Origin of the sequence: Williamsoniiplasma somnilux, from assembly GCF_002804005.1 — a bacterium.
In the GTDB taxonomy this organism is placed as follows: domain Bacteria; phylum Bacillota_I; class Bacilli_A; order Mycoplasmatales; family Mycoplasmataceae; genus Williamsoniiplasma; species Williamsoniiplasma somnilux.
In genome coordinates this window covers 1-115,343 of sequence record NZ_CP024965.1, presented here as the reverse complement: position 1 = coordinate 115,343, position 115,343 = coordinate 1, and the positions used below count along the sequence as shown (strand labels likewise).

The 115,343-nt window shown below is 29.0% G+C and carries 98 protein-coding genes and 5 riboswitches (1 of these 103 running past the window's edge); of the genes, 20 read left to right on the top strand and 78 right to left on the bottom strand.

Annotated elements, in window-relative coordinates:
* From ESOMN_RS00480 to gltX, 11 genes are all read right to left on the bottom strand, one after another.
* Positions 1 to 860, bottom strand: the 5' portion of a protein-coding gene (locus tag ESOMN_RS00480) for a hypothetical protein (RefSeq protein WP_024863831.1). The gene continues 1,018 nt to the left of window position 1, outside the view; 860 of the gene's 1,878 nt are visible here — the first part of the coding sequence; its start codon is at positions 858 to 860; its stop codon lies off the left edge, out of view.
* A gap of 89 nt (positions 861 to 949) precedes the next feature.
* Positions 950 to 1,231, bottom strand: coding sequence for a 50S ribosomal protein L31 (gene rpmE, locus ESOMN_RS00475; protein ID WP_024863832.1), 282 nt, complete (start codon positions 1,229 to 1,231; stop codon positions 950 to 952).
* A 100-nt stretch (positions 1,232 to 1,331) separates the two neighbouring features.
* On the bottom strand, positions 1,332 to 2,477 hold the full coding sequence (guaB, locus tag ESOMN_RS00470; RefSeq protein ID WP_024863833.1) for an IMP dehydrogenase: 1,146 nt from the start codon (positions 2,475 to 2,477) through the stop codon (positions 1,332 to 1,334).
* 5 nt (positions 2,478 to 2,482) lie between these two features.
* Positions 2,483 to 4,030, bottom strand: a complete 1,548-nt coding sequence (gene guaA / locus ESOMN_RS00465) for a glutamine-hydrolyzing GMP synthase (protein ID WP_024863834.1) — start codon at positions 4,028 to 4,030, stop codon at positions 2,483 to 2,485.
* Positions 4,031 to 4,094: 64 nt separating this feature from the next.
* A riboswitch (nucleoside riboswitch) is annotated at positions 4,095 to 4,158 on the bottom strand.
* A 95-nt stretch (positions 4,159 to 4,253) separates the two neighbouring features.
* The gene (gene fba / locus ESOMN_RS00460; RefSeq protein WP_024863835.1) at positions 4,254 to 5,147 is read right to left on the bottom strand and encodes a class II fructose-1,6-bisphosphate aldolase; all 894 of its coding nucleotides are present in this window, start codon (positions 5,145 to 5,147) and stop codon (positions 4,254 to 4,256) included.
* A 68-nt stretch (positions 5,148 to 5,215) separates the two neighbouring features.
* A complete protein-coding gene (locus tag ESOMN_RS00455) occupies positions 5,216 to 6,016 on the bottom strand; it encodes an ABC transporter permease (protein WP_024863836.1) in 801 nt (266 codons plus the stop codon).
* Positions 6,016 to 6,720, bottom strand: coding sequence for an ATP-binding cassette domain-containing protein (locus ESOMN_RS00450; RefSeq protein WP_024863837.1), 705 nt, complete (start codon positions 6,718 to 6,720; stop codon positions 6,016 to 6,018). Before ESOMN_RS00450 ends, ESOMN_RS00455 begins: the two co-directional genes overlap by 1 nt.
* 60 nt (positions 6,721 to 6,780) lie before the next feature.
* Positions 6,781 to 8,382 (bottom strand): CTP synthase, encoded by a 1,602-nt coding sequence (locus ESOMN_RS00445; RefSeq protein ID WP_024863838.1) that lies wholly within the window; start codon positions 8,380 to 8,382, stop codon positions 6,781 to 6,783.
* A 57-nt stretch (positions 8,383 to 8,439) separates the two neighbouring features.
* Positions 8,440 to 8,862, bottom strand: a complete 423-nt coding sequence (gene rpoE, locus ESOMN_RS00440; RefSeq protein WP_024863839.1) for a DNA-directed RNA polymerase subunit delta — start codon at positions 8,860 to 8,862, stop codon at positions 8,440 to 8,442.
* Between the two features lie 33 nt (positions 8,863 to 8,895).
* Entirely contained in the window at positions 8,896 to 10,107 is a 1,212-nt protein-coding gene (locus tag ESOMN_RS00435) for an HD domain-containing protein (RefSeq protein ID WP_024863840.1), read from the bottom strand.
* A gap of 59 nt (positions 10,108 to 10,166) precedes the next feature.
* Positions 10,167 to 11,609, bottom strand: a complete 1,443-nt coding sequence (gene gltX, locus ESOMN_RS00430; protein ID WP_034942682.1) for a glutamate--tRNA ligase — start codon at positions 11,607 to 11,609, stop codon at positions 10,167 to 10,169.
* A gap of 193 nt (positions 11,610 to 11,802) precedes the next feature.
* Here gltX and ESOMN_RS00425 point away from each other — a divergent pair, with 193 nt between their 5' ends.
* Complete coding sequence (locus tag ESOMN_RS00425) at positions 11,803 to 13,803, top strand: type IA DNA topoisomerase (protein ID WP_024863841.1); 2,001 nt, start codon at positions 11,803 to 11,805, stop codon at positions 13,801 to 13,803.
* 24 nt (positions 13,804 to 13,827) lie between these two features.
* Here the strand turns inward: ESOMN_RS00425 and ESOMN_RS00420 are convergent, their stop codons facing one another.
* From ESOMN_RS00420 to ESOMN_RS00340, 17 genes are all read right to left on the bottom strand, one after another.
* Positions 13,828 to 14,574, bottom strand: coding sequence for an ABC transporter permease (locus tag ESOMN_RS00420; RefSeq protein ID WP_024863842.1), 747 nt, complete (start codon positions 14,572 to 14,574; stop codon positions 13,828 to 13,830).
* A complete protein-coding gene (locus ESOMN_RS00415; RefSeq protein ID WP_024863843.1) occupies positions 14,567 to 15,460 on the bottom strand; it encodes an ABC transporter ATP-binding protein in 894 nt (297 codons plus the stop codon). Before ESOMN_RS00415 ends, ESOMN_RS00420 begins: the two co-directional genes overlap by 8 nt.
* Positions 15,448 to 16,116 carry a hypothetical protein gene (locus tag ESOMN_RS00410; RefSeq protein WP_024863844.1) on the bottom strand — a complete coding sequence of 223 codons (669 nt, stop codon included), beginning with the start codon at positions 16,114 to 16,116 and terminating at the stop codon, positions 15,448 to 15,450. Before ESOMN_RS00410 ends, ESOMN_RS00415 begins: the two co-directional genes overlap by 13 nt.
* A 116-nt stretch (positions 16,117 to 16,232) precedes the next feature.
* Complete coding sequence (locus tag ESOMN_RS00405; RefSeq protein WP_024863845.1) at positions 16,233 to 16,826, bottom strand: hypothetical protein; 594 nt, start codon at positions 16,824 to 16,826, stop codon at positions 16,233 to 16,235.
* A 24-nt stretch (positions 16,827 to 16,850) separates the two neighbouring features.
* The gene (locus tag ESOMN_RS00400) at positions 16,851 to 17,432 is read right to left on the bottom strand and encodes a hypothetical protein (RefSeq protein WP_024863846.1); all 582 of its coding nucleotides are present in this window, start codon (positions 17,430 to 17,432) and stop codon (positions 16,851 to 16,853) included.
* A 67-nt stretch (positions 17,433 to 17,499) separates the two neighbouring features.
* Positions 17,500 to 19,971: a vitamin B12-dependent ribonucleotide reductase gene (locus ESOMN_RS00395; protein ID WP_034942687.1), complete on the bottom strand. Its 2,472-nt coding sequence runs from the start codon at positions 19,969 to 19,971 to the stop codon at positions 17,500 to 17,502.
* Positions 19,972 to 20,052: 81 nt separating this feature from the next.
* Positions 20,053 to 20,117, bottom strand: a riboswitch (nucleoside riboswitch).
* A gap of 97 nt (positions 20,118 to 20,214) precedes the next feature.
* Positions 20,215 to 20,901 carry a M48 family metallopeptidase gene (locus tag ESOMN_RS00390; protein ID WP_024863848.1) on the bottom strand — a complete coding sequence of 229 codons (687 nt, stop codon included), beginning with the start codon at positions 20,899 to 20,901 and terminating at the stop codon, positions 20,215 to 20,217.
* An 88-nt stretch (positions 20,902 to 20,989) separates the two neighbouring features.
* Positions 20,990 to 21,922: a carbamate kinase gene (gene arcC / locus ESOMN_RS00385; RefSeq protein WP_024863849.1), complete on the bottom strand. Its 933-nt coding sequence runs from the start codon at positions 21,920 to 21,922 to the stop codon at positions 20,990 to 20,992.
* 34 nt (positions 21,923 to 21,956) lie between these two features.
* A complete protein-coding gene (locus ESOMN_RS00380; protein ID WP_024863850.1) occupies positions 21,957 to 23,594 on the bottom strand; it encodes a YfcC family protein in 1,638 nt (545 codons plus the stop codon).
* Between the two features lie 44 nt (positions 23,595 to 23,638).
* Entirely contained in the window at positions 23,639 to 24,634 is a 996-nt protein-coding gene (gene argF / locus ESOMN_RS00375) for an ornithine carbamoyltransferase (protein ID WP_024863851.1), read from the bottom strand.
* A gap of 20 nt (positions 24,635 to 24,654) precedes the next feature.
* On the bottom strand, positions 24,655 to 25,848 hold the full coding sequence (locus tag ESOMN_RS00370; protein ID WP_024863852.1) for an arginine deiminase: 1,194 nt from the start codon (positions 25,846 to 25,848) through the stop codon (positions 24,655 to 24,657).
* Between the two features lie 186 nt (positions 25,849 to 26,034).
* The gene (gene ychF, locus ESOMN_RS00365; protein WP_024863853.1) at positions 26,035 to 27,129 is read right to left on the bottom strand and encodes a redox-regulated ATPase YchF; all 1,095 of its coding nucleotides are present in this window, start codon (positions 27,127 to 27,129) and stop codon (positions 26,035 to 26,037) included.
* Between the two features lies 1 nt (position 27,130).
* Positions 27,131 to 27,331, bottom strand: coding sequence for a DUF951 family protein (locus tag ESOMN_RS00360; protein ID WP_024863854.1), 201 nt, complete (start codon positions 27,329 to 27,331; stop codon positions 27,131 to 27,133).
* A complete protein-coding gene (gene rsmG, locus ESOMN_RS00355; RefSeq protein WP_024863855.1) occupies positions 27,331 to 28,032 on the bottom strand; it encodes a 16S rRNA (guanine(527)-N(7))-methyltransferase RsmG in 702 nt (233 codons plus the stop codon). The genes ESOMN_RS00360 and rsmG overlap by 1 nt, the downstream gene beginning before the upstream one ends.
* Before the next feature lie 41 nt (positions 28,033 to 28,073).
* A complete protein-coding gene (gene pgsA / locus ESOMN_RS00350; protein ID WP_051445530.1) occupies positions 28,074 to 28,709 on the bottom strand; it encodes a CDP-diacylglycerol--glycerol-3-phosphate 3-phosphatidyltransferase in 636 nt (211 codons plus the stop codon).
* Between the two features lie 96 nt (positions 28,710 to 28,805).
* Positions 28,806 to 30,380 (bottom strand): APC family permease, encoded by a 1,575-nt coding sequence (locus tag ESOMN_RS00345; RefSeq protein WP_024863856.1) that lies wholly within the window; start codon positions 30,378 to 30,380, stop codon positions 28,806 to 28,808.
* A gap of 48 nt (positions 30,381 to 30,428) precedes the next feature.
* The gene (locus ESOMN_RS00340) at positions 30,429 to 32,063 is read right to left on the bottom strand and encodes an APC family permease (protein ID WP_024863857.1); all 1,635 of its coding nucleotides are present in this window, start codon (positions 32,061 to 32,063) and stop codon (positions 30,429 to 30,431) included.
* A gap of 146 nt (positions 32,064 to 32,209) precedes the next feature.
* Positions 32,210 to 32,299: riboswitch (TPP riboswitch) on the top strand.
* Between the two features lie 44 nt (positions 32,300 to 32,343).
* On the opposite strand from ESOMN_RS00340, the gene ESOMN_RS00335 reads away from it, so the two are divergent.
* A complete protein-coding gene (locus ESOMN_RS00335) occupies positions 32,344 to 33,324 on the top strand; it encodes an energy-coupled thiamine transporter ThiT (protein WP_024863858.1) in 981 nt (326 codons plus the stop codon).
* A gap of 10 nt (positions 33,325 to 33,334) precedes the next feature.
* Here ESOMN_RS00335 and purB read toward each other — a convergent pair whose 3' ends face one another.
* The 3 genes from purB to mnmG all read right to left on the bottom strand — a co-directional run bounded on the left by purB (position 33,335) and on the right by mnmG (position 38,030).
* Entirely contained in the window at positions 33,335 to 34,645 is a 1,311-nt protein-coding gene (gene purB, locus ESOMN_RS00330) for an adenylosuccinate lyase (RefSeq protein WP_024863859.1), read from the bottom strand.
* Complete coding sequence (locus tag ESOMN_RS00325; protein ID WP_024863860.1) at positions 34,638 to 35,939, bottom strand: adenylosuccinate synthase; 1,302 nt, start codon at positions 35,937 to 35,939, stop codon at positions 34,638 to 34,640. Before ESOMN_RS00325 ends, purB begins: the two co-directional genes overlap by 8 nt.
* Positions 35,940 to 36,017: 78 nt before the next feature.
* A riboswitch (purine riboswitch) is annotated at positions 36,018 to 36,113 on the bottom strand.
* A gap of 33 nt (positions 36,114 to 36,146) precedes the next feature.
* The gene (gene mnmG / locus ESOMN_RS00320; protein ID WP_024863861.1) at positions 36,147 to 38,030 is read right to left on the bottom strand and encodes a tRNA uridine-5-carboxymethylaminomethyl(34) synthesis enzyme MnmG; all 1,884 of its coding nucleotides are present in this window, start codon (positions 38,028 to 38,030) and stop codon (positions 36,147 to 36,149) included.
* A 135-nt stretch (positions 38,031 to 38,165) separates the two neighbouring features.
* Here mnmG and ESOMN_RS00315 point away from each other — a divergent pair, with 135 nt between their 5' ends.
* Entirely contained in the window at positions 38,166 to 38,666 is a 501-nt protein-coding gene (locus ESOMN_RS00315) for an isochorismatase family protein (protein ID WP_034942692.1), read from the top strand.
* A 94-nt stretch (positions 38,667 to 38,760) separates the two neighbouring features.
* Here ESOMN_RS00315 and ESOMN_RS00310 read toward each other — a convergent pair whose 3' ends face one another.
* The 8 genes from ESOMN_RS00310 to ESOMN_RS00280 all read right to left on the bottom strand — a co-directional run bounded on the left by ESOMN_RS00310 (position 38,761) and on the right by ESOMN_RS00280 (position 46,509).
* The gene (locus ESOMN_RS00310) at positions 38,761 to 40,770 is read right to left on the bottom strand and encodes a lipoprotein (RefSeq protein WP_100608747.1); all 2,010 of its coding nucleotides are present in this window, start codon (positions 40,768 to 40,770) and stop codon (positions 38,761 to 38,763) included.
* Between the two features lie 254 nt (positions 40,771 to 41,024).
* On the bottom strand, positions 41,025 to 42,545 hold the full coding sequence (gene metG, locus ESOMN_RS00305; protein WP_024863684.1) for a methionine--tRNA ligase: 1,521 nt from the start codon (positions 42,543 to 42,545) through the stop codon (positions 41,025 to 41,027).
* A 149-nt stretch (positions 42,546 to 42,694) separates the two neighbouring features.
* Complete coding sequence (locus ESOMN_RS03805) at positions 42,695 to 42,862, bottom strand: transketolase-like TK C-terminal-containing protein (RefSeq protein ID WP_156920195.1); 168 nt, start codon at positions 42,860 to 42,862, stop codon at positions 42,695 to 42,697.
* Positions 42,863 to 42,892: 30 nt separating this feature from the next.
* Positions 42,893 to 43,144 (bottom strand): arginine deiminase family protein, encoded by a 252-nt coding sequence (locus tag ESOMN_RS00300; protein WP_024863683.1) that lies wholly within the window; start codon positions 43,142 to 43,144, stop codon positions 42,893 to 42,895.
* Between the two features lie 207 nt (positions 43,145 to 43,351).
* Positions 43,352 to 43,957, bottom strand: coding sequence for a ribulose-phosphate 3-epimerase (locus tag ESOMN_RS00295; RefSeq protein ID WP_232673599.1), 606 nt, complete (start codon positions 43,955 to 43,957; stop codon positions 43,352 to 43,354).
* Positions 43,958 to 43,994: 37 nt separating this feature from the next.
* Complete coding sequence (locus ESOMN_RS00290) at positions 43,995 to 44,270, bottom strand: hypothetical protein (RefSeq protein WP_024863681.1); 276 nt, start codon at positions 44,268 to 44,270, stop codon at positions 43,995 to 43,997.
* Between the two features lie 23 nt (positions 44,271 to 44,293).
* Positions 44,294 to 46,042, bottom strand: coding sequence for a PTS ascorbate transporter subunit IIC (locus ESOMN_RS00285; RefSeq protein WP_024863680.1), 1,749 nt, complete (start codon positions 46,040 to 46,042; stop codon positions 44,294 to 44,296).
* Between the two features lie 20 nt (positions 46,043 to 46,062).
* Positions 46,063 to 46,509, bottom strand: coding sequence for a PTS sugar transporter subunit IIA (locus ESOMN_RS00280; RefSeq protein ID WP_024863679.1), 447 nt, complete (start codon positions 46,507 to 46,509; stop codon positions 46,063 to 46,065).
* Positions 46,510 to 46,626: 117 nt separating this feature from the next.
* Between ESOMN_RS00280 and ESOMN_RS00275 the strand changes: the two genes are divergently transcribed.
* Together ESOMN_RS00275 and ESOMN_RS00270 are read left to right on the top strand one after the other, a co-directional pair.
* Positions 46,627 to 47,433, top strand: a complete 807-nt coding sequence (locus ESOMN_RS00275; protein WP_024863678.1) for a MurR/RpiR family transcriptional regulator — start codon at positions 46,627 to 46,629, stop codon at positions 47,431 to 47,433.
* 43 nt (positions 47,434 to 47,476) lie between these two features.
* Positions 47,477 to 47,989, top strand: coding sequence for a GNAT family N-acetyltransferase (locus ESOMN_RS00270; protein ID WP_024863677.1), 513 nt, complete (start codon positions 47,477 to 47,479; stop codon positions 47,987 to 47,989).
* A gap of 56 nt (positions 47,990 to 48,045) precedes the next feature.
* Here the strand turns inward: ESOMN_RS00270 and pth are convergent, their stop codons facing one another.
* Both pth and ESOMN_RS00260 read right to left on the bottom strand, forming a co-directional pair.
* Positions 48,046 to 48,618: an aminoacyl-tRNA hydrolase gene (gene pth, locus ESOMN_RS00265; RefSeq protein ID WP_024863676.1), complete on the bottom strand. Its 573-nt coding sequence runs from the start codon at positions 48,616 to 48,618 to the stop codon at positions 48,046 to 48,048.
* Positions 48,618 to 49,670, bottom strand: a complete 1,053-nt coding sequence (locus tag ESOMN_RS00260; RefSeq protein WP_034942594.1) for a ribose-phosphate diphosphokinase — start codon at positions 49,668 to 49,670, stop codon at positions 48,618 to 48,620. Before ESOMN_RS00260 ends, pth begins: the two co-directional genes overlap by 1 nt.
* A gap of 171 nt (positions 49,671 to 49,841) precedes the next feature.
* Here ESOMN_RS00260 and ESOMN_RS00255 point away from each other — a divergent pair, with 171 nt between their 5' ends.
* Positions 49,842 to 50,381, top strand: a complete 540-nt coding sequence (locus ESOMN_RS00255) for a cob(I)yrinic acid a,c-diamide adenosyltransferase (protein ID WP_024863674.1) — start codon at positions 49,842 to 49,844, stop codon at positions 50,379 to 50,381.
* 189 nt (positions 50,382 to 50,570) lie between these two features.
* Complete coding sequence (locus tag ESOMN_RS00250; protein ID WP_024863673.1) at positions 50,571 to 51,680, top strand: formate/nitrite transporter family protein; 1,110 nt, start codon at positions 50,571 to 50,573, stop codon at positions 51,678 to 51,680.
* Positions 51,681 to 51,739: 59 nt separating this feature from the next.
* Here ESOMN_RS00250 and ESOMN_RS03800 read toward each other — a convergent pair whose 3' ends face one another.
* The 7 genes from ESOMN_RS03800 to ESOMN_RS00215 form a co-directional block, all read right to left on the bottom strand.
* On the bottom strand, positions 51,740 to 53,521 hold the full coding sequence (locus ESOMN_RS03800; protein ID WP_024863672.1) for a BspA family leucine-rich repeat surface protein: 1,782 nt from the start codon (positions 53,519 to 53,521) through the stop codon (positions 51,740 to 51,742).
* 329 nt (positions 53,522 to 53,850) lie between these two features.
* Complete coding sequence (locus ESOMN_RS00240; protein WP_024863671.1) at positions 53,851 to 55,386, bottom strand: BspA family leucine-rich repeat surface protein; 1,536 nt, start codon at positions 55,384 to 55,386, stop codon at positions 53,851 to 53,853.
* A 274-nt stretch (positions 55,387 to 55,660) separates the two neighbouring features.
* A complete protein-coding gene (locus ESOMN_RS00235; RefSeq protein WP_024863670.1) occupies positions 55,661 to 56,302 on the bottom strand; it encodes a BspA family leucine-rich repeat surface protein in 642 nt (213 codons plus the stop codon).
* A gap of 219 nt (positions 56,303 to 56,521) precedes the next feature.
* Positions 56,522 to 57,520 (bottom strand): NAD(P)-dependent oxidoreductase, encoded by a 999-nt coding sequence (locus ESOMN_RS00230; protein ID WP_024863669.1) that lies wholly within the window; start codon positions 57,518 to 57,520, stop codon positions 56,522 to 56,524.
* Positions 57,521 to 57,528: 8 nt separating this feature from the next.
* On the bottom strand, positions 57,529 to 58,755 hold the full coding sequence (locus ESOMN_RS00225) for an AEC family transporter (protein ID WP_024863668.1): 1,227 nt from the start codon (positions 58,753 to 58,755) through the stop codon (positions 57,529 to 57,531).
* A gap of 187 nt (positions 58,756 to 58,942) precedes the next feature.
* Entirely contained in the window at positions 58,943 to 59,149 is a 207-nt protein-coding gene (locus tag ESOMN_RS00220; RefSeq protein ID WP_024863667.1) for a hypothetical protein, read from the bottom strand.
* A gap of 60 nt (positions 59,150 to 59,209) precedes the next feature.
* Positions 59,210 to 61,210: an MATE family efflux transporter gene (locus ESOMN_RS00215; RefSeq protein ID WP_024863666.1), complete on the bottom strand. Its 2,001-nt coding sequence runs from the start codon at positions 61,208 to 61,210 to the stop codon at positions 59,210 to 59,212.
* A gap of 128 nt (positions 61,211 to 61,338) precedes the next feature.
* Here ESOMN_RS00215 and ESOMN_RS00210 point away from each other — a divergent pair, with 128 nt between their 5' ends.
* Positions 61,339 to 62,874 carry an ABC-F family ATP-binding cassette domain-containing protein gene (locus ESOMN_RS00210; RefSeq protein WP_024863665.1) on the top strand — a complete coding sequence of 512 codons (1,536 nt, stop codon included), beginning with the start codon at positions 61,339 to 61,341 and terminating at the stop codon, positions 62,872 to 62,874.
* A gap of 33 nt (positions 62,875 to 62,907) precedes the next feature.
* Here the strand turns inward: ESOMN_RS00210 and glpK are convergent, their stop codons facing one another.
* The 10 genes from glpK to ESOMN_RS00160 all read right to left on the bottom strand — a co-directional run bounded on the left by glpK (position 62,908) and on the right by ESOMN_RS00160 (position 75,465).
* On the bottom strand, positions 62,908 to 64,416 hold the full coding sequence (glpK, locus tag ESOMN_RS00205) for a glycerol kinase GlpK (protein ID WP_024863664.1): 1,509 nt from the start codon (positions 64,414 to 64,416) through the stop codon (positions 62,908 to 62,910).
* The gene (gene glpO, locus ESOMN_RS00200; protein ID WP_024863663.1) at positions 64,416 to 65,567 is read right to left on the bottom strand and encodes a type 2 glycerol-3-phosphate oxidase; all 1,152 of its coding nucleotides are present in this window, start codon (positions 65,565 to 65,567) and stop codon (positions 64,416 to 64,418) included. The genes glpK and glpO overlap by 1 nt, the downstream gene beginning before the upstream one ends.
* 12 nt (positions 65,568 to 65,579) lie before the next feature.
* Positions 65,580 to 66,362, bottom strand: coding sequence for an MIP/aquaporin family protein (locus tag ESOMN_RS00195; RefSeq protein WP_034942426.1), 783 nt, complete (start codon positions 66,360 to 66,362; stop codon positions 65,580 to 65,582).
* 162 nt (positions 66,363 to 66,524) lie between these two features.
* A complete protein-coding gene (locus ESOMN_RS00190) occupies positions 66,525 to 67,316 on the bottom strand; it encodes a pyrroline-5-carboxylate reductase family protein (protein WP_024863661.1) in 792 nt (263 codons plus the stop codon).
* 67 nt (positions 67,317 to 67,383) lie between these two features.
* A complete protein-coding gene (locus ESOMN_RS00185; RefSeq protein ID WP_024863660.1) occupies positions 67,384 to 68,166 on the bottom strand; it encodes a TatD family hydrolase in 783 nt (260 codons plus the stop codon).
* Positions 68,167 to 68,232: 66 nt separating this feature from the next.
* On the bottom strand, positions 68,233 to 69,036 hold the full coding sequence (locus ESOMN_RS00180; protein WP_034942423.1) for a TatD family hydrolase: 804 nt from the start codon (positions 69,034 to 69,036) through the stop codon (positions 68,233 to 68,235).
* Positions 69,037 to 69,044: 8 nt separating this feature from the next.
* Positions 69,045 to 71,693 (bottom strand): HAD-IC family P-type ATPase, encoded by a 2,649-nt coding sequence (locus ESOMN_RS00175; protein ID WP_100608746.1) that lies wholly within the window; start codon positions 71,691 to 71,693, stop codon positions 69,045 to 69,047.
* Between the two features lie 9 nt (positions 71,694 to 71,702).
* The gene (gene mnmE, locus ESOMN_RS00170) at positions 71,703 to 73,058 is read right to left on the bottom strand and encodes a tRNA uridine-5-carboxymethylaminomethyl(34) synthesis GTPase MnmE (RefSeq protein ID WP_024863657.1); all 1,356 of its coding nucleotides are present in this window, start codon (positions 73,056 to 73,058) and stop codon (positions 71,703 to 71,705) included.
* A 64-nt stretch (positions 73,059 to 73,122) separates the two neighbouring features.
* Positions 73,123 to 74,388: a serine--tRNA ligase gene (gene serS, locus ESOMN_RS00165; protein WP_024863656.1), complete on the bottom strand. Its 1,266-nt coding sequence runs from the start codon at positions 74,386 to 74,388 to the stop codon at positions 73,123 to 73,125.
* Positions 74,389 to 74,478: 90 nt separating this feature from the next.
* Positions 74,479 to 75,465, bottom strand: coding sequence for a Gfo/Idh/MocA family protein (locus ESOMN_RS00160; RefSeq protein WP_024863655.1), 987 nt, complete (start codon positions 75,463 to 75,465; stop codon positions 74,479 to 74,481).
* A gap of 171 nt (positions 75,466 to 75,636) precedes the next feature.
* On the opposite strand from ESOMN_RS00160, the gene ESOMN_RS00155 reads away from it, so the two are divergent.
* The 4 genes from ESOMN_RS00155 to ESOMN_RS00140 all read left to right on the top strand — a co-directional run bounded on the left by ESOMN_RS00155 (position 75,637) and on the right by ESOMN_RS00140 (position 79,347).
* Positions 75,637 to 76,551 carry an ABC transporter ATP-binding protein gene (locus tag ESOMN_RS00155; RefSeq protein ID WP_024863654.1) on the top strand — a complete coding sequence of 305 codons (915 nt, stop codon included), beginning with the start codon at positions 75,637 to 75,639 and terminating at the stop codon, positions 76,549 to 76,551.
* Positions 76,544 to 77,404 (top strand): ABC transporter permease subunit, encoded by an 861-nt coding sequence (locus tag ESOMN_RS00150; RefSeq protein ID WP_024863653.1) that lies wholly within the window; start codon positions 76,544 to 76,546, stop codon positions 77,402 to 77,404. The genes ESOMN_RS00155 and ESOMN_RS00150 overlap by 8 nt, the downstream gene beginning before the upstream one ends.
* Positions 77,405 to 77,461: 57 nt before the next feature.
* A complete protein-coding gene (deoC, locus tag ESOMN_RS00145) occupies positions 77,462 to 78,124 on the top strand; it encodes a deoxyribose-phosphate aldolase (protein ID WP_024863652.1) in 663 nt (220 codons plus the stop codon).
* 74 nt (positions 78,125 to 78,198) lie between these two features.
* A complete protein-coding gene (locus ESOMN_RS00140) occupies positions 78,199 to 79,347 on the top strand; it encodes a serine hydrolase domain-containing protein (protein WP_024863651.1) in 1,149 nt (382 codons plus the stop codon).
* Positions 79,348 to 79,377: 30 nt separating this feature from the next.
* Here the strand turns inward: ESOMN_RS00140 and ESOMN_RS00135 are convergent, their stop codons facing one another.
* From ESOMN_RS00135 to ESOMN_RS00125, 3 genes are all read right to left on the bottom strand, one after another.
* Entirely contained in the window at positions 79,378 to 80,232 is an 855-nt protein-coding gene (locus ESOMN_RS00135) for an aldo/keto reductase (protein WP_024863650.1), read from the bottom strand.
* An 80-nt stretch (positions 80,233 to 80,312) separates the two neighbouring features.
* Complete coding sequence (gene deoD, locus ESOMN_RS00130) at positions 80,313 to 81,020, bottom strand: purine-nucleoside phosphorylase (RefSeq protein WP_024863649.1); 708 nt, start codon at positions 81,018 to 81,020, stop codon at positions 80,313 to 80,315.
* Positions 81,021 to 81,029: 9 nt separating this feature from the next.
* Positions 81,030 to 82,718 (bottom strand): phospho-sugar mutase, encoded by a 1,689-nt coding sequence (locus tag ESOMN_RS00125; RefSeq protein WP_024863648.1) that lies wholly within the window; start codon positions 82,716 to 82,718, stop codon positions 81,030 to 81,032.
* A 181-nt stretch (positions 82,719 to 82,899) separates the two neighbouring features.
* On the opposite strand from ESOMN_RS00125, the gene ESOMN_RS03895 reads away from it, so the two are divergent.
* The 3 genes from ESOMN_RS03895 to ESOMN_RS00115 all read left to right on the top strand — a co-directional run bounded on the left by ESOMN_RS03895 (position 82,900) and on the right by ESOMN_RS00115 (position 85,472).
* Positions 82,900 to 83,034 (top strand): hypothetical protein, encoded by a 135-nt coding sequence (locus ESOMN_RS03895; protein WP_267878389.1) that lies wholly within the window; start codon positions 82,900 to 82,902, stop codon positions 83,032 to 83,034.
* A 159-nt stretch (positions 83,035 to 83,193) separates the two neighbouring features.
* Positions 83,194 to 84,504, top strand: a complete 1,311-nt coding sequence (locus tag ESOMN_RS00120; RefSeq protein ID WP_024863647.1) for a thymidine phosphorylase — start codon at positions 83,194 to 83,196, stop codon at positions 84,502 to 84,504.
* Positions 84,505 to 84,512: 8 nt separating this feature from the next.
* The gene (locus ESOMN_RS00115) at positions 84,513 to 85,472 is read left to right on the top strand and encodes a nicotinamide mononucleotide transporter (protein WP_024863646.1); all 960 of its coding nucleotides are present in this window, start codon (positions 84,513 to 84,515) and stop codon (positions 85,470 to 85,472) included.
* 53 nt (positions 85,473 to 85,525) lie between these two features.
* On the opposite strand, the gene ESOMN_RS00110 is transcribed toward ESOMN_RS00115, so the two are convergent.
* The 7 genes from ESOMN_RS00110 to ESOMN_RS00080 form a co-directional block, all read right to left on the bottom strand.
* On the bottom strand, positions 85,526 to 88,120 hold the full coding sequence (locus ESOMN_RS00110; protein WP_024863645.1) for a PhnE/PtxC family ABC transporter permease: 2,595 nt from the start codon (positions 88,118 to 88,120) through the stop codon (positions 85,526 to 85,528).
* Entirely contained in the window at positions 88,120 to 88,875 is a 756-nt protein-coding gene (gene phnC, locus ESOMN_RS00105; RefSeq protein WP_024863644.1) for a phosphonate ABC transporter ATP-binding protein, read from the bottom strand. Before phnC ends, ESOMN_RS00110 begins: the two co-directional genes overlap by 1 nt.
* Positions 88,876 to 88,878: 3 nt before the next feature.
* Complete coding sequence (locus tag ESOMN_RS00100) at positions 88,879 to 90,135, bottom strand: PhnD/SsuA/transferrin family substrate-binding protein (protein WP_024863643.1); 1,257 nt, start codon at positions 90,133 to 90,135, stop codon at positions 88,879 to 88,881.
* 86 nt (positions 90,136 to 90,221) lie between these two features.
* Positions 90,222 to 90,284, bottom strand: a riboswitch (nucleoside riboswitch).
* Between the two features lie 136 nt (positions 90,285 to 90,420).
* Complete coding sequence (locus ESOMN_RS00095; protein WP_034942417.1) at positions 90,421 to 91,350, bottom strand: ABC transporter permease; 930 nt, start codon at positions 91,348 to 91,350, stop codon at positions 90,421 to 90,423.
* Positions 91,350 to 93,875: an ABC transporter permease gene (locus ESOMN_RS00090; RefSeq protein ID WP_024863641.1), complete on the bottom strand. Its 2,526-nt coding sequence runs from the start codon at positions 93,873 to 93,875 to the stop codon at positions 91,350 to 91,352. The genes ESOMN_RS00095 and ESOMN_RS00090 overlap by 1 nt, the downstream gene beginning before the upstream one ends.
* A complete protein-coding gene (locus tag ESOMN_RS00085; protein WP_024863640.1) occupies positions 93,875 to 95,446 on the bottom strand; it encodes an ABC transporter ATP-binding protein in 1,572 nt (523 codons plus the stop codon). Before ESOMN_RS00085 ends, ESOMN_RS00090 begins: the two co-directional genes overlap by 1 nt.
* Positions 95,446 to 97,101: a lipoprotein gene (locus ESOMN_RS00080; protein WP_024863639.1), complete on the bottom strand. Its 1,656-nt coding sequence runs from the start codon at positions 97,099 to 97,101 to the stop codon at positions 95,446 to 95,448. Before ESOMN_RS00080 ends, ESOMN_RS00085 begins: the two co-directional genes overlap by 1 nt.
* Before the next feature lie 288 nt (positions 97,102 to 97,389).
* Here ESOMN_RS00080 and ESOMN_RS00075 point away from each other — a divergent pair, with 288 nt between their 5' ends.
* Positions 97,390 to 97,896 carry a thiol peroxidase gene (locus ESOMN_RS00075; protein ID WP_024863638.1) on the top strand — a complete coding sequence of 169 codons (507 nt, stop codon included), beginning with the start codon at positions 97,390 to 97,392 and terminating at the stop codon, positions 97,894 to 97,896.
* 86 nt (positions 97,897 to 97,982) lie between these two features.
* On the opposite strand, the gene ESOMN_RS00070 is transcribed toward ESOMN_RS00075, so the two are convergent.
* Genes ESOMN_RS00070 through ESOMN_RS00060 form a run of 3 tightly spaced genes read right to left on the bottom strand, consistent with a single transcriptional unit; the run spans position 97,983 to position 101,948 of the window.
* Positions 97,983 to 98,918: a 1-phosphofructokinase family hexose kinase gene (locus ESOMN_RS00070; RefSeq protein WP_034942414.1), complete on the bottom strand. Its 936-nt coding sequence runs from the start codon at positions 98,916 to 98,918 to the stop codon at positions 97,983 to 97,985.
* A gap of 36 nt (positions 98,919 to 98,954) precedes the next feature.
* Entirely contained in the window at positions 98,955 to 101,165 is a 2,211-nt protein-coding gene (locus tag ESOMN_RS00065; protein ID WP_024863636.1) for a PTS transporter subunit EIIC, read from the bottom strand.
* Positions 101,166 to 101,213: 48 nt separating this feature from the next.
* Positions 101,214 to 101,948, bottom strand: a complete 735-nt coding sequence (locus ESOMN_RS00060; protein ID WP_024863635.1) for a DeoR/GlpR family DNA-binding transcription regulator — start codon at positions 101,946 to 101,948, stop codon at positions 101,214 to 101,216.
* A 133-nt stretch (positions 101,949 to 102,081) separates the two neighbouring features.
* Here ESOMN_RS00060 and ESOMN_RS00055 point away from each other — a divergent pair, with 133 nt between their 5' ends.
* On the top strand, positions 102,082 to 102,927 hold the full coding sequence (locus tag ESOMN_RS00055; protein ID WP_024863634.1) for a class II fructose-bisphosphate aldolase: 846 nt from the start codon (positions 102,082 to 102,084) through the stop codon (positions 102,925 to 102,927).
* Positions 102,928 to 102,981: 54 nt separating this feature from the next.
* Here ESOMN_RS00055 and gyrA read toward each other — a convergent pair whose 3' ends face one another.
* Genes gyrA through gyrB form a run of 3 tightly spaced genes read right to left on the bottom strand, consistent with a single transcriptional unit; the run spans position 102,982 to position 108,004 of the window.
* Complete coding sequence (gyrA, locus tag ESOMN_RS00050; RefSeq protein WP_024863633.1) at positions 102,982 to 105,468, bottom strand: DNA gyrase subunit A; 2,487 nt, start codon at positions 105,466 to 105,468, stop codon at positions 102,982 to 102,984.
* 34 nt (positions 105,469 to 105,502) lie between these two features.
* On the bottom strand, positions 105,503 to 106,075 hold the full coding sequence (locus ESOMN_RS00045; protein WP_034942411.1) for a nucleoside 2-deoxyribosyltransferase: 573 nt from the start codon (positions 106,073 to 106,075) through the stop codon (positions 105,503 to 105,505).
* Between the two features lie 24 nt (positions 106,076 to 106,099).
* Positions 106,100 to 108,004 carry a DNA topoisomerase (ATP-hydrolyzing) subunit B gene (gene gyrB, locus ESOMN_RS00040; protein ID WP_024863632.1) on the bottom strand — a complete coding sequence of 635 codons (1,905 nt, stop codon included), beginning with the start codon at positions 108,002 to 108,004 and terminating at the stop codon, positions 106,100 to 106,102.
* Positions 108,005 to 108,275: 271 nt separating this feature from the next.
* Here gyrB and ESOMN_RS00035 point away from each other — a divergent pair, with 271 nt between their 5' ends.
* Entirely contained in the window at positions 108,276 to 109,646 is a 1,371-nt protein-coding gene (locus tag ESOMN_RS00035; protein ID WP_024863631.1) for an alanine--tRNA ligase-related protein, read from the top strand.
* Between the two features lie 10 nt (positions 109,647 to 109,656).
* Here ESOMN_RS00035 and rsmA read toward each other — a convergent pair whose 3' ends face one another.
* Both rsmA and rnmV read right to left on the bottom strand, forming a co-directional pair.
* Positions 109,657 to 110,463 (bottom strand): 16S rRNA (adenine(1518)-N(6)/adenine(1519)-N(6))-dimethyltransferase RsmA, encoded by an 807-nt coding sequence (gene rsmA / locus ESOMN_RS00030; RefSeq protein ID WP_034942407.1) that lies wholly within the window; start codon positions 110,461 to 110,463, stop codon positions 109,657 to 109,659.
* 2 nt (positions 110,464 to 110,465) lie between these two features.
* Entirely contained in the window at positions 110,466 to 110,996 is a 531-nt protein-coding gene (gene rnmV / locus ESOMN_RS00025; RefSeq protein WP_024863629.1) for a ribonuclease M5, read from the bottom strand.
* Positions 110,997 to 111,062: 66 nt separating this feature from the next.
* Between rnmV and ESOMN_RS00020 the strand changes: the two genes are divergently transcribed.
* Entirely contained in the window at positions 111,063 to 112,022 is a 960-nt protein-coding gene (locus ESOMN_RS00020) for a rod shape-determining protein (protein ID WP_024863628.1), read from the top strand.
* Positions 112,023 to 112,053: 31 nt separating this feature from the next.
* Positions 112,054 to 112,623, top strand: coding sequence for a hypothetical protein (locus ESOMN_RS00015; protein WP_024863627.1), 570 nt, complete (start codon positions 112,054 to 112,056; stop codon positions 112,621 to 112,623).
* A gap of 49 nt (positions 112,624 to 112,672) precedes the next feature.
* Here ESOMN_RS00015 and dnaN read toward each other — a convergent pair whose 3' ends face one another.
* Both dnaN and dnaA read right to left on the bottom strand, forming a co-directional pair.
* The gene (gene dnaN, locus ESOMN_RS00010) at positions 112,673 to 113,797 is read right to left on the bottom strand and encodes a DNA polymerase III subunit beta (RefSeq protein ID WP_024863626.1); all 1,125 of its coding nucleotides are present in this window, start codon (positions 113,795 to 113,797) and stop codon (positions 112,673 to 112,675) included.
* Between the two features lie 220 nt (positions 113,798 to 114,017).
* Positions 114,018 to 115,343 carry a chromosomal replication initiator protein DnaA gene (dnaA, locus tag ESOMN_RS00005; RefSeq protein ID WP_024863625.1) on the bottom strand — a complete coding sequence of 442 codons (1,326 nt, stop codon included), beginning with the start codon at positions 115,341 to 115,343 and terminating at the stop codon, positions 114,018 to 114,020.

Sequence of the window (115,343 nt, the reverse complement as noted above, 5' to 3'; positions counted from 1 at the left end):
CTTAACTGTTTAGAAACCCTTCTCTTGGTTTTTTTAAGTTTATAAATTAAAATGCGCAATTCACTAATCCTAATATTTATAAACTTCAATTGTTTTTTAACCATAAAATGAGTTTGGCTATATTTAAATTTTGTTAATTTTTTTTTCATTAATTTATTCGAAGAAGCTTTGACATTAAATTCACAAGTGCAAGAATTACGCAATTCATCAAAAGAATAAATTTTATCTCATAAGGATTGATAAAAAGTTAATAACAATTCTGAATTTGCTAACTCTTCTCTTAATGAGGCATTTTCATTTGCGAGAACCTTAATTTGTACGTAATAATCAGAAAAAATCTTAGTGGCTTTTTCGTTATTGATTACACTAATTTTTGAAAAATAGTCTTCAAGCAATTGAACTTCAGCTTTAGTAGTATCATTGATGAATTTAGAAATAACTAAATCAATTTTTCTTCTAATCTTCATGTCATCTAAATCATTTTCAGAATCTTTAAATGATAAATAATCATATTTTTTATCATTTGTTTTTACCCGTGCTTGTCGCACAAATTTTAAATCAAAAAAAAGACTCCCATACAAAATTCATTTTGGGGGTATCAAACGGTCTACCCATTTATCCTGGCCAATAAATTGTATTTTAGTTTTCGCAAAACCATAGCCAATTAATTCTTGATTATCAATTTGATATCTACCCTTGGCAATTTTTTCTTTACCTTGTAAAACTCTTTTAACAAATCTATTTTGAATTTTATCAGAAACAAAAATGTCTGTAAATTTAGAATTAGGTGCTTTTAAATCAATTGATTTTAAAGGAGCTTTTTTATTCATGAAAGTAATTTTATTTAGTTTATAACTCATAAAAACTCTCCTAGTCTTTAATATATATTTTAAAGCATTTTTAACAAAAAGAAAAAGGACCTAAGTCCTTTTAAATTAAGTAAGTTGAACTATTTTTTGTTTTTAGCATTTGCTGCTTTTTGTTCAGCTGATGCTTTTTCAACGTTAGCTTTGATTTCATCTTTTCTTGCGAATTTAGATTTAAATTGTTCAACACGACCTTGATTGTTTGCAAATTGTTGATTCCCAGTATAAAAATGGTGACAATTTGAGCAAACATCAATTCTAACTTCTTCCCCTTTTACAGTTCCACAAGCGAATTCATTACCACATGTTGTACATACAAATTTAGCTTCGTTGAAGTATTTTGGATGAATATCTTTTTTTGGCATAGACTTGATCTCCTTTACTATGTTTTATTTAGATACTTTGTCAGTACAATATTAATTGTATAGTAAAACCTAATTTATTTTACTAAATATTACACATTATTTAGTCGTTAATTTTGTAGTTTGGAGCTGATTTATCAATTTTGACATCATGAGGATGAGATTCAATTAATCCTGCTGCTGTTATTTTGATAAATTTACCTTCTTTTCTTAAAGTTTCAATATCAGCACATCCAGTATAACCCATTCCTGATCTTAGTCCTCCAAGTAATTGAAAAACAATTTCACTAACAGGTCCTTTAGCGGGAACAATCGATTCAATTCCTTCAGGAACTAATTTTTTATTACCCTTTTGAAAATAACGATCAGCACTGCCTCGTTCCATTGCGGCCATTGATCCCATTCCTACATAGCGTTTAAACTCTTGACCATTTAAAGCAATCACATCTCCTGGAGTTTCATCAGTTCCTGCAAAAATTGAACCTAACATAACAACGTTTGCTCCTGCTCCGATTGCTTTAACGATATCTCCAGAATATTTAATTCCTCCATCTGCAATAAAAGGAATCTTATTTTGCTCGCAATAACGATAAACATTAGAAATAGCAGTTATTTGAGGAACTCCAATACCTGCAACAACTCGTGTGGTACAAATTGAACCAGGTCCAATTCCAACTTTTAAACAGTTGGCACCTGCTTTTACTAAATCTTTAGCTGCTGCTTCAGTTGCAATATTCCCTGCAACAATTTGTAATGTTGAGAATTGTTCTCTAATTTTTTTAATTGTTTCAATAATACCTTTTGAATGACCATGAGCAGAATCTAAAACAATAAAATCCACTTCAGCCTCAACCAATTTTTCAACTCTGTGAATAGTATCGGCGCTAGTTGAAACAGCTGCACCAACAAGTAGTCTACCTTGATTATCTAAAACTGGTTCAAAATCTAAAACTTTTTTAATTTTGGCTAACTTAACTTTTTTAACTTCTTTAATCTGTGAATCAATTGATAGGTTCTTATGAATGACTCCAACTCCACCAATTGTTGCTAATGCAATTGCCATTTTTGATTCTGTAACAGTATCCATAGCTGCACTAATTAAAGGAATATTCAAATTGATAGTATTAGTTAATTTCGTTTTTAAATTAACTTCATTTGGTAAAATTTCACTTTTAGCTGGCACTAATAAAACATCATCAAAAGTTAAACCATCACCAATTAATTTTCCGTTCAAATTATCACTATTCATATTTACTACTCCCATTCTATTGTTCCTGGTGGTTTAGAAGTTATATCATAAACAACTCGGTTAACACCTTTTACTTCATTAATAATTTTATTGACTACTGAATCCAAAAATTCTCATGGTAAATGTGATGATGTTGCTGTCATAAAATCAATAGTATTAACAGCTCTTAATCCAACCACAAATTCATAAGTACGATTATCACCCATAACCCCCACTGTTTTAATCGGGAGTAAAACAACATGTGCTTGTGATACTTTATTATATAAGTTATTTTCTCTTAAGGCATTGATAAAAATAGCATCAGCTTTACGTAAAATATCACATTTTTCTTTTGTAACTTCACCAATAACTCTAATTCCAAGACCTGGCCCTGGGAAAGGATGGCGATCAATCATCAATGAAGGAATTCCCAATTCACGCCCAACATTTCTAACTTCGTCTTTAAATAAATCCCTAAGTGGTTCTAAAAGTTCGAAGCCAAGATCCTCCGGTAATCCCCCAACATTGTGGTGTGATTTAATAGTTTTGGATACATGTCCTTCTTTTGAAGATTCAATAACATCAGGATAAATTGTTCCTTGCGCCAATCACTTGGCATCACCGGATAATTTGCGAGCCTCTTCTGTAAAGACATCAATAAATAATTTTCCAATTAGTTTACGTTTTGTTTCTGGTTCTTCAATACCTTTTAATGCTTTATAAAACTTAGCAGAAGCATCAACCATTTTGATCTTCATATCAAAATTTTTTGTATAAGTTTCCATAACTTGTAAACCTTCATTTTGTCTTAACAAACCTGTGTCAACAAAAATACAAATCAATTGTTTACCAATCGCTTTAGAAATTAGCGTTGCTGCAACAGAAGAATCTACTCCTCCTGACAATCCTAAAATCACTTTGTCATTACCTACTTTATTTTTAATTTCAGCAATGGCACTATCAATAAATTTGTTAATGTATCAATCTTTTTGTGCTTGAACAATATCAAAAACAAAGTTTTTAATCATTTGTTCACCAAATTCACTGTGAGTAGTTTCAGCATGAAATTGAATTCCGTAAATTTCAAATTCATTATGCTTTATTGCTGCTACTGAATTATCTGAGTGAGCTGTTTGAATATAATTTTTAGGCAAGACACTGATATGATCAGCGTGACTCATTCAAACTAATTTACCATCAGGAACATTTTTAAATAGTTTATTTGAAGGGACATCTAAAAATAATTGAGCCTTTCCAAATTCTTGTTTGGCAGCTGGTTCAACTTTACCGTTATGTAAATGAGTTATTAATTGTAATCCATAACAAATTCCTAAAACAGGAATTTGTCCATCCAAAAGATTAGGGTCAATTGTATAATTTTCTTCTTCGTAAACAGAGGCTGGTCCTCCCGATAGAATAATCCCTTTTAAATTCGGGTATTTTGCTTGTAATTCTGCTTTAGTGTGATGAAACCCAATCACTTCTGCTAAAACGTTCATTTCTCTAATTCGACGAGCTAAAAGTTGGGTGTATTGACTCCCAAAATCTAAAATGACGATTTGTGTTTGTTTCATTGAGACCTTTCTCAACTTGTATATAATTAAAACTATAGCAAAAAAACTTTTTAAAAGCATTTTCACTTATAGAACTAACATGGGTGTTAGTGTAGAGACGCCAGCCCAATATGCTGGTTTATACAAGTTTTTTATTTAATTATCATAATTTTAAACTATTTAAGGAACAATACAAGATGCTCAAAAAATAAAAAAACCGCAAAGCGGTTTTTTAAATTAAATATTAATTTGCTTTACCTTGACAACCAAATCATGAAGTTAATTCTAAGAATGTATCTTTCAATGCTTGAGTTCCTGGAGCCAATAATTTACGAGGATCAAAGCCTTTTTTAACATCATCTAAATCTTTTTTAGCTTCAACGTATGCTCTTGTTGCATCACGGAAAGCTAATTGTAATTCAGTGTTAACATTAATTTTTGAAATTCCTAATGAAATAGCTTTCATAACTTGTTCTTTAGGAATTCCTGATCCACCGTGTAATACCATCGGCATTTTAGCAGCGTTTTGTAATACTTCTAAAGTTTCAAATGATAATGATTTTCATCATTCTGGGTATTTTCCATGAATGTTACCGATTCCTGCAGCTAACATGTCGATTCCTAAATCTGCAAATTCAGCAGCTTCTTTAGGATCACCCAATTCACCTGCTCCAACTACTCCGTCTTCTTCTCCACCAACTGAACCAATTTCAGCTTCAACTGAAACTTCATGTTGAGCAGCAAAAGCAACAACTTCTTTAGTTTTTGCTAAGTTTTCTTCATATGGTAAATGTGAACCATCAAACATAATTGATGAGTATCCTGCTAAAATGCATTCTTTAGCAACTTCAACTGATTGTCCATGGTCTAAGTGTAATGCTACGGGTACAGTAATGTTTAATGAATCTAATAATCCGTTAACCATTCCTACAACCACTTTAACACCACCCATGTATTTAATTGCACCTTCTGATGTCCCTAAAATAACTGGTGTTTTTGAAGCTTGAGCTGCTTCTAAGATTGATTTAGTTCATTCTAAGTTATTAATGTTAAAATGCCCAATTGCATATTTGTTTTTGTATGCTTCTTGAATCATCGCTTTAGCATTAACTAATTTGTTGTGATAAATTCTAGTCATATTTTCTCCCCTAATAATACTTTTAAATTATATCTCAAAAAGCAAAATAGTTCGCCGTAAAGGGAGAACTATTTTTTCGATGATCATTTGAATGTAAATGATGTAACAACAAAGAAACTAATTATAATTCCAATCGAGATAAGAATTGGCACTCAAACCTCGTGGAATGATTGCAATCCAACAGAATTTTGTGCATATAGCAATGGATAAACAGCATATTTATGTGGAAGAATAAATGATATTATTCTTGTAACAACTTGCCCTTCAATGATTGCTGGAGGTAACATGATTCCCGACATAAAAATCGAAAAGAAATAAAGCATCATAATAACACCTTGCGCTGCCCCATCGCTTGACATAATTCCTCCAATAAATGAAGAAATTGCAATTGATGTAAAAATTGTTAAAACAATCCCGACAATAAATAGTCCTCAATCTAAACTAGATAAAACGTCTAAAAAATCTTTTTGACCAATGATTAATGCTACTAGCATTTCAACTATGACTCCCGAAAGCCCAATAATGAAATAAACAAACCATAAAGCTAGTAAAAATAAACTTTTAGAAATACCGGTTATTTCAACCCTTTTTAAAAGTACAGAATTTTTTCATTCAATAATCGCTGGAGTTAATGAGGTTAAAATCGTTAGAGCTGGTAATACGGAATAAGGTAGTAAAATTTTTGCTTGGTTAATCCCGCTAGAATCTGGGGCAAAATCCAAAACAAAATAAAATAAAATCATAAAGAATGTTGGTACCACATACATGAACAATGGTCCACGTGGATTTCTAACGAAAGATTTAAACACTAATAGAAAAACATTGTTGAAAGCACGAGTGTTTTGTTTTAATTTGAAATCTGTTTTCATTAAATTAAACCTCCTGCAAAATATAAGTCCATCGCTTTTCTGACTGAACCATATTTATTAACCACTTCTTTAACAGGTTGATCAAATCCGACAAGACCTTTGTGGATGATAATCATTCTTTCACATAATAACTCTACTTCTTCAGGACTATGTGAAACTAATATCAATGTTTGATTTGTGTTTGCGGTATTAGTTTTATAAAATTCAATAATTTTAAATTGCAATAACATATCTAAACCAGTTGTTAATTCGTCAAGAATCACAATTTTAGGGTTATTTAAAACTGAAATCATAGCATTAAATCTTTGTTTTTGTCCACCAGATAAACGATTTAAATGTCTTTTTCTAAATTCATCAATTTCAAAAACAGAATTTAATTTTTTTTCTCATTCATCGGTGAAGTTAGGAAACATTGCTTTATAGAATTGAATCATGTCATTAGCACTAATCCCTGCAGGTCATTCACCATTTTGAAATTGAATACCAATTTCTTTTTTCAAATTTCCAGGAATGTCAATTTGAATATCACCTGATGTTTGTTTAGAAGTTTGGGCGATGATTTCAACAAGTGTTGTTTTACCAGCACCATTACCACCCAAGATAGCAATTCTTTCACCTTCTTTAATTTCTAAATTAATTCCTTTAAGAACTTCTTTTTTACCAAAAGATTTTTTTAAATCTTTGATTTGAATTATTGTTTTCATTTGACCCCCGTTTCGATAAATCAATTATACAAAAAGAGCATAAAATATGCTCTTTTTAAATTATTTATTTTTTATAACCGCTTCAACAAATCCTTTAAATAAAGGATTAGGCTTGTTTGGTCTTGAAGTAAATTCTGGATGATATTGAGCTGCGATAAAAAATTTATTTTTTGGCAGTTCAATAATTTCAACAAGATTCTTTTCAACATAAATTCCTGAAAAAACAACTCCAGCTTCTTTTTCCATACGCTCACGATAAATGTTATTAAATTCATAGCGGTGTCTGTGACGCTCTCAAATTTCTTTATCCCCATATAACTTAGATGCTAATGTTTTAGGTTTTAATGTTGTTTTCATTTTCCCTAATCTTAAAGTACCACCAATATTATTTTTATCAATTCCTTTAATAAAATCAATAATTGGATCTTTAGTATTTTTATCAAACTCTGTGGAATTTGCTGTTTTCAATCCTAAAATGTTTCTTGCTAATTCAATAGTTGCGATTTGCATTCCTAAACAAATACCTAAATAAGGTACATCGTTTTCTCTAGCATATTTGGCAGCCAACATCATACCTTCAACACCACGCTCTCCAAAACCACCAGGAACCAAAATTCCTTTAGCATTTTTTAAAATTGTTTTGTAGTTTTTGTCATTAACAAGTGATGCATCAACTCAATTAATTTTTAATTTACGTTTAGCTTGATATCCCGCAATTTTCAAAGATTCAACAACCGAAAGATAGGCATCAGGCATTTCGGTATATTTACCAACAAATGTTACTTCAAAATCAACTTTTGAATCGTTGATATTTTGAATAAATTTATTTCATTCACTCATTTCAACTGGTTTTGCTTTTTTTAATTTAAGTTGTTCGATGACAATTTTATGAAGATCTTGTTTTTGCATAGCCACAGGTACTTTATAAATTGAATCAGTATCTATTGCATCGATAACGTTTTGGTGAGGGACATTACAAAATGCCGAAATTTTTCTCTTGATTTCATCACCAGTTGGTTTGTCACTTCGAGTCACAATAATATCTGGTTGAATTCCTAAACTTAGCATCTCTTTTACTGAATGTTGAATAGGTTTGGTTTTATATTCTTTTGAAGCTTCAATATAAGGAACTAATCCAACGTGTAAGAAAAGTACATTTTCTTTCCCTTTTTCCATTCTGATTTGTCTTAGTGCTTCAAAAAAAGGTAAAGATTCAATATCTCCAACAGTTCCACCAATTTCAGTAATTACAACATCTATTTTTTTATCTTCACCAGCCATATAAACTTTATTTTTAATATGATCTGTAATATGCGGAATAACTTGGACAGTTTTGCCGCCTCAATCTCCACGACGTTCTGCTTCTAAAACGTCTAAATAAATTCTTCCTGAAGAAGTTGAAGATTTTTTAGAAAGATTGACATCAATAAATCTTTCATAATGACCTAAATCTAAATCAGTTTCTCCTCCATCATCAGTTACATAAACTTCACCATGTTGATACGGAGACATTGTTCCTGGATCCACATTTAAATAAGGATCAAATTTTTGCATAAAAACATTTAATCCTGAATTTTTTAATAATCTCCCAAGTGAAGATCCAGTAATTCCTTTACCTAGACCAGATACAACTCCACCTGTAACAAAAACATACTTTGCCATCGTTCCCTCTTTTCTAAAATAAAAATAGTCGTTAAAACAAACGTTTTAAACGGCTAATTAGTTGTCATCTGAAAATTTATCACTTATTTCTTCAATTTCTTCGTCTTCTTCGTCTTCTTCGATTTCTTCATCATCATTTTCAAGGTCTTCTTCAATTATGTCAGTGATCTCTTCTTCAGATTCTTCGATTTCTTCAACTTCAACCTTTTTCTTAACTGGTTCAAAAATTAAATTTGCATATTGTTTTTTAACATCTTCGAATTTTAGATTTCCCTTTAACGCTCAAGAACCATCTGGAGTTAAAGAAAATCTATTATCTAAGACTAAGCTGCTATAAAGACTTGCTAATGCAGTATCCTTTTGGTTTGATTCTATTTTGTTTTGTTTCAAAACAGCTTTAGAAATATCTTCAAATTTTGCTTTATTTTTTTTAGCTTTTAAAAATTCATAAGCTGCATTAATATTGGACAATTTTGCCATCAATAATTCTCCTTTTTTTACAACAAATAGATATTACACTAAATCTTTGGGAAATAAATAATTTTCTTCAACATTAGTTTTGTTAATTGTTTTCATAGAGTTGGCAAACATTGATAATTTTGATAACGGTTTTACAATCCCTTTTTCTTCTATTCAAATGGTCTCATCTTTACCATCAATCATTCCATCAACATAAACTGTTAATTTTTTAGAATGAGTTTTTAATAGATAATATTTTTCATTTAAATTTTTCTTTGCTATCGCTTCTTTAACTTCTTTAATCCTTATTTCGCTTTCTTTATAGATTGCAAAATATTTACGATTAATCAAACGATTAGAAAAATCTGCTAAAACCAAATCTGATTCATCTACACAAATTTTAAACATTTCTGCCATTTTGTAATCATCATACATTAAATAGTTTTGAACTTTTATAATTCCTTTATCAAGAATCGGTTGTAAATTTAAAATTAAATTTTTATTCTTAAATTCAAATCCAGAATTATATAATTCTTCAATTCTTTTAAATCAAGAAACAAACATTGCATCAAAAAGAATCGACATTTTATGATTGTAAACTTGTTGATACATATGATATCTACCCAATAAATAAGATTCAATTGCGTTAATAGATTTGTAAGGAAAAACAATTTTATTCTCAATTATCTTAATATGTCTAACTATTCAGTTAATATCCAAGGCAGCATAATCAACACCACAATTGTATGAGTCGCGCATTAAGTAATCAAGTCTATCAGCATCAAGTTGAGATGAAACTAATAAATTAATAATTTTATTTTTATATGTACCACGAATAATATCACAAACATTTTTTGGATTAATGTCATATTTTTTAAGTATTGGATAAATATTTCCGTGTTTGTTAGAAATGATATCAATCGTGTATTGTTCATGTGATTGTGTAGTGATTTTTTCAAAAGTATGAGAAAAAGGGCCATGACCAAGATCGTGCATTAAACCAGCTAGTTTAACCAAAACTTTGTCTTTTTCACTAACATGTTTTGTAAACTCAATCGAATCAACGAAAATGCCAACAATATGATAGACACCAATGGAATGAGAAAATCTTGTATGAGTTGCACTAGGGTATGCAATGGTTGAACCACCAAGTTGTAAAATTCTTCTTAGTCTTTGAAATTCAGGTGTATCAATAATTTCTAAATAAATTGGATTGTCAAAAATAATATCTCCGTGAACACTATCTCTAATTACTTTTTCGTACATAAATAACGTTACCTCTTTACTTGTATATTATATTTAAAAGAAAAGGATTTTTCTTTTACTTAACCAATGTTTTTTAAGACTTTGTCTTTACCTAACAAATAAATCACATCTACCAGTGAAGGTCCATGTTGTGATTTTGAACTAAAAATCCTAATAGGCATAAATAATTCTTTACCTTTAGCTCCGGTTTCTGCTCCGGTTTCTTTAATTGCGGATTTAATATTTTCAATAGTTCAGGAATCCATTGTTGATATTTTATCTTTAAATGTCTTGATTAAATAAGAATGATCAGCAAGTTCTAATAGTTGTATTTTAGTTTCTTCATCAATTTCAATATCGTTAAAAAATAAATCTAAATGATCATTAATTTGAATTCCAAATTCTAGTTCTTTTTTGAAAAGTAATAAAACTTGGTTAATTCATTCAGCACTTTTAGAATTTAAATTAAAACGTTTTTCATCAATAAATTTTTTTATAAAACCCAAATACTCTTCATCCGCTAATTTCTTCATATATTGTGAATTGATTCAAGTCATCTTGACCATATCAAATGTTGAAGGTGCTTTTGTAAAACGTTTTTCATCAAACATTTCTATCAATTCTTTTTTAGAAAGTATTTCTTTTTCACCAACAGGAGATCAACCCAGCAAGGCAATGTAATTAAAAATTGCTTCTGGTAAGTATCCTTTATTTTTGTATTCTTCAATAAAAAATAATGCATTACCACTTCGCTTTGATAACTTTTTTCCTGTTGAATCAACAATTAATGTTAAGTGACAAAATAAAGGATAACTTCAATTAAATGCGTCATAAATCATCATTTGTCTAGGAGTATTAGAAATATGTTCTTCACCACGAACTACATGTGTAATTTCCATGTCATGATCATCAATCACTACTGCAAAATTATATGTTGCAATTCCATTTGATTTTAAAATTACAAAATCACCAAGTTCTTTGGAATCAAAAGAAACCTCACCACGAACTAAATCCTTAATTGTATATACTTCATTTTTAGGAACTTTAAAACGAATTGAAAATTTTTTTCCCTCTGACTCTAATTTTGAAATTTGTTCTAATGATAAATTTAAACATTTTTGATTATACTTTGTAGCAACTATCCCTAAATTTGTTTGTTTTTCATAATCTGCTTCTAATTCTTCGTTCGTACAAAAACATTTGTACGCAGCTTTTTTTTCAACTAAATCAAAAGCAATTTGTTTGTATTGAGCAAATTTTTGAGATTGCATATATTGACCATATTTATTATTGCCAGGTTTTAAAAATGATTCATCCGCAATTATTCCTAATCATTCTAAATTTGCGAATTGTGATTCAATTGCTCCTTCGACATTTCTTTCTAAATCAGTATCTTCGATACGAACAATAAAATCACCATTATAATGTTTAGCAAATAAATAATCCATTAAAGCTGTTCTTGTATTTCCGATGTGCAAAAATCCTGTAGGGCTTGGTGCATATCTTAATCTAAATTTGCTCATATATATCTCCTTATAAACTCATAATATATCTTACCTTTTTTGTCTTAAAAAGATAATTAATATTTAGGTATGATATTAAAATGAGTGTATACAATGACTATTAAAACTTGTTAAATTTGCTTTTAAAAATAAAAATTTGTATTTTTTTTAAAATTAAAGGTGTTATAAACAATAAATAGAAAGAGGTCAATAGATGAAAATATTAGTACTTTTAGAATCACCATCAAAAATTGTCAAGATCCAACACTTCTTAGAAGAAGCTTTTCCTGAAAACGAATATACAGTATTAGCAAGTGGTGGACACATTAATAGAATTGCGGATAAAGGAACTTGAGGTTTGGGTATTGATCTTGAAACTATGACTCCAGATTTTGCTTTAGATAGAACTAAGTCTAAAAATATTACCGCCATTAAAAAAGCAGGTAAGGCTGCTGACTTAATTGTTTTAGCATCAGATCCAGATCGCGAAGGAGAAGCTATTTCATATCATTTAGCTAATCTTTTTGAACAGGACCCTAACAAAATTAAAAGAGCAACGTTTAATGAAATAACAAAAGAAGCTGTTATTGATGCATTTAATAATTTAAGAGATTTAGATCAAGATTTAATAAATGCTCAAGTCACAAGACAAATGCTAGATAAAATAATTGGTTATCTTGTTTCTAAATCATTGCAAAAAACAACAGGTTTAATGAGTGCTGGACGAGTACAAACACCAGCTTTAAATATTTTGGTAACCAGAGACAAACTTATTAAACAATTTAAAGAAGTTAAATATCAAAAAATTAGTGTTGTTGATAAAAAAAACAATATCTTGTTAACTTTGAACAAAGGTTTAGATAAAAAAGTTGTTAATACCGAAAAAACTGGCTACATAACCAGCTCTCAAGCTCAAGAAATCATTAATACATTAGATACCAATTATCAATGTGTTGAATATAAGGGAAATGAATTTGAAACTAGAAGTTTTAAACCCTACTCTACTGCTAGCCTTTTACAGGATGGTTTTTCAAAATTAAGATTAAGCGCTTCCCAAATTTCAATAGCAGCGCAAAAACTATATGAAAATGGATTAGTAACTTATATTCGTACAGATTCAAATCGTTACTCAGAAGCTTTTGTTAAAGATGCAAAGAATTACATTAATACAAATTTTGAAAACAATTTATTTAAAGATATCGTGATTGTTAAAAAAGATGCAAATGCTCAAGATGCTCATGAATCGATTAGACCGACTGATTTAAAAGCAACTCCAGAGCAAATTCAAATTGAGGATGAAACTCAAAAACGTTTGTACTCTTTAATATGATGAAATACTGTTAAATCTTTAATGCGTGGACCAAGTGGAATTAATCACCGTTGAACTTTAATGAATAATAATTATGAATTCAAACAATCTTGACAAGAAGTTAAAGATTTAGGTTACCAAGGAATTAAAAAAGATAATTTGGATGAAAATGTGGAAATGGATGATAATGAAGAAGTGATTGAACAAGTTACTGATTCAGCTCCTAAAGGTTTTACTTTTAATGATAAATTTTCAGTAGAAATTAGTAAAGACAAAATTATCAATGAAGATGCTAAAACAATGCCACCAAAAATGTTTAACCAAGCTTCTTTAATTAAAGAATTAAAAAATTTAGGAATTGGAAGACCTTCAACATATAACCCTACTCTATCTACTTTAAAGGAACGTGAATATACAATTTATCATAAGGGTAAAGCTATTGAAGTAACTGATAAAGGTTACACAGCAAATGATTACTTATACCAAGGTTTCCCACATTTATTTGATTTAGGTTACACAGCACAAATGGAAACAAAACTAGATGAAATTGCAAATGGTAAAGACAATGGTAAAGACTGACTAAAAGAAATTTATAGTGAATTAAACGAAAAAGTAAAAGTAGAAAATGAAAAAGCAAAAACTAGTGATTTGCCTTGTCCAAGATGTAAAATAGGAACACTAGTGTTTATAAAATCAAAATTCGGTCGTGGACGTGGTTGTTCTAACTTCACAACTACTGGTTGTGGATATCGTGAATATGAACAACCAGATGGTAGCTGAAAAGAATATTTAGAACCAACACCTGAAGAAAAAGCTGCCAGAGCTGAAGCAAGAAAGAAATTTTTAGAAGATCGTAAAAAAGCTTTTGAAGAAAGAAAAAATAAGAAAACAAAAAAAGAGCAATAAGCTCTTTTTTTTGTTATGTTAATTTTAAAGTGGTAAATCTTTGTTTTTAAAGACATATATCGAACCAATATATAAACATACACTCAAACCAAATAAAGCAAGTGATTGTGGCAATCATGTAAGAACATCTGAAGCATTAATGTTTGGCACATCCATTAAAGAAATTAATGACAAGTACTTGATTCACTCAAAACTTGTGAATAACTGTGCTCCTGTGCCTCCCAAAAAGTTAAAAACAATAAATAATAATGTTAATCCTCCAGTTATTGATAGTGATAGCGATGACTTGTTAAAATATGTAGAAACAAAGAATGCAATTGCTGACAATGATATTAATAAACCTAAAAAGTTTAAACAAATTAGTGTTCAGTTAAGCATTGTTATATCTGTTTCATAAATAGAAAACGCAATAACCCCAGTTATATACAATACAAAAACATGAGCAATAACTGATAAAATAAAGAAATTCATTTTACTAATTATAATTTGTGTTCTTGATAGTGGTGAAGACAATAAATAAGCCATATGACCTTTTTCAACTTCTCCAGTTATTAATTTATTTCCAATAACAGCTATAAAAATCATCGGAAACATCGTTGCTAAAATACTAAAGAATGAAACTTGTATAAATTGCTGCATACTAGGGATTCTATCTGATGCATGTCCTGTAATAATTACCGATAATAAACAACCAAACGATAAAGCAGTTAAGGCAACTCAAAGAATTCAACTTTCTTTAACTGAACTTTTAATAATTTCTTTATTAAACATTTTTAATTCCTCCTTGTTTTTCTTCTTTTTTGTAAAAGTCTAAAAAATACTCCTCTAAAGAAAACGGAATTTCATTAAAATCTTTAATATTAAATTTTTTTAATTTTTCAAAGAAATCATCAACTTGATCATACGGAATTTTATATAAATGTTTAGTTTTTGAATTTTTATATAAATATTCCTTGAGGACTTTGCTGTCTACAAACTCAATTTCATATTTACGATCACTTTTTAATTTCAATTTATTCATTTCTACATCGGAAATAATTCTGCCTGATTTAATAATGGCAACTTTGTCACAAGTTTTTTCGATTTCAGCAAAAATATGTGAACTCATTAAAACTGTTGTTCCAGCAGCTTTTTCTTTTAAAATCAAGCTAATAAATTTTTCTTGCATTAATGGGTCTAATCCATTGGTGGGTTCATCTAAAACCAATAACTTGGGTTTGTGCATAAACGCAATCACAAGACCAACTTTTTGCTTCATCCCCTTAGACATTTTTTTAATTTTTACATTAGGATCAAACTCTCAATAATTAATTAATTCTTCGACATAATCTCAATTAGTTTGTTCTCTTAAATTAAAAATCATTTTAATAAAATCTATTCCCGAATTATATTCAGGAAAAGCAATTTCTCCCGGTAAATACCCTAAATCATTTTGAATTAAATTTGATTCTAATCAAGCATCTTTACCAAAGATATGAGCAGAACCAGCTTGGGGTTTAAGGTAACCCATAATATGTCTAATTGTTGTTGATTTACCAGATCCATTAGGACCTAAATAACCATAAACTTCTCCGGCTTTAACTTCAATATTAATATCAAAAATCCCGTAACCAGTTTTGAATTTTTTTGTTAAATTTTTTATTTCTATAACTTTCATAATTTACCTTTCTTTTTATAATTAATACTTAAAAAAGAAAGAGCTGGTTTGTACGCAAATTTATCTGATTTTAAAATTTCAAAAATGTTCTTTTTAGAAATCAAAAAGACATTAACTAAATAATTGTTTATGAAAATAATTTTTGAAATTAATAGTTGCAAAAAAATTCTTTTTAAAATAGTTTTAAAACTTTTGCTAATTGTCAAAATATGAAATTTTTTAATAATTTTTTTGAAACTATTTTTGTAATAAAAGATTAAGATGTTGTTGATGTTTTTGTCCATTAAATAAACCAAAAATATAAAACCACAAATAAGCATGGCCACAAATAAGTTCGACACTGGAGAAACTACGTTTTTGGTGTGTGACATGCTTGGTGCAAAAAGTGACATTGCACAAATAATTAAAAGAATTGAACCAATAAAAAAATGAATTGAATTAAAAAAATGTACAGTTTTTCCGTGATTATTCATTTTGTTTTTAAAAGATAAATATACAGAATAAATCATAAAATTTAATCAAAAAAATCAAACCAATGAAAAATTAATAAAATAATGATTTTCATAACTTTTACCTTGTGCTCAAACAACCATTAATAAATTAGGAACAAATAAGAGAAAAAAAATATAATTTAATAAATACATTTTTTTATTCATAAAATCACCCTGACTCTTTAAAGTGATTTTACTACATTATTTAATTAAAAAAGCGAAAAAACCTATATAAAGAGTGTTAGTTATATTTAAAAAAGCGAGTAATATTACTCGCTTTTTTAAATATAAAATTTGGAAACACAGAATCCACAACCCATAATCTTGAAATCGAAATTTTTAATTTTGAACAAGGGTGCATTAATGTATTTTTTACAATAACGCGAAACCACAGCATAAACTGGTTTAAAGCATAATAGTGCAATCATAAAGTTTCCTACACCATGAATTAAATCAAAGACCAAGCCTTTAATTCAATAAGCAATCATCGTTGATTGATCATACAATAAATATTTAATTCCAGCATCAATAGCTCCAAATAAAAAGCCGAAAATAGTGTTAACTGCAATCACCAAAACTCAAGCGTATTCGGCATATTTTTTAAAGAGAGAAAAACTCAAAGTAAGTAGTGGCCATACAATAATATACAAAATAACTCAGTCACCAAAACCATAAGTTAAAGCTTCTAAAAGAACAAAAATTAAAGCTATAGTCATTGACATATAGCGATGCATACATAATCCAGCAATTGATAACATCAATGTCACTAATTCAACATTAGGAATTGATGCTAACGCTACTTGTAATGCGTAAACTAAAGCGGCATAAACGCCAATAAAAGTTATTTTTAAGGTAATTAATAACGACTTTCTCATGACGCCTCGCTTTCTTTTTAATTATTATAATTTAACTGCTCAAAATGTAAATTCATTATATCCTGGTTGTAAATAAAGATACGAAACCCCAACTGGAGAAGAATATTTAATTCCGTTTTGATCTTGTTCAGCATTTTTTAAACACTCTTCATCAGTTGAACTAGAAACACTTCATCAACCTTTATCAATTTTGGCATTTAAAATATTTTCAACATATATACCATATTGACTTGGTGGAGAAAGTTTAAAAATATTTGTTTGTTTTTGAAGTCAATCACCTAAAGTTAAACCTAAAAAATTTTTCAATTTTTCGTCTTTATAGTGATAACTCAATGCTGGTTTAACATCTTCAATAAAATCGTTATCTTCTGCACTATTTGGCGCTACTTTAACATTAATTTCTAAGCTGATTTGATCTAATCTTGAAATAATTTTTCTAGTACTATTTAATTTGTCATTTAAAACAAATAACCAAATAAAAGTTCCGATAACTAAAGCTGTTAAAGTTGCTGACAAAATTGTTAATCATTTAATTTTTCAATTTTGATTAGTTAATTTATCTGCTTCAGTTTTTTCATTATTATTTTTTTGTTTTGAATTAATCATTTTAACCTCTCTCTAAAAAAGACTTCGCTCTAAAGAAGTCTTTTTAAATTTTTATTAATTTTCTTTTTTATAAACCACATTTAACTTGGGCATTGCAATTGTTGCAAGTAACACAACCACCTGAATCAATTAGAGTTCCTAATTCACAAACAGGACAAGTATCACCAATTTCACTTCCGATATTTTTTGGAGTTTCGGAAATAGTGTGTTCTTGTAAACCTACTCCTTTTTTAGTAAATTCTTCTTCAAATAAGTTTTCTTCTTTTTCTAAAGAAAGGACTTGAGTATCACGGGAACCGTCAACATAAACTGTTCCACCTTTTGCTCCGTTTTTATACAGGTATGAATAAATTTCTTCAACTTGAGAAACTGTATAACCTTTTGGAGCATTAACAGTTTTTGAAATTGATGAATCAACTCATCTTTGAATAATACATTGAACATCAGCATGCTCTGTTGGGCTTAACGACATGGCATTAACAAACATATTTGGCAATTGTTTATTAATGAATTCTGGATTGTAATTTAATCATTGCTCAACAATTGGTGCTTTTACTTCCATAAATTTACCTAATCTTCCACTTCTAAAGTAAGTGAATGCGAAGTATGGTTCTAATCCTGTTGAGCATCCAACCATTGTTCCCGTTGAACCTGTTGGGGCCACTGTAATTAGATGGGAATTTCTTAAACCAAACTCTACAATACCATCTTGAATATGTTTTGGCATTGATTTCATAAATCCTGATTGAATAAATTTTTGGCGATCAACCAAGAATGGGAATACACCTTTTTCTTTTGCCAAAGCAATTGATGTTTCATAAGCGGTTACTGTAATAGTTTTAAATACTTCATCAACAATTTTATTGCCTTCTTGACTTCCGTATTTAACACCAGCTCAAATCAGCATGTCATGTAATCCCATAACACCTAATCCGATTCTTCTTTCTCCTAATGCTTGTTTTTTATTTTGTTCTAGGAAATATGGAGTCGCATCAATAATATTATCTTGCATTCTTACCGCTGTCTTAACAGTTTCTTTAAGTTTATTAAACAAAATTTCTTTTGTTGATTTGTTTACAAAATTAGAAAGATTGATAGCTCCTAAATTACATACTGAATAAGGCGCCAATGGTTGTTCACCACAAGGGTTTGTACATACAACTTTTTGTCCATAACCTTGAGCATTTGTCATTTTGTTAGCTCTGTCCAAGAAGAAAATGCCTGGTTCAGCTGAGTAAGTTGCACAAAAATTAATTAATTTATATAACTCACGAGCTGAAATTTTAGAATGTTTTTTAACAGGATATCCTAACGCTTCTCATTCAAAGACATTTCCAATTTCATGTCACTTTTCATCATAAAATTTCTTTTGCTCTGGAGTGAAATTTAAATTATCTGGAAACATAAATTCTCACTCTAAGTTATTTTCAACTGCTTCCATAAATTTATCAGAAATTGCAATCGAAATATTGGCCCCAGTTAAAAATTTTGAATCAACTACTTCATAAGTTCCTCCAGAATATAATTTTTTCTCAATGTCTTTAATAAATTTCTCATCGAAGTTTTGTTTATGTTGAATAATATTTTCATAAACATTTCTTTCATTAGCATCAAAAGGTTTAAAAGTAATTTTTTTATTCACTTCATTTAAAATTAATTCTGATCTAAAGTTTTGTTTAATGAACTGTAATGAATTAACATTTTGCATTTTCGAAATAATAAATTCAATTACATCAGGGTGTCAATCGGCTAACATGATCATTTGCGCTCCACGTCTTGAACCACCTTGTTCAATCAAGTGTGTTAGTTGCGAAAGGTCATTTAATCAAGAAACAGCTCCTGATGATGAACCCCCAACACTTAGAGCCGGAGATCCTTTTGGTCTTAAAGTTGAACCGTTGGTTCCAACCCCTCCTCCTCTTGACATAATTTCGGCAGCTTCTTCACGATGTTTTGCAATTCCTTCACGTGAATCTTTTGGCATTGGCATTACGTAACAATTAAAGTAAGTAACTTCTTTATTTGAACCAGCTCCATACAAAACACGACCTGCTGGCACAAAGTTTAATTCCATAAGTTCATGAACAAAAGCATTAATTATCTCATTGCTTTCACCTGTTCCCAAATGAGAACCTACACGTTTAGCAATTTGTTCATAATAAAGTTCTATTGGTTTTGAAAGAGTTTGTTTATTTTTCAAAATTAAATTTGGAACATTTTTATCTGCTTTTAAATCATCTGAAATATTATTTAAATATTGGTCTTCAACATCAATTAAACATTTACCATCATTTCTGATTTCAATAACACGCCCAATTCCACGTGAAGGATAGTTTGGATCTTCTTTAATTATTGTCAAGACAATGTCTCCAACTTTTAAAGTTTTTAAAGTTTCGTCTTTTTGAGAATAACGGTCTAACATAACCATTCTTGAGACACCTTCAAAATGCAATTTATAATTTTTCTCAATTGGAAAAATATTTTTGAAGTGAGTTTTGATGTCTTCATTTAAATTGCTAATTATTTTTTCATTATACATAATTATATGTGCCCCTTTAATCTTAATTACTCATTGAAGAAGCTTATAAACCGCACAAAATACGGTTTGATAATTATGGTAACTTATAGTCCCTACTTTTGGTCTAGGGGTGGAGTCGATAGTCCATTTTACTATCCTATATAAGCTTCTAAAATCATTTGAGTCTAATTTAATTTTAAACGTAAAATGTGGAAATGTGCAAAACTTTAAAAAATAAAAAAAATTTCAACTTAATAGGAAATCTTAAATACCAGATTTGTCTAAAACATTTGATAATTCTTTATAATTTGACAAATATTGAGCGACCAAATATCAAAAATCGCGAGAGTGATTTGCAAATCGTAAATGCGATAACTCATGAACAATAACATAGTCAATGATTTCTGGTTTAAAGTGTAATAATTTAGTATTAAAAATTATTTTTGAGTGTGTCGGATAACAAACACCCCATTTCATATTCATAACTTTAATTGATAAATTTTTATACTCTAAGCCCATTTGTTGTGCTCATTGTGAACTGCGGTTGTTAAATCAATTTTTGTATTGCTTTGCTAAAAAAGTGTAAAGTTTAGCAATTTGCTCATCATTGTTATAGTAGTTCTTCATAAAAATCACATTATTTGCCATTTTAGTATGGATATTCTCCTCAACAAGTATAACTTCGATTTGTTGATCAAAAATTTTAATTCATGGCTTGCTAGCAAAAAAATCATATTTAGATTGAACTTCATAATTATTTTGCACTTTGTTGATTTTGTGATAATTCTTATAGATCAATTCATCGATTTCTCATTGAGAAGCACGTACAGGAGCTGAAATATAAATCTTACCTTCCTTAACTCTTAAAATAATATTCTTTTGTTGTCCATAGCGAATAAAATAATTAACTTTGTGTCCACTGACCTGTATACTTTTTTTTATTTCTGACATAAGCAATTACCTTTCATAAAAATATTATATAACTTTTAACGAAATTAAAAGGTGCCTAAACAGGCACCTTTTTTAAAGGTATTTTTATTTATTTAACAATTTTGGTTCCTGATTCACCTTTCAATACTGCTTCGACTTTATCAAGTGAACCAATATATGCAGGTTTACCATTTGTAGACTCTACAAACATCATTGCTGCTTGAATTTTTGGTAACATTGAACCTGGAGCAAATTGTTTTTGAACAATATATTCATTAGCTTGTGTTAAAGACATTAAATCAATGCTTTTTTCATCAGATTTATTATAATTGATAGCTACTCTATCAACTGCCGTTAATATAACTAACGAATCAGCATTGGTTAATTCAGCAACTTTTGCAGCAGCAAAATCTTTATCAATAACAGCGGCAACACCTTTATAAATTCCTTGTTTTTCAATAACAGGAATTCCTCCCCCACCAGTTGATATTAGGACAAAACCATTATTAACTAAGTTATTAATAATATCTTTCTCAACAATATCAATTGGTTTTGGTGAAGCAATAACTCTACGTCATCCTCTTCCGGCATCTTCTTTGACATCTCACCCATTATCTTTAGCTAATTTTTTAGCTTCTGCTTCATCCATAAACGAACCAATCGGTTTAGATGGATCAGAAAATGCTTTGTCATTTTTGTCTACTAATGTTTGGGTAATTATTGATGCTACAGATTTTTTGATGTTCCGTTTTTTAAGATCATTAATGAGTGCTTGTTGTAAATGATAACCAATATAACCTTGACTCATAGCTCCACATTCGGGAAAATCTACTAATGGTGATTTATCATCACTTTTATGCGCTAAGTCAAAACCGTTATTAATCATTCCGACTTGCGGTCCATTACCATGAACAATAATTAAATCATTTCCTTTAATAATAAAATCAACTAAATGTTTTGCAGTATTTTTAACAATTTCTTTTTGTTCAATTGGGTTATTACCTAAAGCATTACCCCCAACTGCTACTACTATTTTTGACATATGTTTCCTCTATTCTTATTTTTGAAATTAAAATTTATGCTATTGATCCGCCAATAACTCCACCAACAGCTAATAAGACAATTGAAAGTGCAAATAAAATTCCTAGAAGTGGCATAATTCCTTTTAAGAATTTACCATAATCAACTCTACAAATTGCCATCGCTCCCATAACAACACCACTGGTTGGTGTAATTATATTTAATAAACCTGAAGCAAATGAAAAGGCAGTTATTGAACCTGATGCAGTTACACCATCTCACTGTCCAGAAGTGTTTGTTACAACACCTGTTAATAGTGGGAAAATAGCAGCCGCAAATCCTGAACTAGAAGGAATTAAGAATGATAAAGGCAGGAAAACAATATAAAGTAAAATTACTTTACCAATTGATGAACCAATTCCTCCAATACTTGTTGCTAAACCATTTACAAATAATTCTTGCATATGTGATTCTCTTAATAAATAACCAACTCCAGCAGCAGTCGCGATAATTAGGCAAACACTTAGAATGTCAGCTGCTCCAGCCATGAAATCTTTTATGAAAATTGCTTCCCCTGTTTCGCCTTCGTTATGTTTTACCCCAATTGTGTTAATCATAGCAATGGCTATTGAACCAATTAAAAAGAAACCAGCAACAATTTCTAGTCCTCCGTTACCAAAACCAGGAATAGTTGAAGCTAAGTAAGGAATGTTTTCTTTAATTCAAATAGCAAAATCTTCCATAGCTTTAGTTCGAGTAATTGAATCTCAACCTACCAAGTAAGCAATCATAACAAGGAATACCAACCCGAAAATTGCAAGTGTTGATTTTTTTCTTCAATTCATATTTATTTTTTCAGCTGCATTTGATAAAAAGAATTTTTTATCTCCTTCAAGAGTAGCGAATGTTATAGATTTTTGCGGATTGTTTTTAACTTTTCTCGCATACATCATAACAAAAGCAATTGAAGCAATTGTAATAACAAATCAAGAAATTAAACGTCATACAAGTCCATCACCAACACTCATTTGTTCGCCTGATGGTGATTCACCTAGAGCATCAACTGCGATAGAAATAACAAACGGGTTAACAGTTGAGGCTAAAACTCCGGCTCCTGCTCCAACTAAAACAATTAATAATCCAGTGAATGTATCAAATCCAGCGGCAATCATTAGTGGCACCATAATCATATAGAAACCTAATGATTCTTCGGCCATACCTTCTGTTGTTCCTGCAATTGAAAAGAATGTCATAAGCGGAATAATAGCTCAGATTTCTTTTCCCTTTAATTTATTGATAATTGATTGTGAAAATCCTTCTAATGCCTTTGAAGAAACAACCATTCCTATAAAAGCGCCTAAAACCATGATAAAAATAATAACTGATGATTTATCAATAAACCCTTTCATAGGTGCAATAAATAAATCTATTATTCCCATTGCTAGAATTGGGGTTTTTTCAATGTGACCAGCAATTCAATTTCCGCCTTCTTCACCATTTTCTCAATAACCAGGAATGAAAACATCAGTTGTTACACCAGATCATTTTAAAATTCAAGAAATTAAAACTAAAGAAGCTATGATTAACATCAATATAGAAAATGCAGATCACATTTTGAAAGCTTTTTTCTTTTTGTTAGGATCTTTGCTTTTCAATTTTAAACCAAATCCTTTTTTTTGTTCAGTTTGTGTCATAAAGATCTCCTTTCTTAAAAAATTAATACTTATAGTATTATAAACTATTTTCCAATTGTCGCTACCATCACTGCTTTAATGGTGTGGAGACGATTTTCAGCTTCTTCAAAAACAATTGAATGCTTTGATTCGAAAACTTCATTAGTTACTTCCATTTCTGATAAACCAAATTTTTTGTGAATGTCTTGCGCAACTTCTGTATTCAAATCATGAAATGCAGGCAAACAGTGCATGAAAATAACATCTGATTTAGCAACTTTAATTGCTTTCATATCTACTTGAAATGGTTTTAACGCTTTAATACGTTTTTCTCATGCTTCTGGAGCTTCTCCCATTGATACTCAAACATCAGTATAAATAACATCAGCGTCTTTGCATGCTTTTGCCATATCATCAATCATTTCAACCGATCCTCCGCTATCTTTAGCAAGTTCTTTACATTTGCTAATTAGTTCAGCATCTGGTCAAAGTTCTTTTGGGGCTGCTGCTGCAAAGTGCATTCCCATTTTTGCACATCCAACCATCAATGAATTTCCCATGTTGTTTCTAGCATCTCCTGCAAAAACAAATTTTAAACCTTTTAGTTTCCCTTTACATTCTTCAATAGTTAACAAGTCAGCCAAAATTTGGGTTGGATGTCATTCATCTGTTAATCCATTTCAAACAGGAACTCCTGAATATTTAGCTAATGCTTCAACATCAGATTGTTTGTAACCACGGAATTCGATTCCATCATACATTCTTCCTAAAACTCTTGCTGTATCAGCAACAGATTCTTTTTTACCAAATTGTGATCCTGAAGGCCCCAAATATGTAACGTGTGCTCCTTGGTCTAATGCTCCAACTTCAAAAGCACAACGAGTTCTTGTTGAGTCTTTTTGGAAAAGTAAAACAACATTTTTGCCTTCCATCATTTTAGCTTCATTACCTGCATATTTAGCGCGTTTTAAGTCACGTGCTAGATCTAACAAGTACCTGATTTCTCTTGGTGAAAAATCTAATAATTTTAAAAAACTTTTTCCTTTTAAATTTACAGCCATGTTTTAATTTTCTCCATTTCCTATTTTTTTAAATCTTCTCTTCATAATGGCATTGTCATACATCTTGGTCCACCACGTCCACGTGATAATTCAGATGATGCTGTTGTTAATACTTCAACTCCAGCTTTTCTTAATAAGTCAATTGTTACTCAATTTCTTTCATAAGCAATAACCTTACCTGGAGCAATTGTTAAAACATTAGTTCCATCATTTCATTGTTCTCTTCCTGCTGCAATTGGATCATCTCCACCACAACGGATTAATTGGACTTTAGTTCCGGTAACATCTGATAAGAAATCAACTAATTTTTCTTTTACTTCTCTTTTACCTTTTGGAGTAAGTTCGTAAATTTTAAATTCATCAATATTATCAAAAATTAGTGGATGAGTAATAAATTTATCATAATCCACGTTTGTGAACACTGTATCTAAATGCATGTACGCTCTTGATTTTGGTAAATCTAAAACAACAATTTTTTTGTATGTTCCTTCTTTGAATAATCTTTCAGCAATTTTTTCAATTGCTTTCATGTTAGTACGTTGTGAAACCCCAATTATCAAAGTTTCTTTATTCAAGACAAGAATGTCTCCACCTTCAACATGAGCGTCTTTTCAAATTCTTTCATAGAAGTATGGAACTCCTTCAAATCTACTATTGTGTTTAAAAACAAAATCAGGGAATAAAGTTTCTCTGTTTCTTGTTACAGATCACATGTGATTTAATGTAACCCCATTTCCAACTGAAGCAAATGGATCACGTTGGAATAAAACATTTGGTAGTGGGTCAGCTACAAATGGATAACTATCTTTTGTATCTTTAATTCCCAACTCAATTTTTTTAGTTCCTGCAATCATTTTGATAACCATGTCTAAGTTGCTCATTTTTGTTAAAAATTCTTTATATTTTTTTACAAATTCTGGTTTAACATTAGCTTCTTCGATAAATTGCTCTACAAATTTATCTTTTAACTTTGGATTTTGATCTAAAGTTTGCGCTGTTAATTCTTCAATATAAAGAACTTCAATTCCGTTATCTTTCATGATTTTTGTAAATTTATCATGTTCTTCAACTGCAACTTTTTTGAAAGGTACATCATCGAATAATAGTCTCTCTAATAAATCTGGAGTTAAGTTTTCGATTTCATCACCAGGTCTATGAACTAATACCGATTTCAGTTTTCCAATTTCTGAAAATACATTTATTTTAGCTGTCATACTATAAAAAATTCTCCTCTTTTCGTCAATATGGGGGTAAACAATTTTTACCACCTTTTCATTATAACCCCTTATGTAAAATGTTCCAAAAAAAAATATAATTTGTGGAAATTTTTTCTAAAAATACATTTTTTAAGTGTTATACGACATTAAAAGTGTTTAAAAAAACTACTCGTAGGTAGTTTGTTAATTATTAAATTTAAAGAAACAAGAATCTCCATCTTGCATGATGTATTGTTTTCCTTCCAGTCTCATTTTACCGGCATCTTTAACAGCTTTTTCAGAACCTAATTCAAATAAATCTTTAACATTATATACATCTGCTTTAATAAAACCCTTTTCAAAATCTGTATGAATAATTCCGGCACATTGAGGCGCTGTCATACCTTTTTTAAATTGTCATGAATGAGACTCTTGAGGACCTGCAGTAAAAAAAGTCTGCAATCCTAATGTATCATATGCTGCTTTTATCAATGACTCTAAACCTGTTTGTTCTGCTCCTAATTCTGATAAAAATAAGGTTCTTTCATCTTGAGTTGCCTCAGATAATTCTTCTTCTATTTTGGCACAAATTTTAACAACTTTATTTCCTAATTTTTCAGCGTACTCTTTAACTTGTTTAACATATTGATTATCATCGGCTAATTCATCATCATTAACGTTAGCGACATAAATAAAAGGTTTAGCAGTTAATAATTGAAAACCTTTTAAAATTTTAGCTTCTTCTTCGTTTAAATCCAGTGTATTTAAAAGTTTATTTTCTGATAAACAAACTTTTAATTTTTGTAATAACTCATTTTCAATTTTTGCAAGCTTGTCTCCGGATTTAATTTTGGGGGCAATTCGTTCAAGACGCTTTTGAACAGTAGCTTCATCGGCTAACATTAATTCTAAATTAATAATTTCAATATCACGAATTGGATCAACAGTTCCTTCAACGTGAGTAATATCTTTATTATCAAAGCATCTCACCACTTCACAAATTGCATCAGTCTCACGAATGTTAGCTAAAAAAGCATTACCCAAACCTTCTCCTTTAGAAGCTCCGGCAATTAAACCAGCAATATCAACAAATTCAATTGTTGTTGCTACTCTTTTCTTTGATTGGAAAATATTCATTAATTTATCCAATCTTACATCAGGTACTTCTACCACACCTACATTTGGTTCAATTGTTGCAAATGGATAATTAGCAGCCTCAACTTTTGAATTGGTGATTGCATTAAAGAGTGTCGATTTACCAACATTGGGTAAACCTACAATTCCTACTTTTAAAGCCATTTTATAAATTCTCCTTTTTAATTATTTTTTTGATTTGTTTGTTCATTGTTGTTCTATCTAATTCTATAAATAAATCAAATTTTAAATTACTTCTAAATTTATATTTAAAACCTGTTTTGATTAATTCTCAACGTTCAGTTTTGCTTGGGTGTTGTTTTTTTAATTCAACAAAATCACCTATTTCAAGTAATTCATAATTCATTATTTTGATTCCTTTTTTATTTGCGCATAACTACGCGGGTAAATCGATGCTGTTGATTGAAATTTTTTGTAAAATAAATTGATACGTATGCCAAAACCAGTATCTTCTAAAGTTTGTTTATTCTCTAATTTTAATCCCATTTTTAAATCTTTATTTTTAAGATCTATAATTTCTTGTTCTGCTCGAGGACCTTTTAACAAAATGTAATGGCCTTCTATTTTTAAAAGTTGAACACCAATTTCTAAGATGATATCTAAGTATGCAACTGCACGAGAAATAACTATATCAAATGTTTCTTTCAATTGAAATGATAAATCTTCAGCTCTTTGATCGGCAACATTAATTCCTTTTAAATCTAATTCTTTAATTAATGTTCTTAAAAAATTAGCCTTTTTGTTATTAGATTCTATTAACAAAATTTTTGTATTAGGGAAAAATATTTTAATAACAACACCAGGGAAACCAGGACCGCTGCCAATATCAGCGATTTTTTGATTTTGTAAATTAAAAGCCTCAGTGAACAATAATGAATCTAAGAAATGCTTTTCATAAACATCGTCAATTGAAATTATTCTTGTCAAATTATATTTGGTATTCTCGCGTATTAAAATATCATAATATTTTTGTAGTTTATTCTTTATGTCTTCTGTTAAAACAATGTTTTTACATTTTTTAAAAATTGATCAATTATTGAAACTCATATTTTTCCTTTCATAAATAAAAGAGCGTTTGCTCTTTTATTTTATTTTGCAAATAAAGTAGGTTTAGCTTTTCAAAAGTAAACAATTCCTGAGTAAATACTAAAAATCGTTGCTAAGTACATAGGAATTAAAATGAATTGATTTAATAACCCGTATTCTCCACTTAAATTATTATTGTCATTGTTAAAAAATTTAAAATTAATAAAAAACAAAATTGAAAGTCCAAACATTTGGAAAACTGTTTTTAATTTACCAAAAAAACCTGCTGCTAATGTGACTCCTTTTTTTGACAAAATCATACGAATAAAATCCACAAAAATATCTCGAAGAATTAAAATGATAGTAATTCATACAGGTAAAGTTCCAATCGCTGAAAATAAAATCAGTGTTGAGTTAACTAACAATTTGTCAGCTATTGGATCAAAAAATTTACCAAAATCAGTTACTTGATTATTTTTTCTTGCCAAGTAACCATCTAAGAAATCCGTTAAACTAGCAATGACGAAGATAAGGCCTCCCGCCAAAAATAAAATCGGCAAATGATAATCGTCAATTGTAAGTTCTCATTTTCATTGATTTCCTTTTTGAATTTCAGTATAGAAACTTATCAAAATTAAAACAATAACAACAGGAACTAATATCAATCTTAATAATGTCAATCTGTTTGGTCAATTCATAAATTAATCTCTTTTCATTTAAATTAATTTTATCATTTATTAAAGGCGTAAGGTTAGAATTAAAGTCATCATAAATCAAAAAAATCTAAAGTAAATTTAGATTTTTTTTGTATTTTGAAGTTCATTTTCTTGTTTTTTAAAAAAGATTTCTTGTAATCTATAAACTCCGTAATTGATAATTAAGGAAACTATTAAGAAGACTGTAAATATAAATCCATCAGTTTCCATTCAACCTTTTTCACCATTAAGAACATTGGCAGGAACCACAAATGAAAACACTCCTAAAATTGTAAAAATTGTAATCATAATTCCGGAGATTCAAGCAAGAGGTAAAAATAATCTTACCTTATCAACTTTGACTTTGTTCGTTTTTCTATTTCAAATTGCTGCAAAAATTACTGTTGTAATACACAAGAATGATGTTGCTGAGATTGCTGATGCAAAATCCCCCATTAATGTTAAAGGTTTGTAGAAGACATCACCTTGTAAAGCTTCTTGAGAAGAAATTATTGTTGAAAAACCATTCCACTGAATATACTCAATTGGCAGAGCAAAACCAAGAATAATCAAAGCGCAATAAACTGCTGCTACAATACTGGTTTGTAATCAAGTTGAGTATGCTCTTGACATTTTTTTATTCGGATCTTTTTGATATAACAATCCTACTTGTGCATCTGATTCAACATCAATTGAACCAATATAAGTAAAGACATTAATATTCAAGAAACAAATAATCATTAAGATAATATTTGACAAAATTCTTGACATTGATTGTACAGTTTGTGAAATTTCATCACCAGTTTTTCCACCACTAAAAACTTTTTCTAATAAACGCACAATTGAACCATCTGGTGACCCCAAGAATAATGATATCGCCATTAATGTATAGAAAATTGCAACAAAGATCATTCCAAAAAATAAAGCTTTAGGAACAACTTCTTTATGAGTTGCATCTCTTTGTGCGTTAGCAATATAAATATATCCATCAAACGAAAATAAAATTGCTCCAAAACCACCGATGAAAGCTGTTCCGGTAAAATTACTTGTTGATCAATCACCAGCATGATTTATTCCACCGTTGTTTCACATTGATGAAGTTCCTCCCGGTGTTTTATCCATTAAGATGAAACCAGCAACAAAAGCAACCACCAAAGGAATAAATTTAAAGATGGTTCCAAAAACTTGGATGCCGCGACCATATTTAGGTCCATAAATATGTAAAAATGAAAAGCTTCCAAGAATAAATAAGCCTGCTGCTAAATAAATTGTTAATTGCATTGCTGGATCAACAACTACACCCATTGCTTTAAATAAGTACATAATAAAACTTCCAACAAAAAATGATTGAGTTGAAGGAATATACATAAGCATGTAAAAAATAGAAAACATTGAAGCTGTTTTTCTATTAATAAAAAGTTTGGTTCAGTTAGCAACTGTTCCGTTTCCGACATGTTTCGTTGATGAAGATATTTCAATAAACACTGCTACAGATAAAACACAAATAAACCCAACAATAATTCACAAAATAATTGCTACAATTGGGTTTTGTGTTTGATTTAATAATTCGTTATTTTTCATGTAAATACCAGTACCGATAACGGTACCGATAACCATTGTGAACAATGTCAAGAATTCAAACGATTTAGTTTTAGTTCCGCTTGTTTTTTGCATAGCGCATTTCCTCCAAGATATAAAATATTAAATTAAAATTTTAATAAATTATCTCCGATTGCGAACCTTCAAAATTCTTTCTTCGTCAGTAATTTCACCGATAAATCCATTTTTAAATGGATTATTTTTAAATTTGTGTTCTTGGAATAAATAAATTCCTAAACAAATGATTAAAGTAACAAAAACCAAAATTAAGAATCACATTCCCTGTGAACCAATTCAAGATTCACCTCCATGAAGTACACCTGACGGCACCAAGAAACCAAAAAACGAACACCCTACAAAGAAGGCCATTAAAATAACTGAAGGAATCCCTACCCACAAGAATCCTTTCACTTGTTCGGTTTTAACTTTTTTAGTAAAACGATTAATTAATCCTGCTCCCAAAGTTGCAGTGATCATTAAAAATCCAAACGCTGATGCAGTTGATGACATTATTCCTACGTATAAAGTTAATCCATCATTAGTAAAACCTAAATATGCTTGATATTTTTGAGCATCTGTTCAGTTAGAATCGATAGTAACAGAACTTAAATGTGTTCAAGAATCATAATTTAAACCAATACCACCTTCAAGAGTGAAAGCTCCAATTAGAATAAACACAGAATATAAAACAATACTAAAAATAACTTGAATAAAAGCTGCTTTAGGGTATCCAATATTTCTATTTTTTGAATAAACTAGTTTTGCATTAGCATCTGATTCCATTCCTCTAGTACCAATCATTGTGAAAATATTAATCCCTTGTAAACAAATTAACATTAAACAAATATTTGAAATGATTCTAGCTGCGCTAATTGCCGTTTGATTATCAGTGACTCCGCCACTAAATACTCTTTCTAACAATTTTACGATTGATCCATCTTGTGAACCTAAAAATAATGAAACAGCCATTAAGACATAGAAAATAGCAATAAAAGCCATTCCAAAAATTAGTGATTTAGATAAAACTTCTTTATCTTTAATATCTCTTTGTTTGTTGGCAACATAAATGAAGCCATCAAAAGCAAATAACACACCACCAAAACCTCTAACAAATAAATCAGCACCAAACTTAGTACTTGATCATGCTTCAGTACCTTCGGTTGGTGAACCTGGGTAATTTCCATTATTTCACATTGCTCCAAGATCTGTTGAAACCATTGCAAAACCAGCAATTAAAGCAATAAATAAAGGTATGAATTTAAAAACTGTTGCATAGATTTGAATTTTATCAGCTCATTGTTTTTTATAAGCATTAATGATTGCAAAACCAATTAATAAAATGATTCCGACAACTAATAAAACCGAAACTTGAATACCAACACTAATTGGTTTTCCGATTGCTGCAAAAAAATAAGTTACAAACATTGCTGTAAAAATTGATTGCGCAGCCGGAACATATGCTACAAGATATAAAATTGAAAAAAATGATGCTACTTTTCTATTAATAAATAATTTAGCTCAGTTCCCAATTGTTCCATTTCCATGATTTTTTGTTGATGAAGCAATTTCAATAAAAACATAAACAGACATCATACAAACAATTCCAACTATTCCTCATAGAACAATTGAAATGATTGGATTCTGTGTATCGGTTAATAATGCTTTATTTTTTACATATATTCCAGAACCGATTACAGTTCCAATTACCATGATAAATAAAGCTAGAAATTCCATTTTTCTAGACTTATGTTTAAGCATAAAAGCTTATTTCCTCCTTGTTATTTTTTAAAAAATAACAAAATTATTATAACTTAATATAAATAGCATTATTTCATAAAAAGATGTCTTTTCACTCTAAAGTGTTCATTTTGAGATAAAAGTGCTAAAATAATCATGATTTTATAAAAAATTGACAGAGGTAGCGAAAGCTTGAGAAATACTCTTAGAACCTGATCTAGTTAATACTAGCGTAGGAAGTTCAATTAGTGATTTTTAGTGATTTTGTGTACTCTCTGTCTAAAATAGATAGGGAGTTTTTATGTGAAAAAATCATAAAGAAAAAATATTGTGCCTCACTGGCTATGTGATTGCTCAAAGTTTATTTATTAGCTTTTTGCTAATATTTAGTATTTGTGGGCAACAACAAATCAATAATTTGTTTAACAACAACTGAAGTGGAGAATATTTTGACAATTTAAAAACATTTTTCATTATGTTTACTGCTTTAGGAACGTTTTTTAATATTTTATTTATGGTAAGCACGCTAATTGCTAAAACAAAAGATTTTTATGACTACAAAATGCAATTTATGTTTTTGGCAATTTTTTCATTAAATATCATCTCTATCATTGCATTTATTTGTTTTTGAACAAATAATAAATCAATGCAAGAAAATAAAATCACAAGAAACGAACACACAAAATTATTATTAAACAACATCGGAATTCGCAAATGAAAAACTTACGACATCGCTTTAATTGGGGTGTTTTGTGGTTTGACAATTGCTTTAGCATATCTTGAAGAATTTTTACCTCACATGCCTAACGGTGGTGGTATTGCTTTAAAATATATGCCGTTAATTATGATTTCTTTCATTCATTCTTCGATTGCTGGAGCAGCAACAGGAGCGGTTAGTGCTTTAATGTCACTATTATTCATTCCTGGTTCAATGATAATTTCTCCATGGTCTTACATTTTAGATTATTTCTTACCAATGATGAGTCCTGCCATTTGTGGTTTATTAAGATTTAAGATAACTGGTGAAAAAAATTATTTAAGTTATTTAAATTTTGTAATTATGATTATCCTAACTTTTGGTTTAATTTATCTATGGCAAACAATTGGAGGATACTTTATTTGAGTTAAACTATATGGACCTTCATGAGGTGAATCTGGTTGAATTTATTCAATTGTTTACAATGCGATTCATGTTTGAATCTTTACGTACCCAATCGCGCAATTAGTGGTGCCCTCAATTATTAGAGGCCTTGCACCTTTTTACAAAAAAAATATACGATAAAAAGCGACAATTATTTGTCGCTTTTTATTTTAAAAACTTTTGTAAAAATTTTATGAGTTTGTCTTAAGAAAAATTGAACATCAAACAAATCATCTAATTCTTTATTGGTTAAAAATTTATTAATATTATTGTTTTTTAGAACTTCTTTAAAATCTGTTTTAGTTGCAAAGCATTGAGCTGTGCATTCTTGAATGAGATCATAAATTTCTTCTCTAGACACTGTTTGTTTTTTCATCAACACAAAAGTTAAAACTCTTTGTGAAAAATAAATATTGTTAGCTTCATTAATGTGATTTTGAATCTCTTCGCGATTAATATGTAAATTAATTAAAGTGTCATTCATTCTGCGAATTGAGTATACTAATGTATTAAAAATGTCAGGAAACATAATTCTCTCATTTGAAGAATGTGAAATATCTCTTTCATGTCAAAGGTTATTGTTTTCGAATGTCATGCCAACATAACTTCTAATATATCTTGCAAGTCCTGAAATGTTTTCAGAAGAAATAGGATTTTTTTTGTGAGGCATTGATGATGAACCTTTTTGGCCAGCTGAAAAACCTTCGCAAATTTCATTTACATCTGATCTTTGGAATAATCTTATTTCTGTAGCAATTTTTTCTAATGTTGAGGCAATATTAGCAATAACAGAAACCAAAAAAGCATGACGGTCTCTTTGAGTTACTTGGGTCGAAATATTATTTAAATTTAAAGAAAATTTTTGTGCCACATACTCTTCTATTTCTAATTCAAGATTTGCATAATTTCCCATTGAGCCAGAAACTTTAGCAACTTCTATTTGCTGAGAAGCTAGTTTATATCTTTCGATTTGGTTTGCAATTTCATCAAATCATAAAGCAAATTTCAAACCTAAACTAGTTGGTTCTCCATACATTCCATGAGTTCTGCCCATGATTAATGTTTTTTCATTTTCTAATGCTAGTTGTTTTAATGTTTTTTGAAAATTTAAAAGCTCATTTAAAACTATTTGATTAGATTTTTTAATCATAATATTTTGGGCAGTATCAACAACATCAGTTGAAGTAATACCTAAATGAATTCATTTAGCTTCTTTGCCGATTATTTCTGAAAGCATTCTTGTAAAAGCAACTACATCATGCTTTGTTTCTAATTCTATTTCTCTCATGCGCACCAAATCTACACTAGCACGTGATTGAATGCTAATTAAATCATCGTTAGGAACGATATTTAATTTATTTCAAGCTTCACAAATAGCAACTTCTACATTTAGTCATGTCTTATATTTATTTTCATCAGATCATATTTTAGAAATATCACTAACACTATATCTATTAATCATTAAATTCCTCTTTTATTAAAATTGTTTGAGTTCTATCTGGACCTACTGAAAATCCTAAAAATGGAGTGTTGGTAAACTCGACAATTGTTGTCAAATAATTCTTAGCATTTTGTGGTAAATCAGCAAATGACTTAACATTAGTAATATCTTCATTTCAACCAGGCAAAGTTTGGTAAATTGGTTGAATGCTTCTTAAATCTTGATCTGATGCTGGCATTGATTTCATTTCTTTTCCATTTAGTTTATAACCAACACAAATTTTAATTTCCTTTTCTTGATCTAAAACATCAAAAAGTGTTAAAAATAATTCATCAATTCCACCAACTCTAATTGCATACTTTAAAGCAACTAGGTCAAGTCAACCACAACGTCTAGGTCTACCTGTATTTGAACCGTATTCACGGCCACGTTCACGAATTCTATTTCCTGTTTCATCAAATAGTTCTGTTGGCATTCCTCCAGTTCCTACACGAGTGTTATAGGCTTTAACAACCCCCACAACTTTTTGGACTTCTTTAGCATGTATTCCTACACCTGTTGAAGCATTATTAGCAGTACAATTTGATGATGTTACAAATGGGTATGTTCCATGATCAATATCTAGAAGAACTCCTTGAGCACCTTCGAATAAAACATATTGCCCTTCTTGAATGGCGTTTGAAACCATTTCTCCAGAGTCAACTATTTGATTTTTGTATTTGTTATATATGGCTGTTACTTTGCTATAAATTTCATTAAATGAAAACGTTTCATTAGATTTATAAAGATCTCTAATCAAGCCATTATGGTGTTCAACATTTTCTTCCAAAATTGCCTTAAAGTTTGGTTGATTAAAATCACAAATTCTAATTCCATATCGAGAAGCTTTTGACATATAAGTTGGACCAATTCCACGTTTTGTAGTTCCGATTCTATTTTCTTTTCTTGCTTCTTCTTGCAGCTCGTCAATTTTACAATGATAATCAAAAATTACATGAGCGCGATCAGAAATAAATAGATTATCTATTTTAATACCATCATTTTTTAAGCGAGTTAACTCAGTGTCAAGTTTTTCTAAATTAACCACTGTTCCATTACCAATTACATTTTTAACTTTTGGACTAAAAATTCCCGAAGGCACAATTGTAACTTTATGGCGCTTACCATTAAATTCAATCATGTGACCCGCATTATCTCCACCTGCAAATCTAACAACCATATCTGCTTTCTGCGCAAAATAATCAGTGATTTTCCCTTTACCTTCATCCCCTCATTGAGTACCAACAACAACTAATGATTTATAGGCTTTTTTCATATTTTCCTTTCTTAAAGAAAACTATAAGTTCTATAGAAATAAAAAACTAGCATTTAAAAACAACGAAAACTCGTAACTAATGCTAGTTAAACAACCCATAATCTAACATAAGGTGTTAGGTAGAGACTCCTCCCCAATATGGAGGATTATATAAGTTTTCTTTATTTAATTACTAATTAATTATAAACAAAAAATAGCCTATAATGGCTATTTTTGTTCATTAGCATAATTCGCTTTTAAATAAAATAATAACATTTGAATATCTGCTGGATTGACACCAGTTATTCTAGATGCTTGACCAATATTTAACGGTCTGATTTTCAACAATTTTTGGCGAGCTTCAGTAGCAAGATTTTCCACTTTAGAATAATCAATATCAATAGGTATTTGTTTTTTTTCAAGTTTTGCTAATTTAGCTACTAACTCTTTTTCCTTTTTAACATAGCCTTCAAATCTTGCATTAATAACTACTGATTGAAGTTCATTAACGCGCAATTCTTTCATGCTTGGCACAAACGCAATTAAATCATTAGGATCTACAATTGGCATTTTAATTAGTTCCATTCCTGAATAACCACGATTAATTTCTACGCCATGATTCGATAGAACTTTTGCTAAATCTGATTTGGGAGTAAATCTAATTTCATTTAAATCATTAATTACTTGATTCATTTTAACGATAGCTTCTTGATATTCATTTCATTCTTGTTTTTTGACCAAACCAATTTGATAACCATAGTGTTTTAACCTTTCTTCTGCATTATCATTTCTCAATAATAATCGGTGTTCTGCTCTACTTGTTAATAAACGATATGGTTCTCAAACACCTTTGTTAATTAAATCATCAATCAAAACCCCAAGATAAGCTTCATCTCTTCTTAAAATTAAAGGTTCCTCTTGATTTACATATTTAACAGCATTAATTCCTGCAATTAATCCTTGACCGGCAGCTTCTTCATATCCACTAGTTCCATTGATTTGTCCTGCCAAAAATAAACCGTGGACTTTTTTTAATTCTAAGCTTGGCTTCAATTGCATTGGATCAATGCAATCATATTCAATTGCATAAGATCAGTGTTTCACTCTCATGTTTTTAAATCCAGGAAGACTACGCAACATTTGTTCTTGAACGTCAATCGGCATGGAAGTTGAAAAACCTTGGATATATCACGTATCTAGTTCATTTGATTCAGGTTCAATAAAAATTTGGTGGTTTGCCTTATCAGGGAAGCGCACAATTTTGTCTTCAAACGAAGGACAATACCTTGGGCCTACTGAATCAACTGTTCCTGAATACATTGCTGATTTAATTAAATTATCTTCAATAATTTTTTTGGTTTCATCAGTTGTATGAATTAAATAGCACAATTCTTGATCTGCTACTGGTGTAAATTTTTTAGTTGAAAAACTAAAAGCTAATTGAGCATCAGTTCCTGGCTCTTTAGTAGCTTGAGATAAGTCAACTGAATCTTTAAAAATTCTTGCTGGCGTTCCGGTTTTAAATCTTAATAAATCAATTCCAAAACGTTTTAGTGCGCTCGAGATTCCACTTGTAGTGATTTCATCATTGGGACCCGATTTAAAACGTTCAACCCCTTGTAAGATTTCTGATTTTAAATATGTACCAGTAGTCAGAACAATTGTCTTAGCACTAATGATTGTTCCATCACTTAATCCTAAACCGGTTATGTTGTTATTATCGTCAACAAAAATATCAGATGCTGCACCAACAATCAAATCTAAATTTTCTTGATTATTAATTTTGTCTAACATATATTGAGCATATTTAACTTTATCTGACTGAACACGTAAAGCTCAAACACCTGGCCCACGTGATGAATTTAATAGTTTAGTTTGTAAGGCAGTTGCATCTGCTGCTTTAGCCATTTCTCCACCAAGAGCATCAATTTCACGAACAACAATACCTTTAGCAGGTCCTCCAATTGAAGGATTACAAGGCATTGCTGCAATACGATCTTTGTACAAATTGATTAATCCTGTTTTTTTACCTAAACGAGCAGAAGCTAAAGCAGCTTCAACTCCAGCATGTCCTCCACCAACAACTAAAACATCATAGTTTTTGTTTTGCATAGTATATTCCTCTTAAATTTTAATAGTAATATCTTTGACATATTCCATAAGTGTTTTGTTATTAATTCTTTGACAATTCTTAACAAACTAATTATAAACAAAAAATATATTTATAATAAAATAAAAGGGGTTTCCATGAAAGAAGTTTTACTAATAGTTGATTATCAATATGACTTTGCAAATCCTAAAGGAACTTTATATGTTCAAGGAGCAGATCAAATTGGTTCATACATCGAGCAATTAATTAAAAAGTTTCAGAAAGAAAACAAATTAATTGTTGGTTCTAAAGATTGGCATCCAATTGATCATTATTCATTTGCACAGTGAGGTCCTCATTGTATTCAAAATTCACTTGGAGCTGAATTACTTTATGATGCAAAAATTTTAGATAAATTAATAATTAAGGGTGAAAATCAAAACCTTGAAAGCTACTCAGCATTTTATGATGAACAAGATAACTCTAATGGTTTACACGAATGATTACAAAAACAAAATATTGAACAAATTTATCTTGTTGGTGTAGCAACAGATGTATGTGTTGGCAATACATTGAATGATGCCCTTAAATTAGGTTATAAAGTTAAATTGGATTTAAATGGTTGCGCAGGAATTACAAATGTTATTAAATTTAAGTAAAAATAAATTGCCAAATGATAATTTAAAATTTTAAAAACCCATTCTTAGTCAGAATGGGTTATGAATTAATTTGTAAAATTTAAAATGTTTTTAACTATTTATTTGTATCGCCTAAAATATATGTAACTTCAAATGAAGCTTCACCGCTAACTGTGTAACCTTTTGCTGGTGTGATTGTTACAGTTAAACTTGTGTTTGCTTCTTTTGCTACTGCTGTAAGGGTTGCATTTTCAACTTTTAATTCATTAACAATTTTAATTGCGGCTGCTTCATCTACAACGGGATCTTTAAGCGCTGCTTTAACTTGAGTTTGAACTGCTGCTGAGTCAACTTCTTTTACTTCTGGTGTTTCAATTGTGTAACTAACTTCAAATGAAGCTTCACCGCTAACTGTATAACCTTCTGCTGGATTGATTGTTACAGTTAAACTTGTGTTTGCTTCTTTTGCTACTGCTGTAAGGGTTGCGTTTTCAACTGATAAATCAGTAACAATTTTAATTGCAGTTGCTTCATCTGCAACGGGATCTTTAAGCGCTGCTTTAACTTGAGTTTGAACTGCTGCTGAGTCAACTTCTTTTACTTCTGGTGTTTCAATTGTGTAACTAACTTCAAATGAAGCTTCACCGCTAACTGTATAACCTTCTGCTGGATTGATTGTTACAGTTAAACTTGTGTTTGCTTCTTTTGCTACTGCTGTAAGGGTTGCGTTTTCAACTGATAAATCAGTAACAATTTTAATTGCAGTTGCTTCATCTGCAACGGGATTTTTAAGTGCTGCGTTAACTTGAGTTTGAACTGCTGTTGAGTCAACTTCTTTTACTTCTGGTGTTTCAATTGTGTAACTAACTTCAAATGAAGCTTCACCGCTAACTGTATAACCTTCTGTTGGATTGATTGTTACAGTTAAACTTGTGTTTGCTTCTTTTGCTACTGCTGTAAGGGTTGCGTTTTCAACTGATAAATCAGTAACAATTTTAATTGCAGTTGCTTCATCTACAACGGGATTTTTAAGTGCTGCGTTAACTTGAGTTTGAACTGCTGTTGAGTCAACTTCTTTTACTTCTGGTGTTTCAATTGTGTAACTAACTTCAAATGAAGCTTCACCGCTAACTGTATAACCTTCTGCTGGATTGATTGTTACAGTTAAACTTGTGTTTGCTTCTTTTGCTACTGCTGCAAGGGTTGCGTTTTCAACTTTTAATTCATTAACAATTTTAATTGCGGCTGCTTCATCTACAACGGGATTTTTAAGTGCTGCGTTAACTTGAGTTTGAACAGCTGTTGAGTCAACTTCTTTTACTTCTGGTGTTTCAATTGTGTAACTAACTTCAAATGAAGCTTCACCGCTAACTGTAAAACCTTCTGCTGGATTGATTGTTACAGTTAAACTTGTGTTTGCTTCTTTTGCTACTGCTGTAAGGGTTGCGTTTTCAACTGATAAATCAGTAACAATTTTAATTGCAGTTGCTTCATCTGCAACGGGATCTTTAAGCGCTGCTTTAACTTGAGTTTGAACTGCTGCTGAGTCAACTTCTTTTACTTCTGGTGTTTCAATTGTGTAACTAACTTCAAATGAAGCTTCACCGCTAACTGTATAACCTTCTGCTGGATTGATTGTTACAGTTAAACTTGTGTTTGCTTCTTTTGCTACTGCTGCAAGGGTTGCGTTTTCAACTTTTAATTCATTAACAATTTTAATTGCGGCTGCTTCATCTACAACGGGATCTTTAAGCGCTGCTTTAACTTGAGTTTGAACTGCTGCTGAGTCAACTTCTTTTACTTCTGGTGTTTCAATTGTGTAACTAACTTCAAATGAAGCTTCACCGCTAACTGTATAACCTTCTGCTGGATTGATTGTTACAGTTAAACTTGTGTTTGCTTCTTTTGCTACTGCTGTAAGGGTTGCGTTTTCAACTGATAAATCAGTAACAATTTTAATTGCAGTTGCTTCATCTGCAACGGGATTTTTAAGTGCTGCGTTAACTTGAGTTTGAACTGCTGCTGAGTCAACTTCTTTTACATCTTTATCTCCACAAGCAACAACTGTTGCTCCGGCTATTGCTGTTAATCCTAATGTTGCCAATAAACTTAATAATCTTTTCATTTAATCTCCTATAAATATATTTAAAATGGCAAAAATTTGCAAATACATGCTTTGCAAATACATGCTATTTGTATTTTATTAAAAAAAAAAAAAAAACAACCTTTGGGGTTATTTTTGAAAAAATGTTATTAAAATAATTGTTTTTAAAAATTTAAACATGTTACTTTAAAAACAATTTTATTGTTAATAATATTAAGACATTATTAGTTATTTTTTTTATATTATTTAGAATATTCAATAAAACAATCCACTTTCTATTTTATTCTTTGGAATAAAACTTTTTTATTTCCAAGTTTTTTAGGTTTAATATTTTCAAAGGTTTTAATATTTTCAAAGTTCAATTTAATTCCAGTTAATCCTGATTGTTCAATCATTTCTTCATATGTATTAACCAAAATAGGTTTAACTAAAAAAGAAATAATTCCAATTGTACGTTGCAAAGTAACCATAACTTTTTCTAACTTTTGAATTTTATTTTCTTTTTCTAAATTTCAAGGAGCATTCTCTTCTATGTATTTATTGGCCTGTGCACCTAAATCCAAAACAACTCTCATGGCTTCACTGATTTTATATTGGTCCATTAATTTTGTGTACTTGTCGATGGCCTGTGCACCTAAATTAATTAACTCTAAATCAACATTTTGCATATTTTGTAATTGTCCATTAAAATATTTGGTAATCATATTATTAACGCGAGAAATTAAATTCCCAAGATTATTTGCTAAATGAGCATTAAAAGATTCTTTAAATAATTCAATTGTGAAATTTCCGTCTTTATCCGTTGGCAATTCATTGGCAATATAAAATCTCAACCCATCTGCACCGAATTCATCTATTAAATCTAAAGGATTAATAACATTTCCTAAAGATTTTGACATTTTAGTATTTTTAGAAAGAATCCACCCATGTCCTAGTAAGTGAGTCGGCATTCTCAAATTTAAAGCTTTCAAAATAATTGGTCAATAAATTGAATGAAATCTAATAATTTCTTTTCCTGCCAGTTGTAATATTTCTGTGTCTTCACTTCAAAATTTTTTAAACAAGGAATCATCTTCTTGTAAATAACCTAGACCTGTAATGTAATTTGATAAGGCATCTAATCACACATAAATAACATGACGATTATCCTCTAAAATTGGAATACCTCAATTAAAGGAAATTCTAGTAACAGATAAATCTTTTAATCCTGGTTCAATAAAGTTTTTTAACATTTCATTGCGACGATATTCAGGAATTAAAAAATCACTTTGCAATAATTTTGTTTCGAACTCTTCAAACATTGAAGTTTTTAAAAAATAAGTATCTTCTTTAACAAGTTCAGGTTTATTTTTAGAAATAATACATAACCCTTCTGAATCAATTTGTTCAGGTGTTAAAAACTCTTCACAAGAAACACAATATAAGCCTTCATAATTTCCTTTATAAACGAAACCTTCTTGTAACAATTTTGAAAAAATTTTTTGGACAGTTTTTTCATGATAATCATCTGTTGTGCGAATAAACTTATCATAATTTATATTTAGTTTTTTTCACAAGTACTTAAAGGCGTTTACTTTTGGTTCTAAATAATCTAAAGGAGTAAGATTTTCTTCTTGAGCTTTTTTTTCAATCTTTTGACCATGCTCATCTGAGCCTGTCAAAAAGAATGTTTCATATCCTTGCATCTCTTTATATCTTTTTAAAATGTCTGCTAGTGTAGTTGTGTAAGCGTGCCCAATATGTAGATCACCGCTTGGGTAATAAATGGGTGTAGTTACATAAAATGTTTTTGGCATATATGATACCTCTTTCGTTAACTAAAATTTTATCATACGATTTTAAATCCTAAAATAATGTTTAGACATAAAACAATAAAGTAATCAGAATTACTAATTTAAAAAATGATTTTCGTTTTGTTAGAACCGAAAATCATTTTTTATTTATTTTAAATATTTAAATATTCTTTTGTTTTATTAACAATACTATCAATGTTGAATTCAAATTCATTTAATAGTTTTTGACCAATTTCTGATTTACCATATTTATCAACCGCTATTATCAAAACTTTTTTACCCGCAAATTTATGTCATCCAAAAGAACTAGAGGTTTCCACTATGACAATGTTCTCTTGATTTAGGTAAATCTAAAAAAACAATTTTTTATATGTTTCTTCTTTGAATAATCTTTTAGCAATTTTTTTAATTACTTTTATGTTAGTACGTTGCGAAACCTCAATTATCAAGGTTTCTTTATTCAAGATAAGAATGTCTTTACATTCAACATGAGCATTTTTGCAAATTCTTTCGTAAAAGTATGTAACTCCTTCGAATCTACTATTGTGTTTAAAAACAAAATCAGTAAATAAAGTTTCTCTGTTTCTTGTTACAAATGACATGTGATTTATTGCAATCTCATTTCCAAGTGAAGCAAATAGATCACATTAAAATAAAACGTTTGGTAGTGGATCATCTATAAATTGGATAACTATCTTTTGTATTTTTAATTCCCAACTCAATTTTTTTAGTTCCTGCAATTATTTTAATAACAATGTTGAAATTTTTTATTTTTATTTTTTCTCATATTTGTAATTAAATTGTTCGGTTTATTTGCTGAAAATTTTTTTGATTGTTTTTGAATAATCTTTTTCACTAAACAACAAAGAACCAACAACTATTAAATCAATTTCATTTTGAATTAATTTTTTAATGTTGTCCCATCTAACACCGCCATCAACTTGAATTTTTATGTTAGGGAAATTTAATGAGCAAAATTGTTTAACTTCTTTTAATGTTTTTCAAGATGATTCTTCAAATTTTTGACCTGTAAAACCTGGTTTTATTGTCATTATAGTAATTAAGTCAATATCTTCGAGATAAGGTTTGATGTCATCTATGGAATTGTTTAGATCCATGCCTAAACCAACTTTACAATTCATATCTTTAATTTTTTTTATCAAATTTTTAAATCCAAATCTTTGTTTTGAATTTAAATGAAAAGTTATATAGTCAGCATTTTTTAATTGAACTAATTTATCTTCTAAATCATTAGCCATTACATGAGCGTCGATTATAATTTCTGGAAAATGTTTTTTAATATCATCCAATTGTTTAGGGGCGAGTCCGTAATTCGGAACAAAATGTCCGTCCATAATATCAAAATGCAATCAGTCAATTCCAGCTTTTTTTAAATCATTTATTTCATTAATCATACTTACTGTGTCGCAAGTAAAAATTGATGGGGTAATTTTAGGCATAATTATTTATAAAGTTTTCAATTTTTTCTTTTAATTCATCTTTATCAAAAAGATTATTTAGAACGATTTTATTTGAGTGATTGATTGCGTCTTCTAAATCTTTACCACAAACAACTGCAGATATAGATGAATCATTTGGATCAAACGAATTCAAATTAGTATGTCCAATCTCTATATCAGCACCGATTTCATCTACCGCATCTTTCATATTCATTTCAATAACTAATGATGAGCCCAAACCTTGGCCACAAACTGCTATAATTTTCATATCTTCTTTCCTTTTCTAAATTTTTATATTTCTTTTGAACTTTTTATTTCAGTAATTTGTTTTTCTAATTCTCTGTCATTTTTTTTGTATTGTTTATCATATTCCGTTCGTAATTTAGTAAATTCTTCTTTAATGATTTTTTTATCAAGATTTTTGCTCTTAATTTCTTCTAAAGAATTTTTATAAACAATTTTTTCTTGTTTTAGTTTTATTGCAAAATTTTTTCTTGTTTCTTGAACTGATAAATAAGTATTTTTGTATTGTTCATTTCTTTTCATTTTTAACTTATGAATTAATAAACCTATTAGTGGGATCATCATTCAAGCCACTAAAGTAATTCCTAATAATGAATATTGGCCACCCATATATTTAATAATAACTCATGGAATAATACCTAAAATAAAATCAGCATCTCCTCAAACTATTGATTGTTGAGAAATTTCTGGTTGAATCATTTCTAATCCAATAAATATTCAAGGCACCATAGAAATTAGAAAACCATTAACAAATGCTCCTATTCAGCAACCTAAAATACCACCTTTTGCATTTCCAAAAATTCCTGATGTTGCACCTGTGAAAAAATGAGGAATTATTGACGGGATGATGATGGCTGCTCAAGTAGATGCATTAACACCACTTCCAATAGCAGATGAAACCCCTATGTTCATTCCAAACGCTATAAAACCACCAATTGTTGAAGCTATAAATCCCATAATTACTGCATTAGGGGCAAATGGAAATACAACAGGACAATCTATTCCTGGTTTTGCATCCTTAACTAATTTATCTGAAATTCCTTTAAATGCTGGAGTTATTTCAGCAATAAACATTCTAACTCCGATTAATAAAACTTCCACACCTGCAGCAAATGTAAATGCTTGAATTAATCCTTGAACAAAAATTGAATCATTGACACCAATTATTTCTGCATCAATCATTGCTTGATCACCTTTTACTCCTCAAGCTGTGAAATAAACAAACATAAATAAAATTAACATTGTTAAAGCAATTGAAACATTAGTGTTTCTTAAGAAATTTAAACCCTTTGGAAAATTCACTTCTTCTGTTGAACGAATTTTTCCTTTTCTTGCTTTATATACTGCTTCACCAATGTATCCACTTAAAGCATAAGTTAAAGATCCCGTATGAGCCATTGCTAATTTATTGCCTTTAGTAATTACTTGCATATGTCTATTTAATATTGCCGGAGATATTACCATTCACATTGAAGCTAGCATACCCCCAATAATAACAACTAATCACATGTCACCTTTATCAATGCCAGCAACAGCCATGATAGAAGCAATCATTGTTGAAAAATATCACGCTGAATGACCAGTTAAGTAAACGAATTTTAAATGAGAAATTCTTGCCATAACTAAATTAAGCAACATTCCAACAATTAAAATTAATGAACCTGCTGAGGCAATTCATTGTATTTGTGCATTTGAAATTATTAATCCCGGTATTACGTCATTGTTCGCAACAAAGCCATCTCTTGAAAATAATAATGTAAATGCAGCTCCGAATTTACCGATTGATCCTGAAATAATTCCAGCACCTCCACCAATAATTAAGAAACCGATAATTGTTTTAAAAACCGATGTAATTATTTCTGTTATCTTTTTTCTTTGAATGAAGCAACCGATTAAAGCAAAAAGCCCTATTAAAATTGCTGGTGTTCCAAAGAAACCTGAAAAGAAATTAATTAAATAGTCTGTAAAATCTCTGCCGGTACTTTGGGCAAGAGAAAAAGCAACTGTGTCTAACATAATGTTTTTTCCTTTTCTTTTTATTTTTTAAAATACTTGTTTGTTAAATTTATAATATCTTCATACTTTTTGACATTGTAAAATTCTTTATAAAAATTATTGTTTCCAAATGTCATAGATAACTCTCTTAAAATATTTAAATGAGAATTCCCATCAACTGCACTAAGTATAAACAAAAATTTTACTTGACCCGTTCCATCTTTTTTAAATGCAACTGGCTTGTTTAAATATAGTAAGCTAATACCATTTTTAATTGCTGATCCGTCAGGTGATATATGACCTAATGCTAAGTCGTCCACCATTATGTAATAAGGTCCTAAACGCTCGGTTTCAGAAATTAATTTAGGAATAAAATTTTTGTTAATCATTTTATTCTCCAATAAGGGGGTACAAGCCAAATTTATTGCATCTTTTCAATCATTTACTTCATTAACAAATTTAACGAAATTTTTCTTAAAAATTTCCAAATAAAACCTCCTCGGAATCGTTGTTCCTTATTTTAGTGTAGAATAATTTCTAAATAAGTTAATTATTTTCTAAAATTTTTCTAAAAAGGAAAATAATTTTCTAAAGGGGTAAATAATATGTATACATTGTTGGATGGATTTGAGGACAATATTTCATTAGGCGATAAAAACTTGATTACGGCGATAAATAAAGAACCCGAATCTTTTGTTAATCTTTCTATTGTTGAATTTAGTAAGCGAATCAATGCAGCTAATTCAACTGTTAGTAAATTTGTTAGACGTTTAGGTTTTGAAAATTACAGAGATTTTCAAAACTATATATCAAAAAATTTTTATGTTAAAGAAGAAAATCATTTTTATTCTTCGGTTAAAGAAGAAACCAAAGACATTATAACTATTAAAAATTATGACTTTTATGCCATAAATGAGACAGCAAGAAAAATTGATACAAAAGAAACTTTAAAATTTGTTAAAGATATTCTTAACTCTAAAAAAATTTGATGCATAGGCATGGGAAATAGTTACTTAGCAGCAAAAGATTTGAGCACTAGTTTGAATGGTTTAGGACTAGTGTCTTTTAGTACCAACGATATTTTTGGTCAAATATCAAGATTAAAACTTTTAAATAAAGATGATGTTTTAATATTTTTTTCCGAACGTTTTAGTCAAAAGGAATATTTTAGACTTATAAATATGGCGGAAAAATTAGGAACCAAAATTGCAATAATAACAGCTGTTAATAATTTCTTTGTAAAAACCAAAGTTGATCATATAATAAATTTTTTTGCATTTCCAAGATCGAATAGACCGGACCTTGTTAAAAATACTAAAATACAACAAATTTTTGTTAACAATTTCATAACCTCTCTTGTTATTAAACAACAAAATGAAATAATGCCAAACAAGATAGAAGTTGAGTGATAGAATTTATTAAAACTAAGTGGAATTAGATTCAAAAAGGAGCTTTATGGAAATTAAATTAATTAAACCTTTAAAGATACATACAGAACAAATTTCAAAAATGATTGAAGATTTTAAATTTATAGATAATGTCGAAAATGGTATAAGTGGTTCTTCTAAAGTTTTGGCATACCCCAACATTGCTGATTGAATTAAATTTGTTAACACTGAGGTACCCAAGAATGGAATGTCTCCTTTTAAGCAATACATTGCCATAAACGAAAATAATGATGTTGTTGGGTTTATAAATTTAAGATTAGAACTAAACGAATATTTATTTAATTTTGGTGGGCACATCGGTTATGCGATAAGTCCTCAACAACGTAATAAAGGTTATGCTACTGAGATGCTTAAACAAGGTTTGAAAAAAATTAAAGCACTAGGTATTAATGATGTTTTGATAACTTGTCTTGAAAATAATCAAGCCTCTGAAAAAGTAATTTTAAATAATGGTGGTGTTTATGAAAACTCTTTAAAAGAAAATGAGAATATTTTTAAAAGATTTTGAATTAAATTGTAATTTTATTTAAGAAAAAAATCACAGATTTTAAACTGTGATTTTTTATGGTCAAAAATTTACTTGTATAAAATATTATATTTGCTCATGATTTTATTAAAGCTTTCACCCTTAGTTCAATCATCAATAAAGTCTAATGACAAAGCAAATGCTTGCTTTAAGTTTTCAATTTCAATTTTAGACATTTTTGATAAAACCCAATCTACAATCGTTCAATTTTCTAAAGGTACGCCAATTCCAATGCGCAACCTTTTAAAATCTTCTCCATTTAAATATTGAATTTCACTTTTAATTCCATTATGTCCCGCAGCTGATCCTTGAAATTTAAATTGAATTTTACCAATTGGAAAATCCTTATCATCGTGAATAATAATTAAATCATTTTTATTGATTTTATAATATTCCATAAGTGCTCTTGTAGCAACTCCTGAATTATTCATAAAAGTTAATGGTTTAGCTAACAAAACTTTTTCACCATTAATTTGTGTAAAATAAATGTCTGCTTGATGCTCTTCTTTATGTTGAGTAAAACCATATTTATCTAATAACATGTCAATAGCAATCCACCCAGCGTTATGACGAGTTGTTGCATACTCTTTACCGGGATTGCCTAAACCTACTATTAATTTCATTATTTATTTTCTTTTAAAAATTTTTCAACTTGATTTAAAATATTAACTTTAAAATCATTGTAAACATCAGTTAGTGAACAATTATGAACAGAAGCATCAATCATGTCTGCCAGTAAGTGGGCAATTGAAATAATTTTTAGACCTTCAAATTTTTTGCTTTCAGGAATTTCAATAGTGTTAGTAACAACAACTTGTTTAACTCAATTGTTTTTGATTGCTTCTTCCATTCTTTGTTTTGCTGGTCCGTTAAATAATCCATGACAAGCAAAAATGTAAACATCAGTAGCTCCATTTTCTTTTAAAGCTTTTGCAGCATTAATGATGGTTCCTCCACTATCAATCATGTCATCAATAATAAAGCAGGTTTTTCCTTTTATATCTCCAAGCACAAATTCTACTTCGGCTTTATTTGGTTCTGGACGTCTTTTAGCAATAACTGCAATTCCATTAGTCATAGCACCTGTATAAGAATCTACTTTATGAACTCTAGTTAAACCACCGTGATCAGGAGAAACTAAAATGCAGTTTTTGTAATCAATTTTTTTCTCCATAATAGTTTTAATAATTTCTTCAGCTAAAGTTTGCGATGTTTGAAAGTTATCCATTGGAATATCAAAGAACCCCATCGATTGTTGCGAATGGATGTCAATAGTAATTACTCTATCAGCTCCTGCTTTAGTAATTAAATCCGCAACTAACTTAGCAGTGATTGGTTGACGACCTTTTGCTTTACGATCTTGACGTGCATATCCAAAATAAGGGATCACAACATTAATTTTAGAAGCCGATCCACGTTTGAAAGCATCAATTGCAATTAATAATTCCATTAAATTTTCATTAACTGGTTGAGTTGTTGATTGAATTACATAAATTTCTCTTCCGCGCACACTGTCTAATGATTCGACTAAAATTTCTCCATCCATAAAACGAATTGTTTTCACTTGTTTTGGTTTGATTTTTAAAATTTCGCAGACCTCGTTTGCTAAATCCTGACTAGCACTTAATCCAAAAATATTGATTTCTTCGTTATTTTCTTCGTTATGTTTTATCATACTCATTTATTTTATTTCCTCACAATAAAATAATAGCAAATATTCACTGCTTCTAAAGTGGTATTTAGGTTAATAAACAATAATGTTACAGTTTTTTGAAACTATTGTTAAGACATTAAAGTTTTTTATCTATTTTTTGATTAAAATCTAAATAAGATGACGGGGGTAACAATGAAAAAAGAAGGTTATATTCATATTTATTACGGAACTGGTAAAGGTAAAACATCGGCTTTAAACGGAATGGCGATTCGAGCATTGGGTAATGATTGAAAAGTTAAATATTTGCGCTTTTTAAAAAATCGCATCACTGGTGAGTTAACATATTTCACGAAACATCAAGACCCAAATTTTACAGTTAAATCTTTTTATTCTTCAAGCCAAAAATTTATTTGAGAAATGAATGATCAAGAACGTGAAGTTTTTAAAAAAGAAATGTTATTAGGAATTGAAGAATTAAAAGCAGATTTGCAAGATTCTACAATTGATTTATTAATTTGTGATGAATTATTAGATTGTGTTATTAATAAATTTATTACTGAAGAAGAATTAATAGAAATTATTAAAACTAAAAACCCTCACACTGAACTAGCAATTTCAGGACATTATATTTCTGATGCTTGAATTGCAATAGCCGATTTAGTTAGTGAAGTAAAACCAATTAAACACTATTTCGATCAAGGTGTAATGGCTCGTAAAGGAATCGAGTGATAAAATATTATTTTGAAATTAAAAAAACAAATATCTTTCGGTTTTCTTGAATATGAAAATTAAAGATAATATAATGAAAAAAGTTTATATCAAGTAGATGAAAACAAAAGAATTTCACGCTCAATAAATAAAAGTTTTATGCGAAAAGTATAAAACTTTTATTTATTGATTGTGTTGTTGATGAAAGGACAAATGAAATTTAAAACTAAAAACACGATTGCTTTTAAACGTGTAACTAAAAATACTTCAACAGAAGAAATGATTTCTGAAATAAAAGAACTTGAAGAGGTAGATTATTCACCTTTATATAATAAAAACCTTCCTTATCATAATTATGGTTACATCCATACCTTTAGAGTTATTTCTGATGGTTTAAGATTAACCACTTTAAAACAATTTGTTGCCGGTCTTTTGGCGGGAATATGAATTGGTTTAGCTTATACTGCTGTTTCTTATGCAACATATACAATTAAAAATGATTCAGTTGTTAAATTATTAACTGGAGCATTATTTGCTGGTGTAATTTTAATGATCGGATTTCTTGGAGGAGGATTCCTAACAGCTCATATGTGATACAACAGAGCAATGTTTAAAAAGATTGAGCGTTGAACTGTTTTCTTAAAAGCATGTGGATTAGTTTATCTAGGAAACATTGCGGGCATTACAATTTTTGTTTCAATATTATACCTATCTAACGGATTTACGGCAGGACATGGTTTATTAATGTCTAAAGTTTATGAAAACTTTGGTTTACATAAACTTTATATTCTTGGTGATAAATTAGGAGCCAAAGAAGCAATTTTAGTTAAAGATGTTTTCAAATCAATGGGATTAGTTTTTGCAAGTGCAATTTTATGTAACTTCTTGATTTGTTTAGCAACACAAGGAGCTAAATCAACAAAAGGAAATGCTGGAGCATCAATGATTATGTATTTATGTGTTCTATTTTATTTTGCAATTGGTGGTTACCAACATTCAGTTGCTAATTGATATGGAGCAATTGTTTTAATTGTGATGGCAATTGATGGAAACCCAATTTTATTAGAAGGTGGTCAGGCATTTAATGCTGCTAGTGGAGGATGATTTATTCTTGTAAATATTATTCCTGCAGTTTTAGGGAACTTCCTTGGTGGTTTAATAATCGGAATTGTAATGAGTTGATTTAATAAAGATTTTGATGATTTATTATTGAAAGAAGCTAGAATTAAACATTTGAAAGAATACATTGAAGAACGTACAGGAATTAAACATTTAACAAAAATTAATGACGTTAAAAATGAAATTAAGGATCATGATAAATAATTATTAAACTATTTAAAAATAAAAACTCCCGTTTAATTGACAGGAGTTTTTATTTTTAACTAATTAATAAATTTAGGTTTTCAATTCGGATCGATTCAAGATGTTGCTCCAGTATCAAAGTCCTTATGTTTTTCTTTGCTTACTTTTGAGGTGTCTCAATTTGAAAGATCTTGATTGAAACTTGTTGCATTCATAAACATTTCCTTCATGCTTAAAACATTTGAGGTGTCTCAAGCGGAGATATTTTGATTAAAATTTGAGGCATTTGTAAACGCGTTTTGCATAGCTTTTACATTTGAGGTGTCTCATTTGGAAATGTCGCTGTTGAAAATTGTCGCATCATTAAAAATGTAGCTCATAAAATTTAATTTTGAAGTGTTTCAAGTGGAGATGTCACCATTGAAACTTTTTGCTCCTTCAAACATTTTTGTCATATTTTCGACGTTTGATGTGTTTCATCGAGATAAATTCTGATTAAATTTTGAAGCATCTTTAAACATGTTAGCGGTGACAACAGCTTTAGATGTGTCCCAATTGGAGATGTCACCGTTAAAATTTGTTGCTCCAGAAAACATCGCATGCATTGATGTTGCATTTGAGGTGTTTCAATTGGAGATGTCACCATTAAAGTTTGTTGCTCCATAAAAGATTGAACTAAATGTTGTAACATCTGAAGTGTCTCAATTTTCAATACCTAAAATTTTTTCATTAGAGTTATAGCTAAATAAAGAATTCAATTGTCTAAAAGGTTTAGGTAAAATTTTAGGTACTCTATCGCCTTTAAAATTTTTAATAGTCAGACCATCTGCTAATTCATCTTTATTAAAACCTAATTGAATGATCTCTTTTGCGTCTATTTGGTTAAAATCCAATTCTCATGTTTCTTGTGTCTCATCATTTGAATCGATATATATTGTAGGCTGTGGTTCCATTCAGTAATGATTTAATGTAATTGAACCATTATAAATTAATTCATTATTAATGTGTCCATTACCTGTAAATGTATAACTATCCGCAAATGAATCAACCGTTAAATTTTTGGATGTTGAAGGTGTTGAAACAGTTATTTCTTTTGAACCGATTTTTAAATCAACTTCTGCTTGTAATTCTTCAATGGTTCACGCGACTGTTGCTCTTTCATTCAAAATTGTTTTAAGTTGTGCTGTAATTTCTTCGCCAGTAATTGGTTTAGTGGTATCTTGGGTATTGCTTCAGTTATGAGTAAGTACCAAATCACCTTGGTATTTATGGCCATTACTAATGTCACCAAGGCCATGAAAGTTTCATTGTTTTGTACCAGTAATTTGTTCAGATGATCGCAAATTAAATGCAACTTCAGTAACTTCAATTCCCCCACGGTCATTAATTGTTGTGTCATTATCGATAACTAATTGAAGTTCGATTTGTGTTCAATTTCCATCTTGTTTAGAATTTAAAAGTTCATAAATACGTTGGCGGATTGTTGATATTGGTTGGGTTGTATCTACAACACCTTTCCAATTGTGAGTTAAATCAATATAACCATTATATCGGTATTCATTTTCTGAATTAGCATTACCAACAAAACGATATACATCATTCTTTTCTTCGGGTTTTCAAGAATAATTGTTTTTGCTAGGTAATTGAACAGTTATTCCACCGGGTCCATATTTTGAATCAATTGCATTTTGCAAGCCTTCAATAGTTCATTTTTCATTTGTTTTTATTTCCAATAAGTCTTCAAATTCGGTTTTTAGAACTCCAATATCTTGAATATAATCTTCATCACTACAAGCCACAACTGTAGCTCCAGCGCTAGCTGTTAGTGATAATACTGCTAAAATACTTAATAATTTTTTCATACTCTAAACTCCTTTTATATAAAAATTCAAATGAGTTATTTTTCCGAAATGTTTTTAAATAGTGGTAATCATTTTTAAAAAATAATATTGTTTTTACAACAATTCCACCGAATTATAAAATTATAAAATTTGTTAAATACATTGATTAAATTTGGTTCAAAAATATAAAAAGCTTTCATAAAGTAAACCTTTCTATTTAAAATTTTCAAGCCTTATGCAATCCTATTATAATATTTAAAACATAGATGTGTTAAAAAAGAAAAAAATAAGATAAAAAACCAAAAACCCTGTCTTTATAAAAATAAGGTTTTTGGCTTTTAAAATTGTTTTTAAGTATTAAATTTTGGTTTATATGTCTGATCTCAATATGGATTTGCTTGCAAATCGAAATTTTCATAATTAGTCACTTTTGAAACATTTCAGATTGAAATATCTTGATCAAATTGTTCAGTTTCTCTAAACATAAAAGACATATTCGTTACATTTGAAGTGTCCCATTTGGAAATGTCTTGATTAAAATTTAAAGCTCTCATAAACATTTCTTTCATATTAACTACTTTTGAAGTGTCCCAATTTAATGGTTGATCAAAAAGATCATTTAAAGAAAACATACCTTCCATAGTGATCACGTTGGAAGTGTCTCAGTTTAAAGGTTGATTAAAAAAACTTGCTGCACCAAACGTTTGTGTCATATCAGTTATGTTTGAAGTGTCTCAATTTTCAATACCTTCTATAAATTCATTTTGGTTATATCCAAACATTAATTTTAAAGACTTTATTTGCTTTGGTAAATAACTAGAAACTTTGCTGCCTCTAAAAGTTTGAATTGAATTACCTTCTTTGTCGAAACCAAATTGTTTAATTTCTTTAGCATTTATATCTGCAAAATCTAGTTTGCTAGTTTCTTCTTCATTACCTTCAGAATCAATATATATAGTTGGTTGTGATTCTACTCATATATGGTTTAATGTAGTATTTCCACGATATTTATGTTGATTATTTATGCTACCAATTCCTACAAATTTTCATTCTTTAGTTCCACCAACTTTATCAGTAAAATTGGAATTAGAAATTTCAGTAACAGTAATGCCTCCTTTATCATTAATGAAGGGGTCATTATCTATAGCTGATTGTAAATCTGATTGTGATCATTCTGTACTACTTTTAAAATCTAATATTTCTTGAAGTTTAGGCTTGATTTGTGAAATTGGTAATGTTTCATCACTTTTTTCGATTCATTCATGATTTAAAGTTGTTGAGCCTTCATAAATAAACTCATTGGTTGTGGTTCCGTGACCAGTAAAAATGTATTTATCGTTCTTTTCTTCACCTGTTCAAGCATAATTGATTGCTGATTGTAATTCAACCGTAATTCCACCAACAACATCAAGTTTAGCATCTACAATTGCTTGTTCTAATTCCGGTTTTGTTCATTTAAGATCTTTTCTAGAATCTAAAATTTCTTGAAGTTGAGTATTGATGTCAGTTATTGGTTTAACAAAACCAATCGTTTCAGTTCAAGTGTGAGTTAAAGTTATTGAACCTTCATAAAGAAAACCATTGTCCTCTTTTGCATTTCCATTGAAAAGAAACATTTGATTCATTACTTGGGGTTTAGACTTATTATTTTTATCATTAATTTCTTCAACCGTAATAGCTCCTGAACCATATAATTTATCGATTTCAAATTGTAAATCATTTAAAATTCAAGATTCATATTTTTTTGTTTCTAAAATTTTGTTTAAATCATTTTCTAATATTTTAATGTTTTGAAATAATTTGTCATCTGCACAAGCCGCAACAGTTATACTAGTAATACTGGCTGTAAAAGATAAGGATGCCAAAATACTTAATAATTTTTTCATTATAATACTCCTTTACTGAAAAAAATAAAGTAAAAGAAAAACCCGGAGTGATTGCAAAAAATAATACCTACTGAAGAAAAATGTTTTGCACAATAAAATTTTTTTACAAATTAAGACAACGAAAAAAACACTATGAAAAATAGTTAGTTTTGATTTCAAAATAAAAAATAAGTGCATAAATATACCTACTATCCTAGTATTTATTTTATTTTTAAAAAATAATTTGCTAAATTGTGATAGTGATAAAAAAATTTAAATTTTGACAATATTTAATTTATTTGAACTTTGGTTTAAATTCTTCTTTTCAATTAAAGGTATCTTTATCATAATCTGTTGAAAAAACATTTTTAGATTCAAAACTTCATGTAGATAAATCTTGGTTAAATGCTTGTGCATTTTCAAACATTGATCTAAAAAATTTAAACTTTCTAGCATCTCATAAATTCAGTTTTTGATTAAAGTTAATTGCATTTTGAAACATGTATTTAGTGTTATAAACATTATTTGTATGAAAGTGATTAATGTTTTGATTAAAACTTTTGGCCCCTTTGAACATTCCTTCCATTATTTTAACGTTAAATGTAAATCACCCCGAGAGATCCACATTAAATTTCCGGGCATTTTCAAATAAATAAGAAAAATCCTCAATATACCTAACATCTCAGTCTTGAACTCCAATAATTTCCTTATGAGCGTTGCCAGAAAACATTTCATTCAATCTTTTAATTTGTGGAGGTAAAAAATTAGGAACTTTAGCTCCCTTGAAGTGATGAATTGTAGAACCATTACTGTTGTATCCTAGTTTTATAATTTCTTTTGCCTTAATTTTTTTAAAGTTAAATTCTTTGGTTTTTTGTAAATTACCTTCAAAATCTAAATATTCTGTCCACTCAGTTTCTAATTTAATATTTTTCATATTTAAAGTTCTCCTTAAAATAACGATCACTATAATTGAGATAAAAATGTTTTAAAATAAATTGTTTAATTAAAAGTTATTAGTTAATTTATGATGATTTTATAAAAAAAAAAAAAAAAGCAATCGGTAAAGGCAAATTGCAAAAACTTAGATTTTATCTAAACAAAAAAGTTTTCCAATTATCTTGAAAAACTTTTTTGTTCTTTTAATTTTTAAAAATTATTTAATAATGTTTTTACAATTTCCTGTTTGAAGAAACTCTTGCAAGTTTAGATAAGATGTTTCAACCATATTTTTAACGGCTTCATCTGTATAACTTCCAATGTGAGGAGTCATTATTAAACGAGGATATAAAGAATGTAATTTTTCGTATTCAGCAACAGGAATTAAATTTTGATCAAACTTTTTAAAGAAAATTTGTCCTTCTTTTTCTACAACATCAATTGCTGCTCCTTTGATTTTGTTTGCAACAATAGCATCATAAAGAGCAACAGGATCTAGTAGTTCGCCTCTTGCGGCGTTAACTAAGAAACTTCCATCTTTCATTTTTGCAAAAAATTCCTTGTTGATCATGTGATCATTTTGTCCTTTGATATATGGACAATGAATTGTAATTAAATCTGAATTTTTTAATAAGTTATCTAAATCGGTGTATTCTAGAACTTCTTTTGCTTTATCACTTGGATAAAGATCATATCCTAAAACTTTAGCTCCCATTCCTTTTCAAGCTTTAGCTGCTTCATAACCGATTCTTCCAGTTCCGATAACTCCAATTGTTGAATTTCTCACTTCTTGAGCAAACATAAAGTTGTCAACTGTAAAGTCTTTTTGAACTCCGGTTTTATGAGCCATATAAAATAGATTTCTCAATAAACCATTCCCTAAATTCACAGCTAATTCACTGACTGCATTGGGTGAATAAAAAGGTACATAAGCCATTTTAAATCCTAATTCTTTAGCATAATTAACGTCAATATGATTTGTTCCTACAGTTCTTGTTAGCAAATATTGCACTCCATACTCTTTTAGAATATCTAAGTTTTGAGCATCAGCAACACAGTTGGCTCTTAGCATCACTGCATCACAATTTTTAGCAGTTTCAATATTGTCATGAAGTAATAAAGCTTTTTCTAAAATTAATTCATAACCAAATTTTTCATTTAAAGAGGTAAAAAATACTTTTTCTGTATCTCTAACTCCATAACATACTATTTTCATTTTTCCTCCTAGGCAAATAATGGTGTTGAACCGATTGCTACTCCAACAACCACTCAAATTGGCATTGTCACAATAGCGGCCACTGTTGATAAAGTTGTTAAATTTGAAGCAAGTTCAGGTTCTTTGTTGTAATTAATTGCGTAAGCAACAACAACATTAGCTGGTGGAGTTGCTGCCATAATTAAAATTACTGCTAATTGAGTTTTTGTTAAACGCATTGTACTATTTGGATCAATTCCATAAATAATTCCTGCAATTGCTAAAACCATTAATAGCGCCACTAAAGGAACAACAATAACTCTAATAAATGTTGCGATTCAAATAGTTTTTGATTTGATGGCTTTTTTTACATCACCTTTGGCAATTGTCATTCCAATCGCTACTCATGCTAATGGTGTACAAATTGCTGATAATGTATCAATAATTTTTTTGAATGGTGAAAATAACAAGTCAATTCTCAAGACCGAGAAGTAAGTCGCTTGATCTCCGCTTTCATAAGTCACAAATTTAATTCCTGGAATTAATTGAGTTGCTCAAATAAAGAAACCGATAAATGTAGCAATAATGATAGGATTTAAGAAAATTGATTTTAATCCTTTTTTTAAATTTTTCATTTTTACTTCTTTGTAATTTAGTAAATCTTGTTCTGTAAACTCACCAGTGTTATTAGCGATTGCTAACTTAATTTTTTTACTAGAAACTAATGATTTAACAGTTTCTGTATTTGGTCTACTCATAATTGAAAACCCGATAGTGTATAAAAATATTCTATAAGGAATGTTGAAGTTATTTGCAGTTATTTTAGCTGCATCATCCAAAACTCCACCAGCTAGTGCTGTAATTAATGGAATTCCAAAAAAAGTTGTTGATCCTAAGGCAATACACATTGCTAATGTGTCTCGAACATCTTTGTTTTGTTTATAAAAAATAAATTTTGATGTTGTTGTCATCAATAAATAAAATAAAAATCCAATTAAAATAACTACAAGTTCTTTTTTTAATGAATCTTCGCTAGCATCAGTTAGGAAACCTTGTAATGCCAGTGCAGGTAAACCTACAACCATAACGATTTTAATAAATACTTTTTCCCAATCTTTGTTTAAGATTTGTTTTTTTGTTAAAAAGAAACCTAAACCAATAACAAAAATTGTTGCAAAAATTGCTGTTCACAGCGGTCAACCACCAAGAATTTTTTGAATAGCTTCGCTTGTTTGATTTGTTAATAAAATATGCATAATCTTTTCCTTCCAAAACCATTATAGACCTCTAATAAAAATAATGTGAAAAAAAATTTTTTAAATTATTTTGAAATAAAAAAATTCCCACTTTGGGTGTTTTTTCTAGTATTTATCGTATCATTTTGAAACAATCGAAATAAAAAAACCATACACCTCTGTTATTAGTGTGTGGTTTTTTTATTTTTTATTTAATGTTTTTTGGTTCTGCTGCTTGGTAATTTTCTAGTACATTCATTTCTTCATTAAAATGATGTTTACAATATGATTTAACAATTTTTATGAATGTTGGTTCGGCTGTTAATCATCTATTTTCGCCAGCTCTAACGTCTAAGACATCTTGATCAATAGTTGCACTAGCTGATTTTTCGCAATCTTCTTTTATACAAATCATTTTCTTTTCCTCTAAAGCTTTTAGCTTTCTAATATATTTTAGAATAATTTAAAAAAATGACTATAATTTTGGTTTATTTTGCATTTTTTTATGTTTTTTTTTGATTTGTTTAATTAATGATTCGGTTTTTTCCAAATATTTTTTTTCATTTGTTTTTGCAAAAAGAGTTTTATTATAAATTGCTTGATTGATTAAACTCTCTTCAATGTTGATTAATTTGTTCGCTCTTTTTACTCTTAAATAAAAGATTATCAACATTGGGGCAATTATTAGTCCAGAAACAAAGTCAGATAAACCAACAAACAAGAAAAACCACAGAGAATTATTTGTTGCTATTGTAATTGAATAACCAATCCCTAACATAGGAAGAAAGATAACCATTGAACGCAAAGAAGTACACAAAGTTGCGGCACGACTTTTGCTTGTTCCTTGAAAAAGACCTAGCGCAATGTAAGTTAAAGAAGCAAAGGGATATGTAAAAAAATATAAAAATTGATAAAAATAGAAAATGCTTCCATAATTTGCATATTCTTTAGGAAAAGCGAACATGGTCATCATTACAGGACCAGCACTAACGATTAATAAAAGAATAAATAAAAATCAACCAAACATCAACCAAGTAGAGCGTCTTAAAATTGAAACAATACGAGCATTACGTTTGGCTCCATAATTGTAAGCAATCATTGTTCTTACTCCTTGATTTAAACCAATACATGCACTTAAAATAAATTCAGCTCAAGGAGTCATCGAAGAAATTAATTGTTGCAAAATTGAAACTCCACCATTTTGTTCAAATGAAGGTCCCTCTTTAGGGATTGGTAACTTAATCACAACTGCTGTAGAAACATAAGAATTTACAACTACGGCAAAATAAATAATAAAATTAGGAATTCCGGCCTTAATTGTTTCTGTTCAATTTTGTTTTTGCAAAATAAATAAATTTCTAATTTTAAATTTAGAATACGAAATTTTAGATGCATAAATAACAACTAAGCAATACAAAATTTGATACAAGAAAGCCATTATTGTCCCTAATTGTGCTCCAGTTAATTCCATCCCTCCAAAATGCATTGCTGAAATCGAAACTCCACATTTAACAATTAATGAAGTTAAAGTCATGATCATGATGTGTCACATTTTACCTTCACTTCTGACCATGTTCATAATCACTCCGGCAACAAACATTGTTGGAAGACCATAAATTAAGGGTTCAACATCAGATCAAGCTAAAGCAGTAATCACTTCATTTTTGTGACCACCCATTTGTGAAGATATTAAAACCTGATTAAAACTAGGAAACGATAAAAAAAATAGTAACATAGCAACAGCTATTGAAACCAAAAATGATTGAGAAATACTATTGCCTGTAATTTCTCCTAATTGTTCTTTTTTTCCGCGCCCAAATTGTACTGCATAGTGCATTCCTGCTCCAATTGCCATAATTTGTGAAAACGAATAAGCTAGGTTATAAGTTTGCATTGTATATTGAGTTGTAACATTAATGTATTCTCTAATTCTCTCTGCTGAAATTGTTATTTGATTTAAGTTATACAATTTTTCAACTTCCATTAAAATGGTCTTTTGTTCAGCATTGTTAACAGCAATTTTTAAATTGTTAAGATTAGCGGTACTATCTAAACTAAAAAAGTTTAAAAAAGAAGTTCATCTATCAGATGTGGAATTTAAAGCATCCATTAAAATCGAATGATCATTAGCTCCAATAATTAATTTATGAAAATAATCTCAATTTGCACTAGCGTGAGGAGTAGCAAATTGCAAAGCTAAGGTTTTATCCAAAATATTATACAGACCTTGGGTTAGCATTAAAATAACGGTGGGAATACAAAAATAAGCAATCGCTTTTCAAACACTTGCATATCGCAACATAAATTCTCTAGTTGTTAAAATCGGAATAAATAATTGTTCTCGATCTCATCCACCATTCATTCTTGCTTTTTTATTAACCTGCTCAGCTGTTAATTTTTCATTATTTTTTTTTGAAGAATTTTTGAAGAATCAATTAAAAATTTTTTTCTCTATAAATGACTTTTTTTTATTCATGTTTTTCCTTTTCAATCTATTTTATTACTTTTTTTCAAGATAGAAAGCAAACACTTGATTTTCTAATTTTATTTTAAAAATAATCTTTTATATTATAATTTAATAGTTATTTATTTAGGAGGGGAAGTATGAGTGTACTTTTTATTGAAGGACTAACCCATCAAAATGGTGGAAAAATTTTATACAGAGATTCAACACTAAGAGTTAATAAAGGTGAACACATCGGACTTCTTGGTGCTAATGGAACTGGTAAAACAACATTATTAAATATTATTACCGGGAGAATCACTCCTGATCACGGAATTGTTGAATTGCATCCTCGTGCAAAAATGGGATATTTAGATCAACACCAAGATGTTGATTTAAATATTTTAGGTATTGATTATTTAAAAGATGCCTATAAAGATCTTTATGTTATGCAAGATAAAATTAACAAAATCTACGAAGATATGGCCATTGAATATAATGAAGATGATTTAATTAAAGCTTTGGCTTGACAAGAAGAATTATCTTTAAAAGGTTTTGACACTATTGAAAAAACCATCGGAAACTTGGTTGCTGGATTAGGAATTAACCCAGAAAACCTTAACAAGACTTTGGGACAATTATCTGGTGGTCAAAGAGGAAAAATTTTGTTAGCAAAACTATTATTAAAAAATGATGATTTTATTTTACTAGATGAACCCACTAACTTTTTAGATGTTGAACAAGTCGAGTGACTTGCTAACTTTTTACAAAATTATGAAAATTCATATTTACTAATTTCACATGATGTAGATTTTATTAATAAAACTGTTGATATTATTTATGCAATTGAAAATCAAGAAATTAATCGTTATGTTGGAAACTACGATAAATATTTAGAACTTTCGCAACAACGCGCTGAACAATATGATGCTGCTCGTGAATCTCAACAACAGCAAATTGCTAAACTAAAAGATTATGTAGCGAGAAATGCTGCTCGTGCTTCAACTGCTCGCTCTGCCCAATCACGTCAAAAACAACTTGATAAAATGGATGTCATGGATGAACGACGTGATTTAGTAAAACCAAAGATGAAGTTCAAATATAAACGCCCTAATTCAGCAGTGGTTGTTAAGGCTGAAAACTTAGAGATCGGATATGGTTTTGCTTTAACTCACCCCTTAACTTTCGAATTGCGTGAAGGAGAAAAATGTATTGTTCGTGGTTATAACGGAATTGGTAAAACCACTTTCTTAAACACTATCGAAGGTTCTCTCAAACCTGTCTCAGGAAAAATCATGTTAGGAAACGGTGTTGATATTGCTTATTTCCACCAACTTGAACATAATGGCGATGAAACTCCAATCGCTTACTTGATGAGCCTTTATCCCGAAATGCTTGAAGGCGAAGTTAGAGCAACAATCGGAAAATTTGGAGTTAAATCAGAATTGATGTTAAATCCAATGAACAAATTATCTGGAGGAGAACAAACTAAAGTTAGGCTCGCTGCTTTAAGTTTAGAACCTGCATCTTTATTAATTTTAGATGAGCCCACTAATCATATTGATGTGTTAGCCAAAGAAGCGCTATTAGAGGCAATTAAAGCTTTTGAAGGAACTGTTTTGATTACAACCCATGATATTAACTTCGAAACTAAATGAGCTGATAAAGTTTTAAACTTTGAAGATTTAGTTGAATAAAAAATCAGGATTTTTACATCCTGGTTTTTTATTTTATTGAATATCTTTTGTTCAACTAAAAGTTCTTTTAACTGCTTCTTGTCAGCCTTTAATTAAGGAATTAGCTTTGTTTTTATTAATTGATGGTTGTAGTTCAAAATCAATTTGATAATTTTTTTTGATTTCTTCAACATCTTTTCAATAACCTGTTGCTAATCCAGCTAAATAAGCAGCTCCCATTGCAGTAGTTTCAACGTTTTTAGGTTTAATTACTTTTGTTTGAGTGATGTCTGATTGAAATTGCATAATAAATTTGTTACGTGATGCTCCCCCATCAACTTTCAGAGATGCTAAATCTTTTTTAATATCTTTTTGCATTGCACTAATAACATCATAAGCTTGGTAAGCAATCGCTTCTAATGTTGCTCGCACAATGTGTTCTCTTTTAGTTCCGCGATCAAGACCAAAAATTGCTCCACGTGAATATGAATCTCAGTAAGGAGAACCTAACCCAGTAAATGATGGGACAACATAAACACGACGATCATCATCAACTTGTCCTGCATATCACTCTGTTTCGATTGCGTTATAAATTAATCGTAAATTATCACGTAATCATTGAATAGCTGCTCCAGCAATCATTACAGAACCTTCTAGAGCATAAGTTATTTTACCTTGATAAGCTAAGGCAACCGTTGTTAACAATCCATGACTAGAAACAACGCGTTGTTCTCCAGTATTCATTAAAATAAAACATCCTGTTCCATAAGTAATTTTTGATTGACCTTCATCAACACAAAGTTGTCCAAATAGCGCTGACTGTTGATCTCCAATTGAAGACCCAACTTTAATTTGGGTTTTATCTGATTTTGATAAAATTCCAGGGTAAGTTAAACCGTAAATTTCACTACAACTTTTAATTTCGGGTAGAATGTTTCGAGGAATGTTAAATAAGGCTAATAATTCATCATCTCAATCATTAGTATGAATGTTATACATTAATGTTCTTTGGGCATTAGTGTGATCAGTCACAAAAACTTCACCACCTGATAAACGATAAATTAATCAAGTATTAATCGTTCCAAACATTAAGTTATTTTCATTAGCTAATTGACGAGCGCCAGGAACATTATCTAAAATTCATTTAACTTTAGTTCCTGAAAAGTAAGGATTAGAGATTAATCCTGTTTTTTCTCTAATCATATCAACTTGTTCTTGATTCATGTCTTCGCAATATTTAGCTGTTCTTTGGTCTTGTCAAACGATGGCATTATAAATTGGTAACCCTGTTGTTTTATTTCATAAAACAACAGTTTCACGTTGATTGGTAATTCCGATGACTTCAACTTGATCACCTTTAATTTTTGCTTTGTTAAGTGCTTGAACTAATGTTTTGTGTTGAGCGTTTCAAATTTCAATTGCATCATGTTCTACTCATCCTTCTTGAGGAAAAAATTGAGTAAATTCGGCTTGGTCAATTCCAATTATTTCTCCCTTACGATTAGTTATTAGTGTTCTGGCACTTGTGGTACCTTCATCTAGTGTTACAACGTATTTTTCCATTATATAATTGGTAACTCACTTTCTTGTTTTGGGTTTCAATTTTTTTTAAATTTTAATTTGTTATTCTTTTTAATTAAATAAATCACATAGTCTGCGATCGCAGGAGCTGAAGCAATTGCTGGTGATTTTGTTCCTGCCACATTAATGAAATTAGGATCTTTTACAACTGGTTTTATTCAAAAATCATTTGTGGTTGGTTCAATTGGTCTTGAACCAGAATAAACCATACAAGTTTTTTCGATTCGCAAATTAGGAATTAGCTTTTTACCAATACTTCCGATTGAATCAAATTTAGCTTTGGTGATTAAACGAGTATCATCTTTAGCAATATTTTCTTCAGCTGTTGGTCCTACCATAACATGACCATCTAACATTGGGGCAACAATAACACCTTTTCCGTGAATAGTTGGAACCATAAAAACAACCGAATTCACAATTCCTTCTTCTGTTTTTTCTAAAATCCGATATTCACCACGACGAGCAACTAGTTTAAATTCTGGATACCCTGCCATTTCAGAAATTACATCTGCATAGTGTCCTGCAACATTAATGATAATTGGAGCAGAAATTGTTTCTTTATTGTTTTTGATTTCATAATTAGTTCCGTTTTTAACAATGGCTTGAACTTTGGAATCAAGCATCAAATCAACACCGTTTTTAATAGCATTTTTAAACAAAACTTTAGTTAATTCTACCGGGTCAATTGCAATTGAAGAATTACACACTAAAGCTCCAACCGCTTCTTTAGAAATGTTTGGTTCTCTTTTTTGCAATTCCTGAGCATCAATAATTTCTAATTCAGATTTTTTTAAACCATTAATTAAACCACGATCATACAACATATAAACATGTTTCATTTCTTCTTTATTAAATGCAACCACCGTTGAATCAATTCTTAGATATGGAAAATCCATATCTCTAATTCAATCTTCATAACGAAGTTTTCCCAATTGATTAAGTTTGGCATTCAATTTTCCTGGCGTTGGATCAAAACCACCATGCACTAATCCAGAATTACCGGCACTAGTTTCCATAGCAACTCTTTTGTTCGCTTCTAAAACGACTATTTTTTTATCATATTGAGAAAGTTCTCTAGCAATAGCTGCTCCAAGAATACCTCCTCCGATTATACAAATATCATAATTTTTCATTTTACTTCCATTCTATAATGCTGAAAAAATTAGTCCAATAATTAGTCCTGCAGACATAGGTGCAGCAATTGGGACTCAAGAATATTTTCAATCTGAGCCACCCTTTCCTTTTAAGGGTAATAATTGATGCACAATTCTTGGACCTAGGTCACGAGCTGGATTAATTGCATATCCGGTGGTACCACCCAATGATAGTCCTATCCCTATCACAATTGCTCCAACTATAATTGGAACAAAAAATTTAGGAATAGTTCCGTATTGTCCAATTGCTAATATCGCTGTTACCAAAACAGCTGTTGCTACAAATTCCATCAAAAATGAATTTATCATTGATTTATCTGTTGGTCCGGTTGAGTGCATCCCAAGAATTGTTCCTTTACATTCCAAGTCACTCTTATCATTTAGAACTAATTTAATGTGATTAATATAAACTATATCCACAATTAACGAACCTAAAATTGCTCCAAAAATTTCAAGAGCTAAAACACCAATTAAAATTCCAACCATTTCACCGTTGTTAAAAATTGCAAATGCATTTTTAATTCCATCAAAATCAGCGAAAGCAGCAGCTAACATAACTGCTGGATTTAATCATCCTTGTCCACCTTTGAAAGCAGAAGAAATTATTGCAGCCGTGAATACCGCAGTCCCTCATCCTATACAAATTGATAATCACCCAACATTTTGAGCTTTCGTGCCTTTTAAAACAACATTTGCAACTATTCCATTTCCTAAAGTAATTAAGATTGCTGTTCCAAAAAATTCAGTAATTAATAATCTACCTATATCTGTCATAATTTTAAAACCTCCGTTTTCATTATAATTTTTTCCAAGTTTTAGTCAAGGAAATGGAAAAAATAATTTTTATAGTAAAAAAAGACCGTTTTACTGGTCCGTTTTAAGTTATTTTTTGGAAAATAAATACATAAATAGTGTTCTACATCCCATTATGAAACACTAATGGTTTTTATCTTTGTGAATTGCTGCTTCATAAGCTTCTGCAATTGTTTTTTCTAAATTATTTTTTTTAAAAACTTTAAGAGCCTCAATAGTAACTCCGCCAGAAACTGAAATGGCATTAATAATACTTTCAGCACTATTTTGGGTTAATTTTCATGATTCTAAAGTTTGAATAAATGTGTCTATTAAAATTTCCTTAGCTTTTTGAGAGTCCATTCCGTTAGCAATAACTGCTTTTTGAAATTCATTTACATATGTCAAAGCATAAGCGGGCATGCATCCAGCTGCTATTGTAAAATTAGAAAACTCTTCTTCATTAATTAAAAAGACTGATCCACATTTCTCTAAAAGTTTAACTATATTAGTTTCTATTTTTTTGTCTTCAATTAAAGTTATTCCTGTTGTTGATCTTTGATAATTTGCATTTATGTTAGGCATTATTCTAATAATTGTAAGATTTTTGTTATTTGAGAATCCTGATGAAATCTTTTGAATCGCATAACCAGAAGCCATTGAAATAATGATTGTTTTGCCCAAATCATTTTTATCTAAATTCTTAATTACTTCAGGCATTACTGGTACCCTAACTCCTAAGAAAATAACATCAAATTCTTGTTTTTTGATTTTAGTCAAATCATTAAAGGGTTTGATGTTTAGTTCCTTTGCTAAAATTTTTAGTTTGTTGTCATCATAATGATAACCATAAACTTGATGTTCATTATTTTCGCGATTAATTCCTTTAATCAAAGCTGATCCCATATGTCCTAATCCAATAAATAAAATTTTCATAATTTTCTCCTTTTATACTAATAAATGTTTTCAAACATAAAAAGAACCTTGTGGTTCTTTTAGATTTTTATAAGAAAAAGTCTCTTGAATTTTTTCTTGTTGCAGAAATTAAATCATCAGCATTCATTCCTCTAATCGCTGCTATTTTTTCAACAACTAATGGTAAATATTTTGGATGATTAATTGCTCTTTCATATGGATGTGGAGCATGATAAGGCGCATCAGATTCAATCATTAAATCATTTAAAGAAATATTTTTAGCAACTTCTTGTAATTCTTTATTTCTTGTCACTAGTCCATTAAGTGAAATATAATAACCTAACTTGATAAATTGTTGAGCTATTGATCAATTTCCTTCAAAAGCGTGAATTACAGCTTTCTTAACTTTTTTAGATTTAAGGATATTTAAGACATCATTATACGCGTTAAATTCTCCAGGGTTGTCCTTAATGTGAATCATTAATGGTAAATCAAATTTTTTAGCTAATTCGATTTGTTTGTAAAAAGCATCTTTTTGTTGAATTATATATTGACTACCTCTTGAATAGTCCAATCCTGTTTCACCAATTGCGACAACTTTATTAGCATTAGCTAGATCTTCTAATTGATCGTATACAACATCTGTGTACAATGCTGCTTGTGTTGGATGAATCCCAATCACAGCATAAACATTAGAATTTTTTGCTGCTTGTAATACAGACAATTTTGATGATTTTAAGTCATAACCAACAGAGTTAATAATAGTTACACCCGCTTTTGCGGCTTCACTAACAATTTCTGCTGAACTAATATTTTGTTCCAAGTAAACACCATCGTTCAAATGACAATGTATATCGTATATTCCTGCCACTATTTCACACTCTCCTTTTTAAATATTTTACTACTAAAAAACCTTCTAATATTTTTCATTTTTAAATTATGAAAATATATTAAAAGCTTTAAAAGCATTTTCTGTTGTTGCTGAAATTATTTCATCTTTTGACAGGTTTTTTAATTCAGCTATTTTTTCAACAGTTAAAATGATATTTTTAGGAAAATTCATTTGTCCTCTAAAAGGGTGTGGTGTTAAATAGGGCGCGTCTGTTTCTACCAAAATTTTTTCTAAAGGTATTCAAGCTGTTGCTTCTTGTAGTTCTTTAGCATTTTTAAACGTTACTGCACCACCGATGTTTATTCAACACCCTAAATCTATAAATTTTTTAGCATACTCTAAATTAGCCGAAAAACAATGAACAATCATTCTATTAGGTTTAAACTCTTCTAGTATTTCTAAAACATCATCATAAGCTTCATAAATTCCTTTTGCATCACGAATGTGCATCATTAAAGTAAGGTCTCTTTCTTGAGCAATTTCTATTTGATCTTTAAATCATTGCTTTTGAATTTCAGCATCTTCTTTTTGATAAAAGTAATCTAATCCAACTTCCCCAATTGCTACAACAGAAGAATCCTGGGTTAAAATTTTTAATTTTTTAAGATCACTAATTTTGTGATTTTGAACTTCGTTTGGATGAATTCCTACAGCAACAAAAATATTTTCAAATTTATGGGCTTGTTCAATCGCTTTTTCAGAAGAAGCAACAGAGAAAGCGCAATTTAAAAGATAGCCAACACCTGCATTGTTTGCTTCTTCAATAATTTCCTCAATTGGAATATTTTGTTCTTCATAAGTTTCGTCATTTAAATGTGTGTGACAATCAAAAATTAAATTTTTTTTCATTATTCTCCTTAAAATCAATTTTTAAATATTTTAATGTAAGATTTTTTTGCAATTTCTCCAATTATTCATGCGAGTAATAAAATTCCAAATAAATAAGCTAGTCAAATGCTACTTGGAATTTCAAAATTGATTACATGAGAAATTTGATGAATATAAGTGATCATAAATGCTATTCCTGCAAAAAAAGACATTCCCGCCACAAGTTGTCATGATGGTCTTGATTGAATTAGAGATATTTTTTCGGTTCTATAAACAATGATCAATACCATGTGTGTAAATAACGATTCTAAAAAAAACATTGTTTGAAACTGTTTAATTGCAAACTCTCCATTAACTCCAGCAATTTGTCCAAACATTCCCATAACATAACCAATAATCAAAAAGTTTACTATTGAAATTAACGTGGAAACAAGACCATTTCAAAAAGCGAATGGAATAATGGTTTTAACATTTCATGATAAGGGCTTTTTAATTGAATAATCGTCTACTTTATCAAAAACAAATACTAAATTAGAAAAATCATAAATTAAATTTTGTAACAATAGTTGAAGTGGTGACATTGCTTCAAAACCAAATCAAAAAGTCGAAATTAATAGGGTTAACATTAATCCTAAATTACAAGCAACAGTGATTTTAATATATTTAATTGCATTCGTAAAAATTTGTCTTCCCTTAATAAAAGACTTCTCTAAAACATCTAAATCTTTTTCTAGCAAAATAACATCAGCAGCAGCTTTAGCTAGTGGTGTTCCATTATTAACAGATATTCCTACATCGGCAGTTTTTAAAGCCACTGCATCATTAACACCATCCCCCAAAAAAGCAACAACTTTTTTGTTAGATTGAAGGTTATTAACTATATTTGCCTTATCTAGAGGTGAAAGTTTAGCGAAAATATTGACTGTGTTTATTAATTCATTTAATTCAGTTTTTGAAAGTTTTTGAATTAAATCTCCTGTAATTGTTTTGATTTTTCTCAGTTTTATTAATTCTGCAATTTTAGTAGCTATGTTCGAAGCATCTCCGGTTAAAATTTTTAAATCTATATTGTATTTATAGATTGTTTCAATAATTTTTTTAATACCCGGTTTAATGACTTCTTGAAATGAAACAATTCCTTCAAAAATTAGGTTCTTATGAGTAATTTTGTCGGTTTTTTTAGAAGCTAAAATTAGAGTTCTATAACCTTGTTTTGTTAACTGTTCAATTTGTTCGTTTATTTTTAGCAAATATGATTTGTTAAAGTCAACAATCTGACCATTGTCATTAACAAAATTAATCATTTTTAACATTTCTTCAACAGAACCTTTGGAAATTTGTGTCTTTTTGCCTTCAATATCAACCAATAAAGATAAACATCTTGTAATATGTGAAAATGGTTCTTCAGACAATAATTTTATGTTTTTTGGAATTTGGATATTACTTAATTTTTTTACTACAGCTTGATCAATTTTGTTGGATAAATTTTGTTGTAAAAATGAATTTATAAATAATAATTTGTTTAATTGATCTTGACTAGTTTTGTTAATATCTACACAATCATTAAGTTTTACTTCATCCAATGTTAAGGTTCCTGTTTTGTCAGTGCATAAAACATTAACACTACCCATATTTTGTACAACAGCTAAATTTTTAACAACAACTTTATTTTTAGCCATTTTTTTAGCTCCAAGTTGTAAATTAGAAGAAATAATAGCAGGCAATGCTTCAGGGGTTAAAGAAACTGCGATTGATAATGAAAAAATTAATGCTTGCACTCAAGCGCCAGTTCTTAATCCTGAAGCCAAAAGAATAATCGGAATCATTGATAAGATTGAAACAACTAAAATTTTAGTTATTTTAGATAAACCTTTTTCATAATCTGATTCTCCATTTTTTTCTTCAGCAATTTTTAAAATTGAAATGGCATAATTTTGCTCAGCAATATTAATAACAACTCCGAAACAACTTCCGTTAGTGATTATTGTTTGACTAAATCCAATGTTTTCTAAATCTAAAAGTTGTTTATTTTTATTTTTAGTGTGCTTAACTAAAGCTTCACTTTCCCCCGTTAGTGTAGATTCATCAATCATTAGTTGATTTGATCAAATTATTCTAATATCAGTTGGTATTACATCACCATTGTTTAAATAAATAACATCTCCAATTGTTAAATGAGATTGATCAATTTTTATTAAATTTTTTTTAAGAGATACACTGCTTTTTAATTCCGAAAAATTAATTTCTTTATCTACAACTCAAATTCCGTTTTCAACCATTTTATGAAGTTCAATATTAGATTTATAAGCTTTATATTCTTGAATATAATCTACTGAACCAGTTAAAAAGATCATTGAAATAACAATAAACCCAGAAATTAAATCAATCACTTCACGATCGTTAAAAAAATATATAAAAAAATTAGCTAACCCAATGCCTAGCAACAACAAATTAAAAGGTTCAACTAGAACTCCTAAAATTTTTTTTCAGTGAGCAAAATTTTTAGTAATAGTTTGGTTCTTACCAAATTTGGATTCGTTATGTTGTCTGTCTTCTGGACTAAGTCCAATTTTGGAATCAAGTTTATTTGCTAATTCTTCAAATGAAGAATTAGCAATATCAATAACTTTTTGTTCTCGTTCATATTTGAAATTGATTTCTTTATTTTTACTTTTCACAATTCACCTCTATTTACCTAAACAATATTTTCTGAAAATATTATCAATTATCTCTTCATCATATTGTTCACCAATAAGTTCATTCAATAAACCTCATCCTTCATAAAGATCAACATTAACAACATCGATGGGAAAATGATTTTGCAAATTTATGTAAGCGGTATTAATTTTATTTTTAACTTGTTCAATTAAAGAAATTTGATTGATGTTAATTAAAATTAAATTTTCATCTTTTAATATCTCTTCGTTATTATATTTTTGATCAATTTTAGATATCAATTCATTAATATCGTTATTTAAAGCATTAGTAAAAACTACATCATTAAATTGTGATATAAGTCTTTGTTTTTCACTATCGTTTAAATTTTCGCTTTTATTGACAACAATTATTTTAGTTTTGTCCTTTGCCAAATTAATTATTTCAAGACTTTTGGTACTAATTTCTTCTGGAGTTATGACAAACAAAACCAAATCTGCTTTTTTTATATATTCAAGCGATTTTTTAATACCTAAAGCTTCCACAATATCTTCAGTTTCGCGAATTCCTGCAGTATCAATTAAATTCAAAGTAAAATTTTGGAAAGATATTTGCCCTTCCACAATATCTCTTGTTGTTCCTGGAACATTGGTAACAATTGCTTTATCTTCGCTAAGTAGGGCATTTAAAATCGAAGATTTACCTACATTAGGTTCTCCGATAATTGCTGTTTTTATTCCAGATGCTGATTTAGAAGCTAATTTAGATCTTAATAAAATTTGGTTTAATTTTTCATCAATTTTTTTAAGTAAGTTTTGAAGATCTTTTGGAGAAGAACCTTCAACATCATCATAATCAGGATAATCAATTGAAACTTGAATTCTAGATATAACATCCATTAAATCGCTTTTTAAATCTAAAATCGTTTTATTGTGCGAGCCACTCATGTTGTCAACACCAATTTTTAAAGCTAATTCGTTAGTAGCGTGAATTAAATCATTAATTCCTTCCGCTTGGATTAAATCTATTTTTCCATTTAGAAAAGCTCTTTGTGAAAATTCGCCTTTTTGTGCCATTCTGGCTCCAGAATTTAAAATTAAATTAATAATTTTATTAGTATTCAAAATTCCTCCATGACAAGCAATTTCAATAACATTTTCACCAGTAAAAGAACTTGGATTAACAAAAGAAGTTATAACAACTTCATCAACCACTTGCTTATTTTGAAACAATTTTCTAAGAAAGATGTTTCTGTGCAAGGGAATTTCTTTATCTACTATTTTATTAATAATATTAAATGCATCATCACCACTAATTCTAATTACCGCAATTGCTTGTGTTGAAATATTAGTAACTGGAGCTACAATCGTGTCGTTAATATTCTTCATAAGTACCTCCAATTTAATATTATTTTACCAATTTGTTTCTCGGAAAAAAAATAAGTCTATAGACTTATTTGATAAATTCTTCGTTATTGAAATATGATTTTAAAATTTCTGGCAAAATCAATTTTTCACCATCAAAATAATTTTCTAAAATTGCTGCAAATAATCGATCAATTGCAACACCACTTCCATTTAGTGTATGAACTAATTTAACTTTACCATCAAAATCTTTAAATCTAGTCATCATATTTCTTGCTTGAAAATCACCACAATTAGAACAAGAAGAAATCTCGCGATATTTATTTTGTTCTGGAAACCAAACTTCAAGATCATAAGTTTTAGTAGCTGAAAAACCAACATCTCCAGTACACAATTCAACAACTCTATAAGGTAAGTTAAACATTTGTAAAATTGCTTCTGCATCTTTGGTTAAATTTTCTAATTCTTCCATTGAATAACTTGGTTCCACAATTTTAACCATTTCAACTTTATTAAATTGATGAAGTCTAATCATGCCTTTTGTATCTCTGCCAGCTGAACCCGCTTCTTGTCTAAAACACTGTGAAAATGCTGTGTAATTTAATGGCAATTGTGTTTTTTCAAGAATTTCATTTGCGTGCAAATTAGTTAAAGGAACTTCTGCTGTGGGAATTAAATATTGTTCTCCAACTTGGTAAGCATCTTCGGCAAATTTTGGCAATTGTCCTGTTCCATACATTGCTTCTGCATTAACAATCAAGGGAATAAAAAATTCTTTGTAACCGTTGTTTGTGTGGCGTGTCAATAATATATCTGCAAGTGCACGAACTATTTTTGAACCTTTGCCTGTATAAATTAAAAATCTTGATCCACTAATTTTTGGTCCTGATTCAAAATCAACTAAACCCAATTTAGAAGCTATGTCTCAATGAGGTATATTAGATTTTTTTAAATCTCCGTTATTTCAAGTTCTAACAACATAATTATCGCTATCGTCTTTACCAATTGGCATATTTTCGTTAGGGACATTAGGAATGAATTGTAAAAGATTAATTAATGCTTTTGACACTTCTTTCAATTTTTCATCTAGTTCAGTTATTTTTGAATCGAAACTTAAACTTTGAATTTTAATCTTTTCTGCTTCATCTAAATTTTTATTTCTCATCAACTCACCGATTTGTTTTGATAAATTGTTTTTTTCTGATTTTAAAGATTCAACTTTTAATAAAATACTTTTACGAATTTTGTTTTTTTCAATAACCTTATTAAGTTGTTGAGAGAAGTTGCCACCACGTTTATTTAGTTGCTTTTCGACATATTCAAAATTGTCTTCAATATAATTAACATCTAACATTTTATACCTCATTAATTTATAAATAAAATTATATACTTATTAACTTGTATATAAACCCAATAGACAAATAAATATGGTGTTTTTATTTTTTTAATAATCAATTTCTTTGTCAATACTTTCTAAAATTTTTATTGTTTTTAGAGTTAACTTCAATAAGCGATTTCTTTCTTGAATATTGTTATCCAAAATCATATCAACAAAGTTTTGAATTTCATAAATCATATCGTTTACATTTTTATCTTTAACAAACAAAGTTTGCACTTTTTTTGAAGATTTTTGTTTTCATGTATGTAGTTCAATAATTGCTAAATTTCCTGGATTATCAAAAACTAAATTAGTTTTATCAATAGTTGCTAATTCATTATATATACCAGAGTATGACATTTTAGAATTGTTAATAGTTGTTAAAATTCCATTTTCATGTTCTAATAAAACATTGCTAATAACCGAAACTCCATTTGAAAGTTTTCTAGTCAATGACTTTACATGTTTAACATCACCTAATAAATCAATGGCAATTTCTACAGGATAAACTAACATATCATAAGTTGTTCCTCTTCCTAAATTAAAGTCAAATCCAGAAGGAATTTTGCCAAGTAAAACATCATCCATAAATCTTGAGTAACTAGATTGTGTTAAATTAACTGTGACAATTTGATGATTTTTTTTGAAATCTTTAAGAATATCGTACTGAGGATAATGGATAGGCCTAAAAGCTTCCATTAAAATTAAATTATTTTTTTCTGCAATTTGAATTAAAGTTTTAAATTCAGAAACTTTAAAAGTGGCCGTTTTTTCGACAAGTACATGAATATTATTATCTAGCAAAAATTTTGCAATTTCATAATGTGTTCCATTTGGTGTGCCAATATAAACACAATCAACTATGTTTATTAATTCTTTTCAATCTTCAACAATTAAAGTTTTAGCATTTATATTAGTGTTTTTAATTAAAACTTCTGCTGATGCTCTTTTACGAGAACTTACTGCAATAATATTTAATTTTTTTATTTGATTAGCTGCTTCAATAAATTTTTCTGTTATTGCCGAAGTTCCTATTGTTGCTAACTTTAACATTTTTTACTCCTCTTTTTAATTCATATTTCTATTTTAACTTACATAAAACAAATAAGAAAATTATCAAAAATGTTAAAAATAAATTCTTTTAAACATTAATAATATGAAATATTTGTTAAAAATCTTTTCTTTTTAATTTTTTTTTGTAGAATAACACTCATAGGAGTAAAAATGGAAAATACAAATTTAATTAATCTAAACGGAATAACAAAAGAATACTCTCCAGGTGTGGGGTGTTTTGATATAAAAATAAAGGCAAAGTCAGGAGAAGTTTTTGGTTTTATAGGACCTAATGGAGCCGGAAAAACAACTGTTATTCGTCAAATGGTTGGATTTATAAAATCAGATAAGGGGACAGGAACAATTTTGGGTCTTGATATTTGAAGTGATACTAAAAATATAATGCGAGATTTAGGATATATAGCGGGTGAAGTTTCTTTACCCGAAGATATCACAGGATGAAAATACTTAAAAAGTATTGCTGGAATCAGAAAAAATGTAGAATGAAGTTATGTTGAAAAACTGATCAAGTATTTTGAATTTGATCCAAAGAAAAAAATTAAAAAAATGTCTAAAGGAATGAAACAAAAAGTTGCAATTATTACAGCTTTTATGCATAAACCTAAAATTATGATTTTGGATGAACCCACTTCTGGCTTAGATCCTTTAATGCAAGAAAAATTTAACACACTTATTCTAAATGCCAAAAAAGAAGGGGCAACAATTTTTATGAGCTCGCATATTTTTGGAGAAATTGATAACACATGCGATCGTGTTGCTGTTATAAAAAAAGGAACAATTGTTTCTGAAATTAATATGGTTGAAATGAAAAATGATGCTGATAGAATTTACAGTTTAAGTTTTTCAACAAAAGAATCATTTGAAAAAGCAAAATTAAAAAAATGAGTGATTCAAAAAGAAGACATAATCACTAAAACAATGACTATTAAAATTTCCAAAAAAAATGTTAATGCGTTTTTAAGTGAAATTTCTGAAATGGATTTATCAAGTTTTAAAGAAATACCGTTTAGTTTAGAAGCTCATTTTATGAAGTTTTATGGTGAGGAGACAAAATTTAATGATTAATTTAAGATTATTTAAAACACAATTTTCATCAATTAAGATACAAGCTATAATTTTTATCTTATTGCCTTCTTTGATATCTTTGATGTTTTTATCAATGCCAAATTATTTCCATTGAACAAAAGTTAATGATACACCTTATGTTGGGGCTATAGGTTTGTTATTAGATTTAACAAATATATTTTCGGCAGTTGGTTTTTTAATTGGTTTCATAAGTATTTCTTTTATAATAGTTTTATTTACAAAAGAAATTAATAGAGGTTATATGGCCTCTTGATTAACTCAACCCTTATCAAGAAAAACAATTTTTATGACTAAATTTGCCTTAATTATTACAATAATTTTTATAACTGCATTATTAAATTTTGTTATCGAAGCGTTAATGAGTTTAAGATTTCCTGACTTTAACAAAATTTACGAAAATGTAGATCACACAAAGGATTTATTTTCTTTATTTTTGTTAAATACTAACTTGTTTTTAATGATGTTTTTATTAGCGAGTATCATATTGTTATTTGCTATGTTAATTAAAAAATCGAGTTTGTTAATTATATTATCATTAGCATTTTTAATTTTAGTAATGTTTATTAATATTATAGATAAAACTGTTTTGGAACAAATAACAAATAAAACCGAAACAATAAAAACATTAGAAAAAATAATTGGTTGAATTAATATATTAAATTTATTCGATCCAGAAGATATTATTGCTGTTAAAGGAGATGTGATAACACAAACAATTTATGGTGATAGAATTGAAGCAATTTATTGAAAGATGCCAACTACGCTTGTTACTTCTTCGCTCTTGACATATATTTCAATGATGATATTCAACAAAAAAGATTTAGCTTTATAGTAATTCAATGATTTAATTTTTATTTAAAAATATTACAATAATAGTTGTGAGGTAAAAATGAAATTAAATAAATATATCGATCATACATTACTAAAACCTGAAGCCACTTTACAAGATATTGAAAAGTTATGCAACGAAGCGAAAAAATTCGACTTTGCAACAGTTTGTGTAAACTCATATTGAACAAAAACAGCAAAAGAGTTATTAAAAGGTAGCGATGTTAAGATTACAAACGTAATTGGTTTCCCACTTGGGGCAGCAACGAAAGAAGCAAAAGCTTTTGAGGCTGCAGATGCCATTAAAAACGGTGCAGATGAGATAGACATGGTAATCAACATTGGTGCATTGAAATCAAAACAATATGTTGAAGTTTTAGAAGACTTGAAAACAGTTAGAAAAGCTACAAAAGGAAAAGTTTTAAAAGTAATTTTTGAAAATTGTCTTTTATCAAAAGATGAAATTCAAAAAGCTTGTGAATTATCTATAAAAGCTGGATTAGATTTTGTTAAAACATCAACAGGATTCTCAAAATCAGGAGCAACATTGGAAGATGTAAAACTTATGTTTGATGCCGTAAAAGGCAAAGCTGAAGTTAAAGCTGCTGGAGGAGTAAGAACTAAAGAAGATGCTTTAGCAATGATCAAAGCAGGAGCTACTCGTTTAGGAACGAGCGGTGGTGTTGCTATTGTTCAAGGCCAAGAACATAAAAATGGCTATTAAAAACAAAATGTCTCATATATCAATATAAGACATTTTGTTTTTTTATTAATATAAAATATTGATAACGAGGTCATATGAAAAAATTTAAAAATTCACTTTTGTGTTTACAAAAACTTATAGATGAAAAATATTTTAACGGTGCTGTTCTTTGTGTTTATAAAGATGGAAACAAAATTTTCGATCAAGCTATTGGTTATGATGATTACGAAAACAAAAGGGCAATGAGCAATGATTTAATTTTTCGAGCTTATTCAATGACAAAACCAGTAACTGTCATTGCGGCTTTTATTTGCATTCAAAAAGGTCTTTTTGAATTAAATGATCCGATAAGTAAATTTATTCCTGAATTTTTGAATACAAAAGTTTTGATTGATAAAAAATCTACAAAGGTAAAATCTTTAGAAAATCCGATAACCATCAAACATTTGTTAACTATGACTTCTGGAATCACTTATTTTGGAAACAAAAACGAAACTCAAAGACAAACAACTGGTCTTTTGAGAAAATTAAATGACATTAATAATAATTGATCTCTACAAGATTTTGCCAAAAATTTAGCTGCTCTTCCTTTATTGTTTGAACCAGGTACCGATTGAAACTATGGACTAAGTTTAGATTTGATGGGTGCTGTAATAGAAAAAGCTTCTAATTTAAAATTTAATAATTTTTGTAAAAAATATATATTTGAACCTTTAGATTTAAAGGACACAAATTTTTATGTTTTTGATAAAGAACGTGAGGCGAATATTTACAAATGAGAAAATGTTGATGGTAAAAATTTATTAACAAAAACTGAAAATTTTAAATTTTTAATGCAAACACTTTATGAAGAACCTCCAGCCATAATGGGTGGGTCAGGTTTGTTCGCAACAGCCAGTGATTATGCTAAACTTATGAATATCTTCTTAGGTAAATATGATGTTCTTGAACAAAAAAATATTGATCAAATTTTATCTGATCAAATTCCAAATTTACATGATAAATTTATATGAACACTAAATAAAGATTACACATATGGGTTTGGGGTTAGACTACGTTTAAAAAACGAACTAGAACCGCTTACTGAAATAGGTGAAGCTGGTTGAGATGGTTACTTGGGTTCGATTGGAATCATTGACACTAAAAACAATTTAACCGCTGCTTTGATGGTTTCTTCTTCACCGGGAAATAACTTGACTTTGGAAAAAGAATTTTTTAAAGCTTTCTATGAAGATATAAAATAAGCTCTTTTAGTAAATCTAAAAGAGCTTATTTTATTTAATACCGTGTTCTTTAAAATATTTTTCTCCATAAGTATATGGGTCTAAAGAATTATTTTTTTGAGTGGGAATTTTATCAATCAATTGTATGTCTTCTTTTGTTAATTCAAATTTGCTGATATCTTGATTTTCAAATAAACGTGATTGAGTAACAGATTTAGGAATAACTACAATGCCTTTTTGGATTGCTCATCTTAATGCAACTTGAGAAGGTGTAACACTATATTTCTTTGCTAAGTCTTGAATCTCAGCAATTTCTCCGACTTTACCTTTCATAATTGTTTGATATGAGGTTACTTGAATATTTTTATCGAAACAATATTTAACTAACTCAGGTCTTCTTAATAATGGATTTAATTCAAATTGATTCATTTGCGGAACAATATTTACTTGTGGTAAAAATTGTTCTAATTGTTCAATCATAAAATTAGAAACACCGATTGCTTTTAATTTACCTTGCTTATAAGCTTCTTCTAAACCTTTGTACATTTCTACTGAATATTTTGTATATCAATGAATCAAACAAAGATCTAAATAATCAGTTTCTAAATCTTCTAAAATTGTGTCAATTTGTTTTAAAACATCAGCTTTAGTTGTCATATCAATTCATACTTTTGAAGTAATAAATAAATCTTCTCTTTTTACTCCAGATTCTTTAATTGCTTGACCAACAACCTTTTGATTTCGATAGACAAAAGCACAATCAATATGCTTATAACCAATGCTAATGGCATATTTTATAGCTTCTTTGGCTGCTGCTTCATCATTCATTAAATAAGTTCCTAAACCAAATTGAGGAATTGATGTTCCGTTGTTCATTTTTATCTTAATGTTTTTAATATCTTTCATGTTAAACTCCTTTTTTGCTTTTTTTAAATAAAAACAAATTTTGTATAAATTTATTTTCTTGAAATTTGTCTTTAATTTTTTTATTTAAATTTTAAAGCTGTCTCCAATGCTAATTCAAACATTTTATCAAAATTATTTTGACGTTCTTCTGATGTGGTAACTTCTCCAGTCACTAAGTTGTCAGAAATAGTAAATAAAGCCGCTGCATTTTTATTTAATTTAATTGCGTTTGAAAATAACCCATATGTTTCCATTTCTACAACATCAAGATTTTTTTCTTTTGCTAATTTTAGTGAATCATCACTTCTATAAAAAACATCACTAGCATGCGCTCTTCCTGTAATGATAGGCATTTTAATTTCTTTAGCTGTTTGTTCGATGGCATCAAATAAAATTTTTGAAGATTTTAAAATTTTATCATCTTTTCCAGTTACAATTTTGGCAAAGTCTGATTCACCATAACTTTCAATTGTATTAAACACAGAGTAAGGACGGAAGTCTTTGTTATATGCTCCTGCTGTTCCTACACGAATAATGTTTTCAACTTCATAATCGTTGAATAATTCGTATGAATAAATACCCATTGAAGCATTACCCATTCCTGAAGCTGCAATTGTAACTTTCATACCTTTATATGTTCCTGTATACATAAACATATTTCTTACTTGATTAACTAGTTTGGGATCTTTCAAAAATTTCTTAGCCATTTTTTCGGCTCTTAACGGATCTCCTGGCATTAACACAAATTTTGCGATTTCACCTTTTTTTGCTTCTATATGTACTGTCATTTTTATCTCCTAAATTTCTAAACTTAAAATTTGTTTTAAGTTAGTTCACATTTTTTCTTGTTTCAATTTGGCTGCTTGTTGATCTTTATCAACAACCACAAAATAAATTTTTAATTTTGGTTCAGTTCCTGACGGACGAGCCGCAAATCAAGAACCATCTTCAAAATAAACTTTAATTAAATTTTGACCTGGCATGTTGTGAAGACCATTTTTATAATCTTCTATCATCTTAACTTTCATGTTTGCTAAACTTGTTAATCCTTCATTACGCAGTTTTGACATAATTGGATCCATTTTAGCAGTTTTCTCTTCTAACTTAAAATTCAAGTTAATAGTGTTTGTAAAATAGTATCCGTATTTAACAAATAATTCATTTAAATAATCAACTAAAGTCATGTTTTTGTTTTTATAATATCAGCATGCTTCAGCAATCATTATTGATGCCTGAATTCCGTCTTTGTCTCTAGTGGATGCGTCCAAAACATAACCATATGATTCTTCATAAGCAAAAACAAAATTTAATCCTGTTTGTGGTTCTTTAGCGATTTCTCCACCCATTCATTTAAATCCCGTTAATGTCTTAACAATGTTAACACCATAAGTTTCATGGGCGATGCGATCACCTAAATCAGATGTAACAAAACTTGAATACAAAGCTGGATTTTTCGGCATTTGATTTAGTCTTTTTAAATTGCTTAATTTTCAATCAATTAGAATTGGACCTGTTTGATTTCCATCTATTCTAATAAATTTACCGCTGTGTCTAATTGCCATTCCAAAACGGTCAGCGTCAGGATCGTTCAAAATGATAATATCTGCGTTGTGTTTAACACCATATTCTAAAGGTATTTTTCAAGCGGGGTCAAACTCTGGATTTGGATTAACGACATTTTTAAATGTCGAATCTTCAAAAGCATGTTCTGCAACTTCAATTACATCATATCCAGATTTTCTTAATGCAACTGGTGTAAATTCAGTACCGGTTCCATTAACGGCCGAAAAAACAATTTTAACTTTCTTTTTAGATGCTTGTTCATTTTTATAAAACTCTAATCCTTCAATCATAGCAAAGTATTGATTAACAACATTTTGGGGAACTACTTCCAATAATTTTAGATTTGAATTAAATTTTCAATTCAATATATCATTAATTTTTTCCATTTCTTCTGCGATTACATCTGTATCTTCAGGCATTAATTGACATCCATATGGATCATAAATTTTGTATCCGTTATATTCTGCCGGATTGTGTGAAGCGGTAATCACAATTCCCCCAATGCAGTTAAGTGCTTTGGTAGCAAAACTTACCACCGGAGTTGGTTTCATGTCGTTATCTTTAAATAAATAAGACTTGATGCCAAAACTTGTTAAAATTTCAGCCACTAATTGTGAAAATCTTTTTGAGTTATGACGATTATCATGACCAATAACGATTCCATCATTTAATCTTTGTGGATATTTGCTAATCAATAATTTAGCAAAAGCAATTGTTACTTTTTTAATTGTGTAAGAGTTAAATCTACCAGGCCCTGCCCCCAAGATTCCTCTAATTCCTGCTGTTCCGAATTCTAGTTCTAAACTAAAAGCTGCTTGTAATTCTTCATCTTTGGCTTTTGCTAAAATTTCTTGTAATTCTTTATCTAAATTTGGTGTGTTGATTCATTCTTTGTAAACTCTATTTTGTTTATCAAATCCCATAATTTTATTTTGTTCCCCTTTGTTTAGTAATACTTTATAAGTATAACATTTTCGAATATTCTAAATCTTCCGTAAAATTACCAAATTTTGGAAAAAATAAAAATAATTTGTTATTTATTTGTTAAAAAAGTAAACAAAATTTAATTTAAAAGCTGATAATAAATATAAAGGGGGATATAAAATGAAAAAAAATATTTGCGACAAATGTAATGCAGAAATTTCAGACACAATTCACACATCACATAATTTAAAGAAAAATAAGACAGTAGTTCTATGCACTCCATGCAACACTAAATACGATTGAAGTAAATTTTAAATAAGTTAAAAAACTTCAAAAGAAAAAAACGAAGGTATTTCTTCGTTTTTTATTAAATTTTGGAAAAAAATAAAGATAACCAACAATGTTGGTTATCTTTATTTTTAGAAATTTTTATTAGTGAGGTATAATTTAATGGTTGAATAAAAGAGGTATAAAATGACATTTTCAGAATTGATTGAAAAGAAAAAGCATAAAATCGAATTATCAAATGCAGAAATCGAATGATTGATTTCAAATTATGTAAAAGGTGTGGTTACTGATTATCAATTTTCTGCAATGGCGATGGCTATATATTTTAATGGTATGACCAATCGCGAAACAGCAGCATTAACAACAGCATATGTTAACTCAGGAAAAACTTATGATGTAAGCAAAGTTCAAGGTTTTAAAGCTGATAAACATTCAACTGGAGGAGTAGGGGACAAAACTAGTCTTGTGTTCTCACCACTAGTTGCATCTTATGGAATTAAAGTGTGTAAGTTATCAGGAAGAGGTTTGGGACAAACTGGTGGAACTATCGACAAATTAGAAACTTTCCCAGGATGACAATCAGAACTAACAAATGATGAATTTATTAAAGTTGTTAACGAGGTGGGGATGTCATTAATTGCCCAGTCAAATGACGTAGTTCCTGCTGATAAAAAAATTTATGCATTAAGAGACGTTACAGGCACTGTTGATTCAATGCCATTAATTGCTGCATCAATAATGTCAAAAAAATTAATCATTGAAAATGATGGATTAATTTTAGATGTTAAAACTGGTGATGGAGCTTTCATGAAAACTGTTGAACAAGCCGAAGATCTTGCAAATAGAATGATTGGAATTGGTCGTGAACATGGACGTAAAATCGCAGTATTGATAACTGATATGAATAAACCTTTAGGAAAAGCAATCGGTAATGCAATCGAAGTTAAAGAAGCATGGGATGCATTACACGGAAAAGGGCCTCAAGATTTTAACGAATTGGTGGCAACAGCTGTTGGAGTTACTTTGTTACAAGCAAAAATCTTTGATGATTTAAAAACAGCTAAAAAAGATGTTTACAAAAAAATGCAAAGCGGTGAAGCTGCACACTTCTTTAAAGAATTTGTGATTGCTCAACATGGTGATTGAAGTGTTATGGAAAATTATGATCAAGTTTTTACTAATAAACACAAAATTGAGATTAAAACTAAAACTAAGGGTTTTGTTAAATACAACCAAGCTGAAGGTTTGGGCCTATTGTCAATGCATTTAGGAGCAGGTCGTCAAACAAAAGAAGAGTCGATTGATCATGCTGCAGGAATTTATCTAAATAAAGGGTTTGGTGAAGCTGTTGAAGTTGGAGAAACAATAATGACACTTTATACAAACAAAGAAATTAACCCCGAATGAGAGCAGCAAGCATATGAAACATTTACAATTGTTGAAAAACAACCAAAAGAAGAAGTAATTATTAAAATTATTTCTGATGACGTGAAATAGAGGTTTAAATGAGTGAATTAAAAATAAATAAAAACCGGAATTTAAAAGATCCGCAATATTCCTTTTTAGGAATCAAAATGATTATTGAAGATATTAAAACATTACCAAAATGATTTAAATGAATGATGCTGAGCGGATCTGTTTTAGTTATGTTTTTTAACTTCTTTGCGATTAGTGGATATACTCCAGAAAATATTGATCCAAGTTATTTTGAAGGTATCGGAAGATGATTCTCTCCTGTTCAAGAATATTGAAAAGCAATGGATGTAGGAACAATGCTAGGAGCACGAGGTGATGAAAACTTGGCAATGATCGCCACAACCTTCTACTCTTTAAATGGTGTAATTAGTATTACGGGATTGATCGCTGTTTGTTTAATTGTTTATGATAAAAAATCACAGTTCTTTTGATTGTTAATCAATGCAACCGCTTATGCTCCTTTTGCTTTAATGATGGGTTATGCTGGTGACTTCTTCCTAAACATTATCCTTGCTGCAATTGCAATTCCGGGATGATATTTAATAACTTTTAAGTTTAAACATAATTCAATTAGAAATTATTCAAAAACATTTAAATTATCATTTTGATTAACCATATTACTTGTAGCTGCCCTATCAGTATTTTTATGATTAATGTTTATTCCACAAATGGTGTGATTAATTAACCCTAATTACAATTATCCCTTGTGAAGTGCAAAACATATTTTTGATGGTTTATTATGTGGTGTTAGACTTGTCGGTGGGGGAATGCAATTAGTTAACTTTAACGAACAATTTATTACTTGAATTTTAGTTGATGCCATTAACTTTATCAAATATGCTGGTGCTATTGAAGGTATTATATCAGTTAACATGATGATTCAATTCGGAGTATGATTTGCTTCATCATCAATCGGAATGTGAGAGCGTAATTTAAAAGAAACTGCTTTACCGTTTTTTAATAAAATTTTAAAAACAAAAAATAACTAATATATAAAAAAACACCTGGGTATTTGACCGGGCGTCTTTTTTATATATTTTAATTAATAATTAATGTTTGTTAATTTTATTTTCTTTCAATTTTTTGTATACCTAATTGAATTATTCAATTCATTTTTTTTAATTTCATCATTTGCGTTTTTTCTTTCGTTTTTGATGTTAGAAAGATTTTTTTTAGCTTCTAATTTTGTTTTAATAATTCAGTTTTTCCTTTTTGTTCTAATTTGTTTTTTTAGTTCTTTTATTTCTAAAATATGATTTTTAAAAACAATTTCGACAGGAATTTCTCAAGAAATTTCTAGATCAAAATATTCTACATAGGCAATTTTTCATGCCTTATTAAATTTTGTTTTATTTTTTTTGCTTATGTTTTTTGCTCTACTATATATTTGCTGATTTGTATAAGTGTACAAGGCACTTGATTCAGCAAAACTTAATTTTTTTTCTAGATTTAACATTTTTTCATTTGCTTTGAAAATTATAAATATTTTCTGATTTGCTAAATTAATTAATTTCGCTATTCATTTTATGTTTTCTTCATTGTTGATTTTGTTTCTCAAAGCTCCTGAAACATATTCTATAAGCAAGGTTACAACTATTATCCCCAGTAATAATGCTCCGAATTCAGCAAAATATTGATCATTAAAATAGCCCTTTAAAACAATACCCATATTACCAGCACCAACAATTCCCAAAACAATAACTTCTTTATAGTTGATATCAAATCTATAAATTATATTTGAAATAGCCGACGATGAAGTTTGATTTATCACGCCATATTTAATTTTGCCAAATCAATTCAAACCTGTTGCTTCTAATTGAAAAACAACTTTTTGATTTATATCATCAAATAACTCTCTGTTATATTTTGTTAACATTCCTATTGTTCCCATTATTAAAGCCATGGTTCCTGTAAAGGGGCCTATTCCAATTACAATTACTAAAATAAGAGCATATATATAAGTTGGAACAGCTCTAATCATTGTTGTTAATAATAAAAATACTCTAGCCACATACTTATTTGTTATTTTTTCTGAAGATAGCATACCAAAAACGTAAGCTATGAAAGCACCTATAAAAGTTCCTACAACTGCTATCGAAATCGTTTCTGCTAACAAATAAACAACGCTGTAAGTTGCGTTTTCATTTGTTGTAAATATTGAAGATCAACTTATGTTAAAAATTTTCAATAAATCACGGTTCATTTGTTGAATTGTTTCTGAATTCGGAATATCTCATTTAACATTTCAAACCGAAAGAACAAAAATAAGCAGCATAATTCCATATAAAATAAATTTTTTTAAATATTTTTTAGGAGCATTTCCAAAAACATTATTCACTGTTAAAGATTGCAAAATTTCGCTTTGTTTTTTCAAGAATTTTTCTTCAATCTTTTCAATCTCAGCAATTTTTAGTTTTTCAATTTTTAGTTTTGTTTTTATTTTGGTTATTTTATCTATTCTAATTAAAGTTCCAGTTTCTTTGTCATTTGCAAAAAGATTTTCGTTTATATGATTTTTAATAATATTTTTATATTTTGTATTATCTTCTGTAACTTTTTGATTGTAATCTTTAAAAAAAGTATGTTTCATTTGCCTTTTTTGTAAAATTAAAGATTTATATCTACTTGAATTTTTTTGTTCTTTCAAAATTTCTGAATTTATGTTTTTGGCTATAACTTTTTCAAAATAAAATTTTAAATTTGTTTGCTTATTTATGAAACTAATTTTTTTGTTTTTAGCTTTTATTAGTTTTTGATCTATTCTAAAATCTTTATCTTCGATAATGTATTTTTTTGTTAGTCAAATAATTAATTCCAAAACTAAAATAACGACAACTAATAAAGTTAATAAGAATCCTACTCGACCTCAATCATCATATGCTATAGAAGTATCAATAAGTCTTCCGATACCTAAATTTGTTACACCGGCTATTATAGATACATATCTAATATTTGTCTCTAAGGAATAAAAGGTAATCGACAAAACATGATGTGAAATTTGAGGTCAAACAGAAATAATAAACGACTTAAATTTTGATGCTCCTGTTGCTTGAGCTGATATAAATAGTTTGGTGTCAATTTGTTCTATTCTTTCATATAAAGATTTACCAGAAATAGAAAAAGTAAATATACTCAGGGCAAGCATAACTGTAAAAGTTGAAGGACCGAAATAACTAACCAAAACTAGAGCATATACAAATGAAGGAATAGTTCTAAAAATTGAAAGAATTGTTCTTGACAAAGTATTTCAAAACTTATTTTTTATTATATTTGAAGAAGCAAGTATAGCAAAAGGTATTGCTAAAAATGCGCCCACAAATGTACCTGCTATCGACATATAAATAGTCTCCAATATTGATTGAAAAGCTATTTTTATGAATGGATCAGAATTGCTTTGTGTTGAGGTGAAATCATTTCAATCTCAATGCAACATTTCCTTTAATCTACTAAAAAGATTGGGTAAATCTCTAAAAAACTCTGACCATTTTGAATCAAGTGTAAAAAAGGAAAAAATTATAATAAACATTGTGAAAATAAGCATTGTCCAAAAAAACAATCTTTTAGGTTTTTTGGATAAATTACCATCAATTTTTAAAACTTTTTGATTAAATATTGCGTTAAATCTTCTTCTGTTCATTAATAATTACCGCCATAAATAATTTTCAATACTTCTTTTGAAATATTTTGTGGCTTTCCGTCATAAACTATTGAACCATCTTTTAAACCAATTATCCTATCGCAATATTTCAAAGCTAAATCCACATGATGTATATTAATTATTATTGTCATTTTTAGCTCTTTATTTATTTTTTTAAAATCTTCCATTACTTGATTTGCAAGAATCGGATCTAAAGCTGATACGGGCTCGTCTGCTATTATAATCTCCGGATTTTGATTAATTGTTCTAGCAAGAGCAACACGCTGCTGTTGACCACCAGATAAATTTCCCGCTCTTACATATGCATATTCTAAAAGATTCAATTTAGACAAAGCTTCCAAAGCTTTTAATTTTTCATTCTTTAAGAAATATCCAATAATAGCTCTAAAAATATTTATTTGTGCAACTTTAGAGCTAAGAACATTTTTAAAAACTGTTTGTTTTTCAATATTATTATATTCCTGTGACATTAATCCTATTTGTGTTCTTAGTTCTCTTAAATTTTTGCCTTTTAATTTAGAAATTTCATATTTTTTGCCACTGTTCATAGTTATATCTATATTCCCAGAACTAATTGAATTAACTTTATTTATAGTTTTGAGCAAAGTTGTTTTACCCGCCCCAGATAAACCTATTATGGCAACAAACTCACCTGCGTTTATTTCTAAATTTATATTTCTTAGAACATGTTTACCGTTTGGTCAAATTTTTTCAACATTTTGAAATTTTATCATTACTTATTTTCAATCTTTAATTAAAGCTTTCATTTCTTCTGCAGCAGTAGTTGTATCTTGTATATTTTGATCTTGACTTGCTTCTCAAGATATTGCATTTTCTGAATCTTTTGGCACGACATAGCCTGAGTGATTATACACATCAAATATTTTTTTGTTTTCTGGATCTTTAACAAGATCTACAAACGATTCTCTAACATCACTTAAAAAATCACTGTCTTGAATTCTTTTTCTAGAATAAACAATACCATCATTAATTATTTGTTCACCTAATCCAATCACAGTTGTTTTTTTGAAAAGATCTTTAGATTCTGCAAAATCAGGAAGTTCACCTCTAATGTCACTAAACCCCACTGCAAATTTTACAGTTCCGTTGGCAACAGCTTTAGCAGCTTCTGGGTAACTACCTTGCTTAGTTAGTGTTGATTCATAAATTTCTTTTAATTCACTATTTTCATAACCCAAAACATTTTTTAATCACAATAAAGGATTTAAAGTTCCGGCTGAAGATGTTTTTGATGAACCAAATGCAAATGCATTTCCATTATCTTCAATCATTTTTTTGATGTTGTTTTTATATTCAGCATCTGTTCAATTTTCAAAACCATTTGATCAATTATTTTTTTCTATTTCTTCAAGAAGATAAGAATTATTTATATAAATATATGATCTATAATATGCAACCGTTTGGTCTTCTTCTTTACTTAAATACATATCCTTAATATCGCTAATTGATTTAGTGTTTTCGATCTTGTTCAATATATTTTTGTTATATTCTTTTGCTACATCCAAAGACACTTTGGCATCCACTTTTGAATTTGGCTTTGTAATATCTTTATCAAATTCTGTGATAATACCGGCTCTAGAAGCTTGGGATAATATTCCCAAATTACTGTATGTCCCTGCATAATTTCCTGAATTAATTAATTCACCTTTATATGAATTATAAGTAGCAACAGGAACAAAGCCTATATCCGCCTTGCCTGCTTTCAATGATTGTCCGGCTGCTTCATAACTTGTAGAAACCGAAACTTTAACTTTTTTATTAAAGGTTGTATTTCTTTCTTTAGCTTTTTCTTTTAATTGTGTTTCTAATTTTTCTTCTAATGGTTTAACTGTTTTCAATAATGTTGTTGTCGAATTTGAAGGTACAAATACGATTTCAAATGTTTCTGATGAACCACCACCACAAGCAACAACAGAAGTTGCTGCAGTAATTGTCAGACCAAATACGCCAATTATTGATAATAATTTTTTCATTTATTCCTCCTTAAGAAAACACCAACTTAATAAAAAAACTAAAAAAATAAAGAAAAAAAGGTTTTTTTACAAAAACCCCCACTATTGCTTATAGTCTCGAAATTGGTTTCGAGGCGGGTCAGTAGCCCATTATGCTACCATGTATAAGTTTTTCTTATTAAGTTGTTAATTAAATTATAACCACAATTTAAAAAATTGTAACAATATCTTTTTTAAAAATTTTATAGAACTTTTATAATATAAAAAAATCTGAGTAAACTCAGATTTTTTTCATATCTATTAAATTTATCTTTTTGATTTATCAAACGGTACACCGACGGCGGCAGGAGCTTTTGATGATTTTGAAAAGGCAATCATGGCTCCAATCGTCAAAATGAATGGCAACATTTTAAACAACATTGCTGAGTTTTTGACTCATGTGATTGTTGCGATAGCACCAATTTGTTGACCGAATGCAAATAAGAATGAGAAGATAATTGTTCCAATTGCCATGTAATGAATTTTTCATTGTCCAAAAATCATAATTGCAACTCCTAAGAATCCGTATCCCATAATATTTCCTGAGAAGAATCCTCCACCGGCAACTGTTAGAACATAAACTCCCCCAGCAAGTCCCGCAAGTACTCCCGAAATGAAAACCGCAATATAACGGTATTTAGCAACGCTAATTCCTGCAGCATCAATAGCATTTGGGTTTTCTCCCACCATTGCATATCTCATTCCTTGTTTTGTGTATTTAAAGAATAGAGCAATAACAATTGCGATAATAACTGCAATAAATACTCATAGTGAGATAACTGGTGTTTCAGCATTAGAATCTAGATAAATACCACGGTAATTTGAAGAGATAACCATTGATTGTTCTCCAAAGTATCCTGATGTTGCTAAGAATAGTCCTAAGCCTAAAGCAAGAATATTAATCGCAATTCCTGAAACAATTTGATTTGATTTTAAAGTAATTGATGGGAATGCATGCAACATTGCAAAAATGCCTGTAATTAAACCAGCTAGTGGTAAAACCCATATTTGCGATAAGTTGTGAGATCCACCCTTATTAACGAAGGTTCCAATAATTGAGACAACCAAAGCTCCGACAATCATCATTCCTTCAACTCCAACATTAGTAACTCCAGATTTTTCTGACATTAACCCTGATAATGAAGCTAATAATAAGACACCACATAACGCGATTGTTCAAGCAATAATACTTATCATTATGCAACCTCCTTATTTGAAATTTGTAAAATATATTTTTCAAAATCATCATCGTTTTGTTTTTGTAAATCTACAAGTTTGTTGATTGATTCTAAATCATTTTCTTGACCAATTTTTGAAAATTTTTCTTTCATTTCTTGTTGAAGTTTTATATAAACCATTTTTGAATCGTTTAAAATTCATTCTTTAGTTTCTTTATTTTTAAAGATTTCATTTTTGTTATTTAACATTTCTTGACCAATTTCAAAAATTGTTTTAATTTTGAATAATGCTAAAGCAATTTTAACTCGTTCATAAACAGATCAATTATCGTCATGATTTTCAATAATGTTTGGAGTCAATGTTTTGTTTAACTCATCAACAGCTTCATTAATTTTTTTCAATTTTTCTTCAAAATAATTTTTATTTTGATTTTGAGTTTTATCAGAGATTGAATTTTCAATTTGTTCTAAAATATTTTTTGCTTTAGTTATTTTAGTTTCACTCAAACGAATATCAATATTTTTTTTATCCATCTCAGATTGTTCATTAATTTTAACAATTGTAGAAGCATATTTATCTTTTGCTTCTCTTACTAAACCTTCGTAGTTTAGATCAATATTATCCATTTGAATTTTTTCTGTTTTAACTCTTAAAATTTGTTTTGCTTTTGCTTCTTTTAATTTACTGATTTTTTCTTGTGCTTCTATATTTATCGTTTTCATATCGTTATGTAAAATTGATAAATCAGTCACATAAGTATCTTTTAGTTCTTTAATTTTTATTTTGCGAGTTTCTGCAGATATTGATTTATCATTTTTTAATATTCCAATATTTAGTTTCAACTCAGCTTTTAGTGAAGTAATTTTTTCATTAATTACACTTAAAGCTTTTGCTCTTGCCCCTTTAATTTCAATGACACCATCACGGTATTCAAATTCTAAAGTAATAATTCCAATTTCACCTTCGCGTCAATTTTTGGCAGCATGTAAATCTTTTGTTAATGATTTTTTGGCAGCTTTAATTGCTAAATCTTTTTTGTGAATTTGATTTTTTTTGTTTTTTGTTAGATCTTCTTTAAAGTTGCTATAAGCTAAATTTATTAATTCAATCTTAGTTAAAGATTCATTATCTAAACTATGAATTTGATTTTTGCATCTAGTTTTAATTCCATATAAACCTTTATTTGTATTTTGATCTCAAATAAGATTTTTTAAGTCTCTAATTTGACCATTTAAATGATTCATTTTCATAGTCAAATTAGTTTTATATTCTTCTTTAAAGTTTCGAATTTCTAATTTATCAGATAATTTATTTAAATTAGCTTTGTAATCCTTATCAACACAAGTAACAATCCTATTAAATCAAAAACGATTTCGTTGACATCTTAATTTTCAAAGCAGTTTTCTTTCTGCACCACTTCTTCAAATATAAATTTGCAGTTTCAACATTTTTCAAGGTTCAAATTTAATGAATATTGCTGAAATTGCAGCTAAGTAAATAATGATCCCTGAAACTAATCCACTAATTTGAGTTGGAATTCCAAATAGTGAAGAAATTGGTGCTCCAGCTGTTTGAATCATACCTCATAACAATCCAACAAATAACATTCCAAACGGGTTATTAAAAGCTACAAGAGATACAGCAATTGCATCAAATCCGAATGTTGGCAAACTATCAGAACCAAAGTATGTGTTTGGACTTACAGTCATAATACTTACGAATGCAGCAACTCCAGCTAATGCTCCTGATAATGTCATTGCTGCTACAATTTTATTCTTAACGTTTATCCCTGAATATTTAGAAGCAGGAACAGATGTCCCTACAGCTTTTAATTTAAATCCGAATGTTGTTTTTGCAAACAAAACAGCTACAAAAATAACTACAACTAAAGCAATTAATAACGGAATTAAAATTGAACTTCCATTAATATTAAACATACCTTCAGGAATTGCTTTAGAGTTTCCTGCTAAAACTGAACCAAATTTAGCACCATATGTCATAAATACATATTTAAATAAATATCAAACAGCTCAATTCATTAAGATGGTCGTTACAACTTCGTGAATGTTAAATAGTGCTTTTAAGATTCCGGCAACAAATGCCAAAAAAGCTGCCGTGATAACACAGATTAAAAATACAAGAAAAATTAATCCTCCACTCATTGTTGTTGCACTAGGATCTAAAATACTTCATACAACAACCGTTGACATTCCTGAAGCTCCTAGAATTTGTCCTGGTGCTCCAATATTGAAAACGCCCGATTTAAATCCAACCGCAACAGCTAATCCAGCAATTACATATACAGCCATTCAGTTTAAAGTGGCATCAAGATATAATGGGTTAAATGCAACAGCAAATAATTTTCCAAAGTAAACAAATGGATTAACATTTAAAAAGGCAACAATTAAACTAGCAACAATAAATCCTGATAAAATTGCTAAAACTGATCCTTTTATATATTTATTTTTGTTTTTGAATTCGCTAGAAGTTAAAAATTCTTTTGTTTGTTTTGAACTAACTCAAAGCCTTTGTTTTAGTGTCATTATTTTTTAACTCCTTCCATTTTTTGCCCTGCCATTAAAGCTCCGATGTATTCTTTTTTAGCGTCAGCCCCCGCAATTTCACCAACTAATTTACCATCGTTTAAAACAACAATTCTATCAGCTAATGCCATTACTTCATTAAGCTCGTAAGATACTAATAAAATACCCTTACCTTCAGCTTTTTCTTTTAAAATTTCTGAATGAATGTATTCAATCGCTCCAATATCTAATCCTCTAGTTGGTTGAACAACAACTAGTAAATCATGTTCTTTTCGCATTTCTCTACCGACAACAACTTTTTGTTGGTTACCTCCGGATAAACCGCGAGCTATTGCTGATCCGTTTCTGCTCCCACGAACATCAAAGTCTTTAATTACGCTTTGCGCATAACGAGAAATTGCTCTTTTATTAATGATGCCAAATTTTGAAAATGGTATTTTGTTAATTTCTTGTGAAACAATATTATCTTGAACTGTAAAATCTAGCAACATTCCATATTTATGGCGGTCTTCAGGAATATGTGACATTCCTAAATCATATCTTTGAGCAATGTTTCCATCAAGAACATTAATTTCCTTGAATAAAACTCCTCCTGAAGTTGCTTTTGACAAACCAGTTATTGCCTCGACTAGCTCTTTTTGACCATTCCCTTCAACTCCAGCTACAGCCACGATTTCTCCTGGTCTAACAACCAAATTAAAAGTTTCTAAACCATTAATTTTTGGATTTGATGCTTTTTTAACAGTTAAATTAAGCACTTCTAAAAGCGGTACGTTGGTTAATGGTTTAGTGTGAGGATTTTTAATTTCAACAAGTTTACGGCCAACCATTGCTTCAGCAATTTCGTTTCCTTTAACATCACTTACATTAATATCAACGATTTTTTTACCGCGTCTAATGACAGTAGCTGTATCAGCAACTCTTTTGATTTCATCAATTTTGTGAGAAATAAAGATAATTGTTTTGCCATCTTTTTTCAAATCTAACATAACATTTAACAACCCATCAATTTGTTGAGGGGTTAAAACTGCTGTTGGTTCGTCAAAAACCAAAATATCTGCTTTACGATATAAAATTTTTAAAATTTCAACACGTTGTTGCATTCCTACTGAGATTTTTTCGATTTTAGCTTCAAGATCAACATGAAGATTATATTTGTTCATAATTTCTGTTAATTCTGTTTTAATTTTATTTTTATTTAAAATGAAACCGGCTGTTGTAATTTCTGACCCTAAAGCAATGTTTTCTCAAACTGTGTTAACATCAACAAGTTTAAAATGTTGGTGAACCATTCCGATTCCCAATTTATTTGCTTTAATTGGATTAGTTATTACAACTTCTTTCCCATTAACTTTAATGATTCCACTCGTTGGTTGATATAAACCAAACAAAATACTCATTAATGTCGATTTACCTGCCCCGTTTTCACCAACCAATGCGTGAATTTCACCGCGTTTAACACTAATGTCAACATCTTTATTAGCAATGATTGAACCACCAAGAAAACTCTTTGTGATTTTTTCCATTTCGATTGCGTATTCTGAATTATATTTTTTAGATTTTAATGGCATTATTCAGTACCTCCAAAATCTAGTTTTAGTAATCTGTTAAAGTATGAAACTAAACCGTCAATTCCATCATTTTCAATTGTTGAATCAACCGAAATAGTTTGAGCATCTTTTTTGTTTAGAATTTCACTTTCTGTAGATGGATTTAAAGCTCCTTTAATTGCGTTTTTGATTGATTTACCTGTAAAATAATCTCTTATATCCCCGCTTTTAAGACTAGCAAATCCGGTAACTTCATCAGATAAACTTGTGTATAATATTTTTCCAATATTTTTTGAATAATCAACAGCTTTAATTGCTAGGTTTTGTCCTAATGAATATTTTTGATCTGCATTTCTAGAAATTGAAACAGATCAATCAGTATTGGTTTCAGCTAATTGACCATCATGAATTTTTTTAGGATCATTAACATTAATAATTTTTGGACCTTTAGGGGTCACTATTTCTGCTTTTTTCAACGATCTTGCTGCCTTTAATTCATCAACAGCTGCTGTTGCAATTCCTTTAATAGCACTTGTAATAAATCTATTTTCAGTGCCCGTGTCTTTACCAACAGTTTTAATTTGATCGGTATCAACTCCAATTAAGAATGGTTTATATCCCCCACCTTCGTGACCAATAACGTCATTAGTTTGTGGTCCTGCAACAGGGAAAATAATATCTGATTTATTTTTAAATAGTTTAGGGACAACTCCTGATTTTTCAGCTCCACCAATATCAAAATTATTTGAAAACCATGCAGAATCTGTTGCTGAACTTGCAAGAGGTCCATCAGGCAGTTCTTTAGAACCTTCTAAATTGCCATAAGCAACTTTTGGCAATTTATAATTTTTTTCTACTCCGGAATTATCTTTTAATGTAACTTCTTGTCCGGCCATTGTTTCATTAAACAATTCACCAGCTGCAAGCAATCCTCAAATGTAGTTATCAACTGCTAATTTCATTGAAATTCCACCAAAAGATCCAAGAGTAATAATCCCGTCACCATTGGCATCTCCTTGAAGTTCTAAATTATCTGATTTGAAATTTCCTTTATCATCAAGTTTGGGAACATTGGCTCACATTAATGCATCTCAACCAGCTGCAAAACCTGCAAGTTCTGATTTAAAGATGATTGAAATAACATTTTTATATTTGCCACCACTGTAATCAACTTGTGAATCTAATAAAACAATTGTTTTATCACCCATTAGTCTTGATAATTCATCAATGGTGTCGGTGTGTCCAAACCCCGATAACAACATTGCATCAGTTTGCTTATAAAGTGCCATTTTATAAGCTGAGTAAAATCCATTACGACTTTTATCGGCAACCTCAACATAGTTTCTGCTTGAATTCTTAGCATCACTATAGTCTTTTACTCCATCAATTACTTTTACTAGTTTTGATGATTCATAATTTAGGTCTTCTTTAGTTAAACCAGTTCCTACAAGTTCGGAATCATCAACATTTTCACCAATTTGGCCTCCGTAGTCAATAACCCCTTCTCAAGAACTTTCGTTAAACGATTTATCCCGAATGTTTCCACCATCAGTTATGATAACCACTCGTTGTCCGGGTAGTCCTTCAGCTAATTTAGGAGCAGTACAAGATATAACGCTTGTGACACTACCTGCCAGAACTGAAACTGATGTTAGAATTGTTAAAAGTTTCTTCATTCTTAATTTCCTTTCTCTATTTTATTGTCTATTATTTTTTGTCATTTTTTTAGTAAAACTATGTGGAAAAATTTATTTAGATAAAATCTGATAAAAAATGCTTTCAAATTTAAAACTAAACATTAATATTTTATTAAAATACCCAGTAAAAATGGTTATTTTTGATTAAAAAATTCCACATGTGCTATTATAAATGGAAAATATTTCTATAAATAGCACTTATTTGTTTATCCAAAATATAATATTGAATTTAAAAAGATATAATATACTTCAAAGAGGTGAAATTTTATGAATAAAACATTAAAAGACAACGTTTATGATTTAATAACAAAAGACTATTTAAAATTAGGCGATGTATTGCCAAATTTTAGAGCGATGGACGAAGGTTTAAATACTGTTGAATTAAAAGATATTAATAAAAAATATAAATTAATTTCTTCTGTTCCAAGTGTTGATACAAGTATTTGTATTTTACAAACAGAAAAATTTAATAATATAATCGGCAATGACTACAATAATCTTCAATTAATTACAATTTCAAGGGACTTACCATTTGCTTTAAAAAAAGCTTGTGCTTCATTTAAAACCAAAAATCATTTGCTATGATCTGATGCTAACTATCGTGATTATGGGAGACAAACCGGATTTGAAATAGATTTTATCAAATTGCTAGCAAGAGCTGTAATTGTTCTTGATGAAAACAACAAAATAATTTACGAACAAATCGTTAATCCTCCAGCTGGAGACGAACCAAACTACAACGATGTAATTAAGTTTTTAAACACATTGAAATAAATATTTTATTCTAAATTTTTAAAAGCACGTCAGTGCTTTTTTAAATCTCAAAAAAATAATAGCACTAGTAAAACTAGTGCTATAAATTATAAATTTTCTATTCTTAAATCATCAATTGAAGAAACTAGCTCGTTAATTAGCTCAGCAGAAGCTATTTTGTTAGAGTATGCTGTTGCACTACCACAAACTATTCCCATTTTAAGCGCCTTTTCGTAATCATTCGTTTGTATAAATTCACTCAAAAACCCACCTATCATACTATCTCCAGCACCTGCAGCATTAACTAGTTTTTTATTCCATTTACCAATTGAACATTTTATTGAGATTTGATCATTAATAAGTACAGCTCCTTTAGAACCCATTGAAACAAGAATGTTTTTTACACCCTGTTCTAATAAAGGTTTTGTAGCTAACAATAAATCGTTTTTGTTTTTAATTTTTTTACCAATAGTTAAACTAAGTTCTTTGATATTGGGTTTTATTAGAAAAGGTTTTTTTTCAATTGCATAACTTAACGAATCACCAAATGCATCCACGATGCAATTGGCATTTAAGGAGTTTGTCAATTCAACAATTTCTCCGTATATTTTTGAATCAACACCTTTGGGAATACTTCCTGTTGCAATTACATAATCGTTGGGTCTAATATTTTTAATTAAGTATTCCTTTAGTTTATTTAATTCATTTATTTCAATGCATGGACTTGAGACACTGCATTCTGTTTGATGTTGATCAATTAATTTTATATTAATTCTTATATCGCCATTTGCGTTAAACTTTTTATATTTGATTTTTAGTTTATTTAAATTATTATAAAAATATTTTTCAAAATCTCCGTTTGAAAAAATTAATGATTCATTAGCAATATTTAAATTATTTAAAATCATTGAAATATGTATGCCTTTACCTGCTGGATAAATTTCTGTTTCTTTTGGTCGGTTAGTTTCATCTTTTTTTAATTCATCAAATTTTAAAATGTAATCAATTGCAGGACTTAAAGAAATTATGTATATATTATTCATTTTAAAATTCCACCTTTTTCTCTTTGTATTTTATGTTTAAAAACATTTAGGTTCTATAAAATTGCTTTTTATTTCAACTTTGTGAATAGCATTAAAATATTGATCTTTATATAAATTCATTTTTGTTTTTTTAATTTCTTGAATTTTATTTATGTATTTTTCGATATTTTTGTAAATATCTTTTGTGTCTTTTGACAAAAAATCATTTGCTTCTACAAGTTGTTTTTCGATTTCTAAAATTTTATTTTTAATAGAAGTAATTTTTTTAAAACTAGAATCATAATTTTTGGAAAGTTCAATCATTTGGTTTCCCTTAGCTATTTTATTGATATTTTTTGAATTAGAAAGTTTATTACCTTTGTTAAATAAACTGGCATTTTTTGCTTCATTAATTTCAAAAATCTTATTTATTTTAAATTCTAAATTTTCTTTTTTGATAGTTAATGTAGATAGTTTATTCGATTTAGCTGAAAGACTTTTCAAAGTTTTAATATATTTTTTTAAATCAAGATATGTTTCATTTAATTTTGTTTGTCTTGTTGTTTTTAAAGAACTTAATTTAAAAACTAATTCTTTTTTAGAATTATTATCTATTTTGTTTGTTTTGATATTTTCTATTACAATGTCGATTACTTTAGAGAGTGAGGGATCAAATTTAATTAAATCTATTTTAATTAAATTAATTTTGTTAATTAGTTTTTCCTTGTCTTTATTTTTATTTTCTTGTTCTATTAGTTTAATAATTTCTTTTGCTTGATAATCATTTTTACTATTTAAAAATTCTGCTTTATTAAATTGCTTTGTTATTTTGTAAATTAAAGCTTGTTCGGTTTTTTCTTCCTTTCAAAACAAAATTGTTATAAGGACACCCAAAATTAATGAACTTAAATCAATGACAATAGCTTTTCACAAATCATCTGTGTAAGCCAAAAATCCAACAACCCCTCCAAGTCCAGCTAAATTATCAAGATTTATTCCAAAAATACCTATCATTCATCCACCAATACCTCCGGCAATCACTCCGGTAATGAATGGTTTACCTTTTGGCAAATTGACCGCATAAATGCAAGATTCGGTTGGTCCAGAAATAATTCCTGGCAATGCAGCCGCAATAGCACTTGATTTATCAATGGATTTTTTACTTCTAAGTGCAACACCAAGAGTTGCACCCATTTGAGCTCATGCTGCAGCAAATGCTGCCGCCAAAAAAATTGAAGGATTTCCATTTGAGACTATGTCGGTTACTGCCGCAAAAAATAAAATGTTGTGAACCCCCAAAACAACTAATGGTTGTCAAGTTAAACCTACAACTAAAGCACCCAAACCAAAAGGCAAGGTCATAAATCAATTGAAGGCAGTTAATAAAGCGTTTTCTATAACACCCATAATTGGACCCATAAAAAAAAATGCTAAAAGTCCTCCTATAAGTAGATTTAATAATGGATTTAAAATAAAGTTTGCTACAGAGTTAAAATACTTGTCCATTAATTTTTGTGCATTCGCCAAAATTACACCCATTAAAATAAAAACTAAAATAGTCGAATAAAATGGCTTAAGATTAATATTTCAATCACCCAATGTCATTAAATGAATTCCAGCTTCTGGAATAATTGGAGAAATCATAATTAAACCTAATGCTAAAGCAATTGGTGTTTTGCCTCCAAGATATCTGACTGTTGATCAAATAGCAATGACACCCATCAGCTTAAAGCCTGTACCTGCAATTACATTTAAAACATAATCAAAAATGTTATAATCCTTACCTAAAACACCATTATCTTCAATCGCATGTGCTGCGCCTGTCCTGATTAAGAATTGTTGTAATGCCATTATTAATCCAACACCAATCAAAAAAGGAATAAGAGGTCCAAAAATTGCTGAAACGGATTTTAAAAATTTTCTTCATATTGGTATTTTATTTGCAGTTGAATTTATTTGGTTAGTAGTTTTAAATTGTTGATTGTATTTTTGAGAATTTTTTTCCATATTTTTTTGAATATAAACTTTAAATGCATCTGTAAGAACAGAAACTTCCGGACCAATAATTATTTGTAGTTCACCATTAGATCACAAAACTCCTTTAAGATTTGTGATTGTTTTTAAGTCATTAATTTTTACAATTTCTGAATTAAATAAAGTTAATCGCATTCTTGTGGCACAATTATAAACGTCTTTAACATTATCTGATCCACCAATTTTATTGAGTATATTTTGAATTAATACGTTTTGCTTATTGTTTTTGCTCATCAAGCGCCTGCTTTCTACATAAATTAATAATGTAAAAAAATTAATTTATTAAGCGGAAATAAATTTTCCTTTGTAATCAGAGGGTGCGTATTCACTTATTAAAACAGTATCGCTTTTGACATCAATTTTAATTCTATTTTTAGAATTAAATTTGCTTGAATCCATTAATATAAAAGATTTTTCAGAATTTTTAATAACACGTTCTTTTACCATAGCTTCTTTTACGTTTGTTGTGTAAAATTTATTGTTATCTAAATTATTCATCCCGATAAAAACTTTATCAAAAAAGAAATTATCAATAAATTTAAGAGAAAGTTCTCCTGCAGTTGCATGGGTTGAAGGGATAATTGTTCCCCCCACTAAACAAACTTCAATATCTTGTTCTAATAATTCCATAGCAATCGAAAATCCATTTGTTACTATGGAAACATTTTTACTTGCTAAATATTTAGTCATTTGTTTTGTGGAAGTTCCAGTATCCAAAAAAATTAAATCTCCATTTTCTATTAACTCAACAGCTTTTTTGGCTATTTTGTCCTTTAGATCAATGTTCACCTTTTCTTTTTCTTCTTCAAAATGTTCTTGCATTTGTTTTGTAGAGTTGTTAACAGATTTTGCTCCTCCATAAACTTTAATAATTAATCCTTCGTTATGCAATTCGTTAATATCTGTAATAATTGTCTGAATTGTTGAATTGGTTAATTCAGATAAAGATATGTTTTTAACAAAGCCTTTTTCATTAATTGTTTTAACAAGTAACTCTCTTCTTTCGTCTTTTAACAAAGCGATGACCCTCCATTTTTTATAATACATTAAATTTTAAACTTTTTTAAAGATTTTTAAATTAAATTAAAAAAGTTTAAATTTGTTTAAATTTGTTTATAATTTAATTATATGTTAATTTTGAGGAGAAAATATGAAAATAAGTTTGAAGGCAGAATTGCTAAAAGCACGAAAAGGTGGTTATGCAATACCTGCATTTAATTTTGACAATTTAGAAATGATGAAGGGAATTATTGAGGCAGCCGAAGAAACGAAATCACCAGTTATATTAATGGTTACCGAAAGTGCTGCTAAGTACATGGGTCTTGATTATGTTTTTTCATTTGCAATTACAGCAGTACAAAAAGCAACAGTTCCTGTTATTTTGCACTGAGATCATGGCTTCGATATAAATTTAATCAAAAAAGCTATTGATGCAGGCTTTTCAAGTGTTATGTTGGATTCTTCTTTAAAAAATTTTAATCAAAATGTTGCAGAAACAATTGAAGTTGTCAAATATGCTCATGCTAATGGTGTAGAAGTTGAATCAGAAATAGGCCATATTGGGGGTAAGGAAGATGATCGCTCAAGTAATGCGAACGGTTTTACCGATATCAATGAAGCAATTGAATTTAATAAATTAACAGGCGTAGATGCTTTAGCAATTGCTGCAGGAACATCTCATGGATTGTTTAAGTCTCCTCCTAAATTACAATTAGATTTAATAAAGGAAATAGTTGAAAAAATAGAAACCCCAATTGTTTTACATGGTTCAAGCGGTGTACCATTAGAAGATTTGAAAGAAGCAATTAATTTAGGTATAACAAAAATAAATATTGGAACAGATTTAAAAATAGCTGCTGCAAATGGAATTAAACTATGGTTCTTAGAAAATCCGGATGGCTTTGATGCTAGAAAATATGGAAGATCATCAATAGATTATGTTAAAGCAGAAGCTATTAAAAAAATAATAGCTTTCAAATCAAATAATAAAGGTTAACATATTGAAAAAAAATAAATCTTACACTTTTGTTTAATAGTGTAAGATTTATTTTTAATCTTCTTCAAAATCTTGGTGTTCTTCACCATGTTTACGATATTCTAATGTAACTGCGTTGATTTCGTTATCAATACTTAATCTAATTCCACGAACCCCTGCAGCAGATCTTCCTAGAGTTGGGATATCTGATACTTTGGTTTTGATTAGGTTACCATCACTTGAAATGATTGCAATTAAATCGGTTTCTCTAGCAGCAAGGATAGCTTTAAAAGCTCCAGTTTTTTCATTTAAGTTCATAACCTTAATTCCTTTACCGTTTCTTCCTGAGATACGGTATTCTTGAATGCGAGTTTTCTTAAAGTTACCTTTAGCAGATAATGTCGTCACAGCTTCAACTCCAAATGAAGAAACAGCGCCAACTACAACATCATTAGCATCGATTTTAATTCCTTTAACCCCGCTTGCAGTACGTGATAATGGACGAACTATTTTTTCATCAATACGGATAACTTTTCCTGATTTATTAGCAATGAAAATTGTGTCTTCTCCTGTTGTTGGCATTACTGTCACTAATTCATCATTTTCTTTTAAATTAATAGCAATTTTACCGTTTTGATTAATGCTATCAAATAAAGTAATATCAGTTCTTTTAATCATTCCATTAGCTGTAATGAAAGTTAAATATTTAAATTTACCTTTAGTATTTCGTAATGGCAAGATTGCAGTGATTTTATCTTCTTTAGTTAAACCATTTAAAAAGTTGATAATTGGCAATCCACGAGTTGTTCTTGAATATTGTCTAATGTTGTATGCCTTGGTTCTAAAGACTTTACCAGAATTAGTAAAGAATAAAACTCAATCACGCATTTTTCCCATTGTAGCAATTGCGATTGGATCATCGTTATTTGAGTTAACAGAAACTCCACGACCCCCACGTTTTTGGATTCTAAATTCTTCTGGATCAACACGACGAATATAGCCTTGTTCTGATAAAAATATCATAGTTTTTACATCAGGAATTAATTCTTCATCTTCAATGTTCATCACTGATTCACTAATTGTTTCAGTACGACGATTATCACCAAATTTATTAGCAATATCTTCTAGCTGGTTTTTTAAAACTTTGTTTTGTTCGTCTTGACTAGAAATTAATATATTTAAGTATTCAACACGTTGAGCAATTTGGTTTAATTCTTCAGCGATTTTGTCACGTTCAAGACCAACCAATCTTTGAAGACGCATATCTAAAATTGCTTTATTTTGTTCCTCATCAAAATTAAATGCTTTAGTTAATAATTCTTTTGCTTCTTCACTAGTTTTTGAATTTCTAATAATTGAAACGATTTGATCAATGTTATCTAAAGCCGTATGTAAAGCTCTTAAAATATGAGCGCGTTTTTCTAATTTAGTTTTTTCAAAAACAGAACGTTTAATAATTACATTAATTTGAAAATCAACATAATTTTTAATAATTGATTTTAAATCAAGTAACACAGGAATGTTATTATGTAGTGATAAAAGATTAATTGAAAAACTTGATTGTAAAGCTGTATATTTGTAAAGTTTCGACAACACAACATCAGGATTAGCATCTCGTTTTAAATCAACAACAATTCTGATTCCTTCATAATTTGATTCATCACGAATATCAGAAATTCCATCGATTGCTTTATCTTTTACTAATTCAGCAATTTTTTCAATAATTTTAGCTTTGTTAGTTTGGTAAGGGATTTCATGAACAATTAATCTTGAATGTTTATTGTTTTCTTCGATTTCAATTTTGGCACGAATAATAACTCCACCACGACCGGTTTTGTAACCTTCACGCATTCTTTGACCATTCGTCATTAAAGCCCCTGTTGGAAAATCTGGACCTGAAATATGATTATCTAAAATTTCATCAATTGTAATTTCGTTATTTGCAATGTAAGCATTAATTGCAGAAACAACCTCTCTTAAATTGTGAGGTGGAATTGATGTTGCCATCCCGACTGCAATCCCCATCGCTCCATTAGCTAATAAGTTTGGAAAATAACCAGTTAAATATGCTGGTTCAATTTCACTAGCATCATAATTGTCAACAAAGGGAACGGTGTTCATATCGATGTCTTTAATAATGTAATTTGAAACCTTAGACAAACGCGCTTCTGTATAACGCATAGCCGCTGCTCCATCACCATCGATTGAACCAAAGTTACCATGGCCGTCAACTAATGGATAACGATAAGAAAAGTCTTGAGCCATGCGTACCATCGATTCATAAACAGCACTATCACCATGAGGGTGGTACTTCCCGATTACTTCCCCAACAATACGAGCTGATTTTTTGTGAGCTTTATCAGCAGTAATTCCTAGATCATTCATTGCATAAATAATACGACGGTGAACCGGTTTTAATCCATCTTTCAAATCTGGTAAAGCACGCGAAACAATAACACTCATGGCATATTCTAAGAAGTCTTTACGTACCTCTGTAGAAATGTCCATCTTGTTAATTTTTCCATGATTAAAATTTAAATTTTCATTTTTGTTATCACTCATTTTTTACACCTGCGTTCTATGCTATTGATAAAAATTATTTAAATCCGTGGTACAGTGATTCTTCGTGGTAAATTTCTTTGATATCAAATCTTTGTCTAAAGTTTTTTGTATCACCAGTTTCAATTGCTTGAATTGCTTCACGAGCAGTTTTATGAGAATCACAAACAATAAGTTGTGGAACTTCACCTTTGTTTAAATGTTTAGAATAAAATGAACCCGAAATCATTTCGTTTAATCCGAAACCAGGAATTTCACCTTTTAAAATTCCTTGTTTAAAACGGAAATCTGAAATAATTGCAAACAAATGTTTTTGTGGATTATGTCTTGCTTGTTCTCATAACAAACCAAATTCCATATGTGTTCCTGAATCTCAACCATCAATCTCAAAAATTACATAATCTGCATTAGTTAATTCAGCATAATCTAAATCAAATATTTGTTCATTAGTTGGTCTATCTGATTGGTTAGTATCAAAATCAACAGGGTTCCCGACAATCATGTTTGGAAACATTTCTTTTAATGCTGCCCCTTCAATTTTTCTAGTATTTCATTGAGCCTCTGTAAACATACTTCCGGCATTATAAATCATTTTTTTACCATTTTTCATTTTTATTAAAACCTTTCTTAATTCTTAAAAATCTATATTTTCAACAAATTCAGCGTTTTCTTGGATGTATTCACGACGCAGTTCAGGATCTTCTCCCATTAAGTCAGAAAACACTTCATTTGCAACCGCAGCATCTTCTAATGTGATCTGCAACATGGTTCTTCTTTCGGGATCCATTGTTGTTTCTCACAATTGCATTGGATCCATTTCTCCAAGTCCTTTGTAACGTTGAATTGTAAAACGAGAACCACTAAAATCCCCTAATTTTAATTCTTCTAGTTCTGCATCGGAATAAGCATAAGCAACTTTTTTACCAGCCTCAATTTTAAATAAAGGTGGTTGAGCAATAAAGATATTTCCGTTTCTTACCAAGTCTTTCATATAACGATAGAAGAAAGTTAGTAATAAGGTTCTAATGTGTGCACCATCGACGTCCGCATCAGTCATAATAACGATTTTTCCGTAACGAATTTTTGATAAATCTAAATCTTCTTTGATTCCAGTTCCAATCGCTGTAACAATTGATTTAATTTCGTTATTTGTAAAAGCTCTTGCTTCTTGAACTCTTTCAACGTTTAGCACTTTACCTCTTAATGGTAATATTGCTTGATGTTTGCGGTTTCGACCAGTTTTAGCACTTCCCCCAGCAGAATCTCCTTCGACTAAATAAAGTTCAGCAATTGTAGGATCTTTAGTTTCACAATCAGCTAATTTACCAGGAAGAGAAAATGTATCTAAAGCACCTTTTCTTCTTGTTTCTTCACGAGCTCTTTGTGCTGCGATTCTTGCTTTTTGAGCATTTGTGTTTTTATCTAAAATTGCTTTGGCATCATCTGGTGATTTTAATAAGAATTCTTCAAATGCATCACCAACAATTGTATCAACTGCTTTTTTAGCATCAGGATTTGCAAGTTTAGTTTTGGTTTGGCCTTCAAATTGAGGATCTGTATGGCGAATTGATAAAATACAAATAACACCTTCTTTAACGTCATCTCAACTAAATTTTTGTGGTTGCTTGTTTGCTTTGACAACTTTTTCAGCATAGCGATTAATAACTCTTGTTAGTGATTGACGTAAACCATCTTCATGTGTTCCGCCTTCATGAGTATTAATGTTATTTACAAATGTTATTAAGTTTTCGTTGTAATCGGCATTATATTGTAAAGCAACCTCAACCTCGATATCTTCAAATTTTCCATCAGTATAAAACACATTAGGATTAATTTTAGTTTTAGTTTCATTTTCTTCGCGAACATAATCTAAAATTCCGTTTGGGAAATGAAAGTTAACCGCTTTATCAATTCTTTCATCGACTAAATTTAATTTAATTCCTTTATTTAGATAAGCTAATTGTTTAACTTTGTTTTTAATTGTAATGTAATCAAAATTAACAGATTCTTGAAATATTTCTGGGTCAGGTTTAAAACGAACAGTTGTTCCTGTTCTTGATGAATCACTAAGAATTTCAAGTTCACTCTGAATAGTTCCTCCATTACTAAATAACTGATGAAATTTCTTTCCATCACGTTCAACAATTACATCAACATATAAAGATAGTGCATTAACAACACTAGCACCAACTCCATGTAAACCTCCAGAAATTTTATATGAGTCTGAGTCAAATTTTCCCCCAGCATGTAGTTGAGTAAAAACTAATTCTAAAGCTGATTTACCAGAATCTTTTTGGATTCCAACAGGAATTCCACGTCCATCATCTTGAACAATTATTTCTCCATCTTTTGTAATTGAAACTTTGATTTCATGAGCTGCCCCTGCCATCGCTTCATCGATTGAGTTGTCTAAAATTTCTCAAACTAAATGATGAAGTCCTGATTTAGAAGTTGAGCCAATATACATTCCTGGGCGTTTTCTAACCGCTTCTAATCCTTTAAGGACTTTAATCGAATCTGATCCATATTGTTCTGACATTTTTAATACCCTTACTTCTTTCGTAATAACTATGATAATTATATCTTATTTTGCTTAAAAAAGGTTTTAAGACCCTTTCACAAAGAATTCTATCAAAATCCATAATTTATAGTGCTTTTTAAAAGAAATTTATCTTTACGCCTTTATTTTGTTAATTTTATTAGTTTTGCTAATTTTTTGCTTTATTTAAATTCAAAAACACTTCATTTGTTGTTTTGAATTTAAAAAAGAAATAAAATAACTACAATACAAAATATTAAGGAGAAAAAATATGATAGATAATTTTTCAAAATTTGAAAGTTTTTCATTTCCTAAAACAGAATTTGTCGGATATGAAAATTTATCAGCAATCGGGACTATTCAAGCTTTATTTGATGAAAAATTAAATGAAGTCGACAAATTAACAGGTAAAGGTTTTGTTATTTTAAATAAAACAGCTCTTTTTGCAATGAGCGGTGGACAAGTGAGTGATAAAGGAGCAATTAAATTTAAAGGAAAAAACATTGAATTTAATGATGTTAGAAAAGATATAGTTTATGGATATTACATTCACGAAATTAACACAAACGATTTAACAATTGCTGTTGGTGATGAATTAGAAACAATTGTTGATGAAGTAGCGAGATATCGTACATCAATTCATCACTCTGCTATTCATGTTACTTGACAATCAATTATCAACGCTGTTGGACATTACGTTTTAGAAATTGGTTCAAAACTTGACGATGTTAAATACCAATTACAATTTGCTTATGATGATTACATAACTGCTGAATTAGTTAAAAATGTTACCGAAAAAGTTAATAACATCATTATTCCTACAAACATTAAATCTAATATTTTTGAAATTACTCCTCAAGAAGCTGAAGAGAAAAAATACATTTATGAATTTACGAAAATTGGTGACGGTGAATTAGTAAGAATGGTTGAATTTCCAGGTATAGTAATCGAACCATGTAGTGGTACTCACATTAAATCAACTGGAGAAATTAAAAAGATTTGATTTTTAGATTTTGACAGAAATCAAAAACGTGTCTTAATTGATATGACGGCTCGTGAAGAATATGCTCAAAAACATTTTGAAGAAAAATTAACTAAGGTTGTTAATGATATGGAAAGAATTTACAAATCCGCTGTCGAAGATGGTTTTGAAAAAGATTTATCAAAATTAATCCAAGAAGCTCGTAAATTAGAAAAAGAATGAGTTTACCAATCAATTAAAAGAGTTAATGAACTTTCTCAAGAATTAATCGGAGCTGTAAACATTTTTAAAAAAGAATATGAAAAAATATTAGTTGATAAATTTATTAAAGAAGAATTAAAAGAATATTTTGCAAACGATTTATTTGTTGTTTACTTAACTGAAAACAAGAATTACACAAACAAAATTTTATTAAACAAAGCAACAGTTTTAGCAAATGAAAATCATGGTAAGGTTTTTGTTTTCATTAATCAAAATGAAGATGGAATTAATACTGTCTTTATTCGTAACAAGGATATGGATTATGATCTTAAAAAAATTGCTAGCGAACTTGGAGAATCAACTTCATTAAGAGGTGGAGGAACTAATTCAATGGTGCAATTAATTTCTACAGACAAAAAAGATCAAAAGAAAATTATTGAATATATAAAACAAAAATAAGGGCGAACCCTTATTTTTGTTTATTGTTATAAATTTCAATAAATCCTGCAAGCGAAATAACTTCCGGTCTCAAATTATTTTGAATATTAGCTTTTGTCAAAATTTCAGCAGCAAAAGTTTTATCACCGGTTATACTTGTTAAATTATTTAAAATTGTTTTGCGGCGATTATTAAATAATTTTCTAACAAATTCAACAAATTTTTTATCACTATCAACTTTTGTTAAATTTTCATTTTTAAAAGTTAAAGAAATAATTGCGGAATCAACTTTAGGGATTGGTCTAAACATCGCTTTTTTAACTGTAAATTCATATTTTTTATCTGCATAAAATTCAGCAGCAACAGATAAATTATTATAATTATTTTCACCTTTTTTAGCACAAACTCTAGTAGCTACTTCTTTTTGCATCATAAAAACTGCTTTAGTTAATTCCTTAGATAAATTTAATGTTTTAAACAAAATTTCACCAGTAATGTAATATGGCATATTAGAAATTAATGCAACTTTTTGCTTTGGGTAAATTTTGTTTTCTTCAATTATTTTATTAAAGTCAATTTCAAGAACATCACCAAGAATAAATTTAAAATTATCATTAGTTATTTTTGCTTTCAAAATTTTTTCCATATCTTTATCAATTTCAATAGCAACAACCCTTTCAAATCTGTTTACTAATTTTTGAGTCAATGCTCCTGTTCCTGGTCCGATTTCAATAATCAACATATCTTTATCAAAACCAAGTGTATCAACAATTTTGTTAATTAAATTTTCATCACTGATAAAATTTTGACCGAAATGTTTTTTTGCTCTAATTTCCATTTTTAATCTCCTAAAATATTTTGAATTTGCTTAATTGTTAATTGAGTTAAATTGATTCATTTAAATAAAGTTTTTGAACTAATTTTTTCATCTCAACCAAAGTGATTGCAAATTTTAATTCTGTTTGCTTTTAAATAAAAATCATTTTCTAAGTATTGGTTTCATGTAATTGTTTCTAAGTTGTTGCTGTTAAAAGTTATTAAATTATCTAAAGCATTTTTAATATCTTCTGGATTAGCCTCAGCTATTCCGATTTTTTTATTATTTTTATTAATTGCAGATTTTTCAACAAAAGCATTTTTGGTTTTACCACCAACATAATTATTTATTTTTTCTCGAATTTTTTTACCAGGACCATCAGGATCTGTAAAAATAATTATCCCTTGATTTTCGTTTATTTTTTTTATTAAACTAAGTGTCTTATCATTTAATGCTAATCCATGGGTTTCGATGGTTTTAATTTCTTCACCAAAAATTTTTTTTAATTTCTGAGTATCAGTTTTACCCTCAACAATTATGACTTCTTTTATCATGGAATCACTTCTTTTCTAATTTAAAATGTTAAATTAATATTATAGGAATCTTTAGAGGAATGTTATATGTCAAAAAGAATTGGTATTGTTTTTGGTGGTGAATTAATCAAAATAACTTCAAAAGAAAACGGAATTCTTTACAATGATTTTTCTTTGGTTTGCTGAGACAAGAAAACTAGAGAGATATTGGCAATTGGAGCTGATGCTAAAAAATTAATTAATAAAATTGAAGCACCATTAATTGTTTTTAACCCAATTATGGATGGAGAAATTCAAGATACAGCCATTTTTAAATTAATGATGAATGAAATCTTAAAACCTTTAGAGGATTATTTAAAAGATGCTGAAATTTTTGTTAGTTATAATCCTGACGAAAACAATTACAATAATGAATTTATTTTAAATCTTCTTGATGAATACAAACCCGATAAAGTATATTTTGAAAATCGTTTGATTTTAGCAGCTATTGGAGCAGGGGCAAACATCAAAGACGAATATGGATATTTAGTGTTGGATATTTCTTACTCTAAAGCATATATTGGTGTTATTGTTGATGAAAAAATTATTTCATGAAGTGTTTCTAATTTAGCAGAAAGAGACATAAACAAACAAATTGAACTTTATTTTAAGAACAAAATTGCGTTAATTATAGACAATGAATCTGTGCAAAGAATTAAATTTAGCATTGGGAGTTTGATTAAATTAAGAGATGACTTATCAATTTCTATAAGTGGTAGGGACATGACCACTGGGGAAATTAAAAAAATTACAGTTTCTGATTCTGATTTTAAAAAGGTTTTTACAAATTTATTTGCTTCTTATAAAACAATGATTACACATACTCTTGAAAAATGTTCGATACAAACAAGAACAGGAATTGTTAAAAATGGTTTGATTGTAACTGGTGATTTAGCGAAAATTCTTGGTGTTAAATCTTTTTTTGAAGACTTCTTTAACTTTCCGGCAAGAGTTTCCAAAGCTGCGGGTAATTCAATCATTGAAGGTACAATAAAAATTAAAAAATAGGTTCAATATTTATGCGAAAGGCTTGTTAGGTATGGAAATTAAAAAAATATATTTTTTATCAGGATTAAGTGAATGTGGTAAATCTTGTGCTGGAGAAATCGCAAAATTTAATGGTATCTTCAGATTAAAAATTATTTATTTCGAAAAAATGATAATTCAAAATAAAGGTATGAGTATGAATTCTGAAAGTAAAGAAAAAAGTTTAAATATGTTTTACAAAAATACCGAAGAAGCTTTTAAAGAATTTCGTGATTATATTTATCAATTTATGTTGATAAATAAATGTGATGCGATTTCCCTAGAATCGCTTTATAGATCAGAATTAGCAAAGTCGTTTATTGGTGATGAAAGATTTAAAACTGAAGTTATCTACATTGAAGTAGATTTAGAAAAAAGAGCCGAAAGAGAATTTTTAAAAGAATCAAAAAATAATCCTAAATTAACTTTTGATGATATTAAAAAACAAATCGAACAAAAAGATAAATTCAAAATAAATAATGGTGTTTTAAAAGTTAAAGATGTATCAACAAAAATCGTCAACAACAATGGAACCTTAAAACAATTTAAAGAAAAAATATTAAAAATATATAACGATAAATAAAAAATCTTTTAGCTTTTGAAAATGCCTAAAGATTTTTTATTAATAGTTTTTAACCTAAAAATGTTGGTAACACAACTTGTTTTAAGTTATCTTCATTCTTTTTATTTATTACAACAGCTTTTGCAGAGTTTACGAATTTCAATTCGATTTCTTCGCCTTCAAAAGTTTTAATTGCTTCTTGTAAAAATTTAGAATTAAAATTGATCATTAAATCTCCATCTCCTTGAATTGAAAATTCTTTAAACTCTTCTTCAAAATTACCGATTTCAGCAACGTTGGTTCTGACAAATAAAATTTCTTTTGTTAACTTCAAATTAATTGTTGCAGCTAATCCGTCATCGCTTGGTAGATCTGCTCTGCTCAATGTTTTTAAAAATTTTCTAGAATCTACTGTGATTGTGTTTGTAAATTCCTTCGGGAAAACCCCTTCAACTTTTGGATATTGTCCATCAATTAAATTTGATTGAAAAATCGAATTATCTATTATAAATGATGCATAACCTTCACTTGCAACTAATTCAATGTTTTTAGCGCCTTCGATAAATTTAGGTAATTCAATTATTGTTTTATAAGGAATTATTATATTTATATCTTCAACATTTTGATTTTGTAAATATATTTTCTTATAACTAATTCTGTGCATATCCGTTGTAGAAATAATTAAATTGTTTTCTTCTGTTTTAAAATTAGCACCAGTTAAAGCGATTTTTTTGTTTCATTCATAAATCGAAATTGTTGTTTGATTTAAAGCTTGTTTTAAACTTTTTGGATCAATATTTATTTTTACACCTTTTTCTCTAAAACCGATTAAAGGATATTCTTCAGAATCTAAAATATTAATATTAAATTCAATATTTTTTGTACTAATTCTTAATTCATTGTTTTCAATAGATGTAAGATCTATAAAATCGTCTTCAATTTTTCTTAACATATCAAGAATGTGTTTAGATTTTATTAATATTCTTCCTATTTCTTTTATTTCTAAATCAGAATTTTGTTGATTTAGAACAGATTTATAAGAAAGTGTTCCGCTAGATGAAATAATCGTCATTTTATCTACGTCAACTTCAATTAATATCCCACCCAATAAAGGAACAACACTTCTCACATCAATTATTTTATTAGCTTTACTTAATTCTTCTAAAAATATACTTCTGTTTATCGATAATTGCATTTAGTGTACCTCAGTTATTATTAATATTATCTTATAAAATAACAACAATTACTATTGAATGATGTTTCAAAAAAATGATTATTATTTATTTATATCTATTTATCATTATTATTACATTGTTAAAATGTTTATAAATTCTTTATAAACAGATAAATTAAGCGTTTTTATATAAAAAATAAAAAAATAACACACAACAATCAACATAAAAACCTCGTTAATTTTATTTGCTCAAGATTTTTGATTTTAATATTTCTATAATTTTCTTAAACTCTTTGTTTTTAGCGATTTCTGCTTGAATTTTTTTAAGTGCTGAAATTACTGTAGAGTGATCTTTACCACCGAACTCTGTCCCGATTTGCGCTAAACTATGATCCAAAATATCTTTTGTTAAGTACATTGCAACATGTCTTGCGTTAACAATGTTTTGAACTCTAGCTTTACCTTCCATCAACTTAATTGAAATACCATATTTTTCAGCAACAGCCTCTTTAATTTTTTTTACATTTAATATTCCTAAATTTGATGTCGGAATGTCTTTAAACAATTCTGTAACAACACTCATATCAACGATTTTACCTGTGTTATTAGTCATGATTCAAAAATTAATTTTAGCAATTGAACCCTTTATTTTTCTAACATCATTTGCAAAATATTTAGAAATATATTCTTTTGCATCATCGGCTATTTTATCTTTTAGATTATTTTCTTCTAATTCAACCTCCACTATTGATAATGCTGTTAAAAAATCTAAAGCATTCAGTGGTGCGGTTAATCCAAGGTTGAATCTTGTTATCAATCTTGCATCAAACCCGTTTAATTGATCTGGTACTTTATCAGAAGAAAACACCAATTGTTTTCCGTTTTCGATATAGTGATTAAAAATAGTGAATAAAAATTCATTAGTTTTTTCTTTTTTTGCTAAAAATTGCACATCATCTATTAATAAAATATCTGCTTCAGTGTATTTTCTTTTAAAGTTTTCGATTTTTTCATGTCCTTCTCTAATTACATCAACAACTTGTCTACCAAAATCATCAGAATTTACATAAATACAATTTAAATCGCTGTTTTTTCCTTTCAGTTCATGTTTTATAGCCTTTAAAAGGTGAGTTTTCCCCAGTCCAGAATCACCATAAATAAATAACGGATTAAACATTCCGGGGGCTTTTACGACGGTTTTAGCCGCTGTAAAAGCTTGAGTGTTGCTATCACCTTGAACAAAAGTTTCAAAACTAAATTTATAGTCTGTATTTTCTTTATTTTTCTTCGCTTGTAAAATTTTTGTTTCTTTTTTGTATTCTTCAACTGATAATGTTGTTAATAAGACATTTTGACCTATCAAACTCTTTATTTTCTTGTTAATAATAGGTAAAAAAGGATCCACCATTTTAGCTCCAAAAGTGCTTTTAACAACGATATAATAATCGTTTTCCTTGTTTTCTACAAATTTTGCAGTCGCCAAAAAGTCGTTATAAATTTGTTGATCAATTTCATCAGAAGAAGACAGTCAATTTTGTAAATCTTTTATCATTGTCGAACCATCCAT